Below are 113,154 nucleotides of genomic sequence, written 5' to 3'. Positions count from 1 at the left end.
CACCAATCTCAGCGCCAGTGACCCGCAACAGGGAATCAACCTCACCACCGGTGTGACCATTGGTTACGACACGCCGTGGCGGCAAGTACAGGCGATGCTGGAACTGGCGGCCCACCGCGCCCAGGGAGTGGATCATCAGGTGGCGCCGGTGGTTCGCAAACTGGGATTGCTCGACTGGTATACGTCGTATGAACTGCAGGTGCGGCTGTTACCGGAAACGACGCTGCCGGAGGGGCGCAACGCGCTGCACAGCAGCATTATCGATGTATTTAACGAATTTGGCGTGCAGATTATGTCGCCCAATTTTGTCATGCAACCGAAAGGCGCGGTGGTGGTCGCCAAAGAGGATTGGTATACCGCCCCGGCCGTCGCGCCGCAGGAAGGCGACAGATAACGTCATCCAACGCCAACGCAGCGTCACCAGGTAATGCCGGATGGCGCTGCGCTTATCCGGCCTACAACTCAAAATCCCCGGTGGCGCTACCGCTTACCGGGGCTACAGCGCCGTGCGATTTAGTAGCCCGGACAAGGCGCAATGCGCCGCCCCCTACGCCTGCGCGGCGTCGATCTCGGCAAACACCTGCTGCGCAAGGTGCAGCGTGGCGTTTGCCGCCGGTAAACCGCAGTACAGCGCCGAATGCATAATCAACTCTTTCAGCTCATCACGGGTCACGCCGTTATTAAAGGCGGCGCGCAGATGCATCTTAAGTTCCGCCTCGCGGTTGAGCGCAATCAGCATCGCAATAGTGATCATGCTGCGGGTATGGTGATCGAGCCCCGGACGCGTCCAGGTTTCTCCCCAGGCGTAACGGGTGATGAAATCCTGAAACTCCTCATTCAGCGGCGTGAGGTTCTGCAGCGTACGGTCAACGTGAGCATCGCCTAATACCTTGCGGCGAACCTCCATTCCCTGCTGATAACGTTGTTTATCTTCCATTTTGCTCCCCCAGCAAAAAGCCGTTCAGCGCGGCGTTAAAGGCGGCTGGCGCTTCGATATTCGACAGATGCGACGCGCTCAGCACCACCACCTGGGAATCGGCAATCTGCTGATGCAGAAAGTTAGCGTCGGCGACAGTGGTGACAGGGTCACTTTCTCCAGCAATAATCAGCACCGGAATCGCAATTTGCCCGACCTCCCCCCGCAGGTCTGCCGCCGCCAGCGCTTCGCAGCAGGCGGCGTAGCCTTCAGCGTCGCTATGGGTCAACTGGTGACATAACGCCTCGACCACCTCCGGCGCGCGCTGGCGGAAATTATCACTAAACCAGCGGTCCGCCGCCCCCGCGGCAACCACATCCATCCCTTCCTGACGCACCGCGCGGGCGCGGGAAAGCCAGCCCGACTGATCGCCGATCCGCGCCGCGGTATTAGCCACCGCCACCGCATAAAAACGTTCCGGCGCAAAGCGCGCCAGCCATAATCCCGTCAGCCCGCCCATCGAAATACCGCAAAACAGCGCCTTACCGATATTAAGGTGATCGAGCAGCGCAAGTACGTCTTCGCCCAGTTGCGCCAGGGTCACCTTGCCGTTTTTCGTCGTTTTACCATGGCCATGGGTGTCATAACGCAGTACGCGAAAATTCGCCGTCAGGGCCTCCATTTGCGGCTGCCACATGGCGCGCGTGGTGCCAAGCGAGTTCGACAGCACGATAACCGGCGCGCCTTCCGGCCCGTCGAGTTGATAATCAAGATTCATGATGTTGCTCCTGATAACGCGCCAACACCTGGCGCACAAAGCGTTCGGCGCTACCGGTGGCCGTTGCCGGATCCAGTAGCGAGTTTAAACGTTCGCGGGAGAGATACTGACTGACCAGCGGGTCGGCCGCCAGCAGATCGACAAGCAAGCCATTGCGATCCAACGCCTGACGACACAGCGCTTCTACACGATGATGCGCCTCGGCTTTGCCAATAAACTCCGCCAGCGCCAGGGTCACCGCTTCCGCCATAATCAGCCCGTGAGTGATATCAAGGTCGGCACGCATCTTATGCACGAAAACCTGCATCTCGCGCACCAGCATGTCAGTTTGCGCCAGCGCCCCGCCCACCAGCATGATCAGTTCCGGTAGCGTTTCCCATTCGGCCTGCCAGCCGCCGAGCGCGCGCTCATGCTGTTGGATTTGGCCGGCGTAGAGGGTGGCGACCAGCCCCGGCGTGCGCTGCGCCGCGGTTAGAATCGCCGCGCAGGAGACCGGGTTACGTTTGTGCGGCATGGTCGAGGAGCCCCCGCGCCCTTCCGCCAGCGGCTCGCCGACTTCCGCAACCTCGGTTTGCATCAGCAGCGAAAAATCATTGGCGAATTTTCCCAGAGTGCCGCAAACGCCGGCGAACCAGGCGCCGACCTCGAGGAAACGGTCGCGCTGGCTATGCCATGGCGTATCCGGCAACTGCAGGTCGAGGGTTTGCGCCAACGCCTGCGCCACCTGCGGCGCCTGCTGTTTCAATGAATCAAGCGTGCCCGCCGCGCCGCCAAACTGCAGCGCCAGCACCCGTGGGCGCATCTCAATCAACCGCTGCTGCCAGCGCAGCAGCGCATCCAGCGTCCCCGCCAGTTTAAGGCCAAACGTGACCGGTAGCGCATGCTGCATCCAGGTGCGCCCCGGCATCACCGTATGTTGATAGCGCTGCGCCTGTTCGGCGAACGCGTCAATCAGGCTTTGTAGCAGGCTATCCGTCGCCGCCAGCGCGCCCCGCAGTTGCAGAACAAACCCGGTATCGATAGCGTCCTGGCTGGTGGCGCCCCAATGGACATAGCGCGCGGCGTCCGGATCCTGCGCTTTCACCCGCGCAGTCAGCTGTTTAACCAGCGGAATAGCCAGATTGCCGGCGCTGGCCGCCGATTGTCCCAGCGCGTCGAAATCGATAAGCGCATGCCGGCAGGCGTTGACTATCGGCGAGACTGCCGCCTGCGGCACCAGCCCGCAGGCGGCCTGCGCCTGCGCCAGCGCGGCTTCGAAATCCAGCATACCCTGTACCCGCTGCGCATCGCTGAACCAGTCGGTTAGCGGACTGCTACGCAACATGGGCGTCAACAAACTCATCGCGACTCCTTAAACGCGTTCAATAATCAGCGCAATCCCCTGGCCCACGCCGATACACATGGTGCACAGCGCATAGCGGCCGCCGGTACGCTTCAACTGATAAGCGGCGGTCATCGCCAGACGTCCGCCGGAAGCCCCCAGCGGATGACCCAGCGCAATGGCCCCGCCGTTGGGGTTAACGTGGGCAGCATCATCCGGCAGGCCTAAATCACGGGTAACCGCCAGCGCCTGCGCGGCAAAAGCCTCATTCAGTTCGATGACATCCATCTGCGCCAGCGTCAGCCCGGTTTGCGCTAACACTTTGCGCACCGCCGGTGCCGGGCCGAAGCCCATAATCCGCGGCGCCACCCCTGCCGTCGCCACGCCGACAACCCGCGCCAGCGGCTGTAAATCATTCGCCGACATCGCCTGTTCACTGGCCAACAACAGCGCACAGGCGCCGTCGTTGACGCCGGAGGCGTTACCGGCGGTAACGCTGCCGTCGGCGCGGACCACGCCGCGCAGTTTAGCCAGCGCCTCCAGCGAGGTGCTGCGCGGATGTTCATCGCGGCTGAAACGCAGCGGCTCACCTTTGCGCTGCGGCACCGATACGGCGATCAGTTCATCGGCGAAACGCCCCGCTTCCTGCGCCGCCGCGGTACGTAACTGACTGCGTAGCGCAAAAGCGTCCTGGTCGGCGCGAGAAATGGCAAACTCATCGGCGACGTTTTCCGCAGTTTCCGGCATCGAGTGCACGCCGTACAGCGCTTTCATCTGCGGGTTAATAAAGCGCCAGCCGATGGTGGTATCTTCCATCTGCATCGAGCGGCTAAAGGCGCTCTCGGCTTTGCCCATCACAAACGGCGCGCGCGACATACTCTCCACCCCACCGGCGATCATCAGTTGAGTTTCGCCGCTTTTAATCGCCCGCGCCGCGACGCCGATCGCATCGAGACTGGAACCACAGAGGCGGTTAATCGTGCTGCCGGGAACGCTCTGCGGCAGCCCGGCCAGCAACAGCGCCATGCGCGCCACGTTACGGTTATCTTCTCCGGCCTGGTTGGCGCAGCCGTAGATCACATCGTCGATCAGCGCCGGATCGAGTCCCGGGTTACGCTCCAGCAGCGCTTTCAGCGGCAGCGCCGCCAAATCGTCGGCGCGCATACTGGATAATGCGCCGCCAAAACGGCCAAACGGCGTACGCACCGCATCACAGATAAATGCCTGATTCATCATAGGTTCCTTACGCACTTTCCGCCAGTTGTTCAAAAGTCAGCGCCAACGGAGTGATGCGCTGTAGCTCTTCAAAGGAGAGGCCATTAAAGATTTCGCGCACCACCGGGCCGCGGTCGGTAATATCGATGACCGCCAGATCGGTATAGATACGGCTGACGCAACCGACGCCGGTCAGCGGGTAGCTGCACTGTTCGACCAGTTTGCATTCGCCATCGCGGGTCAGATGGTCCATCATCACAAACACCTGGCGGGCGCCGATAGCCAAATCCATCGCCCCTCCAACCGCCGGGATCGAATCCGGCGCGCCGGTGCTCCAGTTAGCGAGATCGCCGCTGGCGGAAACCTGATAGGCGCCCAGCACGCAGATATCGAGATGCCCGCCGCGCATCATGGCGAAGGAGTCGCCATGGTGGAAAAAACAGCCGCCCTGCAGCAGGGTGACATACTCTTTACCCGCGTTGATCAGTTCCGGGTCCTCTTCGCCGGGCTGCGGCTTCGGCCCCATTCCCAGTAGCCCGTTTTCACTGTGCAGGAACACCTCTTTATCGGCAGGTAGATAGTTGGCGATACGGGTCGGCAGGCCAATACCGAGGTTGACGTAAGCGCCTTCCGGAATATCGCGGGCGACGCGCTGGGCCATTTCGTCACGAGTCAATTTTTGCATCTTCGGCTCCTCAGGCGCTTTGCGCGACGGACAGATTTTCCAGCGAGAATACACGCTGGACGAAAATCCCCGGGGTGATGATGTTTTCCGGGTCGAGTTCGCCAAGGGCGACCAGCTGCGAGACTTCAACAATGGTGGTTTTGGCGGCGGTCGCCATAATCGGGCCGAAGTTGCGCGCCGCTTTGCGGTAGACCAGGTTGCCCCAGCGGTCTCCCTGGTGGGCCTTAATCAAGGCGAAGTCAGCTTTAATCGGATACTCAAGCACATAATGGCGGCCATCTATTTCCCGGGTTTCTTTGCCTTCCGCCAGCGGCGTGCCGTAGCCGGTTGGGGTAAAGACCGCGCCGAGCCCCGCGCCAGCGGCCTGGATCCGCGCCGCCAGATTGCCCTGCGGCACCAGTTCCAGCTCAACCTTGCCGCGGCGATAGAGGTCATCGAAAATCTGTGAATCCACCTGACGCGGGAATGAGCAGATCATTTTGCGCACCCGTCCGGCTTTGAGCAGCGCCGCCAGCCCCACTTCGCCATTGCCCGCGTTGTTATTAATAATGGTTAGGTCGCGGGCGCCCTGTTCAATCAGGGCATCAATCAGGTACGTCGGCTGCCCGGCGGGGCCAAACCCGCCAATCATGATGGTCGCGCCGTCGTGGATCCCGGCAATGGCCTCACTCAGCGTCGACACGCTTTTATCAATCATCAGGTCGCTCCTTAACGTGCGGTAATCGCACTTATATGCGTTGTTCGCACAAAATGTGACCCGCTTAACGATGCTGGTCAAGGGCGATAATCGAAATATGGTGCGATAATCGAACATCGTATATCTTTAGCGAAAGAATGTGATCGATGGCAAATACGGAGAACAAAATGGACAAGCATCCAGATGATGTAGTAGCGGGCGACGGCGATCCGTTTAAGGGCGATCCGAACTTTATGGCATCGCTGGCGCGCGGGCTGGAAGTGATTCAGGCTTTTACCCCGCAGCGCCCGGTACTGTCGATTTCGCAGATCAGCCAAAAGACCGGCATCCCCCGAGCGGCGGTACGTCGCTGCCTGTATACCTTAAGCAAACTGGGATTCGTCTACGCCGAAGACGGTAAGAATTTCCAGCTGCGTCCACGGATCCTTGCCCTCGGTCACGCCTGGCTGGCCTCAACGCCGCTGGCGCGCTCGGCGCAGCCAGTGCTCAAGCATCTGAGCGAAATGCTCAATGAATCCTGCTCAATCGCCACCCTCGATGGCGACGATATCCTGTATATCGCCCGCGCCTCCAGTTCGCGAATTATGACGATCGATCTTGATATCGGCAGCCGCCTGCCGGCGTGGGCGACCTCCATGGGCCGCGTGCTGTTAAGCCATCAGCCGGAGGAACGGCTAAACGACATGCTGAGCCGGGTGACGATGATTCGCTACACCCCGCAGACGGTAGATTCGGTAAATAAGCTGCGCGCGGAGCTAAAACGCGTGTATCAGCAGGGATATGCGTTAAACGATCAGGAACTGGAAATGGGGCTGCGTTCGCTGGCAGTGCCGCTATATAACCCGCAAGGACAGGTGGAAGCGGCGCTGAACGTCGGGGTTCACGCGGGCCAGATGTCGACCCGCGAAATGCTGGATCGGGTGCTGCCGGAATTACAAAAAGCCGCCCGCGAGCTAACGCTGCTGCTGCGCTAGCGGCTGCGTTTGGCGTGTAGCTCCCAGTTCTCCTGCTTAGCCTGTTCGGATTTACGCAGCGCCACGTAACAAGCGCCGCTGCCGCCGTGGTGCGGTAGCGCGGCGCAAAACGCCTGTACCTCGGGCAACTCTGGCAGCCAGCGCGCCAGGTAGCTGCGAATAATATTGGCGTGGGCCTGGTCATCACGGCCTTTGCCGTGGATGATAAGTAAATTACGCAGCCCCTCTTTTTGCGCCTGTATCACGAAGGCGAACAGCATTTGCCGACACTGTTCGACCGGCTGGCGCAGTAGCGACAGGCTTGCCTGCTGGCTGTATTTTCCGCGCCGCAGTTTTTCCAGCACTCCGCTTTGCAGCCCTTCCCGTTTGAACTCCAGCGGCACGGCGAGCGGCACAATATCGAGGTAGCCGGTGGTCAGATAATTATCGAGCTGCAGGGTATCGATACGCTGCGGGGCGCGCACGTTGCGCTCACGGTGCCAGTGTACGTCATTATTGCGTTTCAGAGGCTGGACATCCTCCATGGCGTCAAGAAACAGGGATTTGTCGTCAAGGTTCATGGTCTCTCCTCCAGCGGCTATCGCCTGCTACTATAGCCGCCTCGCGCCTCCCCCTCAACGCGTTTAGCCGCCACTGCCGGCAAATAGCCCCACGCAGGATTTTTAAGGAAACAATTGACGGCTTTGACGACGAAACAAGGTGATTAACGAAGCCGTTAACGGCGTTGGTCGCGTATCGCGCCGCTGAATCAGGTAGTAGGTTGCCCTGGGCAACGTTTCACGTATGGGAATCATCACCAGTTTATCCGCCATCATCGGATCGTTTCCGAGCTCTACCGGCAGAATGCTGAGGAAATCGCTCTTCACCACCAGACTGATGCACGAAGAGAAGGTTTCACACACGATATCGACCTTGGGCGCCAGCCCGGCCTGGTTAAACATCTCCTGCAGTTGTTTAAAGTAGCTACCGCGCGGCGTTGGCATCGTCCAGTGGTGATCGAGCAATTCAGTCAGGGAAGTGGCGCGCGCCGCCGGATGTCCGGCGCGGGCGAATACCGCGAATGGTTTCTCAAACAGTTTTTCAAAGCTGAATTCATGATCGTACGGGCCGGGATAGTAGGTGTTGATAGTGAAATCAAGCTCACCCTGACGCAGCTCATTAATCATCGCCAGAAGTTGCCCTTCCATAATCCGCACCTTCACCAACGGATGCTGCTGATGAAAGCGGCAGATCACCGATGGCATCAGCGAACGGGCGACGCTGGCGCCGAGACCAATATTAATCTGCCCGGCCTGCTCGCCCTGACGCTGCAGAAGTTCGTCCTGTGCCGCCCGCAGCTCTTCAAGGATCAGGCTTGCATGTTGGTAAAAACTTTCGCCGTTTTCCGTCAGCGCCACCCCCTGGCTGCGGCGGACAAACAGTTGGGCGGAAAGCCCCTCTTCCAGCTCTTTAATCGCCTTGGTCAACGCAGGCTGCGAGATCGCCAGCGCCCGGCTGGCGCCGCGAATACTCCCCTCGCGGGCAACCTCAACGAAAGCGCGAATTTGATGAAATTTAATCTGAAATGACATGCTTTAGGTGATAACCATTGTTTATCAGACAGAAGAAAATGACATCTACTGTAATCGAACATGCTGTGGCAGGTTAAGGGTGAGATTGCATGAAAGGCGTATGTGATAAGCAAAAGCTATCACTTCGTGAACGCCGTCACACTTTTTTAATTATGACAGGAAGGGTTATGCCGCAACTTCATGAATTCATCAGCCAACTGGCGCCGGAAATGACGCAATGGCGTCGTGATTTTCACCTGCACGCGGAGTCCGGCTGGCTGGAATTTCGCACCGCCAGCAAGGTTGCCGGGATCTTAGACGGCCTCGGTTATCAACTGGCGCTGGGGCGCGACGTTATCGATGCCGACAGCCGAATGGGGCTGCCCGACGACGCCACCCTGGCACAGGCATTCCAGCGAGCCCGCGAACAGGGAGCGCCGGAACGTTGGCTAACGGCTTTTGAAGGCGGATTCGCCGGCGTCGTCGCCACCCTGGACACCGGCCGCCCCGGCCCGACGCTGGCGTTTCGCGTCGATATGGACGCGCTCGATCTTAACGAACAACACGACGATTGCCATCGCCCGCATCGCGCGGGTTTCGCCTCCTGCAACGCCGGGATGATGCACGCCTGCGGCCATGACGGCCATACCGCCATTGGGCTGGGTTTAGCGCATGTGCTACAGCAGTATGCCGATCGGCTCAACGGGATCATCAAGCTGATTTTCCAGCCTGCCGAAGAAGGCACCCGCGGCGCGCGCGCGATGGTGGCGGCAGGCGTGCTCGATAACGTGGACTACTTCACCGCCATTCATATCGGCACCGGCGTCCCCAGCGGCACCGTGGTCTGCGGCGGTGACAACTTTATGGCGACCACCAAATTCGACGTGCAATTCGAGGGCGTCGCCGCTCACGCCGGCGGCAAACCGGAAGATGGGCACAACGCGCTACTGGCCGCCGCGCAGGCCGCCCTCGCCCTGCACGCCATCGCGCCGCACAGCGCCGGCGCCTCACGGGTTAACGTCGGTGTTATGCAGGCCGGCACCGGGCGCAACGTGGTCCCTTCTTCCGCGCTGATAAAAGTGGAAACCCGCGGCGAGACGGAAGCTATCAACCAGTATGTGTTTGAGCGGGCGCAAAACGTGATTGCCGGCGCCGCAGCGATGTATGAAGCCCGCTATGAACTACGGCTCATGGGCGCGGCGACCTCCAGCGCCCCCTCTCCGGCGTGGGTGCAATACCTGCGTGAGCAGGCAGCACAGGTGCCAGGTGTGATAGAGGCGGTGGATCATATTGCTGCGCCGGCGGGATCCGAAGATGCCACTTTGATGATGGCGCGGGTACAGGAGCGCGGCGGACTGGCTTCATACATGATTTTCGGTACTGAACTGAGCGCCGGACATCACAATGAGAAATTTGATTTCGACGAAGGGGTCATGACCATCGCGGTCGAGACGCTGGCGCGCATCGCGCTCAACTTTCCCTGGCAGCGAGGTGTGTGATGGAAAAGATCTATCAATTTGTTGATGACATCATTGAATCGCGACGCGACGATTTTTGCGCTATTGCCGATGATATCTGGGATCATCCGGAAACCCGATTCCAGGAATTCTGGTCCGCCGCGCGGTTGGCCGACGCGCTGGAAGCGGAAGGTTTTCAACTAAGCCGTCACGCTGGTGGAATCCCCAATGCGTTTATCGCCAGCTTTGGCGAGGGTAAACCAGTCATCGCCCTGCTCGGCGAGTTTGATGCGCTGGCAGGACTCAGCCAACAGGCGCACAGTGCTGAACCAACATCCGCGACGCCGGGGGAAAATGGCCACGGCTGTGGGCATAATCTACTTGGCACCGCAGCGTTCGCCGCTGCTGTCGCTGCGAAACAGTGGCTGCAGCAGCATGGCGGCTCGGGCACCCTGCGCTTTTATGGCTGCCCGGGTGAAGAAGGCGGCTCGGGTAAAACCTTTATGGTGCGCGAGGGGCTATTCGATGATATCGACGCCGCCCTCACCTGGCATCCGGAAGCCTGGGCCGGGATGTTCAGCACCAGCACGCTGGCCAATATTCAGGCGGCGTGGCGCTTTACCGGAACCGCCGCCCACGCGGCAAACTCACCGCATCTTGGGCGTAGCGCGTTGGACGCCGTCACGCTGATGACCACCGGCAGTAACTTCCTCAATGAGCATATTATCGAGAAAGCGCGTGTGCACTACGCCATTACGGATACCGGCGGCGTGTCGCCCAACGTGGTGCAGGCGCAGGCTGAAGTGCTGTATTTGATTCGCGCTCCGGAAATAGCCGACGTGCAGCAAATCTTTGCCCGTATTGAGAAAATTGCTCAGGGTGCCGCGCTGATGACCGAAACCAGCGTCAGCTGTCGTTTTGAAAAAGCCTGTTCCAGCTATCTCCCCAATCGCACGCTGGAAGCGGCAATGTATCAGGCCGTATGTCATTACGGTACGCCGCAATGGAGTAACGAAGAGCGCGCTTTCGCAGCGGATATTCGCGCCACGCTCGGCGTGAACGATATACAGAACAGCCTGAAGAATATTGCCGGCACCAGCGGTGAAGAAGGAAAAGCGTTTGCCCGCCGCCATCACGACACGGTGCTGATCGATGAAGTCGCGCCGTGGGCGGCGACGGAAAACGTGCTGGCCGGCTCTACCGACGTCGGCGACGTGAGCTGGAAAGCGCCGGTGGCCCAGTGTTTTAGCCCCTGCTTCGCCATCGGTACGCCGCTGCACAGCTGGCAACTGGTAAGCCAGGGAAGAACCTCTATCGCCCATAAAGGGATGCTGCTGGCGGGTAAGATACTGGGAGCAACGGCGATTCGTTTGTTCAGCGACAGGCCGTTACTCGAAGCAAGCCAGCAGGAACTGGCTCAGGTACTGGCGGTAAGCCCATACCAGTGCCCGATCCCGCGTGACGTCGTACCATCAATTTTAAAATAAGAAAAATTAGCCTCTGGGATAACGCACAGCGTGATGGCAATCGCCAATAAAAATAACAGCTGACAACCCATGAGGTATGCCGCAACCAACACAACAACGACAACTGAGGAACGCCCATGAGTATGTCATCCATACCGTCGCATTCCCCCACCGGTAAGCTGTATGGCTGGGTTGAAAAAATAGGTAATAAGGTTCCGCATCCATTTTTGCTGTTTATCTATCTGATAGTGGCGCTGATGGCCGCTACCGCCATCTTGTCGGCGCTAAACGTCGGCGTACAGAACCCCACCGACGGTTCGCGAGTGGTGGTAAAGAATCTGCTCAGCGTTGAAGGGTTGCACTGGTTTCTGCCGAACGTGATTAAAAACTTTAGCGGCTTCGCGCCGCTGGGGGCGATTCTGGCGCTGGTGCTCGGCGCCGGTTTTGCCGAACGCGTCGGCCTGCTGCCATCGCTGATGGTCAAGATGTCATCGCACGTTAGCGCGCGTTACGCCAGTTATATGGTGCTATTTATCGCCTTTTTCAGCCATATCTCTTCCGACGCGGCGCTGGTCATTATGCCGCCGCTAGGGGCGTTGATGTTTCTCGCCGTCGGTCGTCATCCAGTGGCGGGGTTACTGGCGGCAATCGCCGGCGTTGGCTGCGGATTCACGGCAAATTTACTCATTGTCACCACCGACGTGTTGCTCTCCGGTATTAGTACCGAAGCGGCGAAAACGCTCGATGCCTCGCTGCATGTTAGCGTCATCGACAACTGGTACTTCATGGCTACCTCAGTCATCGTACTTACTCTGGTCGGCGGATTGATTACCGATAAACTGGTCGAGCCGCGGTTAGGAAAGTGGCAGGGTAAGAGCGATGAAACGCTGCAGACGCTGACGGCGGAACAGCGCTTCGGGCTGCGCATTGCCGGTATTGCGGCGCTGTTGTTTGTGGCGGTTATCGCGCTGATGGTGGTGCCGGACAACGGCATTCTGCGCGATCCCATCAAGCATACCGTGATGCCCTCGCCCTTTATTAAAGGCATTGTGCCGCTGATTATCTTTTTTTTCTTTGTCGTGTCTTTAGCTTACGGCATCGCCACCGGCAAAATTCGCCGTCAGGCTGACCTGCCGCAGTTAATGATCGAGCCGATGAAGGAGATGGCCGGATTTATCGTGATGGTCTTCCCGCTGGCCCAGTTTGTCGCCATGTTTAACTGGAGCAACATGGGGAAATTCATGGCCGTTGGTCTGACCGATGTGCTGGAGAGCGCCGGGATGAATGGGGTACCGGCATTTGTCGGCCTGGCGCTACTGTCGGCGTTTTTATGTATGTTTATCGCCAGCGGTTCAGCTATCTGGTCGATTCTGGCGCCCATTTTTGTACCAATGTTTATGCTGCTGGGCTTTCACCCGGCGTTTGCGCAGATCCTGTTCCGAATCGCTGACTCTTCCGTGCTGCCGCTCGCGCCGGTATCGCCGTTTGTGCCGCTGTTTCTCGGCTTTTTACAGCGCTACCGGCCCGATGCCAAACTGGGCACCTACTATTCGCTGGTATTACCCTACCCACTCATTTTCTTAGCCGTCTGGCTACTGCTGCTGGTGGGCTGGTATCTTGTCGGGCTGCCGATAGGTCCCGGCATCTATCCCCGTTTACCCTAACGCAGCGACAGGCCAGGGAGGGCCTGCGTGAGTTAACGAATTGTGGTGCGGTTCAGGAGCGTTTTACACAGACTTTCGATGGCTAACGACAGCAAATTGATAGCTAACCCACTGATAATCAACACAACAACTCCCGTTAATATGTATTGCATATCGCCACCTTTCTGTTGGTTAAAAAAAACCAGCGCCAAAGCGCTGGAAAATAATTGACTCAAGGAATGCCTGTATATTTATCTGCGACGCCGGGTGCCTCCCGGTGAATTAGCCAGTTCACGCTAATTCGCGTGCGTATGACAAACTGCATAGAGATTTGAACTGAACGCTCCTCCGCACAGGGGAATTCGCCGCCAGACAAAGGTAGCAAAATGCTCTTTCTGCCGCGCCTGCTAGTTAATGCAAAAATAAACATTGCTCCCCGTCCCTTTATTCCAGCATTTTGCGATTGGGCAATCGAATGACGGAATTTAAATGACTGCGATTCGTATTTATAAATTAATAGTACAGCCTTTCATTATTTGCTGACCTTTCGGAGGTATAGTTGGCAGAGCGCACGTCATGATATGGTGTGCTCTTGCCGAAATAACCTCGTAGAAGGAAGACCGATGCTGACGCTACTGCAAGATAAAATCGATACCCCGCTGGGGCCGCTGTGGGTCATTTGCGATGAACAATTTAATCTGCGCGCCGTGGAGTGGGATCAGCACCGTGACCGTATGGAGCAACTGCTCGACATCCACTACCGCCATGAGGGTTATGTACGTCTTGATGCGCGCGATCCGGGCGGGCTGAGCGCGAAACTGCGGCAATACTTCGACGGCGATCTCGCGATTATCGATACCCTGCCGACCGCCACCGGCGGGACGCCGTTTCAACGTCAGGTCTGGCAAGCGCTGCGCACGATTCCCTGCGGGCAAGTCATGCACTACGGTCAGTTAGCCGAGGCTCTTGGCCGCCCAGGCGCGGCCCGTGCGGTCGGCGCGGCAAACGGTTCCAATCCGGTCAGCATTGTGGTTCCCTGCCATCGGGTGATTGGCCGTAACGGCACCATGACCGGCTACGCCGGGGGCGTACAGCGCAAAGAGTGGTTATTGCGCCATGAAGGCTATTTGCTGCTTTAACAGATAATGCCTTTTTTGGAAATTACAGGTAACTTTACAATAATTGATCGCTTAATAAATTTCTTGTTATCAAAGAGATAGGGTGAAAGGTATATTTCCCCTTCTAATATTGCGTCTTTCCGGGTTTCGAGACTTACTTGCTCCTCAAAAAGATGTTAAAATTGACCAATATCAATTAAAGCTTGAGCAGACATATGATCCCGGAAAAGCGAATTATACGACGCATTCAGTCTGGTGGTTGTGCAATCCATTGTCAGGATTGCAGCATTAGCCAGCTCTGCATCCCCTTTACTTTGAACGAACATGAGCTGGATCAGCTTGATAATATCATCGAGCGTAAGAAGCCTATTCAGAAAGGGCAAACCCTGTTCAAAGCGGGTGATGAGCTGAAGTCGCTGTACGCTATCCGTTCAGGGACCATCAAAAGCTACACCATCACCGAACAAGGCGATGAGCAGATTACCGGCTTCCACCTGGCGGGTGATTTGGTCGGTTTTGACGCCATTGGCACCGCCCTGCACCCAAGCTTTGCGCAGGCGCTGGAAACCTCAATGGTTTGTGAAATTCCGTTCGAAACGCTGGATGATCTTTCCGGTAAAATGCCGAACCTGCGTCAGCAGATGATGCGCCTGATGAGCGGCGAGATCAAAGGCGATCAGGACATGATCCTGCTGCTTTCCAAAAAGAACGCAGAAGAACGGCTGGCGGCCTTTATCTACAACCTGTCCCGCCGTTTCGCGCAGCGCGGCTTCTCACCGCGTGAGTTCCGTCTGACCATGACCCGTGGCGACATCGGCAACTATCTGGGCCTGACGGTAGAAACCATTAGCCGCCTGCTCGGTCGTTTCCAGAAAAGCGGTATGCTGGCGGTGAAAGGGAAATATATCACCATCGAAAACAGCGATCTGCTGGCGCAACTGGCAGGCCAGGCGCGCAACGTCGCCTGATTTATCTCCGCTATACTTTCTTCTACCTTGTGCCGGATCGACATTTTTTTCTAATTTGTTGATCTGGCCAGGGTCATCCCCTGTTTCAATTCATCCATATAGGTTATCTTTTTAATGACTGACTGTAGCTACAGCTGTAAGGAGACCCTGTATGGCGAAGTATCAGAACATGCTGGTAGTAATCGACCCTAACCAGGACGACCAGCCTGCATTACGGCGCGCGGTGTATCTGCACCAACGGATTGGTGGACGCATCAAAGCCTTTTTGCCGATCTATGATTTTTCCTATGAAATGACCACCCTGCTGTCGCCCGACGAGCGGACGGCGATGCGCCAGGGCGTGATTAGCCAACGCAGCGCCTGGATCCGTGAACAGGCCAAGTTTTACATTGAATCCGGGGTGCCAATCGATATCAAAGTGGTGTGGCACAACCGCCCCTTTGAAGCCATCATTCAGGAAATCATCAGCGATAAACACGACCTGCTGCTGAAAATGGCCCATCAGCACGACAAACTCGAAGCCGTCATCTTCACCCCGACCGACTGGCACCTGCTGCGCAAATGTCCATGCCCGGTATGGATGGTTAAAGATCAACCGTGGCCGGAAGGCGGTAAAGCGCTGGTGGCGGTTAATCTGGCCAGTGAAGAGAACTATCACAACGCCCTCAATGAAAAACTGGTGCGGGAGACCATCGCCCTCGCCGATCAGGTTAACCATACCGAAGTACATCTGGTTGGCGCCTATCCGGTGACGCCTATCAACATCGCCATTGAATTACCTGATTTTGACCCGAGCATCTATAACGATGCGATTCGCGGCCAGCATCTGCTGGCTATGAAAGCGCTGCGCCAGAAATTCAGCATCGATGAAAACCGCACCCACGTAGAGAAAGGGCTGCCGGAAGAGGTTATCCCTGATTTAGCTGAACATCTGCAGGCCGGGATTGTGGTGCTGGGCACCGTTGGCCGCACCGGTATTTCTGCCGCGTTTCTCGGCAATACCGCGGAACAGGTTATCGACCACCTGCGCTGCGACCTGCTGGTACTGAAACCGGAAGCTTATCAAACCCCGGTTGAACTGGACGATGAAGACGACGACTAACGGCGTCTCATGAGGTTTGAAATTATATCTAACATCCCCCGCCCGTCGGGGGATTTTTTTGTCGGCCCGCTAAAATAGAAAAAGGGCCATACGGCCCCGGATATCAACGCTAATTTAACAAGCTTAGAGAATGCGTTAGTGGATACCTAAACGCCAGGCCAGGTCGATCTCTTCTTTCAGTTCCATCGACGAAAGCGACATCAGATCGGCAAACTCGAGCTCGAGGAGTTTGAGCTTCTTCAGGTACTGCGCGGGGGTCATAACAGCGGTATCGCGGCGCAGGTACTCGATGGCCATCTGCGTGGGGGTTAACTCGGTATCCATAATATCCTCAGTGTGGTGAAAAAACAGGCATAGTATAACACCCATCGCCGTTCACTTTATGAGCAAATCATGGTTTCACTGTCTATATAAAAAAGCCGTCTCAACAGAGACGGCTTAGAGCGTTGCGCTATTACAGCGCTTTCAGAATGGCATCCACGCTGGCTTTAGCGTCGCCAAACAGCATGTGGGTGTTCTCTTTGAAGAACAGCGGGTTCTGCACGCCTGCATAGCCGGTGTTCATCGACCGTTTAAAGACCACCACGTTTTGCGCCTTCCACACTTCCAGCACCGGCATACCGGCGATCGGGCTCTTCGGATCGTCCTGCGCCGCCGGGTTCACCGTGTCGTTCGCGCCAATCACCAGTACAGTATCGGTATCGGCGAAATCATCGTTAATTTCATCCATTTCCAGCACCACATCGTACGGAACCTTCGCTTCCGCCAGCAGCACGTTCATGTGCCCCGGCAGTCGTCCGGCGACCGGGTGGATACCGAAGCGCACCTTGATACCGCGCGCACGCAGCTTCTCAGTGATTTCCGCCACCGGATACTGCGCCTGTGCCACCGCCATCCCGTAGCCCGGCGTGATGATCACGGAATGCGAGTTTTTCAGCATTTCCGCCGTCTCTTCAGCGCTGATTTCGCGATGCTCGCCAACTTCTTCATCGCCGCTGGAACTGCCGCCATCGGTGCCGAAACCGCCGGCGATAACGCTGATAAACGAACGGTTCATCGCCTTACACATAATGTAGGAGAGGATGGCACCGGAAGAACCGACCAGCGCGCCGGTCACGATCAGCAGGTCGTTGCTGAGCATGAAGCCCGCCGCCGCCGCCGCCCAACCGGAGTACGAGTTCAGCATCGATACCACCACCGGCATATCCGCGCCGCCGATAGACGCCACCAGGTGCCAGCCGAACGCCAGGGCGATAATGGTCATCACCAGCAGGCATAGTACCTGCGTTCCGGTGCTGTCGGTACGCACGAAGGCCACCAGCAGCAGGAAGGAGATGACTAACGCCGCCAGGTTCAGCTTGTGGCGATTCGGCAACATCAGCGGTTTTGACGAAATTTTGCCGCGCAGCTTACCAAAAGCAACGATCGAGCCGGTGAAGGTCACGGCGCCGATAAAGATGCCAAGAAACACTTCAGTCAGGTGAATATTCGCCAGCACCTGATCGAGGCCCGGTCCATGGTCGAGATAACTGTTGAAGCCGACCAGCACCGCCGCCAGACCAACGAAGCTATGCAGCACCGCCACCAGCTCCGGCATCTCGGTCATTTCGACTTTCTTCGCCAGACGGATACCAATCGCGCCGCCGATAACCATCGCCACGATGATCCAGCCGACGTTACCGCTGTCCGGCCCAAAGATGGTGGCAATCAGCGCAATCGCCATCCCGGCGATGCCGTACAGGTTCCCCTGCTTCGACGTTTCGTGCTTTGACAGCCCCGCAAGGCTAAAGATAAACAGAATAGCGGCAACAATGTATGCAGCTGTAACTAATCCTCCAGACATGTGCTACCCCTTAGTTTTTGCGGAACATTTTCAGCATGCGCTGAGTGACGGTGAAACCACCAAAAATATTAATGCTGGCGATCAACACCGCGATAAAGCTTAAGAAGCTGACCCAGCCGCCATGCCCTATCTGCAGCAATGCCCCAACGACAATAATCCCTGAAATGGCGTTGGTTACCGACATGAGTGGCGTGTGCAGCGCGTGCGACACGTTCCACACCACGTAGTAACCGACTACGCAGGAGAGCGCGAAGACGGTAAAGTGACCCAGAAACTCTTTCGGCGCGACGTTCGCCAGCCAGCCAAAGAGGATAATCGCCAGCGCCATCAGCGCGTATTTACGCCACGGCGAAGCTGGTTTAGCCTCTTCTTTTGGCGCTTCGACGGTTTTCGCCGCCGCCTGCGGCTGCGCGGAGACCTGAATCGGCGGCGCCGGCCAGGTAATTTCGCCCTCGCGGACCACCGTGACGCCGCGCACCACTACATCGTCGAAATCGATGGTGATATTGCCGTCTTTTTCCTTGCACAGCAGCTTCAGCAGGTTTACCAGGTTGGTGCCGTAGAGCTGAGAAGATTGCGTCGGCAGACGACCCGGCAGGTCGGTATAGCCGATAATTTTCACGCCGTTGGCGGTGGTCACGACTTCACCCGGCACGGTGTATTCACAGTTGCCGCCGTTTTGCGACGCCAGATCGACCACCACGCTGCCTGGCTTCATGGTGTCAACCATTTCGCGGGTAATCAGCTTCGGCGCCGGTTTACCCGGGATTAAAGCCGTGGTGACAATGATATCGACATCTTTCGCCTGCGCGGCGAACAGCGCCATCTCGGCTTTGATAAAGGCTTCAGACATGACTTTGGCATAACCGTCGCCGCTGCCCGCTTCTTCTTTGAAGTCCAGTTCAAGGAACTCGGCGCCCATACTCTGCACCTGTTCTTTCACTTCCGGACGGGTATCGAAGGCGCGGACGATGGCGCCGAGGCTGTTCGCCGCGCCAATCGCCGCAAGGCCGGCGACGCCTGCGCCGATTACCATCACCTTCGCTGGCGGTACTTTACCCGCCGCGGTGATCTGGCCGGTAAAGAAGCGGCCGAATTCGTGCGCCGCTTCGACAATCGCGCGATAACCGGCGATGTTGGCCATCGAACTCAGGGCATCTAACGACTGGGCGCGGGAAATACGCGGCACCGAGTCCATTGCCATGACGTTGATACCGCGAGCGGCCAGCTTTTCCATGAGATCCGGATTCTGCGCCGGCCAGATGAAACTCACCAGCGTGGTGCCCGGATTGAGCTTCGCAATCTCCGCATCGTTCGGCGCGTTAACCTTGAGGATAACGTCGGAGTGCCAGACGTTATCCGCGCTGACGATTTCCGCGCCCGCCTGTTCGAAGGCTTCATCGTCGAAGCTCGCCAGTTTCCCGGCCCCGCTCTCGACCGCCACGCTAAACCCGAGCTTAAGCAGCTGCTCGACCGTCTTCGGCGTCGCAGCGGCCCGGGTTTCCTGAGCTAAGCTCTCTTTTGGTATCCCAATTCGCATAGTTTTCCCTTCCATCGGTTTTTGATGATGGTTTATTTTTTTCACAAATGCGCCAGCGGCGGCGCAAAAACGCCGCTCAGGTATTCATCTGGAAAATGAAACAGTAACAAACTTTTTATAACCTACTGAAAATACCGATTGTGATCTACATCGTTAAAACAGAATTTTTGATTTTATTGAGAAAAATTAGTCCTGACTGCGTCAGGCAGCAATATTTGCCTTAATTTTATGCCAGAACCTGATAATTCGCTTACCTGAGGGATTAATTCGCCATTTATTACCGTCAGTATCATTGCATTAACATTACGTTAACTTATAAAAGTGATATTGATTATCGACTTTGCTGTTCAAGGGGCTGTTTTTTCAACATATCGGTATTTGTTATATTTTTGTAACGAACGATTCGGGCGGGAAGTGAAAAATGACGCAGACAGTTACGTTGTTTAAATGCAATAATCACCTGTTTTCAGTCAACAACAATACCAGTACATGGTTTGCGCAAGGCAAAGGATTATTTTTATGAAGCTTAAGAACACACTCCTGGCGTCTGCTCTTCTGGCTACCACCGCGTTGTCTGCCCATGCAGCGACCGAGCTGACTCCGGAGCAAGCGGCAGCGCTGAAGCCCTATGACCGCGTCGTCGTCACTGGCCGTTTTAACGCGATTGGCGATGCCGTACAGGCGGTTTCCCGCAAGGCGGATAAAGATGGCGCAGCTTCCTTTTATGTTGTCGACACCTCAGATTTCGGCAACGGCGGCAACTGGCGCGTAACGGCGGATTTCTATAAAGAAAACGCCCCGCAGGCGGATACCCCGAAAAACCGTATCATTAACGGCGTGATGGAACTGCCGAAAGACCAGGCCGTCACGCTGATGCCGTATGACACCGTGACCGTACAGGGCTTCTACCGCAGCCAGCCTGAAGTCAACGACGCCATCGCCAAAGCGGCGAAAGCCAAAGGCGCGTATGCCTTCTTCATCGTCCGTCAGGTTGACGCCAACCAGGGCGGCAACCAGCGCATCACCGCTTATATCTATAAAAAGGATGCGCAGAAGCGCGTACTGCAGAGCCCTGATGCGATTCCAGCGGATTCCGAAGCCGGTCGCGCCGCTCTGGCGAAAGGCGGCGAAGCGGCTAAAAATGTCGAGATCCCAGGCGTGGCCTCCTCTGCGGCCGTCGGCGCCGGCACCGGCGTAGGTCTGTTCTACGAAACCCAATCGTCGAAAGGCGGACGTTACACTGTCACCCTACCGGACGGCACGAAAGTCGAAGAAGTGAACAAGATCACCGCCGCGCAGATGGTGCCGTTTGATAGCATCAAATTCACCGGTAACTACGGCAATATGACAGAAATCTCCTACCAGACCGCGAAACGCGCGGCGAAGAAAGGGGCAAAATACTACCACATCACCCGCCAGTGGCAGGAACGTGGTGGCAACATCACCATTAGCGCCGACCTATATAAGTAATCGGTTTCAACTGCTCAAAAAGGCGACATCGGGTCGCCTTTTTACATTTTTTCGCCCGCCGCCATTGCATGCGTTCAAGACACTCCGTAAAATCCCGCGCCTTAGCGTAATCCTCCATTTTTATGCGATTTCGCCAAATAAATATTCTTGATTCACTGTTGCCACCTCGGGAATACAATGGAAAAGAAACTGGGCCTTAGCGCCCTGACCGCACTGGTACTCAGCTCCATGCTGGGCGCGGGCGTTTTCAGTTTGCCGCAAAACATGGCTGCCGTTGCCAGCCCATCCGCTCTGCTTATCGGCTGGGCCATCACCGGCGTCGGGATTTTATTCCTCGCTTTCGCCATGCTATTGCTGACCCGAATCCGCCCGGAACTGGACGGCGGAATCTTTACCTATGCCCGTGAAGGTTTTGGCGAACTGATCGGTTTCTGTTCCGCCTGGGGTTACTGGCTGTGCGCGGTGATTGCCAACGTCTCCTACCTGGTTATCGTCTTCTCTGCCCTCAGTTTCTTCACCGATACGCCGGAGATGCGTATTTTTGGTGACGGTAACACCTGGCAGGCGATCGTCGGCGCGTCCGTGCTGCTCTGGGTGGTGCATTTTCTGGTGCTGCGTGGGGTCCAGACCGCGGCAGGCATTAACCTGGTGGCGACGCTGGCTAAACTGTTGCCGCTCGGCGCATTTGTGGCGCTGGCCGCTATCGCGTTCCGGCTAGATACTTTCCGCCTCGACTTCAGCGGTATAGCGCTCGGCGTACCGGTATGGGAACAGGTGAAAAACACCATGCTGATCACCCTGTGGGTATTTATCGGCGTGGAGGGCGCAGTAGTAGTCTCTGCTCGCGCGCGCCACAAGCGCGACGTTGGCCGCGCGACGCTGCTGGCGGTGGTCTCGGCATTGGCGGTTTATCTGCTGGTCACCCTGCTGTCGCTGGGCGTTGTCGCCCGCCCGGAACTGGCTGAAATGCGCAACCCGTCGATGGCTGGCCTGATGGTCAAAATGATGGGGTCATGGGGCGAGGTCGTGATCGCCGCGGGATTAATTATCTCCGTCTGCGGCGCCTATTTAAGCTGGACCATTATGGCCGCCGAAGTGCCGTATCTGGCGGCGACGCATAAAGCGTTCCCGCGCCTGTTCGCCAAAACCAATAAGAATAACGCCCCCTCTTCCTCGCTGTGGTTGACCAACATCAGCGTGCAGATTTGTCTGGTGCTGATTTGGCTTACCGGATCCGACTACGGTACCCTGCTAACCATCGCCTCAGAAATGATTCTGGTGCCCTATTTCCTCGTTGGCGCTTTCCTGCTTAAGATTGCCGTACGTCCGTTACATAAAGCCGTGGGTGTCGGCGCGTGCGTTTATGGCTTATGGTTATTGTATGCGTCCGGTCCTGTGCATTTGTTATTGTCGGTGGTACTTTACGCTCCGGGTCTTCTGGTTTTCCTGTACGCCCGCCGTACGCACCAGCACGATCGCATGCTCAAACGCCGTGAAATGGCATTAATTGGTTTTTTGCTGGTTGCCGCCGTTCCGGCAACGTGGATGCTGGTGGGGTAAGCGGTTGCCCTACCGCTGAACTTGAAAGGAGATACCCATGGCTGAACCACAGCCTCGTCCGGTCCTGATCACAGGAGCAGGCCGCCGTATCGGCCTCGCTCTGGCACACCATTTTTTAAACCAGCAGCAACCGGTGATCGTCAGCTATCGCCAGCATTATCCTTCGATTGACACCCTGCGCGAAGCCGGCGCGGTGTGTCTGCAGGCCGATTTCAGCAGCGACGACGGTATTCTTACCTTCGCGGAAGCGGTGAAGGCGCAGACCAGCGGGCTGCGTGCGATTATTCATAACGCCAGTGATTGGATGGCGGAAAAACCCGGTGTGCCGTTATCCACGGTGATATCGCGGATGATGCAGATTCACGTCCACGCGCCCTATCTGCTTAACCATGCGCTGGAGAGCCTGCTGCGTGGTTTTGGTCACGCCGCCAGCGATATTATTCACATTACCGACTACGTGGTGGAACGCGGCAGCGATAAGCATATCGCCTATGCCGCCAGTAAAGCGGCACTTGATAATATGACCCGCTCTTTCGCCCGTAAGCTGGCCCCGGAAGTGAAGGTCAACGCCATCGCGCCATCGCTGATTATGTTTAACGAGCATGATGACGCTGAATATCGTAAACAGGCGTTGGATAAATCGCTGATGAAAATCGCGCCGGGTGAAAAAGAGATAATCGACCTCATCGATTATCTGTTCACCAGTTGCTACGTGACCGGCCGCTCTTTCGCTGTCGACGGCGGCCGACCGCTGCGCTAGTGGAAACGGCTCCAGCCGAGAATGAGCAGCCAGGCAGCCAGACTCCAGCAGATCACCGCGCCTGCCAGCGCGTAAGGCAGGCGCATTACGCCAGTGAAGTACCATAATGAAAGTAAGTAGATAAAATACGGGATGATTGACCACATGCCGAAGACAATAGTCGTGCGCAGCGCTTCAATGCCGCGCTCGCTGGCGACGATATAATGGGCAATCAGCGCGAAGGTCGGAAATAACGGAATTAAACCGGCAATATAGTAATTTTTGGTTTTTGACAGTACGCCTATCAGTACCACCACCAACGCTCCCAGCAGCGCTTTAATCAACAGCCCCATTTTATGCCTTAACATTTGAACAACAATTTCCACCAGCATAACGGAAGAACATTTGTTTATGAAAGATTAATGGCAGGCAATTTGCGGGCGGTGTATGTTAGCTTTTTAATTTATACGCGTAAGATATGAATAAGATCGTTTTTGTTGAGGATGAGCCCGAAGTTGGCGCGCTTATCGCCGCCTATCTGGGAAAACATGATATGGACGTGGTTGTTGAGCCGCGCGGCGACCGGGCCGAAGAGGTTATTGCTCGTGAACAACCCGATCTGGTACTGCTGGATATCATGCTGCCTGGCAAAGACGGGATGACGCTGTGCCGGGACCTGCGCAGCCAGTGGCAGGGTCCGATCGTGTTGCTGACCTCGCTCGATAGCGATATGAACCATATTCTGTCGCTGGAGATGGGCGCCAGTGATTATATCCTCAAAACCACCCCACCTGCGGTGCTGCTGGCCCGCTTACGTTTGCATCTGCGCCAGCACGTGGCTTCGCCGTCGATGCCAGCTCCCGCAACCCTGACGCCGCATAAAGCCATTGTCTTTGGTTCACTGTCGATCGACCCGGTTAACCGTCAGGTCCTGCTTGGCGGCGACAACGTCGCTTTGTCCACCGCCGATTTTGACCTGCTGTGGGAGCTGGCGACCCATGCCGGGCAGATTATGGATCGCGATGCGCTGTTGAAAAATCTCCGCGGCGTCAGCTACGACGGCATGGATCGCAGCGTCGATGTCGCCATTTCACGCCTGCGTAAAAAGCTGCTCGACAACGCCACCGAGCCCTACCGCATCAAGACGGTGCGCAACAAAGGCTATTTGTTCGCCCCGCATGCCTGGGATAATTAATCCGCGTCAGGAATAGACCGACATCACGCCGTGTAGTCGGTCTTGAAATTCAGCGTATTTCTCTCTGAATGCCTTTTCATCGTTTTCGTCATACCAGCGTACGACCTCACGGCTGGCAAGGAAATGATCCAGTAATTCACCGCTTGCCAGAATCCATTGCGGTAAACCATCGACCTGTAGGCTCCAGCCCCCTGGATGATAGTGGATGAAATCATTGCGCAGCTGGTGAAGCTTGTCCATCGCCACCGTACAGTCTTCGCTGGGTGTGAATCCGCTGCTCTTCCTCGTCGCACGGTATAGCGTCATGAAGGACGGCAGCTGCAGTTTATTGATGTTGGTGAAATCGTCGTTGCAAATTTGCTGGAAAATATCTCGAGTCGACGCTTTACCGTCGACCAGGTAGACCAGAAAGTCATTGCCCTGACACAGCGCCAACACCATCGCGTTCTGCAGGATGCTGTGCCAGCCGGTAATCACCCACTTCCACTGATAAGGGTCGGCGATCGCCTGCATATGGCTCAGAACCATATCGAAGGTTTTTAAAATCTCAACATTATTATCAGTATGCAAATACACGGGATTAGTCATCTGGCGCTCTCCATCATTTAAGGGGCGCTTAAATTAACAGAGAGGCTGGCACGTGACAGGACGGGCAGTCGGCTTAAAATGGCTCTCGGTCATTCGGCCTGGCGCGTCGGTGAGAACTTTGCCGAGCGGGATCCTTCTCCTGTAGAATCTTTTGTTGCGAGATAACCCAGTTAATGACCGGTGATGATTAATGAAAAAACTGTTTGTGCAGTTTTACCTTTTGCTGTTCGTCTGCTTCCTGGTCATGACCATGCTGGTCGGCCTGGTGTATAAATTCACCGCCGAGCGCGCCGGACGCCAGTCGCTGGACGATCTGATGAAAAGCTCGCTGTATCTGATGCGCAGCGAACTGCGCGAGATCCCCCCGCGCGACTGGAGCAACACGCTGAAAGAGCTGGACCTCAACCTCTCTTTCGATCTGCACATTGAACCGTTAAGCAAATTCAAGCTCTCGGAAAGCTCGATGCAGCACCTGCGCGCGGGCGATATCGTGGCGCTGGACGATCAGTACACCTTTATTCAACGCATCCCGCGCAGCCATTACGTATTGTCAGTCGGCCCGGTGCCCTATCTCTATTTTTTGCATGAGATGCGCCTGCTGGACGTCGCACTGATGGCGTTTATCGCTATTTCACTGGCGTTCCCGGTGTTTATCTGGATGCGTCCGCACTGGCAGGATATGTTGCGAATCGAAACCGCCGCACAGCGCTTCGGCGAAGGCCATTTTAGCGAGCGCATTCATTTCGATAGCATGTCGAGCTTCGAGCGACTCGGCGTGGCCTTTAACCAGATGGCCGATAATATCAACGCCCTGATAGCCAGTAAAAAACAGCTTATTGACGGTATCGCCCATGAATTGCGCACGCCGCTGGTGCGCCTGCGCTATCGCCTGGAGATGAGCGAAAATCTGACCGAGGCGGAGTCGCAGGCTCTCAATCGCGATATCGGGCAACTGGAAGCGCTGATTGAAGAACTGCTCACCTACGCGCGCCTCGATCGCCCGCAGAACGAACTCAACCTGACCACCCCGGATTTCCCGGCCTGGATCCGCGCGCACGTCGAAGATATTCAGCTGGTCAATCCGCAGCGTGAAGTCGCGTTGCGCCAGCTTACGGCGGGCGACTACGGTGCGCTGGATATGCGTTTAATGGAGCGCGTGCTGGATAATCTGGTCAATAATGCCCTGCGCTACAGCCATCAACATATTCATATCAGCCTGTCGCTGGCCGGTTCACGGGCGACGCTGCGCGTGGAAGATGATGGCCCGGGTATCGCCCTTGAGGAACGCGAACGGGTATTCGAGCCGTTTGTCCGTCTCGATCCCAGCCGCGATCGCGCCACCGGCGGCTGCGGCCTGGGGCTGGCTATCGTACACAGTATTGCCCAGGCAATGGCCGGTGAAGTCCGCTGCGACGAAAGCTCGCTCGGCGGCGCGGCGTTCATTTTCAGCTGGCCTATTTACCACCAGCTTCCCGCTTTTACTTCTGCTTAGCCGAACTTGCGCAGGCGTTACGGCCTGCGTATAGTTTATACTCAAACAGTATGTTGTAACTAAGGCGGTAATCATGGCAAGCTACGACCTCGTTGCGCGCTTAAATGACACCTTTCGTGAGCTTGAGCGCGAACTACAAACCTTCAAAGCGTCGCTGAGCCGCTGTCGCCTGCTGGCGGCGCGGGTTTTCGAATTGCCGGCGGTAAGCAAAGAGGCGGAGCACGCGCCGCTGGATACCATTCAGGTCACGCAGCATGTTGGGCAAGACGCGCTGGAGATGGCGCTCAGGCACTACAGCCATCTGTTTATACAGCAGCAGTCGGAAAACCGCAGCAGCAAGGCGGCGGTACGCCTGCCTGGGGCGATTTGCCTGGCGGTTGATACGCAACAGCAGGCGGAGCTACTGGAGAAAATCAGCGCTATTAACGCGCTGAAAGCGGCATTTGAGAAAATAGTCACCGTCGATTCCGGATTGCCGGCCGCCGCGCGTTTCGAATGGGTTCACCGCCACCTTCCAGGCCTGATTACCCTCAGCGCCTATCGTACGCTGACGCCGCTGCGCGATCCCAGCACCATCCGCTTCGGCTGGGCCAATAAGCATGTGATTAAAAATCTGACCCGCGATGAAGTATTAATGCAGCTAGAGAAGAGCCTGCAATCGCCGCGCGCGGTGCCGCCCTGGACCCGCGAACAGTGGCAAAGCAAGCTGGAACGGGAATTCCAGGATATCGCCGCCCTGCCGCAGCGGGCAAAATTGAAAATCAAACGCCCGGTCAAGGTACAGCCGATTGCCAGGGTGTGGTATGCCAGCGAGCAGAAGCAGGTGCAGTACGCCTGCCCCGGCCCGCTGATTGCGCTTATCTCCGGCACGCACGGGGTAAGCGTGCCGGATCTTGGTGAACTCTTGAATTACGATGCTGATAACGTGCAGTATCGCCACAAACCGCAGGCGCAGTCGTTACGATTACTGATCCCGCGTCTGCATTTATGGCTGGCTAGCGAGTAGCGAGGCTGCCAACCATATCCTGCGGACGCACCCAGCTATCGAATTCCGCTTCCGTCAGGTAACCAAGCGACAACGCCGCGGCTTTCAGCGTTAACCCTTCATGGTGCGCTTTTTTGGCGATCTCCGCCGCTTTATCGTAGCCGATATGGGTATTGAGCGCGGTCACCAGCATCAGCGACTCATTAAGCAACTGGCCGATCCGCTCGCGGTTCGGCTCAATGCCCACCGCGCAGTGCTCATTAAAGCTCTCCATGCCATCCGCCAGCAGGCGTACCGACTGCAGGAAGTTGTGGATGACCATTGGCCGATAGACGTTGAGCTCAAAGTTCCCTGACGCACCGCCGATATTCACCGCCACGTCGTTACCCATCACCTGGCAGCACAGCATGGTCAACGCTTCGCACTGCGTCGGGTTGACCTTGCCGGGCATAATGGAGGATCCCGGTTCGTTCTCCGGAATGGCGATCTCACCGATGCCGCAGCGCGGCCCGGAGGCCAGCCAGCGCACATCATTGGCGATTTTCATTAGCGAAGCCGCCAGCCCCTTCAGCGCGCCGTGGGCATGAACCAGCGCATCCACGGTGGCCAGCGCTTCAAATTTGTTTGGCGCGGTGACGAACGGCAGTCCGCTAAGCGACGCCAGTTCCGCCGCCACCCGCACCGCATATTCCGGGTGCGTGTTCAAGCCGGTGCCAACCGCCGTACCGCCCAGCGCCAGCTCAGCGAGATGCGGCTGGCTGTGTTCAATATGGCGGAGATTATGTTCCAGCATCGCGACCCAACCGGAGATCTCCTGCCCTAACGTCAGCGGCGTAGCGTCCTGTAGGTGCGTGCGGCCAATTTTAACGATGTCACCGAAGGCCAGCGACTTTTCCTGTAGCGTGGCGCGCAGCGCCTGTAGCTGCGGGATCAGCTTTTCGCGCAGCGCGATTAGCGCCGCGACGTGCATGGCTGTTGGAAAAACATCATTCGAGCTCTGGCTTTTATTGACGTCATCATTGGGATGAATTTTGCGCGCCATGCCGCGCTCGCCGCCAAGCAACTCGCTCGCACGGTTTGCCAGCACTTCGTTCATATTCATGTTGCTTTGGGTACCGGAGCCGGTTTGCCAGATAGCTAACGGAAACTCCTGCGCATGCTTGCCGGCGAGGACTTCATCTGCGGCAGCGATGATGGCGTCCGCTTTGTCCGCCGCCAGTAAGCCCAGGTCCTGGTTAACCTTCGCCGCCGCTCGCTTGGTCAGCGCCAGCGCATAGATCAATTCATCAGGCATTTTCTCCGTTGAGATACGGAAATGCTCAAGCGAGCGCTGGGTCTGCGCGCCCCAAAGTTTATCGGCCGGGACGTCGATTGCGCCCATCGAGTCTTTTTCACTGCGATGCGTTGTCATTACTTTCTCCTTGGATTCAAAGTGCGTCATAGCGACAAAGCTCACCTGCTTAAAGGATTAAGTATTAACCAGATTTATTAGTTGTTTTGGTCGTTCGTGCCGCTAAGCGGCCCAAACAAAAACCGCCCCGAAGGGCGGTCTCGTTTACTTCACGCAGCGCGAGCACTGCGACGTCTGGATCTGCTGGAAGAAGTCGTTACCTTTATCATCAACGAGGATAAAGGCCGGGAAATCTTCCACTTCGATTTTCCAGATAGCTTCCATTCCCAGCTCCGGATAAGCCACGCACTCGAGGCTGCGGATACTCTGTTGCGCGAGAACCGCCGCCGGGCCGCCGATACTACCGAGATAGAAACCGCCGTGTTTATGGCAGGCATCGGTCACCTGCTGGCTACGGTTACCCTTGGCCAGCATGATTTTACTCGCCCCGTGCGATTGCAGCAGATCGACATACGAGTCCATGCGGCCAGCGGTCGTCGGCCCCAGAGAACCGGAGGCGTAACCATCCGGCGTCTTCGCCGGGCCGGCGTAGTAGATCGGATGATCTTTGACATACTGCGGCAGCGCTTCGCCGTTATCGATAAGCTCTTTCAGCTTGGCATGGGCAATATCGCGGGCCACGATGATCGTGCCGCTCAGCGACAGACGAGTCGACACCGGATACTGCGACAGCAGCGCCAGAATCTCGCTCATCGGCTGATTGAGGTTCACCTTCACCGCTTCGCCTTCACCGGCCTGGCGCAGGTGCTCAGGGATATATTTGCCCGGGTTGCTCTCCAATTTTTCCAGCCAGATCCCCTGACGGTTAATTTTGGCTTTAATGTTACGGTCGGCGGAACAGGAGACCCCCATCCCCACCGGACAAGACGCGCCGTGACGCGGCAGGCGGACCACGCGGATATCGTGGGCGAAGTATTTCCCGCCGAACTGCGCGCCGAGGCCGAGGTTCTGCGCTTCCAGCAGCAGCTCTTGCTCCAACTGCACATCGCGGAACGCCTGGCCATGTTCGTTACCTTCGGTCGGCAGGCCATCGTAGTATTTGGTCGAGGCCAGTTTTACCGTCTTCAGCGTCGCTTCCGCCGAGGTGCCGCCAATCACAAAGGCGATATGGTACGGCGGACAGGCTGCGGTGCCGAGGGTGCGCATCTTCTCGACGAGGTAGTTTTTCAGCTTCGCCGGGGTGATTAACGCTTTCGTTTCCTGGTAGAGATACGTTTTGTTAGCGGAGCCGCCGCCCTTGGCGATACAGAGGAATTTATACTCATCGCCATCGGTAGCATAAAGATCGATCTGCGCCGGCAGGTTGGTACCGGTGTTAACCTCTTTATACATATCCAGCGGCGCGTTCTGCGAGTAACGCAGATTGTCCTGGATATAGGTGTTGTACACGCCCTGCGCCAGCGCGGCTTCATCGCCGCCGCCGGTCCATACGCGCTGTCCCTTTTTGCCCATGATGATCGCGGTGCCGGTATCCTGACAGGTCGGCAGAATGCCTTTAGCGGCGATATCGGAGTTACGCAGGAATTGCAGCGCGACGTATTTGTCGTTTTCGCTGGCTTCCGGGTCGTTGAGGATATCCGCAACCTGCTGCTGATGTGCCGGGCGGAGCATAAAGGAGGCGTCGTGGAACGCGTGTTGGGCCAGTAAGGTTAGCGCCTGGGGTTCAACCTTCAGAACCTCCTGGCCGGCGAATTCGGCGACGGAGACGTAATCACTGCTGAGGAGATAATACTCGGTGTCATCCTTTTTAAGCGGAAAAGGATCCTGATAAACAAACGGTTTGTTCGACATTGTACTCTCACTTACTGCTTGGCTGATTATGTTTCAGGCAGACACTCCATTTGCCTGTAGAAAAGCGAGTCGATCAATCTTACACAATTTTTTAACAAAAACTGAGACAAGGACGACTTTTTCTTTCAGCAGTTGCTTCTCGACGATTTGTTGGTTTAATAGAGCCAACATTTATATGTGAAAACAGGGATTGAGAATGCAGAAGCTCATTAACTCAGTGCAAAACTATGCATGGGGAAGTCACACCGCGTTAACCGACCTTTACGGTATCGCCAATCCGGACAACCTGCCGATGGCGGAACTGTGGATGGGCGCACACCCAAAAAGCAGTTCGCGGATCCTTAACGCCGACGGCCAGCCGCAGTCGCTGCGCGACGTGATTGAGGCCGATAAAAACGCCCTTCTCGGCACTAACGTCGCAGAGCGTTTCGGCGAGCTGCCGTTCTTGTTCAAAGTACTGTGTGCCGCCCAGCCGCTCTCCATCCAGGTTCACCCGAATAAACGCGCGTCGGAAATTGGCTTTGCCAAAGAGAACGCCGCGGGTATTCCGCTGGATGCCGCCGAGCGCAACTATAAAGATCCCAACCATAAGCCGGAGCTGGTCTTCGCTCTGACGCCGTTCCTCGCCATGAACGCGTTCCGCGAATTTAATGAAATTGTCGCGCTGCTGCAGCCGGTTGCCGGGGCGCATCCTGCCATCGGCGAATTCATCCAACAGCCGGACGACGGGCGTTTAAGCCAGCTGTTTGCCAGCCTGCTGAATATGAAAGGCGAAGAAAAAGCGCATGCTCTCAGCGTGCTGCAAAAAGCCCTCGACCGCGAACAGGGCGAGCCGTGGCAGACCATTCGTCTGATCGCTGAATTCTACCCGGACGACAGCGGCCTCTTCTCCCCGCTGCTGCTCAATGTGGTGAAGCTGAACCCTGGCGAAGCGATGTTCCTGTTCGCCGAAACCCCGCACGCCTACCTGCAGGGCGTCGCGCTGGAAGTGATGGCCAACTCAGATAACGTACTGCGCGCCGGTCTGACGCCGAAGTACATCGATATTCCGGAACTGGTGGCGAACGTGAAATTTGTCGCCAAACCGGCCTCTGAGCTGCTGACCCAGCCGGAACAACACGGCAGCGAGCTGGATTTCCCAATCCCGGTCGACGATTTCGCATTCTCGTTGCACGATCTGACCAGCAACGAAGCCTCTCTGGCGCAAGAGAGCGCCGCGATTCTGTTCTGCGTGGAAGGCGAAGCAACGCTGCGTAAAGGCGAACAGCGTCTGACCCTGCAACCGGGTGAATCGGCGTTTATCGCCTGCAACGAATCACCGGTACAGGTCAGCGGCCAGGGTCGTCTGGCGCGCGTGTTCAATAAGCTTAAGTAAGTTACTGAACTTTTAATCCGCAGTTGCTAGACTTCCCCCATCATGACAACACCACCAGGCGGCATGTTCCGCCTGGTTTCATTTATGGACAAATGCTATGAAAAAAACATTGGTCGCTGCGGGAGTTATCGTCGCGCTCGGCGTCGTCTGGACAGGCGGGGCCTGGTTTACCGGTAAGCAACTGGAAAACCGTATTGCCGAAATGGTGCAGCAGGCGAATGCCCAACTACAGAGCAACGCGCCGGAAGCTGGCGTAGAGCTGAGCTATCAGGACTACCAGCGCGGGTTATTCAGCAGCCACCTGCAATTGGTGGTGAAGCCGCAGGCCGGTAAAGAGCACAGCCTGTTGGCCGCCGGTCAGAGCCTGATTTTTGACGAAAAGGTCGATCATGGTCCCTTCCCGCTTGCCTCGTTAAAATCTTTTAACCTGGTACCGGCAATGGCCTCGGTCAACACCACTCTGGTGAATAACGATGCCAGCAAAGCGCTGTTTGATATCGCCAAAGGGCAGTCGCCGTTTAACATCGACACCCGTATTGCCTACAGCGGCGATACCCAGTCGGCCATCTTCCTTAACCCGCTGGATTACGCTAAAGACAATGAAAAAGTTATCTTTAGCGGCGGTCAGTTCCAGCTCAATGCCGATCGCGATGGCAAAACGATCAGCCTGAGCGGCGAAGCGGCCAGCGGGCAGATCAACGCGGTCAACGAATACAACCAGAAAGTCCAGCTCAGTTTCAGCAACCTGAAGGCTGACGGCGCCACCGAAATGACCGCCTTCGAAGAACGTATCGGCAAGCAGAAGATTTCCCTTGATAAACTGGCTATCGGCGTTGAAGGTAAAGAGCTGGCGCTGCTGGAAGGCATGAATATCGACGGCCGCTCGACGCTCTCCGATGACGGCAAACGTATCAATAGCCAGCTTGATTACAACCTTAACAGCCTGAAACTGCAAAACCAGGATATGGGCCGCGGCAAACTCACCGTTAAGCTGGATAATCTCGATGGTCAGGCGTGGCATCAATTCAGTCAGCAGTATAACGCCCAGGCGCAGGCGCTGATGGCGAAGCCCGAGCTGGCGCAGAATCCGGAGCTCTATCAGCAGGCATTAACCGAGATCTTCTTTAGCTCGCTGCCGATTCTGTTGAAAGGTAATCCGTCGCTGACGATTTCCCCGCTGAGCTGGCAAAACGCTAAAGGCGAAAGCACCCTGAATCTGTCGGTGCTGATGCAGGACCCGGCGCAAACGACCGCCGCGCCGCAGACCGTCGCCGATGAACTGGACCGCAGCGTTAAATCGCTGGACGGCAAACTGGTGATCCCGGTGGATATGGCCACCGCTCTGATGACGCAGATTGCCGGGCTGGAAGGCTATCAGCCGGAGGACGCGGCGAAACTTGCCGATCAGCAGGTTAAAGGGCTGGCGGCGATGGGCCAGATGTTCCGTCTGACCACGATGGAAGATAACGCGATTACCTCCAGCCTGCAGTACGCCGACGGCCAGGTAACCCTAAACGGGCAGAAAATGCCGCTGGCTGATTTCGCCGCCATGTTCGGCCTGACGCTCCCCACCGCCGAACCGCAGCAGTAAAAAACGTCCCGGGCTGCGGTCAGGTAGCCCGGGAATCACCTTAATCGATGGCGGCCCCTACTTTCTGATAACCAGCCGCGGCGGCATAATCTGATTACGCGCGCTGCCTTGCCCCTCCTCGAGGCGGCGTAAAATACACTCCGCCAGGCTGTTCCCCATCTCACGCGCCGGGGTGGTCACCCAGGTCAAGGGGACATCATCGAGCGCCGCTTCCGGCACTTCGGCAAAGGCCGCCAGCGCGATGCGTTGCTCAAAATAACTTTCCACGCTACCCTCGCCGCTCTGCCGCCCGGCGCGCAGCAGACCGAACCACGCCCCGGTGGCGATGACGCTGTTATAGCAAAGTACCGCGCTGATGGTCGGGTTTTGCCGCAGCAGCGCGATCATGGCTTCCGCCGCCTGCTGCTGACTGGAGCCACACTCGACAACCCATTCACTATGAAACGGCAGGCCGTACTTCAATAAGGTGGCGCAATAGCCGCCCACCCGTTCGGCGCGGGTCAGGGACGCGCTTTGTCCGCCAAGCCAGGCGATGCGCTGATGACCGCGGCGAATCAGATGTTCCGTTACCATTTGCGCCGCCTGCATGTTATCCGGGCGGATCAGGTCGATATCGTCCAGATAGCTGGCGCGGGAGGCAAAAACCAGCGGCATCCCCACTTCGTCGGCACGATCGCGCAGTTCGCCGCCCTTGTCGATAGCGCCAGCGATAATCACCCCGTCCACGCCCTGTGAGACCAGGGTTTCGAAGCGCTGGAGCATTTTCTCGCCGCGATGCCCGCCCTGGGTGAGAAATACCATTTTACCCTGTGATTCCAGCGCATCGGTCAACCCGGCGGTTAGCTCGGCATAAAACGGCTTCGACAGATCGCTAACGATAAGGCCAATTACCCCGCTTTGCCCGCCGCGTAGCGACGCCGCCTGGCGATTACGCACAAACCCGAGCTGCTCAATGGCCTGATTGACGCGCTCGCCGGTGGCCGAAGAGATGCGCCCTTTACCGCTGAGCACCAGCGATACCGTACTGACCGAGACGCCAGCCGCCAGCGCCACATCATTGATGGTTGTCTTTTTTGCGATAGCCATAACGACTGGCTGACTCCCTTTGCCTTTCGATAAAACGTTTTATCAGTATGTTATCTTTATAAACCTTATTATCGCTTGATTATGTGATTTTTATCGCACTAAAAAATGGTAAAACGTTTTATCTTGCCGCTACGTTACATCCTATCGACCCTTTTCAGAACCAGGATTCGTGTATGACGGCGAAAACAGCACCAAAAATTACCTTATGGGAGTTTTTCCAGCAGTTAGGAAAAACCTTTATGTTGCCCGTGGCGTTGCTCTCGTTTTGCGGGATCATGCTGGGGATTGGCAGCTCGTTAAGCAGCCACGATGTGATTACGTTGCTGCCGTGGCTGAACGTGCCGCTGCTGCAGGCGATTTTTGTCTGGATGAGTAAAGTCGGCTCCTTCGCTTTTAGTTTCCTGCCGGTCATGTTCTGTATCGCAATTCCGCTCGGCCTGGCGCGTGAAAACAAAGGCGTCGCCGCTTTCGCGGGCTTTGTCGGCTACGCGGTAATGAACCTCGCGGTCAACTTCTGGCTGACGGCGAAAGGCATCCTGCCGACTACCGACGCGGCGATCCTCAAGGCCAACAACATCCAGAATATTATCGGTATTCAGTCGATCGACACCGGGATCCTCGGGGCGGTGATCGCCGGGATTATCGTCTGGATGCTGCACGAACGCTTCCACAACATCCGTCTGCCGGATGCGCTGGCCTTCTTTGGCGGCACGCGCTTTGTGCCGATCGTTACCACCGTGGTGTTAGGCCTGGTCGGGCTGGTCATTCCGCTGGTGTGGCCGGTGTTCGCCATGGGTATCAACGGACTGGGCCACGTTATCAATAGCGCCGGCGATTTTGGCCCGATGATCTTCGGTACCGGAGAACGCCTGCTGCTGCCGTTCGGTCTACACCATATTCTGGTGGCGCTGATCCGCTTTACCGAAGCGGGCGGCACCATGGACGTTTGCGGCCACAGCGTTAGCGGCGCGCTGACCATCTTCCAGGCGCAGCTGAGTTGCCCGACGACGCACGGCTTCTCTGAAAGCGCGACCCGCTTCCTGTCGCAGGGTAAAATGCCCGCTTTCCTCGGCGGCCTGCCCGGCGCGGCGCTGGCGATGTACCACTGCGCCCGCCCGGAAAACCGTCATAAAATTAAAGGGCTGCTCATTTCCGGCGTCATTGCCTGCGTGGTCGGCGGTACCACTGAGCCATTGGAATTCCTGTTCCTGTTCGTCGCTCCGGTGCTGTACGTTATCCACGCCCTGCTGACCGGCCTTGGTTTCACTATCATGGCGGTACTTGGCGTCACCATCGGCAACACCGACGGCAATATTATCGACTTCGTGGTGTTTGGCATCCTGCACGGTCTGGCGACCAAGTGGTATATGGTGCCGGTTGTCGCCGCCATCTGGTTCGCGGTGTACTACGGTATCTTCCGTTTCGCCATCACCCGCTTCAATCTGAAAACGCCGGGCCGCGATATCGAAACGGCGGCTAACATCGAAAAAGCGGTTGCCGGAACGATTGGCAAATCAGGTTATAACGTGCCGGCGATTCTGGCCGCACTCGGCGGTGCTGATAATATTGTCACGCTCGATAATTGTATTACCCGCCTGCGCCTGTCGGTGAACGACATGAGCAAAGTCGATACCGCCGCGTTAAAAGCCAACCGCGCAATCGGCGTGGTCCAGCTTAACGATCACAACCTGCAGGTGGTCATCGGCCCACAGGTTCAGTCGGTAAAAGATGAAATGGCCACCCTGATGAATACCGTTCAGGCCTAAACATACGCCCCCTCTCACCCGGAGGGGGCTCTCGCGAAGGACGTTCAGATGTTTGATTTTGCCACACCAGTTGACCGCCACGGGACCTGGTGCACCCAATGGGATTATGTTGCCGACCGTTTCGGCGCCGCCGACCTGCTGCCGTTCACTATCTCCGATATGGATTTCGCTACCGCCCCTTGCATTATCGACGCCGTCAGCCAGCGACTGGCGCACGGCGTTTTTGGCTATAGCCGCTGGAAAAATGACGAGTTTCTCGGCGCCATCAGCCACTGGTTCGCCAGCCGTTTTCATAGCCCCATTGACCACGAGGCCATCGTTTACGGCCCGTCGGTTATCTATATGGTGGCCGAAATGATTAGGCAATGGTCCAATCCGGGCGACGGTATCGTGGTCCATACCCCGGCTTACGACGCGTTTTACAAAACTATCGACGGCAACCAGCGCCGCATTGCCCCGGTGGCGCTCAAGCTTGATGAGGGTGAGTGGCGCTGCGACATGAACGAACTGGAAGCCGCGCTCGCCCGTCCCGACAACCGCATTTTGCTGCTATGCAGCCCGCATAATCCGACGGGCAAAGTCTGGAGCCGCGACGAACTGACCACCATGGCGCAGCTGTGCGCGAAGCATAACGTCCGGGTTATTAGCGATGAAATTCATATGGATATGACCTGGGGCGAACACCGTCATACCCCCTGGTGCGCCGTTGCGCAGGGCCCCTGGGCGCTGTTCACGTCGGGCTCAAAAAGCTTCAATATCCCGGCATTTACCGGCGCCTATGGGCTCATCGCCGATACTGCTTCGCGCGATGGCTATCTGCAAGCGCTGAAAGGCCGCGATGGTCTCTCATCACCTTCGGTTCCGGCGCTGGTCGCGCATATCGCCGCCTATCGTCAGGGGGCGCCCTGGCTGGATGCGCTACGTGATTACCTGCAGGATAACATGCGCTATATCGCCGAGCAGCTGAATCAGGCCTTCCCGCAGCTACGCTGGCAGCCGCCGCAGGCCACCTATCTGGCATGGATCGATCTGCGCCCGCTCGGCGTCGACGACCGTGCGCTGCAACGCGCGCTAATTGAAGAGCAAAAAGTCGCGATTATGCCGGGTTATACCTATGGCGAAGAGGGTAATGGTTTCATCAGGCTAAATGCCGGCTGCCCGCGGGAGAAGCTTGAGAAAGGGATTCAAGGATTGATTGCCGCGCTGTCGTCATTGCGCCCGGAATTAAAATAATTTTGATATATCTCAAAACTTTTTTAACCACGGAGGAGTATTAAAACAGCGCTGAACTATCACGTCCGAATGACAATGCAGAGGAGGAAATGATGAAAACCTACGATCGTAACCGTAATGCTATTGATGCCGGCAGCCGGGTCATGGTCGCCGACAGCGGCGCGACGGGAGTGATTAAGGCTATTCATGGCGCCAATAAAAACAGCGAACAGCTGCGCCGCAGTGACTGCGTAGAATTAGACGGTAGCCATGAATTGTATTGCCCATTGAATCTTATTCGCCTGGGCTTTAATTAATTCCAGCGTTGTTGATTTAAGGCCGCCCTGACTGGCGGCCTTTTTCATAAGGCATTCTTCCCGCTTTTGATCTCGTCGAGTGATTCTGAAAGCTAAGCGGCGTATTATCGCGGCTCTTCACGCCCTTTCGGGGCGAATTACCTTCTGAGTTCAGAGGCATTTCTATGACATGGCAACAATTCAAACAAGCCTGGTTAATCAAATTTTGGGCGCCGGCGCCCGCGGTGATCGCCGCCGGTATTCTTTCTACTTACTATTTTGGCATTACCGGTACTTTCTGGGCAGTCACCGGCGAATTTACCCGCTGGGGCGGCCAACTGCTGCAGTTGATGGGCATCCCGGCCGAAAACTGGGGTTACTATCAATTAATCCATCTCGAAGGCACGCCGTTAACGCGTATTGACGGTATGATGATCCTTGGCATGTTTGGCGGCTGCCTGGCCGCCGCGCTGTGGGCTAATAACGTCAAGCTGCGGATGCCGCGTAGCCGCATTCGCATTTTCCAGGCCCTGGCCGGCGGGATTATTGCCGGCTTCGGCGCCCGGCTGGCAATGGGCTGTAATCTGGCGGCCTTCTTTACCGGGATCCCGCAGTTTTCCCTGCACGCATGGTTCTTCGCCATCGCCACCGCCATTGGGACCTGGTTCGGCGCGCGCTTTACGCTGCTGCCTGTTTTCCGTATCCCGGTTAAAATTGAGAAAGTCTCCGCAGCCTCACCGTTAACTCAAAAACCCGCGCAGGCGCGTCGTCGCTTTCGTCTGGGAATGCTGGTATTTGTCGCTATGATCGGCTGGGGGCTACTGACCGCCGCCAATCAGCCTAAACTTGGCCTGGCCCTGCTGTTCGGCGTTGCTTTTGGCCTGCTCATCGAGCGAGCGCAAATCTGTTTCACCTCCGCCTTTCGCGATATGTGGGTCACCGGGCGCACCTATATGGCCAAAGCAATCATCTTCGGGATGGCGGCCAGCGCTATCGGTATCTTTAGCTATGTGCAGCTCGGCATGGAGCCCAAAATCATGTGGGCCGGGCCAAACGCGGTAATTGGCGGTCTGCTGTTCGGTTTCGGCATCGTACTGGCCGGTGGTTGCGAAACCGGTTGGATGTATCGCGCCGTTGAAGGCCAGGTACATTATTGGTGGGTCGGGTTAGGCAACGTTATCGGCTCCACCCTGCTGGCTTACTTCTGGGATGATTTATCGCCGGCGCTTGCCACCCACTGGGATAAGATTAACCTGCTGACGACTTTTGGTCCGTTCGGCGGCCTGCTTATCACCTACCTGCTGCTATTTATCGCGCTGATGTTGGTCATCGCCTGGGAAAAACACTTCTTTCGCCAGAAAACCACCTCAGCGACCCGTATTAAGGAAACCGCATGAAAGAGTTCGTTCCTGATTACCGCCTCGATATGGTTGGTGAACCTTGCCCCTATCCAGCTGTGGCCACGCTTGAAGCGATGCCGGCACTCAAAAAAGGGGAAATACTTGAAGTGGTGAGCGACTGTCCGCAGTCCATCAACAACATCCCGCACGATGCTAAAAATCACGGCTATACCGTGCTGGATATTCAGCAGGACGGGCCGACGATCCGCTATCTGATTCAAAAATGACGCGAAGGGCCGGTAGCGCGCTACCGGCTGTCATTACTTGCCCGCCATCCAGCGCCGATAACGTTTAGCCTGCCGTTTTGCTGTCAGTTGCGCCGTCAGCAGCGCCCACAGCGGTGAGACCTGCGGCCGCACCGCGCGGTGGCGGCTTAGCCGCTGCAGCTGATATTTCACCGCCGCCATATGCGCGGTGGCGGCAATAGCCTTGTTCTTCCAGTTACCCTGACGCAGCAGTGGCGCATCGAACTCCCCCTCACGCCAGTACTGCGGTAAACCGGGGGCTATCGCCATTGCCGTAGCGATGCCCACCAACGCAATCCCGCTATTCACTACCCTCTCCGCCACTTCACGCCGCCGCACGCCGCCGGTAACCATTAAAGGAATCGTCGCGACCTCGACAATTTGCTCGGCAAACTGCAGGAAGTATGCTTCCCGCTCCAGCGTCCGTTCATCGCGCATGGCGCCCATCATCGCCGGCGCTTCGTAGCTGCCGCCGGAAAGTTCGACCAGATCGACGCCGCTTTCCGCCAGCAGTTGCACCACCGTCTTCGCATCGTTAATCGAAAAGCCGCCGCGCTGGAAATCCGCTGAATTGAGTTTAACCACCACGGTAAAACCCGCCGCCACCGTCTCGCGAACGCCGCGCACAATATCCAGCAGTAAACGGGCGCGATTTTCAATGCTCCCGCCATACCGATCGGTGCGCTGGTTACTGAGCGGCGAGAGGAACTGGCTCAGCAAATAGCCGTGGGCGGCATGGATTTCGACGCCGTGAAATCCGGCGCGCTCCGCTAACCGGGAAGTGGTGATGAACCGTCGTGTCACGTCGGCGATATCTTTATCATCCATCGCCCGCGGCAGGCGAAAGCGTGAAGACTGCGAGCCAAGATCCAGCGCCAACGCCGAAGGGGCCAGCGTCTCCTGCCCAAGGCCACCGGGCATCTGCCGTCCAGGATGGTTTATTTGCATCCACACCTGTGCGCCCTTCGAGCGCGCCGCCTGCGACCAGGCGCGGAACTTATCCAGATGCTGTTCATCTTCCAGCACCACGCCTGCCGGGCCGGTCATCGCCCGGGCGTCCACCATCACATTACCGGTAATAATCACCCCGGCGCCGCCCTGCGCCCAGGCCTGATAAAGTGTGAGTAATTCCGTTGACGGCGCATGATCGGCATCGGCCATATTTTCTTCCATCGCCGCTTTAGCGATGCGGTTGTTAATGACGACGCCAGAGGCCAGTCGCAGAGGGGTAAAAAGGGTCATGTCAGGGCTCCAGTCAGTGAACTGGACAAACCATAACCTTAAAGTTAAGTTTAAGGTCAAGCAGCTTATGAGGAATAAAAATGAACATCGGAACTCTGGCAAAACGCAGCGGCCTGGCGCCTTCGCGGATCCGTTATTACGAGCGCGCGGGGATCCTCAAAACCGTGCAGCGTAAAGCCAATGGCTATCGCAGCTATCCGGAAGAAACGCTGGTGGTGCTGGGGCTAATTACCACCGCTCAGGCAGCGGGTTTCAGCCTCGAAGAGATATCATCCCTATTGCCGTCAGACCTCAATCACTGGGATCGACAAACGCTACTCGCCACCCTGCAACAAAAAGTGGCGGATATCGAAAAGCTGGAACAGAAACTCGCGCACAGTAAAGCGCAACTGGTCAACGTTATCCATGAGATACAACAGAAGCCGGATGACATTGACTGCGCCGCGAATGCGCGGCGCGTATTAACTCAGGTGCTGGATGTGCAGCACCAGACGGGGAAGGAAGAATAACTACCAGCCTTTCACCGCATCGCCTTTATACAATTCGGCGGCGGCGTTGGCGACTTCGTCGGTCTGGTAGGCTTTCACCAGATTCTTCACTTTTTCGCTGTCTTTATTATCTTCGCGGCTGGCGAAAATATTGACGTACGGCGAATTTTTATCCTCGATGAACAGACCATTGCGCGTCGGCGACAGGCCAACCTGGCTGGAGAACGTGGTATTTATAATAGCCATGGTCACCTGTTTATCATCCAGCGCACGGGTCAGCTGCGGTGCTTCAATCTCGACGATTTTCAGCTTCTTCGGGTTATTCACGATATCCAGCGCGGTTGGCAGCAGGCCAACCCCCTCTTTCAGAGTGATCAGCCCCTGCTGCTCCAGCAATAACAGAGAACGCCCAAGGTTGGTTGGGTCGTTAGGCACCGCTACCTGGGCGCCGTCCGGAAGCTGTGAAATGGCGGTGATTTTCTTTGAATAAGCGGCAATCGGATAGACAAAAGTAGTACCAACATCTACCAGCTTATAGCCGCGCTCCTGGATCTGTTTATCAAGATAGGGTTTATGCTGGAAAGCATTGATATCGAGATCGCCATTATTCAGCGCCTCATTGGGCAAAACGAAATCATTAAAAGTCACCACCTCGACATCAAGGTTATATTTCTGTTTAGCGACTTTTTGCACTACCGCCCAGACTTGCTGATCGATACCCGCGCTAATTCCCACCTTAATATGATTAGGATCCTGATCTTTTGGCCCACAGCCCGCTAGCAGCAACGCGCTAACGAGGGCCAATGAATGAGTTAAACCTTTAAGTGAAAAAGCCATTTTCCCGGCGTCCTTTTAATATAGCCTGCTAACGATGGCAGGAATGTCAGTCCGGGACACTATATAAAAGCATCTTTCTAATATTAAATACTGATTCACTATGACTAATAGCGAAACGCTATTGATAAGTCGCCACGCTGCTTATACTCACCCGCCAGTGGAACTGCTGTTTTCTTGCGCTAAAGCAATACTTTGTAACACTTGAAACACTGTTCCAATACCATTACACACATTAAAATTAAGATTATATTATTAGCATTATAATAAATAGATAAGTGAACGTTTCGTATACATCAGCTGTATAGGAAGCCGTTTCGCACGCACACACGACCCACAAGGAAAATCATGGAGCTTCTGGATTTGCTCAGAACCATTTTTGAGCGAGTACGCACTGATGCGGATTTTATTTCATTTACTGAAGTACTTCTGGAGAACAATGTCTCTTATTACATCTATTTTGTCGCTACAGGGAATGTGAATTTTGTTATGTCATCAGATACTTTCGTTTCCCTGAAAAGCAACAGAAAGTTGTTGCGGGTTAATTCCCAGTCCTGCAGAGCGCTCACCCGAGATGCCGCCCGGCGCCACTTTAGCGGTATTACCACTTTTGATAACTATTGCGCCGAACTGGCAAATGCCGGGGTATTCAAGTGGGTGGTTGATCTCAATGAAAAAACGCGACACTACTGGTCAAAAGACAATACGTTATTGCATATGGAAAATATGATTCTCCCCTTTTAATCGCAGAAATTATTAAACGCTCATCCAGATATTCAGACGGCCCGGAAGTTAGTTTACGCTTGGGGCCGCTCAACACCTCAATTTGCGCAACAAAAAAGGGAAATGGCTTTCTATTTGCGCAAAAACAGACTTTGCACCAGCCATCTCCCTGTATCCATAGGATTTTTTCCGTACTTTTAAACGGTTACGCTACTGATGTATAATATCGTGCACTTCAACTAAAAAATGAGTGCGACCATGATTGATTCAGCTTTGCCTTTAACAGACATTCACCGCCATCTTGACGGCAACATCCGTGCCCAAACCATTCTCGATCTTGGCCGCCAGTTCAATATTACTCTCCCGGCAGATACCCTTGAAACGCTGCGTCCGCATGTGCAGGTCACCAGCAATGAACCAGACCTGGTTAGCTTCCTGGCGAAACTTGATTGGGGCGTGAAGGTGCTGGCTTCTCTGGAAGCCTGCCGCCGTGTTGCCTGGGAAAACGTTGAAGACGCCGCGCGCAACGGCCTGCACTACGTTGAACTGCGTTTTTCTCCGCGTTATATGGCGATGACCCATCAATTACCGGTCGCTGGCGTCGTCGAAGCGGTGATTGCCGGGGTACGCGAGGGCTGCCGTGATTTCGGCGTCGAAGCGCGTCTGATTGGCATCATGAGCCGCACCTTCGGCGAGGCGGCCTGTGAAGAGGAACTCGACGCCCTGCTGGCGCATCGCGATGGGATCACCGCGCTGGATCTGGCTGGCGACGAGCTGGGATTCCCCGGCGCGCTGTTTATGGATCATTTCCGTCGCGCGCGTGACGCGGGTTGGCGTATCACCGTCCACGCTGGTGAAGCCGCCGGGCCGGAAAGTATCTGGCAGGCCATTCGTGAACTGGGCGCCGAACGCATCGGTCACGGGGTGAAAGCCGTGCAGGATCCGAAGTTAATGGACTTCCTCGCCGCTGAACGTATTGGCATTGAATCCTGCCTGACGTCGAACATCCAGACCAGTACCGTCTCCTCACTGGCGCAGCACCCGCTGAAGACCTTCCTCGATCACGGCGTGCTGGCCTGCATTAACACCGATGATCCGGCGGTACAGGGGGTGGATATTATTCACGAGTACAATGTCGCCGCACCGGCGGCGGGCCTCAGCCGTGAGCAGATCCGTCAGGCGCAAATTAACGGTCTGGAACTGGCATTCCTCAGCCGTCAGGAAAAAGAGGCGCTGATCCAACGCGTTCTAAAGGCTAATTAAGCCAAAGCTCCGCCGTGCAGGCGGAGCATGCTGTTAAATCAGGCACAGCGCCGCCCGGTGCCGTGCCGATTCAATCCCCAGTTCAATCAGTTCCATAATCTGAATCGCCTGGCTTGCGGGTACCGGGTTTTCTCCGCTGCCGTTGAGCGCATCGCGAATCGCCGCATAATAAGCGGGATAGTTCCCGGGCAGCGTCAGCCAGGTTTCCTCGACGCGCTCCTCGCCTTCAACGCGGGTCAATATGCCGTCGCGCATATCGTAGCCCCAATCCTCCTGCGGCAGTCGCTCGCCGCTTTTCAATCGCTCTTCCTGCGGATCGAGACCGTATTTTACATAGCTTCCTCGTGAACCATGGACGATATAACGCGCCGTTTCCGCCGCCGCCAGCAGCGTACTGTGCAAAATCACTCTCCGTTGCGGATAAACTAACACCGCGTGGAAATAATCCGTCGCCTGCGCACCGGGGCGCTGCTGCGCCAGATCGACGGCAATACTTACCGGTAGGCCAAACAGGTTGACCGCCTGATCCAGCAGATGGGGGCCTAAGTCATACCAGATACCGCTGCCAGGGCCACCCTGCTCACGCCAGCGGTCACGAACCTGCGGGCGAAAACGATCGAAATGTGATTCAAAATAACTGACCTCCCCCAAATCCCCTGCGGCAATCAAGGCCTTCAGCGTGAGAAAATCGCTATCCCAACGGCGATTATGGAACACCGATAACAGCCGCCCGCGGCTTCTGGCGATAGCATCCAACTCACGCGCCTGTGACAGTGTCACGGTAAAAGGTTTGTCAACAATGACATGTTTGCCCGCCTCCAGCGCCGCTCGCGCCAGCGGGAAATGAGTATCGTTGGGAGTTGGAATAACAATCAGATCGATATCAGGGTCAGCGTATAGCGAATTCGCGGAAGTCACCACCTGGGTCGCCGGCCAGTCCGCCAGCACTTTCTGCGCATCGCTACTGACCACGGTCGTCAGGGCCATGCCCGGCGTACCGGAAATCAATGGCGCGTGAAATGTCTTGCTTGCATAACCATAACCTATCAGCCCTACCCGTATAGCATCACTCATGACCTCATCCTCGTGCGCAACCATGACTTCAACTATAAACCGCAATCTTCCGCTTATCCGTGTACGCTGTTTATCTTTGCGCCAGTTGCGCAATCTACGGGCGGTAATACTTGCGTTGTTTCCGCGGTTTAGTAACATTTCAATCCATTTTAACTTTCCGCTTTAGAATTATGACGACTGTTTTTACCCGTATTGTAGAACTTATTGGCTGGGTTGTTTTTGGCGTTTCGGCTGTGCTGTTGGTGGTTGCGCATCAAATTGATGATTACCAGTCCCCGCCTCCGGCCAGCACTGTACAGGCGAAATAACGGCAAAGAGTGATGCTCGCCGCAAATCTGCAACCGGTTTCAGAAACCGGTTGCAGATTTGTCGCGCCATTCAATACACTCTCTTTATCACTTGATAAGGAGTTTTTTTGATGGCCGCATTTCCGCAAGATTTTCTCTGGGGGGCAGCAACGGCCGCCTACCAGGTTGAAGGCGGGCACGATGCCGATGGCAAAGGCCCTTCTATTTGGGATATCTACTCGCACCAGCCGGGAACCACCTTTCAGGGCACCAATGGCGATATCGCCGTCGATCACTATCACCGCTTTCGTGAAGATGTCGCCCTGATGGCTGAAATGGGGCTACAAAGCTACCGCTTTTCTATCTCCTGGCCTCGGTTATTGCCTCGTGGCCGTGGTGAAGTCAATGAACCAGGCGTGCAGTTTTACAGCGATCTGATCGACGAACTGCTGGCGCACAATATTGAACCGATGATCACCCTTTATCACTGGGATTTGCCCCAGGCATTGCAGGACGAAGGGGGTTGGGAGGCTCGGAGCACAGCGGAAGCCTTCGCCGAATACGCGCGACTGTGCTATCAGCGCTTCGGTTCCAGGGTCAAGCTGTGGGCAACCTTTAACGAAACCATTGTATTTATTGGCCACGGTTATATTAATGGCTGCCATCCACCGGCGGTACGCGACCCGGCTCGCGCCATCCAGGCTTGCCACCATGTCTTTATCGCCCACGCGCTGGCGGTTAAGACCTTCCGTGAAATGAACCTTAACGGCCAGATTGGTTTCGTTAACGTACTGCAGCCCCATACGCCGTTGACGCAAAGCGCCGAGGACATTGAGGCCACCGCGTTGGCCGATGCTATCCATACCCACTGGCTATACGATCCGGTACTCAAAGGCGCCTATCCAGACGCTTTACTTCAACAGGCTCAGGCGCTGTGGAACGTACCGCGCTTCGCACCGGGCGACGACGCGCTGCTCAGGGAAAACCGCTGCGATTTTATCGGCCTGAATTATTATCGTCGGGAGACGGTCTCCGCCACGCCACAGGATGGTCCAGGCGTTGGCGAGTCCGGCGTGGATGGATTATTTTATTTTGTCCGCAATCCGCAAAGTACTTATACCGAATGGGGTTGGGAAATTTGGCCGCAGGGATTAACCGACGGCATCATGATGATAAAAGAGCGTTACGGCGATATCCCAATCTATATCACCGAAAATGGTTTGGGGGCGAAAGATCCGATTATTGACGGTGAAATAGTCGACGATCCGCGAATTGACTATCTGAGTAGCCACATTAATGCGCTGGAAAAGGCAATAGCATTAGGTGCGGATGTCCGCGGTTTTTACCCATGGTCCTTTATTGACCTGCTAAGCTGGCTCAACGGCTATCAGAAGCAGTATGGCTTTGTCTACGTCGATCACCAGCAGAACCGCGCCCGCAAACGAAAAAAGAGTTATTTCTGGTACCAAAACGTTATTGCCAGCCGAGGCGAACAGCGTTAATCTTCTTCCCTCAGGCGCCGTCCGGCGCCTGAACTGGTTGTAGAATATTCTTAAATTTCTTTTTACGATGCCAGGATCCTAATCAGTTCTTGTTTTTAGTATTGGCAACCGAAATAATTCCGCCGGCCCATCAAGAAGGCGCTGTTAGTTGAAACACGGTTTACAGAAAATTGGTAATATTCGACTTAATTCCGATTATTAAATGGATACACAAATGACCGTACAGGATTATTTATTAAAATTCCGCAAAATTAGTTCGCTGGAAAGCCTGGAAAAACTTTTTGATCATCTTAACTATTCTCTCTCTGACACCAATGAAATCGTCAACATGTATCGCGCCGCCGATCACCGCCGCGCCGAGTTAGTCTCTGGCGGAAAACTGTTCGATGTAGGCCAGGTGCCGAAGTCGGTGTGGCGTTACGTGCAATAAAGACTGTTATCATTCACGCCAGTTGCTTATACTTCCCGCCCTGAAATTAACTAACTGGCGTTGAATCCGGGGGTTAGGATGTCCTCTCAATCTGCAGAACGTATCGGCGGATGGCTACTGGCGCCGCTGGCGTGGTTACTGCTCGCGTTGCTCAGCACCTCCCTGTCATTAATACTGTACGCGAATGCGCTGATGGCGCCGCAGACCTGGGCATTGCTGAAAGCCATGAGCTTTGGCCATCTGGCGCTCTGGCTGGCTTCGCTGCTGTTCGCCGTCGCGATGTGGTATTATACCCTGTGGCTGACGATAGCGTTTTTCAAACGCCGCGCGGTGGTACCCAAACACTACATTATCTGGCTGCTTATTTCTCTGCTGCTGGCGATTAAGGCGTTCGCTTTTTCGCCGATTTCGGATCTTCTGGCCATGCGCCAGCTGCTGTTTCCGTTGCTCGCTGCGGCACTGTTTGCGCCCTATTTTCGACGCTCTGCGCGGGTTAAGCGGACCTTCGTCAATCCGTAATAACCACACAGTTCGCCTGTTGTCGCCGGTATCGATTTATTCGATAATAGGCGGCTTTTTTTCGTTTCAGGTCCAATAATGGCTGATTATTTACTGCTCTTTGTCGGTACTGTCCTTGTTAATAACTTCGTGCTGGTGAAGTTTCTTGGATTGTGCCCGTTTATGGGGGTTTCCAAAAAGCTGGAAACCGCTATGGGGATGGGACTGGCCACCACCTTTGTGATGACGCTGGCCTCAATTTGCGCCTGGTTGATTGATACCTGGATCCTTATCCCGCTGAACCTTGTTTATCTGCGCACCCTGGCCTTTATCCTGGTCATCGCGGTGGTGGTGCAATTTACCGAGATGGTGGTCCGTAAAACCAGTCCGGCGCTGTATCGTCTGCTGGGGATCTTCCTGCCGTTAATCACCACCAACTGCGCGGTGCTGGGCGTGGCATTGCTGAATATTAACCTCGGGCATAATTTCCTGCAGTCCGCGCTGTACGGTTTCGCCGCCGCCGTTGGTTTCTCGCTGGTAATGGTGTTATTCGCCGCGATTCGCGAACGTCTGGTGGTTGCCGATGTTCCCGCGCCGTTTCGCGGTAACGCGATTGCGCTGGTGACCGCTGGATTAATGTCGCTGGCATTTATGGGCTTTAGTGGTTTGGTGAAGTTGTAATGAGCGCTGTCTGGATAGCCGTGATCGCCATCAGCCTGCTCGGGCTGATTTTCGGCTTAATACTGGGATACGCGTCGCGCCGTTTTGCGGTGGAAGACGACCCGGTGGTAGAAAAAATTGATGAGTTACTGCCGCAAAGTCAATGCGGCCAGTGCGGCTTTCCTGGCTGCCGTCCCTACGCGGAAGCCGTGGGCACTCAGGGTGAAAAAATCAACCGCTGCGCCCCCGGCGGTGAAGCGGTCATGTTAAAAATCGCCGCATTATTGAACGTCGACCCGCAGCCTATTGACGGCGATGAGCAGCAGCAAGAGCCGGTTCGCATGTTGGCGGTGATTGATGAAGCCAACTGCATTGGCTGCACCAAATGTATTCAGGCCTGCCCGGTTGATGCCATCGTTGGCGCGACCCGCGCTATGCATACGGTGATGAGCGACCTGTGCACCGGCTGTAATCTCTGCGTAGCCCCCTGCCCGACTCAGTGTATTGACCTGCGTCCAGTCGCTCAGACCACCGAAACCTGGAAATGGGACCTGCAGGCCATCCCGGTACGCAATATTCCTGTGGAACAACATGTTTAAGTTATTTTCCGCTTTCCGAAAAGACAAGATCTGGGACTTCAACGGCGGTATTCATCCGCCGGAAATGAAAACTCAGTCCAACGGCACGCCGCTGCGTCAGGTTCCTCTGCCGCAGCGTTTTGTCATTCCGCTGAAGCAGCATATCGGTGCTGAAGGCGAACTGTGCGTCCAACCGGGCGACAAAGTTTTGCGCGGTCAGCCGTTAACCCGCGGCTTTGGCAGGATGCTGCCGGTTCATGCCCCGACTTCCGGAACGGTGACGGCTATTGCCCCCCATTCCACCGCCCACCCTTCCGCGCTGGCGGAACTCAGCGTTATTATCGACGCCGATGGCGAAGACTGCTGGATCGAGCGCGACGGCTGGAGCGACTACCACAACAAGTCGCGTGAAGAGCTGATCGAGCGTATTCACCAGTTTGGCGTCGCCGGACTCGGCGGCGCCGGCTTCCCCACGGGAACAAAACTGCGCGGCGGCGGCGATAAAATCGATACCCTGATTATCAATGCTGCAGAATGCGAACCCTATATCACCGCAGACGATCGCCTGATGCAGGATTGCGCGGCGCAGGTTGTTGAAGGGATCCGCATCCTTGCGCATATTCTGCAACCCAAACAGGTGCTGATTGGTATCGAAGATAACAAACCGCAGGCCATTTCCATGCTGCGCGCGGTGTTATCCGACGCCCACGGCATAGCGCTGCGGGTGATTCCAACCAAATATCCCTCCGGCGGCGCGAAGCAACTTACGCAAATTCTCACCGGTAAGCAGGTGCCGCATGGCGGCCGCTCCTCCGATATTGGCGTCCTGATGCAGAACGTTGGCACCGCTTATGCTGTTAAACGCGCGGTGATCGACGGCGAGCCGTTAACCGAGCGCGTCGTCACGTTAACTGGCGAAGCGATTAGCCGGCCGGGCAACGTTTGGGCGCGCCTCGGTACGCCGGTGCGCCATCTTCTGAACGATGCCGGTTTCTGCGCCAGCGCCGAGCCGATGGTCATCATGGGCGGCCCGTTGATGGGCTTCACTCTGCCCTGGCTCGACGTTCCGGTCGTGAAAATCACTAACTGTCTGCTGGCGCCGTCGGTGACTGAGATGGGCGAAACACAGGAAGAGCAAGGCTGTATCCGCTGTAGCGCCTGCGCTGATGCCTGCCCGGCAGATCTCCTCCCCCAGCAGCTGTATTGGTTCAGTAAAGGCCAGCAGCACGACAAAGCCACTACCCATAACTTAGCCGACTGCATCGAATGCGGCGCCTGCGCCTGGGTCTGTCCGAGTAATATTCCGCTGGTGCAATATTTCCGCCAGGAAAAAGCGGAAATTGCCGCCATCCGTCAGGAAGAACAGCGCGCCGCCGAGGCGAAAGCTCGGTTTGAAGCGCGACAGGCGCGTCTTGAACGTGAAAAAGCCGCGCGCCAGGAGCGGCACAAAAAAGCAGCCGTACAACCGGCGGCGAAAGATCAGGATGCCATTAACGCCGCGTTGGCCCGCGTGCGTGATAAGCAGCGTGATGCGGCGCAGCCGATTGTTATTCAATCCGGCAGCAAACCAGATAACAGCGAAGCGATTGCCGCCCGCGAAGCGCGTAAAGCCGAGGCCCGGGCGCGCAAAGCTGAACAGCAAGCCGCTGTTGAATCGACAACCGATGCAAGCGATCCGCGCAAAGCCGCCGTTGAAGCCGCTATCGCTCGCGCCAAAGCGCGTAAAGCCGCGCAGCAGGGTGAAAACGCCGCTCCCTCTGCCGAAAGTGAAACTACCGCTGAAGCTGCGCCCGCGGTCGATCCGCGTAAAGCCGCCGTTGAGGCCGCTATCGCTCGCGCCAAAGCGCGCAAAGCCGCGCAGCAGGGTGAAAACGCCGCTCCCTCTGCCGAAAGTGAAACCACGGCTGAAGCTGCGCCCGCGGTCGATCCGCGCAAAGCCGCCGTTGAAGCCGCTATCGCTCGCGCCAAAGCGCGTAAAACCGCGCAGCAGGTTGAAAACGCCGCTCCCTCTGCCGAAAGTGAAACCACGGTTGAGACAGCGCCCGCGGTCGATCCGCGTAAAGCCGCCGTTGAGGCCGCTATCGCCCGCGCCAAGGCGCGTAAAGCCGCCCAACAAGCAGAACAACAAACCGCGCCGGACGCCGCCAATGACGATCCGCGTAAAGCGGCCGTCGCGGCAGCTATCGCTCGCGTTCAGGCACGTAAAGCAACACAGCAGGCAGTTAACGAGGAATAAATGGTTTTCAGAATCGCAAGCTCCCCTTATACCCACAACCAGCGCCAGACCTCGCGAATTATGCTCCTGGTGCTGCTGGCGGCGATCCCTGGTATTGTCGTCCAGAGCTGGTTTTTCGGCTGGGGTACCCTGTTGCAGATTATCCTCGCGGCCTTCACCGCATGGGGAACCGAAGCGGCTATTCTCAAGTTGCGCAAACAGAATATCGCGGCAACCCTTGCGGATAACTCTGCCCTGCTGACCGGGCTGTTGTTGGCCGTCAGTATCCCGCCGCTGGCGCCGTGGTGGATGGTGGTGTTGGGCACCGCCTTTGCGGTGGTGATTGCCAAGCAACTGTACGGCGGATTAGGACATAACCCCTTTAACCCGGCAATGATCGGCTATGTCGTTCTGCTAATCTCTTTCCCGGTGCAGATGACCTCCTGGTTACCGCCGCACGAAATTGCCGCTCAGGTTCCTGGCTTTATGGATGCGCTGCAGGTTATTTTCAGCGGCCATACCGCTAGCGGCGGCGATATGAACAGCCTGCGCATGGGAATCGACGGTATCAGCCAGGCCACGCCGCTGGATACATTTAAGACTTCGCTTCATGCCGGACACAGCGCAAAAGAGATCCTGCAGTATCCAATTTACGGCGGCCAACTGGCCGGCCTTGGCTGGCAATGGGTTAACCTCGCCTGGCTGGCTGGCGGTCTGTTCCTGCTTTGGCAAAAAACCATTCGCTGGCATATCCCGGTGAGCTTCCTGCTAAGCCTTGCCGTCTGCGCCACTCTCGGCTGGATTTTCTCGCCGGAAAGCCTGGCATCGCCGCAAATGCATCTGCTTTCCGGCGCCACCATGCTCGGGGCGTTCTTTATCCTTACCGATCCGGTGACGGCATCCACCACCAACCGCGGACGCCTGATTTTCGGCGCGCTGGCAGGTTTACTGGTGTGGCTGATCCGCAGCTTCGGCGGTTATCCGGACGGCGTCGCCTTTGCCGTGCTGCTAGCGAATATAACCGTCCCATTGATTGACTACTACACGCGTCCGCGCGTGTATGGCCACCGTTAAGGAGTCGTCATGTTAAAAAGCATGCGTAAACACGGCATCACGCTGGCGCTCTTTGCCGCTGGCTCTACCGGACTAACGGCCGCCATCAATGAGTTAACCAAAAACACCATCGAGCAGCAGGCCGCGCTGCAGCAAAAGGCCCTGTTCGATCAGGTCCTGCCAGCGGAGAGTTATAATAACGACCTGCTGCAAAGCTGTTATCTGGTGACCGCGCCGCAGTTAGGCAAAGGTCAGCATAAAGTATGGATTGCAAAGAATAACAATGCGCCGGTCGGCGCGGTGATGGAAGCCACGGCACCAGATGGTTATTCCGGGGCGATTCAGCTGCTGGTAGCAGCCGACTTTAAAGGCACCGTTCTCGGTTCACGTGTCACCGAGCATCATGAGACGCCCGGGCTCGGTGATAAGATCGAACTGCGTATTTCTGACTGGATTACCCACTTCAGCGGCAAGGTTATCCATGGTCAAAATGATAGCCACTGGGCGGTGAAAAAAGACGGTGGCGATTTCGACCAATTCACCGGCGCGACCATTACCCCACGCGCGGTGGTAAATGCCGTTAAACGCGCGGGTCTGTATGCGCAAACGCTGCCCGCGCAGATCCCTGAATTCACCGCCTGCGGAGACTAAGCCATGAGCGAAGTAAAAGACGTCATTGTTCAAGGGTTGTGGAAGAATAACTCGGCGCTGGTTCAGCTGTTAGGGATGTGTCCCCTGCTTGCGGTTACCTCAACGGCTACCAATGCCCTGGGCCTCGGCCTGGCGACCACGCTGGTACTAACGCTAACCAACCTCACCATCTCCAGCCTGCGCCGCTGGACGCCGGCGGAGATCCGTATTCCGATCTACGTGATGATCATCGCCTCGGTAGTCAGCGTGGTACAAATGCTTATCAACGCCTACGCTTTCGGCCTGTATCAATCGCTGGGTATCTTCATTCCGCTTATCGTCACCAACTGTATCGTGGTGGGGCGCGCCGAAGCGTTCGCCGCCAAAAAAGGGCCGTCGCTGTCGGCGCTCGATGGTTTTTCCATTGGTATGGGCGCGACCTGCGCCATGTTTGTGCTGGGGTCGCTGCGCGAAATAATCGGCAATGGCACACTGTTTGATGGCGCCGATAGCTTATTAGGCAGTTGGGCGAAAGTCCTGCGTATTGAAGTTTTCCATACCGATACGCCGTTCCTGCTGGCGATGCTACCGCCGGGCGCTTTCATTGGCCTCGGTATGATGCTGGCGGTAAAATACCTCATTGATGAGCGTACTAAGCAGCGTAAGGCGAAAGCGGCGCAGGCCGTCTCCGTCGCCCCAACTGATGTGACAGGGAAAGCGTAAGATGAATAAAGCCAAACGCCTGGAGATCCTGACCAGGCTGCGGGACAACGACCCGCACCCAACCACCGAACTCAATTTCACCTCACCGTTCGAGCTACTTATAGCGGTGCTGCTGTCGGCGCAGGCCACCGATGTGAGCGTCAACAAAGCGACGGCGAAGCTCTATCCGGTCGCCAATACGCCGGCGGCGATGCTGGAGCTTGGCGTTGACGGCGTGAAGTCCTATATCAAAACCATTGGCTTGTTTAATAGTAAAGCCGAAAACGTCATTAAGACTTGCCGCATCTTACTGGAGAAACATAACGGTGAGGTGCCGGAAGACCGGGCGGCGCTGGAGGCATTACCGGGGGTCGGACGTAAAACCGCTAATGTCGTGCTGAATACCGCCTTTGGCTGGCCGACTATCGCCGTCGACACCCATATCTTCCGCGTTTGCAATCGGACACAATTTGCTCCCGGCAAGAACGTTGAACAAGTCGAAGAAAAGTTGTTAAAGGTGGTGCCGGCGGAGTTTAAAGTTGACTGCCACCACTGGCTTATTCTTCACGGCCGTTACACTTGCATCGCGCGAAAACCGCGCTGTGGTTCCTGCCTGATTGAAGATTTGTGCGAGTATAAAGAGAAGGTAGAGTCCTGATTTCTGCATATCTTGTGAATATGACCGCTCCCCCCCGTAGACGCCTTTTTCATCATCGCCAGCCTGGAGCCATAACCTAACCTGTGGTTATGGCTCTATGTTTTACCATCCACACCGATAATCACTCCATAGTTTTGCCATTTAGATGGATAATTATGCGGTTATATAACGAACGATCAGCGCATTCGTTTTTTACCGGCGAAAATTTTCTATGTATTTGTGATCAAGATCATCCATGCAACTCATCGTTAAATAACTGTTGCAAAAATGATGCAAAAAGCCAGCAATTTCAATATCAGAGCCTTAGACAACAGGACAATAGCCTGCTTATTTTTCGGAATATAGGCCATCCCACTACCTTCAAGGTCAAAAAGCAGAATATATCGCCTTTATCCCCTCAGTAGCCGCCCGCCACAGATTAAAATATCAGGTTTAACGAATAGGTGAAATTTAACTCTGTATAACATTTGCATGACTGGCTAATTATAGTGGCTTGGTTATGTGTAACAGAGTATTACAAAGCTATTGCCTGATGGGGCAGGATAGTGAACATTACTTGCCGTTTTCCCTCCAAGAATAACTATAAAGGCGGCGGTCCTTCGCGATTGCGCCCCAAACAGCCCCCGTTAATATGGGATGTAAAAAAAGAGGTATATGTGTCAACTGCAAACAATAAACCAGCAGAAAGCGTGAGTCTGAACGCTTTCAAACAACCAAGAGCGTTTTATCTCATCTTCTCCATTGAGTTATGGGAGCGTTTTGGTTATTACGGCCTGCAAGGGATCATGGCCGTTTACCTGGTAAAACAGCTGGGTATGTCGGAAGCGGATTCTATCACCCTGTTCTCTTCCTTTAGTGCACTGGTTTATGGCCTGGTCGCTATCGGCGGATGGCTCGGCGACAAGGTACTTGGCACCAAACGCGTCATCATGCTTGGCGCGATTGTCCTGGCTATCGGCTATGCGCTGGTTGCCTGGTCCGGTCACGATGCCGCCATCGTCTATATGGGTATGGCGACTATCGCCGTCGGTAACGGCCTGTTCAAAGCTAACCCGTCCTCCCTGCTCTCTACCTGCTACGACAAGAACGACCCGCGTCTGGACGGTGCATTCACCATGTACTACATGTCCGTCAATATCGGTTCCTTCTTCTCTATGCTGGCTACACCGTGGCTGGCAGCGAAGTTCGGCTGGAGCGTGGCGTTCGCGCTGAGCGTCGTGGGCATGCTGATTACCGTGGTTAACTTTGCCTTCTGCCAGAAGTGGGTTAAACAGTACGGTTCCAAACCTGACTTCGCACCGGTGCATGTCGGCAAACTGCTGGCAACTATCGTCGGCGTAGTCGTGCTGGTCGCGATTGCCACCTGGCTGCTGCACAACCAGGGCATCGCACGTATGGCGCTGGGCGTCATCGCACTGGGTATTGTTATCATCTTCGCTAAAGAAGCCATGGCGCTGCAGGGCGCGGCGCGTCGTAAAATGATCGTTGCTTTCCTGCTGATGGTTGAAGCGATTGTCTTCTTCGTACTGTACAGCCAGATGCCAACCTCGCTGAACTTCTTCGCGATCCGTAACGTTGAGCACTCGATTCTGGGTATCGCGTTCGAACCGGAGCAGTATCAGGCGTTGAACCCGTTCTGGATTATGATTGGTAGCCCGATTCTGGCGGCGATTTATAACAAGATGGGTGATCGCCTGCCGATGCCGCATAAATTCGCCATCGGTATGGTACTGTGCTCCGGCGCTTTCCTGGTGCTGCCGCTGGGTACCAAATTCGCCAGCGATGCTGGTATCGTCTCCGTCAACTGGTTGATCCTCAGCTACGCGCTGCAGAGTATCGGCGAACTGATGATTTCCGGCCTCGGCCTGGCGATGGTGGCTCAACTGGTACCGCAACGTCTGATGGGCTTCATCATGGGTAGCTGGTTCCTGACCACCGCAGGCGCCGCCATCATTGCAGGTAAAATCGCTAACCTGATGGCAGTACCGGAAAACGTGACCGACCCGCTGGTTTCTCTGGATGTTTACGGCCACGTGTTCCTGCAGATTGGTATCGCGACCGCAGTCATCGCCTTCCTGATGCTGCTGACCGCGCCGAAGCTGAACCGCATGACTCTTGACGACGACGCTGTCGCCAAAGCGCGCGAAACCGCAACCGCTTAAATGCTCCGGGAAAACCAATAAATTTAGGCCGCTAACGTTTGTTAGCGGCTTTTTTTTTGTCCCTGGGCGGACTAACATACAGAAAACTGCAGCTACGAGGAGTTACTGATGAAACTGTTCTACAAGCCCGGCGCCTGTTCCCTTGCCTCTCATATCGCCCTGCGCGAAAGCGGCCTCGACTTTACCATCGATAGCGTCGACCTGGCGAAGAAACGCCTCGAAAATGGCGATGACTACCTGCTGATTAACCCTAAGGGTCAGGTTCCCGCGCTGCTGCTTGACGACGAAGTGCTGCTGACCGAGGGCGTGGCCATCATGCAGTACATTGCCGACCGTGTACCCGACCGTCAGCTGCTGGCGCCAGTGGGTACCATTGCCCGCTACCAGACGCTGGAATGGCTGAATTACGTCGCCACCGAATTACATAAAGGCTTCACCCCGCTGTTCCGCCCGGATACGCCGGATGACTACAAGCCAACGGTGCGTGCCCTGCTGGAGAAAAAGCTGCAGTATGTCGATGAGGCGCTGAAAGATAAACAGTGGCTGAATGGGCATCGCTTTACCATAGCTGATGGCTATCTGTTCACGGTCCTGCGCTGGGGGTATGCGGTGAAACTGAATATGGAAGCGTACGCGAATATTGGCGCCTGGATGGCGCATGTCGCGGCGCGTCCGTCCGTTGCGGCGGCGCTGTCGGCGGAAGGTCTGAAGTAAACCATTGGCATGCCCGCAAGCGGGCATGCCATCGCGCTTACAGTTGCGTAGCGCTGAAGTAATGCTCCGGTTTGGCGATGCGGTCCTGTGCCGCCACCACCTGCAGTTCATACTCCTGCATATTTTTGGTTGCCAACATGATTTCATACACTGCCGCAGTGACGTGCTCAAGGGCATCGCGCAGGCTGGCGCCCTGCAGTAGCTTAACCAGCAGCAGGCCGCTGGTCACATCGCCCACGCCGACCGGCTGACGGCTGCCAAAATCGACCAGCGGGCGACTGATATGCCAGGCTTCATCCGCTGTCACCAGCAACATCTCAAAGCGATCCATACTCATCCCCGCCCGCGCCAGATGCTTCACCAGCACGACCTGCGGCCCTTGCGCTATCAGCTCACGCGCTGCGCTAACGGCTTCATCAACGTTAGCAACCGGATGGCCGCACAGGATCTCCAGCTCGACAAGATTCGGCGCGATAATATCGCTGGCCGGCAGCGCATAGCGTACGTGGAATTCAGCCACCCCAGGGGCGACGATACAGCCTTTTTCCGGGTGGCCCATCACCGGATCGCAAAAATATTTCGCTGCCGGATTCGCCGCTTTAACCTGACGCACGATGCCGAGAATATGTTCGCCCTGCTCGGCGGAGCCAAGGTAACCGCTCAGTACCGCATCACAGCTCCGCAGCTTATCGATGTCGGCAATCCCCTGCACGATTTCGGTCAAATGCGAAGGCGGCATGACGCAGCCGGTCCATTTACCGTACTGCGTATGGTTGGAAAACTGAACGGTATTGAGGGGCCAGACGTTGGCGCCGAGACGGCGCATCGGAAATTCAGCGGCGCTGTTGCCCGCATGGCCAAACACAACGTGAGACTGAATGGCGAGGATGTTCTTCATTTTCTTACCACAACCCTAAAAAGAAAAAGGGCGTGGTTTCCCACGCCCTGGTTTTATTTTTTATTTCCAGCAGATCAGGCAGTAATTCTTCTTACCGCGACGCAGTAAGGTATAGCGGCCGAACAGGCGGTCGCTATCGCTGAATACATATTCCGGATCGGACTGTTTTTCACCGTTAATGGTCACCGCGTTGGAGGCTACGGTTTTACGCGCCTGGCCGCGGGACGGCTGCAGCTCGGAATCCACCAGCGCTTGCAGAAGATCGGCGCCCTTTTCCATTTCGATCATCGGCACGCCGTCTTGCGCCAGCTGTTCAAAATCCGCTTCGCTCAGGTCGCTCAGATTGCCGTTGAACAGGCTTTCAGTAATACGTTTCGCTGCTTCCAGGCCTTCTTCGCCGTGGACCAGACGCGTCACCTGCTCTGCCAGCACGTACTGCGCGCGCGGCGCCTTACCGCTGTTCTTATCTTCTTCTTCCAGCGCATTGATCTCTGCAATGTCCATGAAGGTGAAGAACTTCAGGAAGCGATAAACGTCCGCATCCGCGGTGTTGATCCAGAACTGGTAGAATTTGTACGGGCTGGTTTTCTTCGGATCCAGCCATACCGCGCCGCCTTCGGTTTTACCGAACTTGGTGCCATCGGCCTTGGTGATCAGCGGAACGGTCAAACCGAAGACCTGATTCTGGTGCAAACGACGGGTCAGGTCGATACCAGATGTGATGTTACCCCACTGGTCGGAGCCGCCGATTTGTAGCGCCACGCCGTGCAGTTTATTCAGGCAGGCAAAGTCATAACCCTGCAGCAGGTTATAGGAAAACTCGGTGAAAGAGATACCCTGATCGTCACGGTTCAGACGCTGCTTCACCGCTTCTTTGTTGATCATCTGGTTCACAGAGAAGTGCTTACCGATGTCACGCAGGAAAGTCAGCACGTTCATGCCGCCGAACCAGTCGTAGTTATTCGCGGCAATCGCCGAGTTGTCGCCGCAGTTGAAATCGAGGAATGGCGCAACCTGTTTACGGATTTTGTCCACCCACTGCTGCACGGTATCTTCGGTATTGAGTTTACGCTCAGCGGCTTTGAAGCTCGGGTCGCCAATCAGACCGGTCGCGCCGCCCACCAGCGCCACAGGCTTGTGGCCTGCCTGCTGGAAGCGTTTCAGGCATAACAATGGAACAAGATGCCCCAAGTGCAAGCTGTCAGCGGTAGGATCGAAGCCGCAATAGAGCGCGATCGGGCCTTGCGCCAGTCGCTCTGCTAACGCTTCTTCGTCCGTCACCTGGGCTACCAGCCCCCGCTCTTGCAATTGTTTAATCAAGTTACTGCTTGCCATCAAATTCTCCATGTATAAACGACTGCACCTTTGCCGGTACACGACTTTTCGCCAGACGCGAAAGGTACATAGAATAAAGCGCCGGAGCACGTAGCACCAGCGCTTAAAACAACATTTTGCGTCCTTTATGGCGCCAGACGGTCGATTTGCCAGCCATCATTTTGCCGCTGGTATAAAAAGCGGTCGTGTAGACGATGTTCGCCGCCCTGCCAGAACTCCATTTGTTCGATGCTGACGCGGAAGCCGCCCCAGAAACTCGGCAACGGCACTTCGCCTTGCTGGAATTTCTGTTTCAGCTCGAGGAATTTACTTTCCAGGATCCCACGCGCGGAGATACGGCTGGACTGTTGGGAGACCCAGGCGCCGATCTGGCTATCGCGCGGCCGGCTGTGGAAATACTTCACCACTTCCAGCGTCGACAGACGCTCTGCCTGGCCGATTACCATCACCTGCCGCTCCAGCATATGCCAGGGAAACAGCAGGCTGATATGGGGATTTTTTTCGATTTGATGTGCTTTGCGACTACCCAGGTTGGTATAAAACACCAACCCTTTTTCGTCATAGTGCTTTAACAATACGATGCGTTGATAGGGCTGGCCGTTTTCATCAACGGTCGCGACCACCATTGCCGTCGGGTCGGCAAGCTTAGCGTCGCAGGCCTGACGCAACCAACGTTCAAATAACATCAGGGGTTCAGCGGGAAGATCGTGGCGACGAAGGCCGCCACGGGTGTATTCACGGCGCAGATGCGCGATTTGCTGCAATTCGTCGTTATCAGACATAACCATTGAGATCGTTGTCATAGGGTGGCGTTATTGTGCGCCCCCGCTACGGAAATCTCAACGTTTCGCGGTCTGCAACTGGCAGTTGTCCAGTACGACGCGGTCGCGCTTATAAACGGTGGCGCTGTCGCCCTTCGACCAGAAGACATAAACGCCATCAGTATAACGCGAACCGGAAGCCGAGAGCCCCTGGGTCAGGTTTAATTGCTGATTATCATAGATAAAACTAACCTGCTGACGCGCGTTGTTCAGATGGACAGTCAACGGTTTTTGATCGCACTGATATTCAAGGGTGTCGGTCTGCATCCGTTCAACGAATTGGTTGTAATAGCTACACCCTGCCAGCATGAAAGGGACTACCGCAATAAGAATTTTTTTCATGAGTATGCCTTCGACTTTCCCGGTCAGGAGAGCAAACCGCCCTCCCGGAATTTCGTCCAGTTTACCGGTAAATAAAAAATAGCGACTTCAGTTAACTCTGATTCTGCGCTCGATTCGCGGGATAGATGGCGCCAAGAATGGTCGCTTCGCTGGCGCCGGTAACGGAAGGAAGATTACCCGGCAGGCCAGCAAGCGTACGCCATGCCAGCCACGCAAAGGCCAACGCTTCCATATCGTCGCCGCTGATGCCGGCGTCATCGGTGGTCGTGACTTCAGTACCTGGCAGCAGCGCCGCCAGACGCGCCATCAACAGCGGATTTCGCGCCCCGCCGCCGCAAACTAACAAACGCTCGCAGCCGCCGCTTAACAAAACCTGCTCACTGATAGTCACTGCGGTCAGTTCTGTCAGCGTAGCCTGAACATCCTGCCCTCGCAGATTGGCGTAGCGCGCCAGATGTTTTTCCAGCCAACCATAATTGAAATACTCGCGACCGGTGCTCTTCGGCGCGGGTAACGCGAACCACGGGTCGCTAAGCATATCCTGCAGCAGCGGTAGCAAGACTTTGCCTTCACTGGCCCATTGCGCGTCTTTATCGTAGGGTTTACCACACTGGCGCCAGATCCAGGCGTCCATCAGCATATTTCCCGGCCCGGTGTCGTAACCGCGTACCGGCTGCCCCGGAACCAGCAAGGAAAGGTTGGCTATGCCGCCGATGTTAAGCACCATGCGCCTTTCAACCGGGTGCGCCAACAGAGCCTGATGGAAGGCAGGGACTAGCGGCGCGCCCTGGCCGCCAAGCGCCATATCGCGGCGGCGGAAATCCCCCACCACGGTCACGCCGGTATGCGCTGCGATCTGATTGTTATCGCCTATTTGCATCGTGTGCGGCGCATCCCCGGTCGGCTCATGCCACACCGTCTGGCCATGGCAACCGATAGCGACGATATCCTCAGGTTGAAGGTTCTGCTGGCGCATCAGCGCTAATACTGCGTCAGAAAATAGCCGGCCCAAACGGGTATCGAGTCGCCCCAGTTGCGACAAGGTCAGCTGCTGCCCCTGGCAAATCGCTAAAATATCTTCTTTCAGATTGACCGGGATGGGGTACGAGAGGCTCGCCTGCTGCGCCACTATGTTTTCATTTATTGCCGCCAGAACAACATCAACGCCATCAAGGCTGGTGCCAGACATTACGCCAATAAAACGACCTGATTTCATACGCCTACCCTCATTCCATGACTTTTGCAGTGCCATCAGTGCATCATAAAGCAGCGTGCAATGCTATGGCGCACTAATACTTTTTAACAATAGTTCTGCCGCAAGAATTTGTTAGATAAAGTACTTACGTTTATCCGTCGTTAAAGCGAACCTTATTATTTTTAAACGGTCCATAAGGAAGCTATGCCAGCGAACGCTTAAATGCCATATAATTGACCACATGGAAGTTCACTGGAACATTTTGGTACACAGGAGATTCATAGATGATTTTACGTGTTTTGGCTGTCTCGATGATTGGCTTAACCCTGGCGGGTTGCGTCAGCAGCAGTGGCCTATCCGGCGATGTTTACACAGCCTCAGAAGCCAAGCAGGTGCAAAGCGTGACCTACGGTACCATCGTACATACCCGTGCGGTCCAGATCCAAAGCGGCGATGACAGCAATGCCATCGGCGCGATTGGCGGCGCGGTACTCGGTGGCTTCCTTGGTAATACCATCGGCGGCGGTACCGGTCGTTCTCTTGCAACCGCTGCAGGCGCGGTTGCCGGTGGCGTAGCCGGTCAGGGCGTACAGGGCGCGATGAACAAAACGCAGGGCGTTGAGCTGGAAATCCGTAAAGACGACGGTAACACCATCATGGTGGTTCAGAAACAGGGTAACACCCCATTCTCCGTCGGCCAGCGCGTAGCCATTGCCGGCAGCGGCAGTCAAGTGACGGTTTCCCCGCGTTAAGCCTCTCTAATGCGGCCTTTATTGGCCGCATTAATCCCTCATAATTATTATTTAGCTCCAAATAATTTATCATACATATATCAATTTTATTGATATTTCTCTGCGACAACTTGCGTTTGCGCAATATTTCCCGTTGATTAATTCGTTAGCCTGAAGTGGTCTTTTTCATTTAGCGACCTGCACGTCGTTTTTATCCGCCCTTTTATCGCGGGAGTTTGCCTGTGCCTCTGAAACTAAACCGGTTATCACACCGCTTATTTGCTTATATTATTGCCTGCAGCCTGGCAATTATTACGATCGATTTATTATCTAATTCAGTTGTTAATCGTATCCCTACGACTTCATCACCACTTTTCCCTTTACTGACAATAATATTAATGATTTTTCACATTACTATTTCTTGTTTTATGAGCATGAAGTATTGGTGTGATAAAAACCGGCTGTATCTGATGCCCATCGCCTTCGCTTTTGCCAGCTCTGCCCTGTTGATGCTAGGCACTCTGAGCAGCTATCCCGGCTGGCTACTGTGCAACAGCGAATATATTGTTAAACAAAATGACGCGCTGATCTTTTATTCGTTCCGCAATATTCTGATGGCCGTGTTATTTATCACTGCCATTATAATATATCGTTTTCGCCAACATCTTAACCAGGCTGCTGGCGCACATGCTATAATACTGACGGTATGCTTTCTATTCAGTGCCGCCATTCTTATTTTATCCTGGCTACACTCCAGTAATAGTCCGTTACTAAGCATCGATTTTATCGACGATATCACCAGCACTTTTACTCCGTTATGGCATTACTGGATGGGCTGGCTGCTATTTTTAGCCTGGGTATGTACGTTGATATTATTGATTATGCTAACCCGGCTACGTAATATCTTCTGGTACAGCGGCGCATTTTTCTGTGCCGCCTATATATTTACGCTAAACGTATTACTCACAGCGACAGGTAGTCAGCATATTATCGCCTGGAATCAGGCGCGCCTGTTCGAAACCTTAAGTACCTTATTTATGCTGTTCGTCCTGTTAAGCGACGTTTTTCTTCTCTATCGCGACTCTAACAACAAATACATAAATTCATATCAGAACTCTATCCGTGACCCGTTAACCGGACTGTACAACCGCAGCTACTTTTACGACACGCTGAATGGACTATTGCCGCATACTTCAGCAGCACAACCGCTTTCCGTCATCGTCAGCGATCTCGATCACTTTAAGCGTATCAACGACAACTACGGTCATGTCCAGGGTGACAAGGTGATTCAGTTTGCCGCCAGCGTATTACAAACCCATGTCCGTCGTGAGGATATTGCCGCGCGCATCGGCGGCGAAGAGTTTGCCCTGTTGTTGGTAAATACTGATGCTGATGATGCGCTGGCGATAGCCGAGCGAATTCGCCAGATGGTCAGCGCCGGGCAGGATTCACTGCCGGAACAAATGACCATTAGTATGGGTGTCTACACGGCGACAAGCTCGCTCATTGAGGCTGAAGAGTGCGTTAAGCGCGCGGATACGGCTATGTACGCGGCGAAAAACGGTGGCCGCAATCGCGTGGTGGTCTGGCAGAATAAATAATTGAAAGGGCTCTGCAAGCGCAGAGCCCTGTTCCTGGCTAGTCTTTAGCCTGAAGATCGAGGATATTGTTTTCAAGTTTACGGATTAAGTTGAGCAGCGTTTCGACTTCCTGCTTTGATACACCTGCAAGGATTTCATCACGCGTTTTGCCGATCACGTCTTCCATTTGGTTGATCAGCGGTTCAGCCTTTTCCGTTAGCTTGATACGTTTCGCCCGGCGATCGTTTGCACAAGTCTGGCGAGAAATAAGCCCTTTCTCCTCCAGTTGATCCAGCGTGCGCACCAAAGAGGGCTGTTCAATACCAATAGCCTTGGCCAACTGGATTTGCGACTGCTCAGGAGGTAGCTGATGAATGTTATGCAGCGTGACCCAGTGCGTCTGCGTTAACTCCAGAGGTTTCAGGCGATGGTCGATCAGCGCGCGCCAAACGCGTACCAAACGTGCCAGATCAGAACCAAGTGGCGATTCCAATTTCATCTCCTTATAATTAGCTTGCTAAGTTATTATACTGCTTTTAGAATAGTGTGCAGCATTTAAATTACCAAAACAAATGAATTACTTGATTCACTAAATTCAAAACAATGATTTACAATGTGAACTAATTCATCACCAAGAACATTATCCCTGCAATGGCAAAGGATTTTTGCTTGTGAAACTGAGTCTTAACACTCCCGGATTGTCGCTACAGGACCTGGTGTTCGGCGCTTCTATCTATTTTCCCCCGTTATTTAAAGCCGTCGTGCTTGGTTTCTTTATTTGGCTAATAGTTCATCGTCAGTTGCGCGACTGGATGTACGCCGGCGAAATCTGGCATCCCCTGCTGATGGACCTTTCCCTGTTTGCGCTGGCCGTTTGCCTGGCGCTGGTTCTCCTGACTCTCTTGTGATGCTCATTTCATGAAGAAACTAAAATATCTCTCAACCTTAATTATCGCCGCCTGCGCAATCATCGCCGCCTGGCTGGTCTGGAACTACTACACTCAGTCGCCATGGACCCGCGACGGTAAAATCCGCGCCGAACAAGTCGGCATCACCCCGCAGGTCTCCGGCAGTATTTTGCAGTTGAATGTTAAAGATAACCAATTGGTCAACGCCGGCGACGTGCTGTTCCGTATTGACGATACGCCTTATCGCATTGCGGTATTAAACGCTCAGGCGCAATTGGCAAAAGCCAAAGCGGAACTGGCAAAAGCCAAAGCCGAGCAAACTAAGGCCGCCAGCGACGTTACTCGCCGCCGCAGTCTGTCGCAAAACTTCATCTCCGCTGAAGATATGGAAACCGTCAATACCGCCCTGAATACCGCCAATACGACGTATGAGGCGGCTAAAGCGGTCGTTGGCGTGGCGCAAGCCGCGCTGGAGCATGCGCAGTGGCAGCTGACGCAAACCGTGGTTAAAGCCCCGGTTGATGGCTGGATAACTAATTTGTCAACGCGGGTCGGGGACTATGCCTCCGTCGGCCATCCCGTATTTGCCCTTGTCGACAGCCACTCTTTCTATGTGCTGGGTTATTTTGAAGAGACCAAACTACGTCACATCCGCGAAGGTGATAGCGCCCAGGTCGTTCTTTACAGCAGCAAACAAACGTTACAGGGTCACGTTTCCAGCATTGGCCGCGCTATCGTCGACCAGAGCGTCGAAGGCGGTTCGGCGTTAGTCGCTAATATTAAACCCAATATTCCGTGGGTGCGCCTCGCGCAACGCGTACCGGTACGTATCGAGTTCGATAAACTCCCTGCGGATGTCACATTGGTTTCAGGTACCACCTGTACCGTGTCAATTGGCGGACAATAATGAAGCTGCAGGCTCTGCGCTGGCAATCACTGCCGTGGTTTAAAGCCAGCCGCCCGCAATGGCGCTACGCATTGCGCAATGGGATAGCCATGTGTCTGGCGCTTAGCATCGCCTATGCGCTGGATCTTGATGAGCCCTACTGGGCAATGACCTCAGCCGCAGTCGTGAGCTTCCCGACCGTCGGCGGCGTTATCAGTAAGAGTTTTGGCCGTATCGCCGGCAGCCTGCTCGGCGCCTGCGCCGCCCTGCTACTGGCGGGCCATACCCTTAACGACCCGTGGCTATTCTTATTCAGTATCTCAGCCTGGATTGCGCTCTGTACCTGGGCCTGCGCGATGTTTACCAATAACGTCGCCTACGCTTTTCAACTGGCGGGCTATACCTGCGCAATCATCGCCTTCCCGGTTATAAATGTTACCGACGCGAATGAACTGTGGACTATCGCTCAGTCGCGGGTCTGTGAAGTGATTGTGGGGATATTGTCCGGCGGATTCATGATGATGATCCTGCCCAGTACCTCGGATGGCGTCACGCTGCTGACGGCACTGAAGAATATGCACTCCCGGTTATTAGAGCATGCCAGCCTGCTGTGGGTGCCGGAAACAACCGATGCGATTCGTAGCGCCCATGAAAGCGTCATCGGTCAGATCCTGACTATGAATCTACTGCGTATCCAGGCCTTCTGGAGCCATTATCGTTTCAGACGGCAGAATCCCTTGCTGAATTATCTGCTGCATCAGCAGTTGCGAATGACCAGCGTCATCTCCAGCCTGCGGCGAATGTTATTGAACTGGCCGGATGCGCCTGGTAATACGCGGGTGGTGCTGGAAACGTTACTTAGCGAGCTCGCCAATCCGCACGCAAATGTTTATAGCGTGGCGCGAATTCTGGTGCCGCTAGCCCCCGGCCCTAACGCCGACTATCGCCATCTGGCGTTCTGGAAACGGCTGCGTTATTTCTGTCGTATCTATCTCGAAAGCAGCCGCTGGATCCGCCGCATCGAGAACGCCAGCGCTATCACGGTGTTCAATGTGCCTTCGGCGCCCGCGCTGTCGCGCCATACCGATCAGGCGGAAGCGTTATGGAACGGCTTACGGACCTTCTGCGCGCTGGTGGCCGTGGGCGCCTGGGGTATCAGCACCCAATGGCAGGCCTGCGCCGCCGCGCTCACCCTCGCCGCCATTAGCTGCGTACTCTACTCGATATCGCCTTCGCCCTTTAAATCGCTCACCTTATTGATGCGTACGCTGGTGCTGTTGTCGCTGTTCAGCTTTATGGTGAAGTTTGGCCTAATGGTGCAGATAACCGACTTGTGGCAGTTTTTACTGTTTCTGTTCCCGCTGCTCACCACCATGCAGTTATTGAAACTCCAGATGCCGAAGCTCGCAGGGCTGTGGGGGCAGTTAATCGTCTTTATGGGATCGTTTATTTCGGTCACCAACCCTCCGGTTTACGACTTTGCCTCGTTCCTTAATGATAACCTGGGCAAAATCATTGGTGTCGGTCTTGCGTGGCTTGCCTTTGCGATTATCAGCCCCGGCTCGGATGCGCGGAAAAGCCGCCGCCATATTCGTGCGTTACGGCGTCACTTTGTCGATCAGTTGAGCCGACGCCCGCAGCATAGCGAGCATGAATTTGAGTCACTGGTGTACCACCACATTAGCCAGTTAAGCAGCAGCCAGGACGCGCTGGCGCGACGTTGGCTGCTGCGCTGGGGCGTGGTGCTGCTCAACTGTTCGCATGTCGTGTGGCAACTACGCGACTGGGAGACACGCTCCGATCCACTTTCACAGGTGCGCGACTTGTGTATCAGCCTGCTACGCGACGTCATGAGTGAACGCGGCGTCCAGCAACGCCCACTTGCCTCGACGTTGCTGGAGTTGCAGCGGATATGCGATACCCTTAACCACCATCATCAGCCGGCGGCTAAAGAGCTGGCGGCGATTATCTGGCGGTTATACTGCTCGCTATCGCAGTTAGAACAAGCGCCGATTGCCGGCACCATTACCGAACGGACTACTTAATCACCCCGCAGGCAAAACGCTCGCCGCCGCCGCCCAGCGGCTGCGGGCTATCGGCCATATTATCGCCTCCGACATGCACCATCAGCGCTTTGCCCTTCACTTCCGCGAGCGTTTTCAGGCGCGGGGCAATAACCGGTTGGTTAGCCACGCCATCGTCGTTCACCACCAGCAAAGGAAGATCGCCGAGATGCCCTGCCCCTAATGGCCCTTCATGTTTGCCGGTATGTTGTGGGTCGAAATGACCGCCCGCCGCGCCAGCGGCGACCGCTTTACCGTCTTTTATCGCCGGTTGGCAGCTCCCTTCTGCGTGGATATGAAAGCCGTGTTTGCCCGGCGGAAGCGCGCGTAAATCAGGCGTAAACTCAAGGCCTCTGTCGGTTTCAGTGATTTTAACGCTGCCGACGGCCTGGCCAACGCTCTGGCTGGTGACAAGATTGAGGGAGACATCTTCACTGGCGGCCTGAGCGCCAGCGCAAAATGCGAGAGTGAAAATAGCGAGTAAACATCGTTGCATAACACCTCCGGATTAGCCGTATCCCTGATAAGTGTAAACCAGGTAGCGGCATCCGGAGGCGTAATCTGGCTTACGGGACGTCGTAACCCAGCGCCGCTTTACGAATGCGGAACCACTGCTGGCGCGTCATATGCAGTTTTTCCGCCACAATAGCTGAGCGCACGCGCTCGATTTTCCCCGAGCCAATAATCGGCAGCGGTTTCGACGGCAAGCGCAATACCCAGGCATAAACCACCTGCTCAATGCTTTCTGCGTTGAGCTCCTGGGCAATTTGCGCCAGCTCGTCGCGCAGCGGCTGGAAGCTTTCGTCGTTGAACAGGCGTCCGCCGCCGAGGCAGGACCAGGCCATCGGGCGAATGCGCAACTGCTGGAGTTGATCGAGGGTGCCGTCAAGCAGCAGCGGCTGATGTACCGGCGAGAGCTCGACCTGGTTAGTGGCCAGGGTAAAAGGCAGGCGCGATTGTAAAAGCGTAAACTGCGCCGGCGTAAAGTTAGATACCCCAAAGTGGCGCACTTTCCCACTATGATGTAACGCGAGGAAAGCCTCAGCGACCTCATCGGCATCCATCAGCGGATCCGGGCGGTGAATCAGCAGTAAATCGAGATGATCGGTCGCCAGATTACGCAGGGATTGCTCGGCGCTGAGAATGATATGGTCGCGGTCAGTAATATAGTGGCCAATAGTATTTTCCGCGCGCGCCTTGGTCGCAATACCGCATTTGCTGACGATTTCCATACGGTTACGCAGGTGCGGGGCGCGCTTTAGCGCTTCGCCAAACGCGGCTTCACACTGATAATCGCCGTAGATATCGGCGTGGTCGACGGTCGTAACCCCCAGATCCAGGTGCTGCTCAATAAAGCCAACCAAAGCGTCGGTGGACATCTTCCAGTCCATGAGACGCCAGTAGCCCATTACAAAACGTGAAAATTCCGGCCCCTGCGGAGCCATAGCAATACGCTGAACCATAAACGCTTCCTCGACAAAAAAGTGTTCTGAGTATACGCATATTTGTCGTCAAAACAGTGAGGGTTGCTGCGGTTCTTCCGCCGGCTCCTGCTTAGTCGCGCGAATTTTACGCAGTAAACGCTGGCGGCACAGACGCAGAACCTCCTGCTTTTGCGCGTCGGTCAGCTTTTGCCAGTTAAAGCGCTCATCCCGGCTACGAAAACAGCCGCGGCAATACCCGCGTTCATCGGACTGACATATTCCCCGGCACGGACTTTGTACCGGGAAAAACTCCAGCTGCTCTGCCACCACCGCTCTCCTGTATTTTCTCTCTGTCTCTCATTGAAGACGTTCCACCGCCAGTGCGCAACTTTTGTTGTCTTCGTATTCGCGCTAACGATCATTTTGCTTGCATTAGACCAATCGGTCTACTACAGTGTGCTCCATGAATAGACACAGCGAATGCGATACCCGAGAACACATCCTCATCACCGGCGAGCAACTATGCATGCATCGTGGTTTTACCGGCATGGGCTTAAGTGAACTTCTGAAAACGGCGGAAGTGCCGAAAGGCTCTTTCTATCACTACTTTCGCTCAAAAGAAGCCTTCGGCGTCGCGCTGCTTGAACATCACTACACCGGCTATCTGCAGCGCCTGGTTGATCACTTTGACCATGGCGAAGGCAACTACCGCGACCGACTGCTGGCCTACTATCAGCACACGCTGAATCAGTTTTGCCAACAGGGCATTATCAGCGGTTGCTTAACCGTGAAGCTGTCGGCGGAGGTGTGCGACCTGTCGGAAGATATGCGTACCGCCATGGATAAAGGCGCCAGCCAGATTATCGCCCTATTGGGCGAAGCGCTGGAAAAGGGCCGTCTGGAGGGTAGCCTGTTGTTTGAGGGGGAAGCTATCACCCTTTCACAGGTGCTGTACTCGTTGTGGTTGGGAGCCAATTTACAGGCCAAAATTACGCGTAGCGCAACGCCGCTGGAAAGCGCCCTTGCTCACGCCAAACAAATCATTGCAGCGCCTGCGGTTTAACAGGCGTTTTATTTAACCAGTTACAAGACGACCGGTCTACTCAGGAGTCATTATGTCAGAATCTAAATTGTTCAGCCCGTTAAAAGTCGGTGCGGTGACCGTACCTAACCGCGTATTTATGGCTCCGCTGACCCGTCTGCGCAGCATCGAACCAGGCGACATCCCTACTCCGCTGATGGCTGAGTATTATCGTCAGCGCGCCAGCTCCGGCCTGATTATCACCGAAGCGACGCAAATTTCCGCCCAGGCGAAAGGCTATGCCGGCGCGCCGGGCCTGCATAGCGCAGAGCAAATGGCCGCATGGCAAAAAATCACCGCTGGCGTTCATGCTGAAAACGGTCATATCGCCGTGCAACTGTGGCACACCGGCCGCATTTCCCATAACAGCCTGCAGCCGGGAGGCGCGGCGCCGGTTGCGCCATCGGCGCTGAGCGCAGGTACGCGTACTTCGCTGCGTGATGAAAACGGTCATGCCATTCGCGTCGATACGTCGATGCCGCGCGCGCTGGAAACAGACGAAATCCCAGGGATCGTGGATGACTTCCGTCAGGCGGTAGGCAATGCCCGCGATGTCGGCTTCGACCTGGTAGAGCTGCACTCCGCGCATGGCTATCTGCTGCACCAGTTCCTGTCGCCTTCTTCTAACCAGCGTACCGACCAGTACGGCGGCAGCGTCGAGAATCGCGCCCGCCTGGTGCTGGAAGTGGTCGATGCCGTCAGTAAAGAGTGGAGCGCCGATCGTATCGGCATTCGCGTGTCGCCAATCGGTAGTTTCCAGAACGTCGATAACGGCCCGAACGAAGAAGCCGATGCGCTCTATCTTATTGAGCAGCTGGCAAAACGCGGTATCGCTTATCTGCACATGTCCGAACCAGACTGGGCCGGCGGCCAGCCGTACAGCGACGAATTCCGTCAGAAAGTTCGCGATCGCTTCCCGGGCGCGATTATCGGCGCTGGCGCCTATACGGTGGAGAAAGCCAACGACCTTATCAATAAAGGACTGATCGATGCCGTGGCCTTTGGCCGCGATTACATCGCTAACCCGGATCTGGTGGCGCGTCTGCAGAAAAAGGCGGCGCTTAACCCGCAGCGCCCGGAAAGCTTCTACGGCGGCGGCGCGGAAGGTTATACCGATTATCCAACCCTGTAATCCCTCCATTGATAGCGGCGTACTAACGCCGCTATACTCAAGACTCTGATGTATCAAAACAAACTGCATAGGGGAAATTATGCGCTTACTTCACACCATGCTGCGCGTTGGCGACCTGCAACGTTCTATTGAGTTTTACACCAACGTGCTGGGCATGAAGCTGCTGCGTACCAGCGAAAACCCTGAATATAAATACTCGCTGGCTTTCGTCGGCTACGGCGAAGAGAGCGATACCGCGGTTATCGAACTGACCTATAACTGGGGCGTGGATAGCTACGAACTCGGTACCGCCTATGGCCATATTGCGCTGAGCGTCGACAACGCGGCGCAAGCGTGCGAGCGTATTCGCCAGAATGGCGGCAATGTCACTCGCGAAGCTGGCCCGGTTAAAGGCGGCAGCACGGTTATCGCCTTTGTTGAAGATCCGGACGGCTACAAAATTGAGCTGATCGAAGAGAAAGATGCCGGAAAAGGTCTCGGCAACTAAGTTAATTCGGGCGCGTTCGCGCCCGATGTTTTCTCCCTTCCTGCTGCAAGCCGCGGCAAAATTTGCCATAATGCGCGCTACTTTTTTCCAGCTAAGAGAATCTGATGTCCGAGAACGCTCAACTTAATGGTCTGTGCGGCCGTTTTCGCGGTTTTTATCCTGTGGTAATTGATGTTGAAACCGCCGGGTTTAATGCCAAAACCGACGCCCTGCTGGAGATCGCCGCTATTACGTTGAAGATGGATGAGCAGGGCTGGCTGATGCCGGACGAAACGCTGCATTTTCACGTGGCTCCCTTCGAAGGGGCCAACCTGCAGCCGGAAGCGCTGGCTTTCAATGGAATTAACCCAAACGATCCGGAGCGCGGCGCGATAAGTGAATACGATGCGCTGCACGCCATTTTTAAAATGGTTCGCAAAGGAATGAAAGAGAGCGATTGTAGCCGCGCGATTATGGTGGCGCATAACGCGACTTTCGATCACAGCTTTACGATGGCCGCCGCCGAGCGCGCCGGGTTGAAACGCAACCCGTTCCATCCTTTCGTGACCTTCGATACCGCCGCGTTGAGCGGGTTGGCCTTAGGGCAAACGGTATTGTCTAAAGCCTGCATCGCCGCGGGCATGGAGTTTGATGGCAGCAAGGCCCATTCTGCGTTGTACGATACCGAGCAAACCGCCCAGCTATTCTGCGAAATCGTCAACCGCTGGAAGCGCCTTGGCGGCTGGCCGTTACCTGTACCTGAAGCGTAAGCGATAAAAAAAGCGACTTCCGGAGAAGTCGCTTTTTCTTTTGCAGCAAAGAATTACTCTGCTTTCGGCTCGTCAGCGTTGTGCTTTGCAGCCGTTTCTTTGATCAGCTGCTGCAGTTCGCCGCGCTGATACATTTCGATGATGATGTCGCAACCGCCAACCAGTTCACCATCAACCCACAGCTGCGGGAAGGTCGGCCAGTTAGCGTATTTCGGCAGTTCAGCGCGGATATCCGGGTTCTGCAGGATATCTACGTAGGCAAAACGTTCGCCGCAAGCGGAAAGCGCCTGCACTGCCTGAGCGGAGAAACCGCAGCTCGGCAGCTTCGGAGAGCCTTTCATGTACAGCAGGATCGGGTTTTCAGCGATTTGACGTTGGATTGTTTCTAAAGTGGTGCTCATTGTCGTGCTTCCTTAAACATCTTTACGGCAGTAATTTGTCATTGTAGCGTCCTGGACGCAGGACCGATAATAACATTTTTTTCACTCGCCACATTTTATCTTCTGTCGTCTGAAGTTGCCTTAAAAATATCACTTTGAGGCGTCAGTGCGGGGCGGGTTGCGCACTTTCTGTACGAGGCGGTGATTGTCTGACTCATTTTTTTGCAATCGTTAACCAAACGACATTTTAGATACAAAAGAGTATTAACTTTCTGGCTTTTTATGCTTTAGAATCATTCCGGTTTGTCATTCACCGTCAGGCATTAGTATATGTCTGTAATTTAATCAGGGGATTGCTCAGTGGCGCGGCTCAATAAAATCGCGATATCGCTCTGTGCATTACTGTTTACATCTATCTCGCTTACGCCATTGGCGCATGCTTCAGGGCATACGCACGCTTCGGCTACGCCGAAGGCGCACCCGGCGAAAGGTTCCACCGCCGAGCGTAAGAAGAAAGCAACGCAAAATAAATCCAAATCCACCGCTAAAACTACCCGTAAAAAAACCTCAAGCGCGAAGTCCCCTACTCGTACTACCGCAGCAAGCCAAACCGCGCTTAATCGTCAAGTCGCCGGCGCCACCAAAAAATGCGTGTTGCGTAAAGGCTATAAAAAGCAGTGTGCGAAAACGGTAAAATCCAGCGAAACATCGACGCTGGCGTTGAACAGCGTGAAAAGCAAATGCGTGGTGCGTAAAGGCTACAAAAAACGTTGTAAACCTGTCGCTGATGAACCGAATCTGACGATTGCCGATGCGCACAAAGCCCGAGTGCAAAAAGCGCAAAGCACTGCCATGAATAAACTCATGGATCAGCTAGGCAAACCTTATCGCTGGGGAGGCTCCTCACCGCGTACCGGTTTCGACTGCAGCGGGCTGGTTTATTACGCCTATAAAGATCTGGTAAAAATTCATATTCCGCGCACCGCTAACGAAATGTACCACCTGCGCGATGCCCGCCCGGTTGACCGCGATGAACTGCAAAGCGGCGATCTGGTCTTCTTCCGCACCCGCGGACGCGGCACCGCCGACCACGTAGGCGTTTACGTTGGAAACGGTAAGTTTATCCAGTCGCCGCGTACCGGCCGTGATATTCAGATAACCTCCCTGAGCGAAGATTATTGGGTTCGCCACTACGTCGGCGCGCGCCGCGTAATGACGCCAAAAACCATTCGTTAAGAGGCGCAGCCCCCGGTTTGCCGCTGCGCCGGCAAACCGCTCTTCTGTACATTCCCCTCCTCTTCCAGATTCAGCGGATACTGCATTCGCTCCTCCAGTTGCGTGGGGTGACGGCGGTAGCTGGTCGGCGACATACCAAAATGACGACGGAAAGTACGGCAAAATGTCGCTTGGCCTTCAAACCCGAGCAGCAATGAGATACTCAACGCCGAATCCTGCGTCTGTTTGAGAATACCGGCGGCAATGGTCATTTTGCGTCGGCTAACATATGTTCCCAGCGTATAACCGGTAATCAGCGCGAACTGGCGCTGAAAGTACCAGTGCGAATAACCCGATTTCCTTGAGATTGCGGTGACGGGTAGCGCGGTAAAAATGTTGTCTTCGATCCACTCGATGATATCTATGACGATCGGAATAATATGTCCGCTGACCATTTCATGTTTATGCGCCATCTCTTCTCATCCATCAATTATGAGCTTTATGCTTGTTCAATAACGATTTCTTACTCCGAGGTCCGTTGCCTGCAGAGATAATTATATTTGTCATACAATTAATATTAATCCTAATGATTATTGGGCATGAAAGTCATTCCCATTACGCATAATGCTCGCAAGCTAATGATTTATAGAATTCTAATAAGATAACAGGCGATGAAGATACGCAGCGTTTTAGTCGTAGGCAGGAGCGTCGATGGGGAATTTGCGAATCATATCGCTCGCCATGCGCCAGACTGGCGAAGGCTTAATCAGTCGCGTTAGCAATGAATAACCTTTGTTGTTGTAAGTCTTTTAACTGACTTCAGCAAATGTTAACATTCTCAACACAATAACATGTAACACTCGCGACAGCGTTACACAGTAAATACGATATTCAGGTGAACATTCACCTAATTAATGTGAGAAAAAACAAAAAGTTATAAGGAGAGTAGCAATGTCGTTCGAATTACCTGCATTACCATATGCAAAAGACGCCCTGGCGCCGCACATTTCCGCAGAAACCCTGGAATACCATTACGGTAAACATCACCAGGCCTACGTGACCAACCTCAACAACCTGATCAAAGGCACCGCTTTTGAAGGCAAATCTCTGGAAGAGATCGTTCGCACTTCTGAAGGCGGCGTCTTCAACAACGCAGCGCAGGTCTGGAACCACACTTTCTACTGGAACTGCCTGGCGCCGAACGCCGGCGGTGAGCCGGAAGGCGAACTGGCCGCAGCGATTAACAAATCTTTCGGTAGCTTCGCTGATTTTAAAGCGAAATTCACCGATGCCGCGGCGAAAAACTTCGGCGCAGGCTGGACCTGGCTTGTTAAAAACGCTGACGGCAGCCTGGCTATTGTCTCCACCAGCAACGCCGGTACCCCGCTGACTACCGATGCGACGCCGCTGTTGACCGTTGATGTCTGGGAACACGCCTACTACATCGACTACCGCAATGCCCGTCCAAATTATCTGGAACACTTCTGGGCGCTGGTAAACTGGAAATTTGTTGCCGCCAACCTGGCAGCATAAAAACAAAACCGCAGCAGGGTTACCCCGCTGCGGTTTTTTTCTTAGTGCGACTTAGTTATTCGCTATCGCTTCTTCTGGTTGTGAACGCCCGCCAAACAGCACCACCGCTAATGCCAGCCCGGCAATAATCGCCCCCATCACCGGCACAAAAGCATAACCGAGGCCGCCGGATATCACCGCGCCGCCCGCCGCCGCGCCCAACGCATTACCGAGATTGAAAGCGCCAATGTTAACCGACGATGACAGGCCCGGCGCTTCGTGCGCCACGCGCATAACGCGCATCTGCAGCGGCGGAACCACCGCGAAGGTTGCCGCGCCCCACACGACCATGCTGACGGCAGCACCCAGTTGCGATTGCGCCAGCAACGGAATGGCCAACATGATGGCAATCAGTAACAACAGGAATCCTTTCAGCGTTCCGGAGACTGAACGGTCGGCAAATTTACCACCCAGATAGTTGCCAAGCGAGAAACCGACGCCGATCAACACCAGCATGGCGGTAACAAACAGCGGTGAAGCGTGGGTGATGGTATGCAGTACCGGAGAAATATAGGTATACAGCGTGAACATCGCCCCGGCGCCCAGCACGGTAGTCAACAGCGCAGAGAGTACCTGAGGACGCATCAACACCGACAGCTCGCGCTTCACGTTCGGACGCTCGCCGGCGCTACCCTTCGGCAGGGAGAACCACAGACTGACCATCGCAATTAACCCCAGACCCGCCGTGGCGAGGAAAGACATTCGCCAACCGATGGTTTCGCCAAGCCAGGTGGCAGCCGGTACGCCGCCGATATTGGCAATGGTCAGCCCCATAAACATGGTCGCGACCGCACTGGCCTGTTTGTGTTTTGGCACCACGCTTGCGGCAACGACTGAGCCGAGGCCGAAGAACGCGCCATGATTGAGGCTGGTGATAATACGCGACAGCAGTAGCGTCGTGTAATCCGGCGCAATAGAAGAGAGCACGTTGCCGAGGGTGAAGATCCCCATAAGGAAGATCAATGCATTGCGGCGAGCGCGATGCGATAGCAGCAACGTCATTAACGGCGCGCCGACCATCACGCCAATGGCGTAGGCGCTAATCAGCATCCCCGCGGCCGGAATAGAAACATCGACGCCTTTGGCGATAACCGGCAGTAATCCCATCGGGGAAAACTCGGTGGTACCGATACCAAAGGCACCGATCGCCAACGCGAGTAAGGGAAAGTTGATTTTCATTCAGAGACTCCATCAGGCCGATTCAGGACACGGCATTACATCAGAAGCCAAAAGCATGACATCAATCACAGAAAAACAGAAGTAAACGAAATGACAAAAGATTTTTGCAGATTTGCTAATAATGGCGGGATGGGAGGGGAAGCCCCCTCCCTGCTGGAATCAGTGCAGTACCGCGGTCAACGCGGCGGCGACGATCAGACCCAAAACAATAACCGTCGTTGTCAGCGAAAACTTTAAATTTGTGTCCATCAATTTTCTCCCCTGATTATCCCCACATAGAAAGTGAGCTTGCTCATTTTTGCACAAAAATATGCAAAAATCTTCCCGGATTTAGAGTGATGCACATTTTTGCTCTTCCCCTTTGCCGCGAGATAGGACAAAATCCCACGCTAATTTGAAAGCGTATCGGCCATTGACCCCTTCCTGTCGTTCTGTGTCGTTTTCCCAGGTGTTGCAATGTTGAGCATTGTATACAGGGTGTGTATAGGCAAACGTTTACGTATCGATAATCAGACGATCAGGTCAAGGTCTGGAGTGAGAAGTAATGGCAACTATTAAAGATGTAGCGAAACGCGCAAACGTTTCCACTACAACTGTATCACATGTGATTAACAAAACCCGTTTCGTGGCGGAAGAGACGCGCAATGCGGTGTGGGCGGCAATTAAAGAACTCCACTATTCGCCAAGCGCCGTGGCTCGCAGCCTGAAAGTCAATCACACTAAATCGATCGGTCTGCTGGCCACCAGCAGCGAAGCGGCCTATTTCGCTGAAATTATCGAATCCGTAGAAAAGAGCTGCTTCCAGAAAGGCTATACCCTGATTCTGGGCAACGCCTGGAACGATCCGGAAAAACAGCGCGCCTACTTGTCGATGATGGCGCAAAAGCGCGTTGACGGCCTGCTGGTGATGTGTTCCGAGTACCCTGAGTCGGTGCTCAGTATGCTCGAAGAGTATCGTCATATTCCGATGGTGGTGATGGACTGGGGCGAAGCCAAAGCGGACTTTACCGACTCGGTTATTGATAATGCCTTTGAAGGCGGCTATATCGCCGGCCGTTACCTGATTGAACGCGGCCATCGTGAAATTGGCGTTATTCCGGGCCCGCTTGAGCGCAACACCGGCGCCGGGCGCCTTGCCGGCTTCATGCAGGCGATGAAAGAAGCGCATATCAATGTGCCGGAAAACTGGATTGTTCAGGGCGACTTTGAACCGGAATCCGGCTACCGCGCCATGCAGCAGATCCTTAATCAGCAGCATCGCCCAACCGCCGTGTTCTGCGGCGGCGACATCATGGCGATGGGCGCTATCTGCGCCGCCGACGAAATGGGCCTGCGCGTGCCGCAGGATATTTCGCTGATCGGATATGATAATGTGCGCAACGCCCGCTACTTCAGCCCGGCGCTGACCACAATACATCAACCCAAGGACTCGCTCGGAGAAGCGGCATTCAATATGCTGCTCGATCGCATTGTTAATAAACGCGAAGAGTCGCAGTCCATCGAGGTGCATCCACGTCTTATCGAGCGCCGCTCGGTTGCCGACGGCCCGTTCGTCGATTATCGTCGTTAACACCCTCCTCCGGCGCCGGTTATTCCGGCGCCCGCAACCACTCCCGATTCAACGTTTCGCTGTCGCCAAGATAGTCAAGCAGCCAGCTTAAAGCGGGTGAAGCATCGCTTTGTTGCCAGGTCAGGCAGCAGGCGGCATCCGGGAATGGGTTTTCCAGCGTCAAGGCCGTCCACTCCCCGCTATCGATATGCGGGCGGGCGAAATGGCCTGGCACCATCCCGACGCACAATCCTGCCGATAGACAGGTGGCTGAAGATTCCCAATCCGGCACCACCACCCGCTTCTGGTTATCAAGCAGCCAGGTTGTGCGCTTCGGCAGCGAGCGCGAGGTATCTTCGCGCACCAGGGACGGCCAGTTGCGCAACACGTCATCACTGAGCGGCCCTTCCATCTGCGCCAGCGGATGACTGCTGGCGACGACACAGTGCCAGTTCAGCATCCCCATATCGCGAAAAGCGTAACGCCCTCCCACCGGTATCGAACGCGTCGCGCCGATAGCGAGTTCTACCCGCCCATCGGCTAACGCATCCCAGACGCCGTTGAAAACTTCCTGAAAAACGATCAGTTCGACATCGCTAAAATGGCGATAAAAATCAACGATCATCTGGCGCATCCGCGCCGGTTTAACGATATCGTCCACCGCAATGGACAGCTGGCCGCGCCAGCCGTTAGCAATTTGCTGGCACTGCTGGCGGGTGATCTGCATTTTTTTGATAACAGAACGCCCTTCCTGCAAAAACCAGTGCCCGGCGGGGGTCAATTCAACATCACGATGGCGACGTTCAAAAAGCGGAACCGCCAGCCACTCCTCCAGCTGTCGCACCGTATAGCTCACCGCCGAAGGTACGCGGTGTAGCTCCTGCGCCGCGGCGCTGAAACTCCCGTTACGCGCTACAGCATCAACCACTTCTAAGGAATATTCAGACCACATATTCTGCCTGCAAAATTTTTGAATGCATGTGACAAATAATAGCGTTTCACAAGGCGGATTACACTCCCTACACTCTGCGGCATCGTACCTGCATCAGTAGAAAGAGAACGTTATGCAACAACCTGGGAAAGGATTTTTAGTGTGGCTGGGCGGCCTGAGCGTGCTTGGCTTTCTGGCCACCGACATGTATCTACCGGCCTTTGCCGCCATTCAGCAAGACCTCAACACCTCTGCCGCATCGGTTAGCGCCAGCCTGAGCTTATTCCTCGCGGGCTTCGCGCTCGGCCAGTTGTTCTGGGGGCCGCTGTCGGACCGCTATGGCCGGAAACCGATTCTGCTCGCCGGGCTGGCTATCTTCGCTCTTGGCTGCCTTGGGATGCTGTGGGTACGCGACGCGACGCTGATGCTGGTACTGCGTTTTGTCCAGGCGATCGGCGTATGCGCCGCCGCGGTGACCTGGCAGGCGATGGTGACCGACTACTATCCGGCCCAGCGCACCAACCGCATTTTCGCAACGATCATGCCGCTGGTCGGGCTCTCTCCGGCGCTGGCGCCGTTACTCGGCAGCTGGCTGTTAGTCCATCTGGAATGGCAGGCTATCTTCGCCACCCTGTTCGCTATCACCTTACTGTTGATGCTGCCGGCTTTTCGTCTGAAGGCGGTCGTCAAACCTGCTGGCGAAACCCAGCAGAAACTTACCTTTATGGCCCTGCTGCGTTCACGTGAATATAGCGGTAACGTACTCATTTATGCGGCGTGTTCCGCCAGCTTCTTCGCCTGGCTCACCGGTTCGCCGTTTATCCTCCATGAAATGGGCTATGGCCCGACGGTGATTGGTCTTAGCTACGTGCCGCAAACTATCGCCTTCCTGATCGGCGGTTACGGCTGCCGCGCGGCGCTGCAAAAATGGCAGGGTCATCAGATGCTGCCCTGGCTGCTGGTTGTTTTTGCGCTGAGCGTGGCGGCGACCTGGCTTGCCGGGATACAGGATCATCCGTCACTGGTTACGCTAATGGTTCCGTTTTGCATCATGGCGATTGTGAATGGCGGGATTTACCCTATCGTCGTCGCCCAGGCGCTGAAACCTTTTCCACAGGCAACCGGGCGCGCCGCCGCCCTGCAGAATACGCTGCAGCTTGGCCTCTGTTTCCTGGCAAGCCTGCTGGTCTCAAGCCTTATCGCCACTCCGCTTCTGACCACCACCAGCGTGATGCTGATTTCCATCGTTCTGGCAGGCATCGGTTTCTGGATGCAGCAACGACGCGTGCAGTTAGTGAACGAATCGTCTCACGCTTGATGATTTTTTAAAGGATCTCCCGGACCAGTAATTAGCCTGCTAATATATTTTTATTGAAAGGCGGTTTTTAGCGGCCTATACTGGATCCGGCATCACATAAATAGAAAGTTTTTTAGATATTAACGGGGGCAGGAAGCAGCCCGTTTCACCATGGAAGGCCTTTCGGCAAGGGTTATCTCCCTTCCTCTGTTCTACGTCGGATAGCACCCTCACGATTTTTTCGTGAGATTTCTCACAAAGCCAAAAAAGCGTCTACGCTGTTTTAAGGTTCTGATCACTTGGGCGTGATGGAGAAGCTATGAGTTCATCGTGTATAGAAGAAGTAAGTGTACCAAACGATGATTGGTACCGGATTGCAGCTGAATTATTGGGCCGTGCCGGAATTGAGATCAATGGTTCCGCACCCTCCGATATCCGGGTAAAAAACCCGCTCTTTTTTAAACGCGTGTTACAAGAAGGGTCTCTCGGATTAGGCGAAAGCTATATGGACGGCTGGTGGGAATGCGAACGCCTGGATATATTCTTTCACAAGGTATTGCGCGCCGGGCTGGATAAGCAACTCCCCCACCACTTCAAAGATACGCTACGTATCGCTGGCGCTCGCCTGTTTAATCTGCAAAGCAAAAAACGCGCCTGGATTGTTGGTAAAGAACACTACGATTTAGGCAACGACCTTTTCCACCGCATGCTCGATCCCTATATGCAATATTCCTGCGGATACTGGAAAGAGGCCGAAAATCTGGAACAGGCGCAGCAGGATAAATTAGATCTTATCTGTCGCAAACTGCAGCTTGAGCCGGGAATGAAAGTGCTGGATATCGGTTGCGGTTGGGGCGGACTGGCCTATTACATGGCCAAAAACTATAACGTCAGCGTGACAGGCGTGACCATTTCGGCCGAACAACAAAAAATGGCACAGGAGCGCTGTGCAGGATTAGATGTCAATATTCTGCTGCAGGACTATCGCGATCTTCACGAAAGTTTTGACCGTATCGTCTCCGTCGGGATGTTCGAGCACGTTGGGCCTAAAAATTACGCCACTTATTTTGAAGTTGTCGATCGTAATTTAAAACCAAACGGTCGTTTTCTGCTACACACCATTGGTTCAAAGATTACCGATCACAACGTCGACCCGTGGATTAATAAATATATATTCCCTAACGGTTGCCTGCCGTCGGTACGCCATATCGCCGATGCCAGCGAGAAGCATTTTGTGATGGAAGATTGGCATAACTTTGGTGCCGATTATGACACCACCTTGATGGCCTGGTACGAGCGTTTTCTTGCCAGTTGGCCGGATATTGCCGATAACTATTCAGACCGTTTCAAACGCATGTTTACCTATTATCTGAATGCCTGCGCGGGTGCTTTCCGCGCCCGCGACATTCAGCTCTGGCAAGTCGTCTTCTCGCGCGGTGTTGAACATGGCCTGCGCGTAGCCCGCTAGACTCGCTAAAAAAAGCCCCCGTAGAAATGTATTTCTGCGGGGGCTTTTTTATTATTCTTCCGCGCTTTTTTGCGCCGCTTCTTTTGCCGCCAGCACGCGTTCCACGGTATCCACCACCGCCTGAGTTTGCGGATCGATTTCGATATTTACTTTATCGCCGAGTTTTTTCACCCCAAGCGTGGTGCGCTGCAGCGTTTCCGGAATAAGATGCACGCAGAAACGAGTCGGGGTCACTTCACCAACCGTCAGGCTAATACCGTCCACGCCGATGAACCCTTTATACAGGATATATTTCATCAGCGCCGGGTCCTGTACCTTAAACCAAATCTGGCGATTGTTTTCCGAGGTGAGGATTTTAACGACTTCGGCGGTGGTCATAATATGGCCGGACATCAAATGGCCGCCGATTTCATCACTGAATTTCGCCGCTCGCTCGACGTTGACCATATCGCCTTCATGGATAGCGCCAAGATTAGTGATACGCAGCGTCTCTTTCATCAAGTCAAAGCTGATTCGCGGGCCGTCAATTTCGGTAACGGTCAGGCAACAGCCATTGTGCGCCACCGAAGCACCGGTCTCCAGGCCATCGAGCATATGCGCCGGCAGCTCCACCACGTGGGTGCGGAAATTCGGTTTCTCATCGATGGACACCACTTTCGCAGTCCCCTGTACAATACCAGTAAACATACTTTGCTCCTGTTGAGAATCGTGACGGTATCATTACCGTTATATATACGCGGAACAATAACAGTTGGCCAAACAGGTTGCCAGCGCGCATCGTGCCCCCACCATTTTTTCACTGGCTTAATGGCTAATCCTCGCTACAATAGACTGGAAATTCCTCCTGTTTTTTCTTCTTGCTGCCATTTAAGGCGGCTTTTTTAGTCTCAAAATAACAACAATATAAAGGTGTTCACGTGCAGAAGTACTTTATAGAAGCGCGTCAGTTATTAGCATTGGCTATCCCGGTCATTCTGGCGCAGGTCGCCCAGACGGCGATGGGCTTTGTCGATACGGTGATGGCCGGCGGCTACAGCGCAACCGATATGGCCGCCGTGGCTATCGGCACCTCGATCTGGCTACCTGCCATCCTGTTTGGCCACGGTCTGCTGCTGGCGCTAACGCCGGTTATCGCCCAACTTAATGGTTCCGGTCGCCGCGATCGTATCGCCCAGCAGGTACGCCAGGGCTTTTGGCTGGCGGGCTTTGTCTCCGTACTGGTGATGGTGGTGCTGTGGAACGCAGGCTATATCATCAGCTCGATGCACAACATCGACCCGCAGCTTGCCGACAAAGCGGTGGGGTATCTGCGTGCGCTGCTATGGGGCGCGCCAGGCTATCTGTTCTTCCAGGTCGCGCGTAACCAGTGCGAAGGGCTGGCAAAAACTAAGCCCGGTATGGTGATGGGTTTTATCGGCCTGCTGGTCAACATTCCAGTGAACTACATTTTTATCTATGGTCATTTCGGTATGCCGGAACTTGGCGGCATCGGCTGCGGGGTCGCGACCGCCTCGGTCTACTGGGTCATGTTTGCCAGCATGCTGACCTGGGTGCGCCGCGCGCGCTCAATGCGCGATATCCGCTGCGCTGAGCGTTTCAGTAAACCTGATTTTTCGGTATTAAAACGGCTGGTACAGCTGGGGTTGCCAATCGCGCTGGCGCTGTTTTTTGAAGTCACGCTGTTCGCGGTTGTGGCGCTGCTGGTTTCGCCATTGGGGATTATCGATGTCGCAGGGCATCAAATCGCCCTTAACTTCAGTTCGCTGATGTTCGTTCTTCCGCTCTCGCTGGCGGCGGCGGTAACAATACGCGTTGGTTTTCGTCTCGGCCAGGGCTCGACGCTGGATGCACAGACCTCCGCGCGTACCGGGGTCGGCGTGGGCGTCTGCATGGCAATGATCACCGCGATTTTCACGATCCTGATGCGTAAGCAGATTGCCCTGCTGTACAACGATAACCCTGAGGTGGTGCTACTGGCCTCACAGCTGATGCTGCTGGCGGCGATTTATCAGATTTCCGACTCCATTCAGGTGATCGGCAGCGGTATTCTGCGCGGTTATAAAGATACGCGGTCGATCTTCTTTATTACCTTCACCGCTTACTGGGTACTTGGCCTGCCAAGCGGTTATCTGCTGGCGCTGACGGATATTGTGGTGCCGCGGATGGGGCCTGCGGGTTTCTGGTGCGGCTTTATCATCGGCCTGACCTCCGCTGCCATCATGATGATGCTGCGCATGCGCTTCCTGCAACGTCAGCCGTCAAGCGTGATCCTGCAGCGCGCCGCGCGCTAACCAGAAACGCTAAAGAAAAGGGCAAGCCGTTAAAACGGTTTGCCCTTTAATAGCGCTACTTCGCAAGCCATTTGCGCTGCGGCGGCGTATAGCGATGGAATGCGGTTAAAATCTCCTGTACATCATCGCTAAAAGTCAGCATCTCAGCATAGCGGCGATGCATAAACCCTTCGGCGGCCATTTTTTCCGCCATCGCCTGCAGCGGGTTGTAATAGCCGTTCACGTTCAGGAAAGCACAGGGCTTTTCATGAATACCGAGCTGCGCCCAGGTCCACTGTTCAAAAATCTCTTCCAGCGTTCCGGCTCCACCCGGCATGGCAATGAAGCCGTCCGCCAGCAGCGACATTTTGTTTTTGCGCTCATGCATATTCTCAACGACATGCAGCTCGCTTAATCCGCTATGCGCAATCTCACGCTCCACCAGCCCGCGCGGCATCACGCCAATGACCCGCCCGCCGTGTTCTAATGCAGCATCTGCCACGGCGCCCATAAGTCCTACTTTACCGCCGCCATACACAAGCTCCACCCCGGCTTGCGCCAGCGCCTTGCCAACCTGTTGCGCGTAAACCTGATAAATCGGGTTTTCCCCGGTAGAAGAACCACAAAAAATGCCAATTGCTTTCATTACTGCGCTCCGTCGTTTATTTGCCGCACACTCTAGCATAAAGTCGGTGAGCGTCTCCCCTGCCAATCCGGGCAGAAAAATGCAACGGAGCAGGACATTGTTGAAGAAATATCCTTTATCATCAGTAAAATATGGGCGATATGGATAAAAGTTCTGCAAACGCGTCTATTCTGCAAGAAAAGTGACGTTTGCCTCTTGCCACACGGCCTCCCTGCCGTTAATATGCGTCCCCGTTGTCACCACAACATTGCGTTCATAGCTCAGTTGGTTAGAGCACCACCTTGACATGGTGGGGGTCGTTGGTTCGAGTCCAATTAAACGCACCATATGCGTCCGTAGCTCAGTTGGTTAGAGCACCACCTTGACATGGTGGGGGTCGGTGGTTCGAGTCCACTCGGACGCACCATTTCAATCATTATTGATTTGGTGCGCACTTCTCTTCTTTCCTCTTGCTTTTATCTATAACGACATCAGTCGCTGTACCTGAATACTCTCCAGTTTCCCCTCCAGAATCGCCAGAAAATCGTCATGATACGGCATCGCAACGTGCTGTTTTAGATCGTCTTCCGAGCGCCAACGCTCAATAAACACAAATGAGATCTTTCCTTGCCGGGAAAGCTGCCTGACATCAGGGATCTCCCGGCTTTCGTGCAGGTCATATTGCAGGCACCCTGCTTCTCTGTGCGTCGGCGGCACCATGGCTAATGCCGCCTCTCTGATGGTATCGATATATTCAGGATGGGGGGTCAGCGTGGCAACAATTTTGACTTCACTCATAAGGTTTCCTCTGGCTCACCGTATTCCCCTGGAGGCTATATCTATCCAGGGCGTGAATTATTCAGCGTAGTGGTGAAGCCAGAATTACGCCAGAGTCCGCGTCAGCGCCCTTTCTCATACACGGTCATGGTAAAGACGACGGGCAACTGACTGAAATTACAATATTCATGTGGCACATCGGTACGTGCTACCGCAGAACACCCTTCAGCCACCTGATATGGGTCATTATTCACCGTCAGGGTGAGTTCTCCCTCGGTCACGTATAGCAGTTCCCAGGTGTCGGCCGGATGCCCCGGCGAACGGAACGATTCGCCAGGCAACATCCGCCACTGCCAGAGTTCAAGCATATCCGGTCCGCTGGTGCCGGCCAGCAGCCTGGCGCTGCCACCCTGCTCGCCGCGCCATAATACCGGAATCGCATCACGGTCGATAAGATGAACCATCGGCTCACTGGCAACGTTGACAAACTCCGCCACCGACACCCCCATCGCCGCAGCGATTTTGCACAACAGTGCGATACTGGGATTCGCCCTACACCCTTCGATATCCACCAGCATCCCTTTACTGACGCCGGCGCGACGGGAAAGCTCGTCGAGAGAGATCTTCTTTTCGCGTCGAAACTGCTTAATACGCCGCGATACCGCCTCATTAATGCGGCTTAGATCGTTACCGTTATCGGTCGTTATATTGACTTTATCATTCATCGGTCGATATTATGCTCTAAATCAGTCATTACAGGATTATGCAATGTCTCACCCATTACCGTCAATTAGCCCACAGTTAGCCGGGATTGCTCCTGGGTTTCGGGCACTGAGTATTACCGTCAACGCTGCGCCGCTAAGTGATGCTTCTATCGGTGAAGCCGCGCTGGCGTCAGCCTGTCAGGCAGTATTAGCCGGAGAGCCCGCATGGGCGGAGGACCATCTCGCGGCATGGTCTACGGTATTCAAAGCGTTTGGCGCTAAACCGAAACGTACGCCCTGTTCCGCAGAGGCGTTGCGTAAACGCGTACTTCGCGATGGCGCCATGCCGGCAATTGACCCGGTCGTTGACCTCTACAATGCCGTCAGTCTGCGGTATGCCATTCCCGTCGGCGGCGAGAACATCGCCGCCTATTGCGGCGCGCCGCGTCTGGTCATCGCCGACGGCTCTGAGCCCTTTGATACGATGAAGGAAGGCTTAGCCGCCGTTGAATCACCGGAACCGGGAGAAGTCATTTGGCGTGACGATCGCGGTGTGACCTGCCGCCGCTGGAACTGGCGACAGGGAGTTCGTACCCGCCTGAGCGCTCGCGATCGACAGATGTGGTTTATTCTGGAAAGCCTGCCAGAGATGCCGCTCGAAGCGCTGCATGAGGCCGGCCGCATGCTTACCGGGGGGCTGGAGCAGATGATGCCCGGCTTGAGCCACCAGTCCACGCTAATCAGCCTATAAAGTCAGACACAGGAGCAGGTAATGTCACTATTTTTAACCAGTTTTATCTTTGAGAAGAAAGAGTACGACGATGACTTTTATCAACTGGACGGCGAGATCGAGCGCTATACCCAGTCGCTGGAGGGATTTATCGGTATGGAGAGCTATCATGATGCCGCCAGCGGCCGAATCATCAACAACTACTACTGGCGCGACCGACAGTCTATGGAAATGATGATGAACCATCTGCAACACCAGCAGGCCAAAGCTCAGGGGCAACGCTGGATCGCCGGGTATCAAACCATCGTTGCCGAGATTGAGGGCAGCCACAATATGAACCTGCCCCATCCACTTGCGGAGTATCCACTACGCTACCAATCAAAACATCAGTGATTTTGAACAAGATAGGCAAATTGTTTCGATTTTAAACAATCATCATTGGTTCTATTCTTATCACATCGGAGCAACAGCGCTCCTCGCCAAACAAAATCTTTAAGGAATATGACCATGAAATCCATCAAAACTTTTGCTGCAGTTACCGTGCTGTCCCTGATGTCATTCGGTGCTTTCGCCCAGAGCGTGACGGCAACCGCTTCAACCCTCGACCGTGCGGAAGCGAAAATTGCCGCCCAGGCTGCGGAGCAAGGCGCGTCTTATAAAATTACCAGCGCCCAGTTCAATAACCGCGTCTATATGACTGCCGAACTGAGCAAATAATAGTGCGAGTGTGACGCGCCAGGCTTTATCTCTGGCGCGCCGCGCTGCTTTTCAGCGAAGACAGTGTCGTTGTCCTCTCCACCGATGCTTCAACTACCTGCCACTTGCTCCAGCACCGCCGAGGCCTTTGCCGCTATTTCGGCGCTGACTTTTGTCGCTAGCACGTCAATAAATCCACGCAGTTGCTGCGCCGTCAGGCCGTTGTGCAGGCTAATCGCGTAATGGCTCTTCAGCTGGCTTTCCACGCCCGATAATGCGGCCAGCATTGAAATCGTCGCCAGCTCGCGCGTCGGCCAATCCAGGACGTCACGCTGGAAAATATCGCCAAACAGATGCGCCTTCAGATAGCAGTCGATAGCTGGCGCAAATTCAAATAGCGGTCCACTGACCGTTTGCCCGACCAGTTGTGTCTGATTACGGCTACCGGCCTGCAGGCTATCCCAATTCTCCGGTAACGGGGTCGCTGTCGCCCCCTCGTTATCAATAACGCCTCGCGCCTGACGCTCGGTTATCACCTTCATCAGGCAGGAGAGCGCATTCAGGCTACGCGGAAAGCCGCAGTAGGCGTACAGCTGCACCAGCGTCTCTTTTAATTCATTTATCGTCAGGCCGGTATCCAGCGCGGTATCCAGCGCCGGGGCCAACGCCGCGATATTGCCTTCGGCGGCCAGGGCGGCAACCGGGATCAGCGCCTGTTGGCGCGCGTTCAATGGGTTTTGCATCGTTTGTTCTCCAAACGGAAAGTATCGACAGGAGAAAAAGATTATAGAAACTTGGCAGGGGGTTGATTAGCCAGGCAAAAACGAACAGACCTATGAGATGGGCTCATGAATTATCTATTACGATGCACAGGGCTTCCTTGCCCTGGGGAATATTATTCGAAGTAGACTTCCGGATTTTCCGACAGTGAAACGAAGGTTTTGGTGTCTTTATCCAGCGCGCGAATATCGCCGCTTTCAATATCATAGAACCAGCCGTGCAGACGCAGGGTTTTGTCGCGCAGGCCAACCGCAACCGACGGATGCGTTTTAATGTTGTTCAACTGGGCAATAACGTTTTCCTGCACCATACCGTTCACTTTATCGGTCTCGCTGGCCCAGGTTTTCTTCTCAACCACCGCTTTCGCCGCGTCCGAATAACGCAACCAGTGGGAAACGGCAGGCATTGGTTCCAGACACTGGCAGGTGGCGATGGCTTTCATCGCGCCGCAGTTGGAGTGGCCGCAGATGACAATATCCGTCACACCGAGGGCGACAACCGCATATTCAATGGTGGCTGACACGCCGCCCGGCTCCGGCCCGAAAGAGGGCACAATATTACCGGCATTACGAATAACGAACAGCTGCCCTGGCTCCTGCTGGGTAACCAGCTCCGGGACCAGGCGGCTATCAGAACAAGAGATGAACAACGCTTTTGGATTCTGGCTCGACGCCAGGCTGCGGAAGAGCTCTTTGCGTTGCGGGAAAATCTCTTTCTGGAAGTTGAGGAAGCCCTCAATGATATGTTGCATAGCAGTGTCTCTTTTCTCTGTAGTAATTACGATATGACAAAGATCACATTTAGCTAGTGTATCACCGAAGCGCAGAATGGGAATCGTTATTGATAATAGCTGTGCAATAAGCACCCAACCTGTCCTTTGGGTGCTTGCCTCTGTGGGTCTACATAAAGAACTTCACCGCTTGTTGCAAGGTGGTGCCCATTCCCCACAGCAAGGGTATACCGACGGCCAGCCAGCTTAGCGTCAGCAGCAGCGGCGCGGGCGTCGGTTCCCAGCTCAGCTGCGCGTCTTTATTGATAGTATACAGGCCCCTCGCCTGCTGCTGTTGCTCCGCGGTCATGGCATATTTCTGCGGAATCGGCCGAACCAGCTGATTACAAATAAAGCCGATGATAAGCAACCCGGTCAACGCCAGCAGCGTGATGTCATAAATTCTCGCGGGTTCCACCCCCTGCGCCAGCTGGTACTCGCGCAAATAGTTGACCAGCACCGGGCCGCTGATCCCGGCCGCCGACCAGGCAGTCAGCAGACGGCCATGAATCGCGCCAACCATTTGTGAGCCAAATACGTCGGCAAGATACGCCGGGATGGTCGCGAAACCGCCGCCGTACATAGAAATAATCACACAGAGCGCACAAACAAAAAACGCCACGTAGCCGCCGTGGTTAATCAACGGCAACGTGCCGTAAAGTAGGGTTCCCAGAAAGAAGATCAGCGCGAAGGTGGCTTTCCTGCCGCACATATCGGAAACAGAAGCCCAGAAAAAGCGCCCCAGAATATTAAACAGGCTGAGCAGCCCGGTAAATCCCGCCGCCATCGTCGCGATGCGCTTCAGCTGTTCTGTATTAAGTTCCTGCCAGCCCAGATCCAGGGATAGTAGCTTGCCGGCAAAAATCTCCTGCAGCATCGGCGAGGCCATGCCGAGAATGCCAATCCCGGCGGTAACGTTGAGCCACAGCACCAGCCACAGCAGCCAGAATTGCGGGGTGCGCCACGCGACGCTGACGTGAACCTGAACGGTTGGCTGCTTGCTGATGGCTTGCTGCGCCTTCGCGCCGACCGGATGCCAGCCCATAGGCGGCAGACGGTAACCAAAAGTGCCGCAAAGCATGAACAGCGCATATATCACCGCCAGCGCCAGAATGCTCTGCCATACCCCACTTCCCTGACCATCGGCGAAAAAATTAATCAGCCAATTGGCCAGCGGCGCTCCCACCAGCGCCCCGCCGCCGAAGCCCATGATCGCCATTCCCGCGGCCATCCCTCGCTTATCGGGGAACCAGCGCAACAGCGTTGAGACCGGCGAGATATAGCCAAGCCCCAGGCCAATGCCGCCAATCACACCGGCGCCCAACCACAGTAGCCACAGCTGATGAAAATAGATTGCCGCGCTCGCCAGCACCAGGCCGCCACACCAGCAGAGGGTGGCGACAAAACTCACCAGACGCGGGCCAACCTTCTCCAGCCAGCTTCCCCAAAGCGCCGCGGAGCAGCCGAGAAAAACGAAGAACAGCGTATAGGTCCAGCCGAGCAGGGAAATTTTCCAGTCGCACTGGCGGGTCACCAGTTGCTGCCAGAATGACATATCGACCGGACACTGCAGCGGCGCGCTGCCGCCGATAAGCTGCGACATTGGCAGCCAGTAGACGGAAAAGCCGTAGGCCATGCCAATGCACAAATGCACCGCCAGCGCCGCGGGAGGGACCAACCAGCGGTTAAATCCAGGTTTAGCAATAATGCGGGGCTTAGCAAAAAAACGACTCAACGATGAAACGGGCGGAGTCGCGAGATTCTCATTTATCTGCACCATATTCCTGTCCTTATCATGTTTGTTTGCCGACTATCGCAGTAGCCGACGGCAAACGGTAAAGGCAAGAACAATGCCATCTGCTGAAAAAACGAACAGAAAATGGCGACTGAAGCGAGCAAGCACAACCCATAAGCCATGAGGAGAGGGAGTTGAAAGCTGTAAAAAAAGAGAAAATCATCGGTAGTGATTTTCTCTTTTCCGGACATCGGGGTATTTTCGTTGCCAGATCAATAACGATCGGCGATTTTGATAAACGTTGCTCTCAGATTGATACGGCTTATCAGACCCCGACCAGTTCATACTTTTTAATTTTGCGATATAGCGTCGCAATGCCGATCCCGAGCTCATCGGCGGCCTGCTTTTTATTGCTATAGCGCGTCAGCGCATCGCGGATCATCTGTTTTTCCATCTCCTCCAGCGCCGTACCCCCCTCTTCTTCTTTCGCAACGCTGGCTGGCGCCGCCCGGCTGCTTTCGCGCTCGTTGACTTTGCCGCTGCTGATAAGATTTGGCGGCAGCAGCGACAGATCAATCACCTCGCCGGAGGGAACCACGTTAACCAGATACTCCATCAAGTTACTCAGCTCGCGAATATTGCCCGGCCAGCGGTAGTTCTTCAGTAAGGCGATGACTTCCGGGGACACGCCGGGATAGACCAGCTCCAGCCGACGGGTGTGCAGATGCAGGAAATAGTGAATCAGCAGTTCGATATCATCCTGACGCTCGCGCAAAGGCGGCAGGCGCAGTGGGATGACATTAAGCCGATAGAACAGATCTTCGCGGAATTTCCCTTCGGCAATGAACTGCTCAAGGTTCTGGTTAGTGGCCGAAATGATGCGGATATCGACCGGCACCGGATGGCTGGCGCCCACCGGCTGAATTTCGCGCGATTCAATCGCCCGCAGCAGCTTGGCCTGTAGGGTTAATGGCATATCGCCGATTTCATCAAGAAACAGCGTGCCGTGATTAGCCGCCTGAATCAGACCGGTCTTGCCGTTGGCCGAGGCCCCGGTAAATGCGCCTTTGACGTAACCAAAGAGTTCGCTCTCCAGTAGCTGTTCGGGAATGGCCGCGCAGTTGATCGCGATGAAAGGCTTCGCCTGACGGTCGCTAAGCTTATGCACCGCGCGAGCGACCACCTCTTTGCCGGTTCCACTTTCGCCGACGATCATCACGCTCGACGGGCTTGGCGCCACGCGGGTAATCAGTTTTTTCAGCTGACGCATTGGCCGACATTCGCCAACCATCTGTTCAATCTGCGGGCCATCCTGCGGCGGCGCCAGATCGGCCGACGAATGCGACTGATGGAAGGCCATTAAGAACAGCCATTGATCCTGAATAGCGTGCAGCTGACCGATAATAAGCTCTTTCTTATCATCAAAAGAAATGACGTGCTGTACGTGACCGCGAATAAAGTTTTGCGCAAAAGTCAGCGGACGAAAATGAATAGTTTTGCCAATCATACTGCCATGATTCGCGCCAAGGATTTTCATCGCCGCCTGATTGGCAAATTTCACTTTTTGATCCTGGCTAACCACCAGCACACCCTGATCCATGTTTTCAATCATGGTGGAAAACATTTTAAGCATATTATCTCCCCCGCCCTGGTCCTCTAACAGGCGGGAGACAAATATTGAAGAAACGTGGCGTACATAATCTGAAAACTCGTGGAGGTTGTCATTAATGCGCTCCTGCTGCTCGCGAGTTAAGGCGACCAGGCTAATAACCCCGACACACTGTTCCTGATAAATCACCGGGGTACCCAGAAATGCCTTCTCTTTACAGTTCTCTTTATTGGTACAGTCTTTACACAAGGGATCAAAACGCGAATGAGTCACGACCTTTTCTTTTTTTGTTTCTATTATGTAACGTAAAAGTCGCGAATCTGTATTTAATTTTCGCCCCAGAAATTTACCGTAGGCGCCGGTACCGGCGACCCGGCACAGCGTATTGTCGACAATCTCGACCTCGAGTTGTAACACGCTGGAGAGCATGCGGGCAAAACGTTGAATCGTTGGCTGAATCTGCATTAAAACGGATAGCGAATTGGAGGGAATCATAATTGACCTTTTAATATCAGTAGCCGAAAGAAAATGCTGAAGATCGACTCTTTTTATTCTGCGTTTATCATACTACCGCCGCCCAGGCTGAAAAAAGGTGCCAACCCTGCGCTTTTTTACAGCTTAAAGAAAATATGGAAGAGGTATCACATTTTCCTCTCAATATGATAATCCGCAGGGCAAAATTATCATTTTGGTGTTGAAATCACCGTCGCAGAACGATATCCACGCATGTCTGACGGCTCAAAATAAATTTACCGTGACAACTGGCAAATGAATTTCATTTCCATCAGTTGAGCGTTACAAGCCATTTTTCGTGACCCGCCTCGCATAATTCCCTACTTTTCCACTCGTCCACCGCGACTGAATTATAACTGGCACGCTTATTGTTAGTGGTAATACAGCGCTGGCCGTCGCCACTTACATCAATGTCATTTCGACTGCACAGCAATCAATAAGCCGTCATTCACTACCAGGATCGAAATATGAAAACTGTTAACGAACTGATCAAGGATATCAATAAGCTCAACTCTAACCTGCATGAAAAAGATTTCCTGCTGACGTGGGAGCAATCGCCGGACGAGCTGAAGCAGGTGCTGGATGTCGCCGCAGCGCTGAAAACGTTACGGGCGGAAAACATCGCGACAAAAGTTTTTAACAGCGGACTGGGTATTTCGGTCTTTCGCGATAACTCCACCCGCACCCGCTTCTCTTATGCCTCGGCGTTAAACCTGCTCGGCCTGGCGCAGCAGGACCTCGACGAAGGCAAGTCGCAGATAGCCCACGGTGAAACGGTGCGCGAAACCGCCAATATGATCTCCTTCTGCGCAGACGCTATCGGTATTCGCGACGATATGTATCTCGGCGCCGGCAACGCCTATATGCGTGAAGTCGGCGAAGCGCTGGATGACGGCCACAAACAGGGCGTACTGCCGCAGCGCCCGGCATTAATTAACCTGCAGTGCGACATTGACCATCCGACGCAGGCGATGGCCGATCTGGCCTGGCTGCGTGAGCACTTCGGCTCGCTGGAAAATCTGAAAGGTAAAAAAATTGCCATGACCTGGGCCTACTCGCCAAGTTACGGCAAACCGCTTTCCGTCCCGCAGGGAATCATCGGCCTGATGACCCGCTTCGGTATGGATGTCACCCTCGCCCATCCAGAGGGCTACGATCTGATCCCGGACGTTATCGAAGTGGCGAAGAAAAACGCCGCGGCTTCCGGCGGCAGCTTCCGTCAGGTCACCGATATGGCGGAAGCCTTTAAAGACGCCGATATTGTCTACCCGAAATCCTGGGCGCCATACAAAGTGATGGAACAACGCACCGAGCTACTGCGCGCTAACGACCATGACGGGCTGAAAGCGCTGGAAAAAGCCTGTCTCGCCCAGAACGCCAATCACAAAGACTGGCACTGTACCGAAGAGATGATGAAGCACACCAAAGATGGTGACGCGCTGTATATGCACTGCCTGCCGGCGGATATTACCGGCGTCTCCTGCGAGGAAGGCGAAGTCACCGAAGCGGTGTTCGAGAAATATCGTATCGCCACCTATAAAGAGGCCAGCTGGAAGCCGTACATCATCGCCTCCATGATCCTCTGTCGCAAATATGCCAAACCCGGTCAGTTGCTGGAGCAACTGCTGCAGGACGCGCAAAAACGCATCAAATAACTTCGCGAGCCGGTCTGCGGGCCGGCTTCCCCGACTCCAAAGAAGGATAAGGACAGAATATGTCTGCTTTTTCGCTGAAAATGGATATTGCCGACAACCGTTTCTTTACCGGTGAAACCTCGCCGCTGTTCTCTCGTCAGCAGGCACAACAGGCGCGCCATTTTCATCAAAAAATCGCCGGTTACCAACCGACGCCGCTGTATGCCCTGAAGGAACTGGCGACGCTGTTCGGCGTAAAGAACATCCTGGTAAAAGATGAATCCCAGCGCTTTGGCCTCAACGCCTTCAAAATGCTCGGCGGCGCCTACGCCATCGCCCAACTGTTGTGTGAAAAATACCATCTCGATATTAACGCCTTCTCGTTTGAGACCCTGAAATCCACCATCAAAGAGAAGATGACTTTCGCCACTACCACCGACGGCAACCACGGGCGCGGCGTCGCCTGGGCCGCCCAGCAGCTTGGGCAAAACGCGGTGGTGTACATGCCGAAAGGTTCAGCGCAGGAACGCGTGGACGCCATTTTACGCCTCGGCGCGGAATGTATCGTTACCGATATGAACTACGACGATACCGTGCGCTTTACCATGCAAACCGCACAGAAAAACGGCTGGGAAGTGGTACAGGACACCGCATGGGAAGGCTACACCAAAATTCCAACCTGGATTATGCAAGGTTACGCCACCCTCGCCAATGAAGCGGTAGAACAAATGGCGGCGATGGGCATTGCTCGCCCTACCCACGTCTTCCTGCAGGCCGGTGTCGGCGCGATGGCAGGCGGCGTGCTCGGTTATCTGGTCGACGTTTTCGGCGCCCGCGATTTGCACTCGGTGATCGTGGAGCCTGAACTGGCGGACTGCATCTATCGCTCCGGGTTAAAAGGCGACATCGTCAACGTCGGCGGCGACATGGCCACCATCATGGCAGGACTGGCCTGCGGCGAACCTAACCCACTGGGCTGGGAAATCCTGCGCAACTGCGCCACCCAATTTATCTCCTGCCAGGATGCCGTTGCCGCCCTCGGTATGCGCGTACTCGGTAATCCTGTCGGCAATGACCACCGGGTTATCTCCGGTGAATCCGGCGCCGTCGGGCTCGGGACGCTGGCCGCCGTCCACTTCCATCCGCAGCGCCAGGCGCTGATGAACAAACTGGGGCTCGATAGCCACTCCGTGGTGCTGGTCATCAGCACCGAAGGCGACACCGACGTGCAGCATTACCGCGAGGTCGTCTGGGAAGGCAAGCTGCCGGCAGCACGATAAACGTTCAACTTATTCAACATATTCATCCCGCGAAGCGGGAAACCAGGACCGGAGAGTTAATTCATGGCTAAGCACATTCCTTTCAAACTGATTGTCGAAAAAGCAAACCACTACCAGCAGGATATGACCCGCTTCCTGCGCGATATGATCGCTATCCCCAGCGAAAGCTGTGACGAAAAACGCGTCGTGCATCGTATTAAAGAAGAGATGGAAAAAGTCGGCTTCGATAAAGTCGAGATTGACCCGATGGGCAACGTGCTGGGCTATATCGGCCACGGCCCGCGACTGGTCGCCATGGACGCGCATATCGATACCGTTGGCATCGGTAACATCAAGAACTGGACTTTCGACCCCTATCAGGGGATGGAAACCGATGAGCTGATCGGCGGGCGCGGCGCGTCCGACCAGGAAGGCGGGATGGCGTCGATGGTCTACGCTGGAAAAATCATCAAGGACCTCGGTCTGGAAGATGAATATACCCTGCTGGTGACCGGTACCGTTCAGGAAGAAGATTGTGACGGTCTGTGCTGGCAGTACATCATCGAACAGTCCGGCATTCGCCCGGAATTCGTGGTCAGTACCGAGCCGACGGATTGCCAAATCTATCGCGGCCAGCGCGGGCGTATGGAGATTCGCGTCGATGTTCAGGGGGTAAGCTGCCACGGCTCGGCGCCGGAGCGCGGCGATAATGCCATCTTCAAAATGGGGCCGATTCTTAACGAACTGCAGGAGCTGTCCCATAACCTGGGCAATGATGAGTTCCTGGGTAAAGGCACCCTCACCGTTTCAGAAATTTTCTTCACCTCGCCAAGCCGCTGCGCGGTTGCCGACAGCTGCGCGGTCTCTATCGACCGCCGTCTGACCTGGGGTGAAACCTGGGAAGGCGCGCTGGATGAGATCCGCGCCCTGCCTGCCGTACAGAAGGCCGGCGCCGTGGTCTCAATGTACAACTATGAACGCCCGTCATGGACCGGGCTGGTTTATCCAACGGAATGCTACTTCCCGACCTGGAAAGTTGAAGAGGATCATTTCACCGTACGCGCGCTCAGCAACGCTTATGAAGGACTGTTCGGTAAAGCGCCGGTGGTCGATAAATGGACCTTCTCCACCAACGGCGTTTCCATTATGGGCCGCCACGGCATCCCGGTTATCGGTTTCGGGCCAGGTAAAGAGCCGGAAGCCCATGCGCCAAATGAAAAAACCTGGAAACAGCATCTGGTGACCTGTGCCGCAATGTACGCCGCAATCCCGCTGAGCTGGCTGGCCACAGAGTAAGTTTGTACGGTTATTCCTCCCGCCGCGCGTCGGCGGGAGTCTGGAGTTTTTATGCGCGTACTGATTAAAAACGGCATCGTGGTCAACGCCGACGGCCAGGCAAAACAGGATCTGCTGATTGAAAACGGCCTGGTCAGCCAGCTCGCCGAACGGATAACCCCGACCGAACCTTGCCAGACTATCGATGCCGCAGGTTGCTATGTCATGCCCGGCGGCATCGACGTTCATACTCATTTTAATATCGATACCGGGCACGCCCGCAGCTGCGATGATTTCTTCACCGGCACCCGCGCCGCCGCCTGCGGCGGTACCACCACTATCGTCGACCATATGGGCTTCGGCCCCGCCGGCTGCCGCCTTCGTCACCAGCTAGAGGCCTATCACGGCTATGCCGCCTACAAAGCGGTGATCGACTACAGTTTTCACGGCGTTATCCAGCATATCAACCATGCCATCCTCGATGAAATCCCGATGATGGTTGAAGCCGGGATTAGCAGCTTCAAGCTCTACCTGACCTACCAATATAAGTTGAACGATGATGAAGTGCTTCAGGCGATGCGCCATCTCCATCGCGCTGGCGCGCTAACCACCGTTCATCCGGAAAACGACGCCGCTATCGCCCGTAAACGGGCCGAATTTCTGGCGGCCGGCAAAACCGCGCCGCGCTACCACGCCCTTAGTCGCCCGCTGGAGTGTGAAGCGGAGGCTATCGCGCGAATGATCAATCTCGCCCAGCTCGCCGACAACGCGCCGCTGTATATCGTTCATCTCTCCAACGGCCTGGGGCTGGATTATCTGCGTCTCGCCCAGCGGCGGCACCAGCCGGTGTGGATTGAAACCTGTCCGCAATATCTGCTGCTTGACGACCGCTGCTATGAACGCGAAGACGCGCTGGGTTATTTGTTAAGCCCACCGCTGCGCAACGCCAGCAACAATGATGCGCTGTGGTGCGGTATCGCCGATGGTGCGATCGACGTGGTGGCGACCGATCATTGCGCTTTCTCGATGGCCCAACGCCAGCAGCTCTCCGGCGGCGATTTCAGCCGCTGTCCGAACGGCCTACCGGGGGTGGAAAACCGCCTGTTGCTCATGTTTTCCCACGGCGTCATGACCGGGCGGATTTCAGCGCAGCGTTTCGTCGCGCTCACCAGCGCCACTCCCGCGAAGCTATTTGGCCTGTGGCCGAAAAAAGGACGATTGGCGCCCGGCGCAGACGGCGATGTCGTCATTATCGATCCGCAGCGCACCACCACGATCCGCCATGAGATGTTGCATGACAACGCCGACTATTCACCCTGGGAGGGCTTTATTTGCCAGGGCGCGATTCGCCAGACCTTATCGCATGGCCGGGTCATTTTTGATAACGGCACCTTCACCGGCAGCGCTGGTCAGGGACGTTTTTTACGCCGCGATCCCTTTTCTACCGCTCACCTTCCGGTCAGCGGAATCACATCTTAAGTGAGGTATTCATGAGTAAGAAAATTGTACTCGCCCTCGGCGGTAACGCGCTCGGCGAGGATCTGGCCGGACAAATGCAGGCCGTCAAACAAACCGCGCAGGCCATCGTCGACCTGATAGCCCAGGGCCACCAGGTAGTCGTGACCCACGGCAACGGCCCGCAGGTTGGGATGATTAATCTGGCCTTCGAAGCCGCAGCCAAAACCGAGGCCCATACCCCGATGCTGCCCATGTCGGTCTGTGTGGCGCTAAGCCAGGGTTATATCGGCTATGACCTGCAAAACGCCCTGCGCGAGGAGTTGCTGTCGCGATCGATGCATATCCCGGTGGCAACAATCATCACCCAGGTGGAAGTCGACGCCAACGACCCGGCGTTCAAAAATCCGACCAAACCTATCGGCTCTTTTTTCACTGAGCAGGAAGCAGAACAGCTGACGCGTCAGGGGTACGCTATGAAAGAAGATGCCGGACGCGGCTATCGCCGGGTTGTCGCCTCGCCGCAGCCGGTCGATATTATTGAGAAAGAGACGGTCAAAGCACTCATGGACGCCTGCCACGTAGTGATCACCGCGGGCGGCGGCGGGATCCCGGTAATCCGCGAAGGCAATCATCTGCGCGGCGCCAGCGCGGTAATTGATAAAGACTGGGCCAGCGCTAAACTGGCGGCGATGATCGACGCCGACATGCTGATCATCCTGACCGCGGTCGAGAAAGTGGCAATCAACTTTGGCAAACCCAACGAACAGTGGCTGGATAAGCTGTCGCTCAGCGATGCCGAACAGTTCATTCGTGAAGGTCACTTCGCTAAGGGGTCAATGCTGCCGAAGGTTGAGGCCGCCGCCTCATTCGCCCGTTCACGTCCGGGGCGCAAAGCGCTGATCACCGTATTAAATAAAGCCAAAGAAGGGATTGAAGGAAAAACCGGTACGGTCATTGAAGGGTAAAAAGGCACCGAATGTAGCCCCGGTAAGCGGTAGCGCCACCGGGGATTTTGAGGCCATCAACACCGGCTTCGTGCTGCTATCTACGCCACCGACAATAACTCACTCTTCTCTTTTACTCTTTTATTCATCAGCGTCATCAGCGCCTCAAGCACCCCACCGCCAATGGCGCGCGCCTTATCGGAGACGCTGGTAAAATCGGCGCTGGCGCCGCGCGGGTCGATATCGCCAATTTTAAAGCCGCTCTCGACCACTAACCCATCGCTGAGCAAACCGCGCACCATACCGCTTAATGGCGCAATAATCTCGGCCTCGCCGACGGTGGCAATGATATCGCCTTCATTAACAATCTCACCCAGAGCCACTTTCGCGCGCATCACCCCGGCTCCCGGCGCGCGGATCACCCGTCGTGAAGTATGCCCAAGAATATTACCAGGAACCCCGGTGTTCTCCTGCGCTTTGCCATCGTAAATCACCTGCCCCAGCCAATGGCCGCGATTGGTTTCAATCACCGCATGACAATCCACACCGGCGCAAAAGCCCGGGCCTAGCGCAATTACCGCTGGCGCCATCTCTCGCTGCGTACCAAAATTCTCTTTCGCCAGTATGGCATCCACGACGCAGACAGGGCGCAGTTCATTCAGCGATTCGCATAGCGGATCCACCAATACCGGGATCGCGCCATTTTCAATTACCCGGATGGCCTCCTGAGCCGATGACACCCGCTTCGCCATCACCCCTTCTACCGTCATTTCACCGTCGAAGACGGCCTGGGCAAAAGCGACGCTGCGGCGGATAACCGTCGGTTTCGCGACTTCCAACATCACCACTTTGAACCCCGCATGCCACAGACGCAGAGCCACGCCGCTGGCAATATCGCCGGCGCCGCGAATAGCGACCAACTGCTGCTGCGCAGGCGTGGCTGCCGCCATCAGCAAGCCGCCTGGCGCGCAATTTTTTACCTGCAGGATTTCCGCCAGAATGCTAATCGCTATCTCATGCGGCGTTTCGGCGCCAATGTTATAGCCAACCGGCGCATGCAGGCGGGCAATATGTTCTGCGGCAACGCCGTTTTCCCGCATCTGGCGTAAAAACACCTGGACTTTACGGCGGCTGGCCAGCAGCCCAAGCCAGGCGACCGGCCGTTCAATCAGTTTATCCAGAGCTTCACGATCCTGGTTATTGGTGGCGATTAACACAAAGTCATCGCCGCGGATCGCCAGATTCTCCACCGCCTCGCTGAAGGTTTCAGCATGCAGCAACTGCGTTGTCGGCGGAAAATAGTCGGGGTTCAGGCTCTCTGGATAGATATCGGCCACCGCCACCTCAAAACCCAGCAGCGCCGCGCTTTGCGCCACCGCGCGGTTTACGTGCCCGGCGCCGATCAGCACCAGACGCGGGCGCAGGCCATGTACGCTAATATAGACCGACATCGCCCCGCCGCAATCGGAGCCGACCGCATCGCTGCCGCTACGCGCCATCCGCCCATGAAACATGCGCGACGCTTTTTCGCTGAGCGCTTCCAGCGCCTGTTCAATCACTTTGCGCTCAACCATGCCGCCGCCGATGGTGCCGACTATCGAACCATCTTCACGAATTAACATCTGCGCCGAATGGCGCGGCGTTGAGCCGCGGCTATCGACAATCTGCGCCAGCGCAAACGGGCGATTCTGTGCTTCGAGTTTTGCCGCTTCAGAGAAAATATTCATAACAACCTCAATGGATATCCGCTATGCGCCCAAGCCGGGGCGTCACTCTGTTGTTCGTCGTCGCGTTATCGCGGGCTGCTCTTGTACTGCTCCCGCCCACAGTGCGTTAACTCCCCACTGCTGCAACAGCGCCTGCTCAGGTAAATTCTCATTTTGAGAAAGCTGATTCAGCAGCAGGATCCGGCGACTGGCGGGCGGAACGCCTTTAAACGCTCCCTGCGGATGCGTAATTAAGCGATGCAGCATTGGCCAACTCAGCGCCGTATCCGGCGCCGCGCCGGTGATCCGGGAAAAAAGGGGCCAGCGATGAACGGTCGCTGGCCCAACGTTTTGCCCGAGCCTCCAGGCCCCCATGACGGCAATAACGCAGCAACAGGATTGAGGTATGCAAGGTTCGTGCTCAGCTGGCGCTTTTAAGGCGAAACCGTGAGCCCCGTCAGCTTCTACCAGCACCACATCCGCGCGCCCCGCGGCAACCAGCGCATCAAGCTGTTGCGGGCTAAACCCACGAACCTTACCCGCAGGGGCGAGCCATGAGGCGTAGCAGGCCTGCAGCGGCCGCTGCCAAACCTCGTCAGGCAGCGCCAGCGGATCGCGGCAAATCACCACAGGTAGTGATGCCGGGAGATACATATGGGTGGTCGTGGTGATCAGAACTCGCCGGCCATACTCCAGAAAACGCTGCGCCAACCACATTAAGGTACTGGTTTTGCCTCCCGCGCCGACGGCGGAAATGAGCAGCGGACCATCATTTACGCCTAAATCACAAAACAGCGATTGCAGATGCGGTATATTTTCCATGTGCTGGCCAGGATTCCATTATTCAGGGAGGAGTATGAAACAGGTCGATTGTATTATTACCGCCGCCGGATTGTCCTCCCGGATGGGACAGTGGAAAATGATGTTACCCTGGCGCGGAACGACAATACTTGATGCAAGTATAAAAAACGCCCTGCAATTCTGCTCGCGTATTATTCTGGTGAGCGGTTTTCGCGCAGAGGAGCTACATCAACGCTATTCGGCGCATCCGCAAATAACCCTGGTTTATAATCCCAACTATCAACAGGGTCTGTTTACTTCTGTTTGCGCTGGCGCGAGCCAGGTGCGAAACAACTTCTGTTTTATCACCCTCGGCGATTTACCCTGCCTGCCGCCAGCGCTTTTCCAGCGGCTTTGGCAACAACGCGGCGACAGCGCCCTTCTTCCGCAATATCAAGGCGTACCGGGTCATCCCATCCTTATTACCGGCACACAGCTGCGCCAACTTATCACTTACGATGGACCTGACTCAATGCGCAAACGGTTATTACAGAGCCGCCATCGCTGCCTGGAGTTAGATTTTCCGCAAATGGTCTGGGATATCGATACCCCTGCTGATTTTATTCGCCTGCAAAACCAGGATTAATCATGTCTTTGTCGGGAAATTATCATTGTGATATTTCGCCGTTTATTTTGAGAAATCTCGACGGATAAAAATATAGAGTGATTTTAATTCTCATTACCATAGCGTGAGCCCATTCACATAGCCCGGCGTTCTTTAGACCTCTCTCACATTTTTAATTATTTCTCCCTCCTGTCTTTAATAACTGGTTCGATTGTTGCTCCTCCTTAACTATCCGTCGGAATAAGTACCACTAACCGGCAAATTTGATTGCACAAATAAAGGAGAGGGTTATGGGGGATATCATGCGTCCCGTCCCGTTTGAGGAATTATTGACGCGCATTTTCGATGAGTATCAACAACACCATTCCATTTTTGGTATTCCTGAGCAGCAGTTCTATTCGCCTGCCAACCAACGCCGGGTAAGCGTCTTCGGCGAAAGCTGCGCCACCCCAATCGGCCCCGCCGCCGGGCCACATACCCAACTGGCGCAGAATATCATCACCGCCTGGCTCACCGGTGGGCGGTTTATCGAGTTGAAAACCGTACAGATTCTCGACCGGCTTGAGCTGGAAAAACCCTGCATCGATGCCGAAGACGAATGCTTTAACACCGAATGGTCTACAGAATTTACGCTGCAAAAAGCGTGGGATGAGTATCTTAAAGCATGGTTTATTCTGCATCTGTTGGAAGAGATTTTCCCATTCACGCCGGCGAAGAACGGTAAGTCCTTTATTTTCAATATGAGCGTCGGTTATAACCTGGAAGGGATCAAGCAACCGCCGATGCAGCAGTTTATCGATAATATGATGAACGCCGCCGGGCAGCCAAAATTTACCCAGTACCGCGACACGCTGAACCGCTGGCTGCATGATGACGCCTTCCTCACCCGCTTGTCGCTGGATGATATTCGCCCACGGCTGGCGACGCTCGCGGAACGCATTCCTACAAAACTGGTACAAGGGGTTACCCTCTCTACCATGCATGGTTGCCCGCCAGATGAAATCGAAGCGATCTGCCGCTATATGCTGGAAGAGAAACAGCTCAACACCTTCGTGAAGCTCAATCCGACGCTGTTGGGCTACCCACGCGTACGCGAAATTCTCGACACCTGCGGCTTTGACTATATCGGTCTGAATGAAGAATCTTTTGAACACGATCTTAAAATCGGCCAGGCGCTGGAAATGTTGACGCGCCTGATGGCGTTGGCGAAAAGTAAACAACTTGGCTTCGGCGTGAAGCTGACCAACACCCTCGGCACGGTCAACAATAAAGGCGCGCTGCCCGGCGATGAGATGTATATGTCCGGCCGCGCGCTGTTCCCGCTCTCCATCAACGTTGCGGCGCTGCTCTCGCGTGAATTCGACGGCAAACTCCCGATCTCCTACTCCGGCGGCGCCAGCCAGCTCAATATTCGCGATATCTTTGAAACCGGGATCCGCCCCATTACCATGGCGACCGATCTGCTAAAACCCGGTGGTTACCTGCGTCTTAGCCAGTGCATGCGCGAGCTGGAGCAGGCCGATGGCTGGGAGATGAATCAGGTCGACGTCAAGCGCCTGAACGCGCTGGCGGAAAAAGCGGTCAGCATGGAGTACACGCAAAAACACTGGAAGCCGGACGACCGCATCGACGTTGGCGAGCCGCTGCCGTTAACCGACTGCTACGTCGCCCCTTGCGTCAGCGCCTGCGCCATCAAACAGGATATTCCGGAATACATTCGCCTGATGGGCGAGCAGCGCTATGTCGATGCGCTGGAGCTTATCTATCAACGTAACGCGCTGCCGGCGATTACCGGTCACATCTGCGATCACCAGTGCCAGTACAACTGTACGCGTCTTGACTATGACAGTGCGTTAAATATCCGCGAGCTGAAAAAAATCGCCCTTGAGAAAGGCTGGCCGGAATACCAACGCCGCTGGCATAAACCGGCGGGTTCCGGCAGCCGAAACCCGGTGGCGGTGATTGGCGCAGGCCCGGCGGGGCTGGCGGCGGGCTACTTCCTCGCCCGCGCCGGCCATCCAGTCACGCTCTTTGAGCGCGAAACCAACGCAGGCGGAGTGGTAAAAAATATCATTCCGCATTTCCGCATTCCCGCTGAACTTATCCAGCAGGATATTGAGTTCGTTGTTAATCACGGCGTCAACATTGTCTACGGCTGCGACCCGCATCTCACCGTCGAAAAACTCCGTCAGGAGGGTTATCGCTATGTACTGATCGGCACCGGCACCGACAAAAACAGCGGCGTGAAGCTTGGCGGCGATAACCCGAATATTCATAAGTCGCTCAACTTCCTGCGCGCGTTCAACCGCGGCGATCGCCTGAACGTGGGTAAACATGTGGCCATTGTCGGCGCGGGTAACACCGCAATGGACTGCGCCCGCGCGGCGCTGCGCATCCCCGGCGTTGAGAAAGCGACGGTGATTTATCGCCGCTCGCAGCAGGAGATGCCGGCATGGCGCGAGGAGTACGAAGAAGCCCTCCAGGATGGCGTTACGTTCCGTTTTCTCAGCAACCCGGAATACTTCGCCGCTGACGGCACGCTAACCGTCCGCACCATGGCCCTCGGCGAGCCTGATGAACAGGGTCGACGTCGCCCAATGCCCACCGATGAAACCTGGACGCTGCAGGTCGATACGCTGATTACCGCTATCGGCGAACAGCAGGATGGCGAAGCGCTGGCGGCAATGGGGATCCCGCTCAACGATCGCGGTTGGCCTGAAGTCAACGCTGATGGCGAAAGCCGGCTGGCTAATGTATTCCTCATTGGCGACGTACAGCGTGGCCCTTCTTCTATCGTCTCGGCGATAGGCAACGCCCGTCGCGCCAGCGATGCAATCCTCAAACGCGAGAATATCCGCAGCCACTTCGGCGATAAACAGTGGAATAACGTCGATCCCGCGGACATCTACCGCCGCAAAGGGACCATTGCTATCGCTCAGGTTGATAAAGACGACCGCGATGCCTTTGTCGCGCAGGAGGCGGAGCGCTGCCTCGAATGTAATTACGTCTGCAGCAAATGCGTTGATGTCTGCCCGAACCGCGCCAACGTCTCCATTGCGGTACCGGGGTTCGAAAACCGCTTTCAGACGCTGCACCTCGACGCGTACTGCAACGAATGCGGCAACTGCGCGCAGTTCTGCCCATGGCAGGGAAAACCCTATAAGGACAAGGTCACCGTCTTTAGCCTCGAACAGGATTTCAACAACAGCAGTAATCCGGGTTTTCTCGTGGAGCAACAGCGCGTCCACGTGCGTCAGGATGGCATGACCTGGCTGCTGGATATCGACCAGCGAGGTCAGTTCGCTGAAGTACCGCCGCAGCTGGATGCCATGTGCCGCATCATCAGCCACGTTCATCAACATCATCACTATTTGCTGGGAGCCGTCGAAGTATGAGTATCTTAATGCTTAAAAATGCCACCCTTGCCCAGCTTCACCCGGCAAAAGTGGAAGAAGGTGTCGATATCGTCATTGAAAATGACAGGATTCTCGAAACAGGCGCTAACCTTAGCCCGCGTTACCCGCAGGCGCGTATTAAGGAAATGCACGGCCGACTGGTGATGCCGGGAATGGTCTGCTCGCATAACCATTTTTATTCCGGCCTGTCGCGCGGGATCCAGGCCAATATCGCGCCGAGTCCTGATTTTATCTCGACGCTGAAAAACCTGTGGTGGCGACTGGACCGCGCGCTCGATGAGGAATCCTTATACTACAGCGGGCTTATCTGTTCGCTGGAGGCCATTCGCAGCGGCTGCACCGCCGTCATTGACCACAGCGCGTCGCCGAACTATATCGCTGGATCATTAAGTCAGTTACGTAACGCTTTCATCAAGGTCGGCCTGCGTGGCATGACCTGCTTTGAAACCACCGACCGTAACGGCGGGTTGCAGGAACTTCAGGCAAGCGTCGAGGAAAATATCCGCTTTGCCCGCGAAATCGATCGGGCGCGGGAAAGCGGCGACGAACCGTATCTGGTAGAAGCGCATATCGGGGCTCATGCGCCGTTTACGGTTCCTGATGAGGGGCTATTAATGCTTCGCGAAGCATTAAAAACAACCGGGCGCGGCCTGCATATTCATATGGCGGAAGACCGTTACGACGTTTCTCACAGCCACCATCACTACGGTAAAGATCTGCTGGTACGCCTGGCGGAGTTCGATCTCATCGATAGTAAAACGCTGGTAGCGCACGGGCTGTATCTGTCGGAAGCTGATATTGAACTGCTGAACGCGCACGATGGTTTCCTTGTCCATAACGCCCGCTCTAACATGAACAACCACGTTGGTTATAACCAGCAGTTGACGGCGTTTCGCAACCTGGCGCTGGGTACCGACGGCATCGGCTCCGATATGTTTGAAGAACTCAAGTTCGCTTTCTTTAAACACCGCGATGCCGGCGGGCCACTGTGGCCGGATAGCTTTGCGCGGGCATTAAGCAACGGTAACACGCTGCTTAGCCGCAACTTTAACGACCGTTTCGGCCGTATTGAGGCAGGCTATAAGGCGGATTTAACCATCAGCGATTATATTCCGCCGACGCCGCTGCTGGCGGCGAATCTCGCCGGGCATATCGCCTTCGGTCTGGGGGCCAGCCACGTTCATAGCGTGATGGTAAATGGCGTCATGGTCTATGAGGATCGGCAGTTCGCTATTGATTGCGATACGATTTTCGCCGAAGCGCGGAAGGTGGCGAAGAAGATGTGGCAGCGGATGGATGCGTTGCCGTAAACCCATCACGGCAAAACAAAACCCGGTCGCTGTACCGGGTTTATTTTTTGGCTTCTACCGGGGCTATAAATAGCACAGAAACATCGATCGGGTAGCCCGGATAAGACGCAGCGCGTCGCCATCCGGGACTCTCCTACAAGCTCAACAAGCTGGCGCTGGCGATCGTTCTCTGTTTCTGCAGCGCCGCCAGGGCCTCACCGGTCATCAGCGATATTGCCGCCGTTGGGCACACCGATACGCAGGCCGGGCCACCATCTCGCTGCTCGCAGAGATCGCACTTCACAATAACCGGCGGACGCGCCGCCGATGTCTCGATAGTAATCGCGCCAAATGGGCAGGCGACGACGCAGCTCTGGCAGCCAATGCAGCGCCCGGCATCGGCCTCTACCCGCTCGGCGCCCATCGCCAATGCGCCGGTCGGACAGACCCCGACGCATGGCGCGTTTTCACACTGATGGCACATCACCGGCACGCTCAACGTGTCGAGTCGCATCACCTTCAATCGCGGATGAAACTCCGCCCCTTCCGCCACATGCTCCAGTGCGCAGGCGACTTCGCAGGTACGACAGCCGATACAGGCCTGTGAACTGGCAAGAATAAAATGGGTCATCACCGCTCCTTATGGTCAAATCGCGCCAGCATTTCGCTTGCGGCCTGGCGCCCGGCAACCATAGCCGTCACCACCAGATCGGCGCCATGTACCGCATCGCCGCCGGCATAGATTTTGTCATGGCTGGTCTGTGTGGTGCCGCGACCTTTGCCGCCCGTTACAATCTGCCCCCAGCGGTCAAGTTTGATGCCATGCCCCCGCAGCCACGGCATGTCGTGAGCCTGGAAACCAAACGCCAGCACCAGCACATCGGCCGGGAGTTCGAATTCTGAACCGGCAATTGGCCGCGGGCGCCGGCGGCCATCCGGCCCTGGTTCACCCATTTCGGTACGGATCATCCCGACGGCGCTGACCTGGCCTTTACGGTTACGCAGGATATATTGCGGCTGAACGTTAAACTGAAACGCCACGCCCTCCTCCCGCGCGTTCACCACCTCTTTTTTCGAGCCTGGCATGCTTAACTCATCGCGACGATAGGCGCAGGTTACGCTCTCGGCTCCGCGACGCACCGCGGTGCGCAAACAGTCCATCGCCGTATCGCCGCCGCCCAGCACCACCACCCGCTTACCCTTAATGTCGGTTAACGGATATTCGGCGCTCTCTTCAATACCCATCACCTCACGGGTATTGGCAATCAGGAACGGCAGCGCCTGAATAACACCCGGCGCGTCTTCGCCATCAAGACCCGCGCCCATCAGCCCATAGGTGCCGACGCCTAAAAAGACCGCATCGTAGTTAGCCAGCAGTTCGCTAAAGTCCACGTCGCGCCCCACTTCCTGATTGAGATGGAAACGAATCCCCATATCGCTGAAGATCTCGCGCCGCAGCGCCATTACCGTTTTTTCCAGCTTGAAAGACGGAATGCCGAAAGTCAGCAGCCCGCCAATTTCAGGATGTTTATCAAAAACATCAACCTGTACCCCGGCGCGCGCGAGAATATCCGCGCAGCCCAGTCCCGCCGGGCCGGCGCCGATAATAGCCACGCGTTCCTGACGCGGGGCAACCTCGCCTGTGGTTGGCCGCCAGCCCATCGCCAGCGCGGTATCGGTGATATAGCGTTCCAGATTGCCAACCGCCACCGCGCCGCCTTCGTTTTTCAGCGTACAGGCACCCTCGCATAGCCTGTCCTGTGGGCAGACCCGGCCGCAGACCTCCGGCAGCGAACTACTTTGATGACAGAGTTCTGCGGCCTCAATAATCTTGCCCTCACGCACCAGTCGGATGAAATCAGGAATATGGTTGTGTAACGGGCAGGTCCAGTTGCACCAGGCTTTTTGCGCACAGTACAGGCAACGCTCGCTTTCATATTCGGCATCACATTCGCTAAGGCGCTGGTAGATCTCGGCAAAATGCGCTTTTCGCTCTTCCGCGGCAAGCTTCTTCGCCCCCACCCGCGGCGCTTTATCCAGGATCGCTTCGCGCCTTGCGCCACGTCGCTCGGCCAGCGGCTGCCCCTGGGCGGAGCGGATTTGTCTTTCCCGCTGCAACCGTTTCAGGGCGCTCTCGTCCATTACCCGCAACGCCTGAGTCGGGCAACTGGCCACGCACGCCTGCTCTGCTGAGGGGCGATCGCGACAAAGATCGCATTTTTGCGCCAGCTGCGGGCCATCTTCCCCGCTGGCGACCATCTCGATTGCGCCAAATGGGCAAGCGACGACGCAGTTTTTGCAACCGATACACTCGGACTGGGTAAACTGGATGCTGTCGTTGGCGACATACAGCGCCTGAGTCGGGCAGGAGGTGACGCAAGGCGCGTCGTTGCAATGGTGGCAAGTGGTCGCAGTACTGGTATTCCGGTGGAAGACAACATGGATGCGCGGAACAAACGCGCTGCGCTGTGCCGGCCAGGCATCCTGATGATGCGCCGTGACGCAGGCCACTTCGCAGGCATGACATCCAATACAGTTCGCAACATCGGCCACAATAAATCGATTCATTTGCTTCCCTTTTATTCTTCTGGAATAGTCTTAGGGATGGATTGCAATATTCGGGCGATATTTGGCGCTCAACTTATGTAGCCATTCATTTTTGCGAGTCAGCTCAAATTATTACTCTCCTGTGGCTCTCGAATAAATAAAACCTCATCAAATCACCGGGATGGCATCTCAACTCCGCTCTGAATTTTTATCATTTTTATCTTCTTAGCGCTTATTTTGCCTACCAAAATGAGACGATATATATCTCAAACTGATATTCGCCATTTTTATTTCTGATGCCCGCTCGCAACGTTAAACGGGCCAGCAAGAAATAGACAAGCCGACCCGTGATTGATTTCACAAATATATTACTCCACTGCCGCATCGCTCATTTTTGGCACAGCTTACGCATAACCCTCCTAACGCATAAGCAACTCCGTGCGCGTTATACGCTGGTGAACATCATCAGCAGAGGGAGGCAATGGCCTTCGAATCGTAACTTCCCCCCTTTCAGTTCGGCACGGGCGGAAGTCGTAAAGGAGACAACTACTTCATGAAAGATTTTGCCATTCCGGCCTCACGCAATACGGCGACTGTCGCGCCGGTCGATGAGGTCCTGCCAATTACGCAAATGATTCTCTATGGATTGCAGCACGTGCTGGTGATGTACGCCGGGGCGGTGGCGGTACCGCTGGTGGTGGGTAACGCGGTCGGTTTGCCTGCGGAGCATATTATTTTATTAATCAGCGCCGATTTGTTTATTTGCGGCGCCGCGACCATCGTGCAATCGATGGGCATCAAGCAGTGGTTGGGCTGCCGCCTACCGCTGATCCAGGGCTGTACTTTCGCCGCGCTGATCCCGATGGTGCTTATTGGTAAAGAGTACGGTATCGGGGCGATCTCCGGCTCGGTTATCGTCTCCGGCATTTTTATCCTCTGCTGCGCGCCGTGGATTAGCCGCCTGATTCGCTTCTTTCCAAAGGTGGTGATGGGCGGCATTGTAACGCTGATCGGCCTCTCTATTATGCCGGTCGCGGGAGGATGGATTGGCGGCGGCAGCAGCGAGATGGCCGGTTTCGGCGATCTCTTCTCGCTGCTGATGGCGGCCATCACGCTGGTCATTATTCTTAACCTGTATACCTTCGCTACCGGCGTGGTCAAAAACACCTCGGTGCTGATTGGGCTGGTGATCGGCACTATTTTATGGAGCTTCTTCAAGCCGCTGGATTTTAACCTCGTCAACGCTACGCCGTGGCTACATCTGCCACAGGTGATGCAGTTCGCCCGGCCTGAGTTTCATATCGTGCCCGTCGCCCTGCTGTCGATGGTAATGGTGGTGGTGATGGTCGAAACCATGTCGTCCATCATGGCGACCGGCGATATCGTCGGTAAACAGGTCACGGCCAGCATGCTGCGTAACGGCCTGAATACCTGCGGACTGGCGACGACGATCTGCGGCTTCTTCAACCTGTTTCCCTACGCGGCCTTTGCGCAAAACGTCGGCCTGATTGGCCTGACCGGCGTACGCAGCCGTTTCGTGGTGTCGGTCTCGGGCGTCATTCTGATGCTGATGGGCATTTTCGCCAAAATGGCGGCGCTGGTGGTACTGATTCCGAAACCGATCCTCGGCGGCGCCGGTATCGTTATGTTCGGCATGGTTGCCGTTTCCGGTATTCGTACACTCGGTCAGGTCAACTATCGCAACAATAACAACGGGATGGTGGTCGCACTCACCCTTGGTCTCGGCATGATGCCGGTATTGGTGCCGAATCTGTTTACCCAGTTCCCGCCGATGATGCAGCTGTTTCTGCACAGCGGCATCACTATCGGCACCCTGACGGCGATTGTCGCCAACCTGACGCTGAACGGCAGCGTGCCGTTCCGTATTTCTCACGATGTCCCGGAACCGGACCCGGCGCCGCCGAGCGCGGCTGCTCGCAACATGGCCGTGCGTACGGTACGCATGTGGCTGCTGCTGCGCAAGGTACAGAAAGGTCAAACCGCCGCTGACGGCCAGGAGTGATTGATGTCTATGTCGCAACGTCTGCTTTTTGCACTGTTGATGATGGCCCTGATGGCGGTTCCCGCCATCCAGGACGCCATTACCCTCGGAATTAACAGCCGTTTTATCTATCTGTTGCCGTACTATTTTTAAGGAGTCACACGATGGAAAAAGTCACCACCGTCTGTCCCTACTGCGCCGCTGGCTGTAAGCTGCGGCTGGTGGTGGACGACGGCATGGTCGTCGGCGCCGAAGCGGCCATGGGGAAAAACAATCAGGGCACCCTGTGTCTGAAAGGCTATTATGGCTGGGACTTCATTAACGATACCCAGATCCTGACCCCGCGTCTCAAAACCCCCATGATCCGTCGTAAGCGTGGCGGCAAACTGGAAGCCGTCACCTGGGATGAGGCGCTCGATTACGTCGCCACCCGCCTTGGCGCCATTAAAGAAAAATATGGCCCGGACGCGATCCAGACCACCGGCTCCTCCCGCGGGACCGGTAATGAAACCAACTACGTGATGCAAAAATTCGCGCGCGCCGTTATTGGTACCAATAACGTCGACTGCTGCGCTCGCGTCTGACACGGCCCTTCGGTTG

Annotated in this window: 111 protein-coding genes and 2 tRNA genes (2 of these 113 running past the window's edge); 68 read left to right on the top strand and 45 right to left on the bottom strand. The window is 55.4% G+C overall.

The window, feature by feature from the left end; all coding sequences use genetic code 11:
* Positions 1–394, top strand: the 3' end of a protein-coding gene (locus tag ABLU80_RS03305) for a mechanosensitive ion channel domain-containing protein (RefSeq protein WP_221694355.1). The gene continues 1,223 nt to the left of window position 1, outside the view; only the last 394 of its 1,617 coding nucleotides appear in the window; the start codon falls outside the window, past its left edge; it ends in the stop codon at positions 392–394.
* A gap of 153 nt (positions 395–547) precedes the next feature.
* Here ABLU80_RS03305 and pcaC read toward each other — a convergent pair whose 3' ends face one another.
* From pcaC to ABLU80_RS03275, 6 genes are read right to left on the bottom strand one after another with little or no spacing between them, the layout of a single operon-like run.
* Entirely contained in the window at positions 548–937 is a 390-nt protein-coding gene (gene pcaC, locus ABLU80_RS03300; protein WP_015705266.1) for a 4-carboxymuconolactone decarboxylase, read from the bottom strand.
* Complete coding sequence (gene pcaD, locus ABLU80_RS03295) at positions 927–1,694, bottom strand: 3-oxoadipate enol-lactonase (protein ID WP_032707941.1); 768 nt, start codon at positions 1,692–1,694, stop codon at positions 927–929. The genes pcaC and pcaD overlap by 11 nt, the downstream gene beginning before the upstream one ends.
* A complete protein-coding gene (locus ABLU80_RS03290; protein WP_348849691.1) occupies positions 1,684–3,036 on the bottom strand; it encodes a 3-carboxy-cis,cis-muconate cycloisomerase in 1,353 nt (450 codons plus the stop codon). The genes pcaD and ABLU80_RS03290 overlap by 11 nt, the downstream gene beginning before the upstream one ends.
* A 9-nt stretch (positions 3,037–3,045) precedes the next feature.
* Positions 3,046–4,248: a 3-oxoadipyl-CoA thiolase gene (gene pcaF / locus ABLU80_RS03285; protein ID WP_020078965.1), complete on the bottom strand. Its 1,203-nt coding sequence runs from the start codon at positions 4,246–4,248 to the stop codon at positions 3,046–3,048.
* A 10-nt stretch (positions 4,249–4,258) separates the two neighbouring features.
* A complete protein-coding gene (locus ABLU80_RS03280; RefSeq protein WP_348849690.1) occupies positions 4,259–4,915 on the bottom strand; it encodes a 3-oxoacid CoA-transferase subunit B in 657 nt (218 codons plus the stop codon).
* A gap of 10 nt (positions 4,916–4,925) precedes the next feature.
* On the bottom strand, positions 4,926–5,612 hold the full coding sequence (locus tag ABLU80_RS03275; RefSeq protein ID WP_032707939.1) for a 3-oxoacid CoA-transferase subunit A: 687 nt from the start codon (positions 5,610–5,612) through the stop codon (positions 4,926–4,928).
* Positions 5,613–5,779: 167 nt separating this feature from the next.
* Between ABLU80_RS03275 and ABLU80_RS03270 the strand changes: the two genes are divergently transcribed.
* The gene (locus tag ABLU80_RS03270) at positions 5,780–6,586 is read left to right on the top strand and encodes an IclR family transcriptional regulator C-terminal domain-containing protein (protein WP_047036430.1); all 807 of its coding nucleotides are present in this window, start codon (positions 5,780–5,782) and stop codon (positions 6,584–6,586) included.
* On the opposite strand, the gene smrA is transcribed toward ABLU80_RS03270, so the two are convergent.
* Together smrA and ABLU80_RS03260 are read right to left on the bottom strand one after the other, a co-directional pair.
* Positions 6,583–7,146, bottom strand: coding sequence for a DNA endonuclease SmrA (gene smrA / locus ABLU80_RS03265; RefSeq protein ID WP_015366810.1), 564 nt, complete (start codon positions 7,144–7,146; stop codon positions 6,583–6,585). The two genes, ABLU80_RS03270 and smrA, sit on opposite strands and share 4 nt — an antisense overlap.
* Before the next feature lie 102 nt (positions 7,147–7,248).
* On the bottom strand, positions 7,249–8,157 hold the full coding sequence (locus tag ABLU80_RS03260) for a LysR family transcriptional regulator (protein WP_015366811.1): 909 nt from the start codon (positions 8,155–8,157) through the stop codon (positions 7,249–7,251).
* Positions 8,158–8,324: 167 nt separating this feature from the next.
* Between ABLU80_RS03260 and ABLU80_RS03255 the strand changes: the two genes are divergently transcribed.
* The 6 genes from ABLU80_RS03255 to uspE all read left to right on the top strand — a co-directional run bounded on the left by ABLU80_RS03255 (position 8,325) and on the right by uspE (position 15,890).
* Positions 8,325–9,635, top strand: a complete 1,311-nt coding sequence (locus ABLU80_RS03255; protein ID WP_348849689.1) for a M20 family metallo-hydrolase — start codon at positions 8,325–8,327, stop codon at positions 9,633–9,635.
* The gene (locus tag ABLU80_RS03250) at positions 9,635–11,080 is read left to right on the top strand and encodes a M20 family metallopeptidase (protein ID WP_063445692.1); all 1,446 of its coding nucleotides are present in this window, start codon (positions 9,635–9,637) and stop codon (positions 11,078–11,080) included. The genes ABLU80_RS03255 and ABLU80_RS03250 overlap by 1 nt, the downstream gene beginning before the upstream one ends.
* A 116-nt stretch (positions 11,081–11,196) precedes the next feature.
* Positions 11,197–12,723 carry a p-aminobenzoyl-glutamate transporter gene (gene abgT, locus ABLU80_RS03245; protein ID WP_020078968.1) on the top strand — a complete coding sequence of 509 codons (1,527 nt, stop codon included), beginning with the start codon at positions 11,197–11,199 and terminating at the stop codon, positions 12,721–12,723.
* 602 nt (positions 12,724–13,325) lie between these two features.
* Complete coding sequence (gene ogt, locus ABLU80_RS03240; protein ID WP_348849688.1) at positions 13,326–13,841, top strand: methylated-DNA--[protein]-cysteine S-methyltransferase; 516 nt, start codon at positions 13,326–13,328, stop codon at positions 13,839–13,841.
* 194 nt (positions 13,842–14,035) lie between these two features.
* Positions 14,036–14,788, top strand: coding sequence for a fumarate/nitrate reduction transcriptional regulator Fnr (fnr, locus tag ABLU80_RS03235; RefSeq protein ID WP_004862555.1), 753 nt, complete (start codon positions 14,036–14,038; stop codon positions 14,786–14,788).
* 151 nt (positions 14,789–14,939) lie between these two features.
* Entirely contained in the window at positions 14,940–15,890 is a 951-nt protein-coding gene (uspE, locus tag ABLU80_RS03230) for a universal stress protein UspE (protein WP_015366817.1), read from the top strand.
* Between the two features lie 135 nt (positions 15,891–16,025).
* Here uspE and ABLU80_RS03225 read toward each other — a convergent pair whose 3' ends face one another.
* The 3 genes from ABLU80_RS03225 to pntA form a co-directional block, all read right to left on the bottom strand.
* On the bottom strand, positions 16,026–16,214 hold the full coding sequence (locus ABLU80_RS03225) for a YdiH family protein (RefSeq protein WP_015366818.1): 189 nt from the start codon (positions 16,212–16,214) through the stop codon (positions 16,026–16,028).
* Between the two features lie 130 nt (positions 16,215–16,344).
* Positions 16,345–17,733: a Re/Si-specific NAD(P)(+) transhydrogenase subunit beta gene (gene pntB, locus ABLU80_RS03220; RefSeq protein WP_020078971.1), complete on the bottom strand. Its 1,389-nt coding sequence runs from the start codon at positions 17,731–17,733 to the stop codon at positions 16,345–16,347.
* A gap of 10 nt (positions 17,734–17,743) precedes the next feature.
* Positions 17,744–19,273: a Re/Si-specific NAD(P)(+) transhydrogenase subunit alpha gene (pntA, locus tag ABLU80_RS03215; RefSeq protein ID WP_015705256.1), complete on the bottom strand. Its 1,530-nt coding sequence runs from the start codon at positions 19,271–19,273 to the stop codon at positions 17,744–17,746.
* A gap of 519 nt (positions 19,274–19,792) precedes the next feature.
* On the opposite strand from pntA, the gene ydgH reads away from it, so the two are divergent.
* The 3 genes from ydgH to folM all read left to right on the top strand — a co-directional run bounded on the left by ydgH (position 19,793) and on the right by folM (position 23,063).
* Positions 19,793–20,743: a DUF1471 family protein YdgH gene (gene ydgH, locus ABLU80_RS03210; protein WP_032714395.1), complete on the top strand. Its 951-nt coding sequence runs from the start codon at positions 19,793–19,795 to the stop codon at positions 20,741–20,743.
* A 177-nt stretch (positions 20,744–20,920) separates the two neighbouring features.
* Positions 20,921–22,303, top strand: a complete 1,383-nt coding sequence (locus ABLU80_RS03205) for an amino acid permease (RefSeq protein WP_015366823.1) — start codon at positions 20,921–20,923, stop codon at positions 22,301–22,303.
* A gap of 37 nt (positions 22,304–22,340) precedes the next feature.
* Complete coding sequence (gene folM, locus ABLU80_RS03200) at positions 22,341–23,063, top strand: dihydromonapterin reductase (RefSeq protein WP_015366824.1); 723 nt, start codon at positions 22,341–22,343, stop codon at positions 23,061–23,063.
* Here folM and ABLU80_RS03195 read toward each other — a convergent pair.
* Positions 23,060–23,395 carry a GlpM family protein gene (locus tag ABLU80_RS03195; protein ID WP_015366825.1) on the bottom strand — a complete coding sequence of 112 codons (336 nt, stop codon included), beginning with the start codon at positions 23,393–23,395 and terminating at the stop codon, positions 23,060–23,062. The two genes, folM and ABLU80_RS03195, sit on opposite strands and share 4 nt — an antisense overlap.
* A gap of 125 nt (positions 23,396–23,520) precedes the next feature.
* On the opposite strand from ABLU80_RS03195, the gene rstA reads away from it, so the two are divergent.
* Complete coding sequence (gene rstA / locus ABLU80_RS03190) at positions 23,521–24,237, top strand: two-component system response regulator RstA (protein ID WP_032707933.1); 717 nt, start codon at positions 23,521–23,523, stop codon at positions 24,235–24,237.
* A gap of 6 nt (positions 24,238–24,243) precedes the next feature.
* On the opposite strand, the gene ABLU80_RS03185 is transcribed toward rstA, so the two are convergent.
* On the bottom strand, positions 24,244–24,825 hold the full coding sequence (locus ABLU80_RS03185; RefSeq protein WP_047079691.1) for a hypothetical protein: 582 nt from the start codon (positions 24,823–24,825) through the stop codon (positions 24,244–24,246).
* Between the two features lie 190 nt (positions 24,826–25,015).
* On the opposite strand from ABLU80_RS03185, the gene rstB reads away from it, so the two are divergent.
* Together rstB and tus are read left to right on the top strand one after the other, a co-directional pair.
* A complete protein-coding gene (rstB, locus tag ABLU80_RS03180; protein ID WP_015705253.1) occupies positions 25,016–26,317 on the top strand; it encodes a two-component system sensor histidine kinase RstB in 1,302 nt (433 codons plus the stop codon).
* A gap of 73 nt (positions 26,318–26,390) precedes the next feature.
* Positions 26,391–27,323: a DNA replication terminus site-binding protein gene (gene tus / locus ABLU80_RS03175; RefSeq protein ID WP_348849687.1), complete on the top strand. Its 933-nt coding sequence runs from the start codon at positions 26,391–26,393 to the stop codon at positions 27,321–27,323.
* On the opposite strand, the gene fumC is transcribed toward tus, so the two are convergent.
* Both fumC and fumA read right to left on the bottom strand, forming a co-directional pair.
* Positions 27,313–28,713, bottom strand: a complete 1,401-nt coding sequence (fumC, locus tag ABLU80_RS03170) for a class II fumarate hydratase (protein WP_032714393.1) — start codon at positions 28,711–28,713, stop codon at positions 27,313–27,315. The genes tus and fumC overlap by 11 nt on opposite strands.
* Before the next feature lie 144 nt (positions 28,714–28,857).
* The gene (gene fumA, locus ABLU80_RS03165) at positions 28,858–30,504 is read right to left on the bottom strand and encodes a class I fumarate hydratase FumA (protein WP_015366832.1); all 1,647 of its coding nucleotides are present in this window, start codon (positions 30,502–30,504) and stop codon (positions 28,858–28,860) included.
* A 196-nt stretch (positions 30,505–30,700) separates the two neighbouring features.
* Between fumA and manA the strand changes: the two genes are divergently transcribed.
* On the top strand, positions 30,701–31,879 hold the full coding sequence (gene manA, locus ABLU80_RS03160) for a mannose-6-phosphate isomerase (RefSeq protein WP_348849686.1): 1,179 nt from the start codon (positions 30,701–30,703) through the stop codon (positions 31,877–31,879).
* 97 nt (positions 31,880–31,976) lie between these two features.
* Positions 31,977–33,470, top strand: a complete 1,494-nt coding sequence (locus ABLU80_RS03155; protein WP_032707917.1) for a YdgA family protein — start codon at positions 31,977–31,979, stop codon at positions 33,468–33,470.
* 57 nt (positions 33,471–33,527) lie between these two features.
* Here ABLU80_RS03155 and ABLU80_RS03150 read toward each other — a convergent pair whose 3' ends face one another.
* Positions 33,528–34,556, bottom strand: coding sequence for a Mal regulon transcriptional regulator MalI (locus ABLU80_RS03150; protein ID WP_348849684.1), 1,029 nt, complete (start codon positions 34,554–34,556; stop codon positions 33,528–33,530).
* Positions 34,557–34,729: 173 nt separating this feature from the next.
* On the opposite strand from ABLU80_RS03150, the gene malX reads away from it, so the two are divergent.
* From malX to yedF, 5 genes are all read left to right on the top strand, one after another.
* On the top strand, positions 34,730–36,322 hold the full coding sequence (gene malX, locus ABLU80_RS03145) for a maltose/glucose-specific PTS transporter subunit IIBC (protein WP_015705244.1): 1,593 nt from the start codon (positions 34,730–34,732) through the stop codon (positions 36,320–36,322).
* Between the two features lie 48 nt (positions 36,323–36,370).
* Positions 36,371–37,555 (top strand): MalY/PatB family protein, encoded by a 1,185-nt coding sequence (locus tag ABLU80_RS03140; protein ID WP_045366890.1) that lies wholly within the window; start codon positions 36,371–36,373, stop codon positions 37,553–37,555.
* A 92-nt stretch (positions 37,556–37,647) separates the two neighbouring features.
* Positions 37,648–37,851 carry a putative selenium delivery protein YdfZ gene (ydfZ, locus tag ABLU80_RS03135; RefSeq protein WP_015705242.1) on the top strand — a complete coding sequence of 68 codons (204 nt, stop codon included), beginning with the start codon at positions 37,648–37,650 and terminating at the stop codon, positions 37,849–37,851.
* A gap of 164 nt (positions 37,852–38,015) precedes the next feature.
* Positions 38,016–39,227, top strand: coding sequence for a selenium metabolism membrane protein YedE/FdhT (gene yedE, locus ABLU80_RS03130; protein WP_047079686.1), 1,212 nt, complete (start codon positions 38,016–38,018; stop codon positions 39,225–39,227).
* Complete coding sequence (gene yedF, locus ABLU80_RS03125; protein ID WP_015705240.1) at positions 39,224–39,457, top strand: sulfurtransferase-like selenium metabolism protein YedF; 234 nt, start codon at positions 39,224–39,226, stop codon at positions 39,455–39,457. The genes yedE and yedF overlap by 4 nt, the downstream gene beginning before the upstream one ends.
* Before the next feature lie 33 nt (positions 39,458–39,490).
* Here yedF and ABLU80_RS03120 read toward each other — a convergent pair whose 3' ends face one another.
* Positions 39,491–40,717, bottom strand: coding sequence for an NADH:flavin oxidoreductase/NADH oxidase family protein (locus ABLU80_RS03120; RefSeq protein WP_348849683.1), 1,227 nt, complete (start codon positions 40,715–40,717; stop codon positions 39,491–39,493).
* A gap of 80 nt (positions 40,718–40,797) precedes the next feature.
* On the opposite strand from ABLU80_RS03120, the gene ABLU80_RS03115 reads away from it, so the two are divergent.
* Positions 40,798–41,226, top strand: coding sequence for a MerR family transcriptional regulator (locus ABLU80_RS03115; RefSeq protein ID WP_032714383.1), 429 nt, complete (start codon positions 40,798–40,800; stop codon positions 41,224–41,226).
* Here ABLU80_RS03115 and metQ read toward each other — a convergent pair whose 3' ends face one another.
* Positions 41,227–42,042 (bottom strand): methionine ABC transporter substrate-binding lipoprotein MetQ, encoded by an 816-nt coding sequence (gene metQ, locus ABLU80_RS03110; protein ID WP_116289139.1) that lies wholly within the window; start codon positions 42,040–42,042, stop codon positions 41,227–41,229.
* Between the two features lie 345 nt (positions 42,043–42,387).
* On the opposite strand from metQ, the gene ABLU80_RS03105 reads away from it, so the two are divergent.
* Positions 42,388–42,783 carry a DUF1398 domain-containing protein gene (locus tag ABLU80_RS03105; protein ID WP_015366844.1) on the top strand — a complete coding sequence of 132 codons (396 nt, stop codon included), beginning with the start codon at positions 42,388–42,390 and terminating at the stop codon, positions 42,781–42,783.
* A 237-nt stretch (positions 42,784–43,020) separates the two neighbouring features.
* Complete coding sequence (add, locus tag ABLU80_RS03100) at positions 43,021–44,025, top strand: adenosine deaminase (RefSeq protein WP_348849681.1); 1,005 nt, start codon at positions 43,021–43,023, stop codon at positions 44,023–44,025.
* A gap of 33 nt (positions 44,026–44,058) precedes the next feature.
* On the opposite strand, the gene ABLU80_RS03095 is transcribed toward add, so the two are convergent.
* Positions 44,059–45,099, bottom strand: coding sequence for an oxidoreductase (locus tag ABLU80_RS03095; protein ID WP_348849680.1), 1,041 nt, complete (start codon positions 45,097–45,099; stop codon positions 44,059–44,061).
* A 170-nt stretch (positions 45,100–45,269) separates the two neighbouring features.
* Between ABLU80_RS03095 and blr the strand changes: the two genes are divergently transcribed.
* The 13 genes from blr to gstA all read left to right on the top strand — a co-directional run bounded on the left by blr (position 45,270) and on the right by gstA (position 57,188).
* The gene (gene blr / locus ABLU80_RS03090) at positions 45,270–45,407 is read left to right on the top strand and encodes a division septum protein Blr (RefSeq protein ID WP_015366847.1); all 138 of its coding nucleotides are present in this window, start codon (positions 45,270–45,272) and stop codon (positions 45,405–45,407) included.
* 110 nt (positions 45,408–45,517) lie between these two features.
* Complete coding sequence (locus ABLU80_RS03085) at positions 45,518–46,888, top strand: GH1 family beta-glucosidase (RefSeq protein WP_213796503.1); 1,371 nt, start codon at positions 45,518–45,520, stop codon at positions 46,886–46,888.
* A gap of 214 nt (positions 46,889–47,102) precedes the next feature.
* Positions 47,103–47,318 (top strand): transcription modulator YdgT, encoded by a 216-nt coding sequence (ydgT, locus tag ABLU80_RS03080; RefSeq protein WP_015366849.1) that lies wholly within the window; start codon positions 47,103–47,105, stop codon positions 47,316–47,318.
* Between the two features lie 78 nt (positions 47,319–47,396).
* A complete protein-coding gene (locus tag ABLU80_RS03075) occupies positions 47,397–47,837 on the top strand; it encodes a DUF2569 domain-containing protein (protein ID WP_015366850.1) in 441 nt (146 codons plus the stop codon).
* 78 nt (positions 47,838–47,915) lie between these two features.
* Positions 47,916–48,497 carry an electron transport complex subunit RsxA gene (gene rsxA / locus ABLU80_RS03070; RefSeq protein WP_015366851.1) on the top strand — a complete coding sequence of 194 codons (582 nt, stop codon included), beginning with the start codon at positions 47,916–47,918 and terminating at the stop codon, positions 48,495–48,497.
* Positions 48,497–49,075: an electron transport complex subunit RsxB gene (gene rsxB / locus ABLU80_RS03065; protein WP_020078990.1), complete on the top strand. Its 579-nt coding sequence runs from the start codon at positions 48,497–48,499 to the stop codon at positions 49,073–49,075. Before rsxA ends, rsxB begins: the two co-directional genes overlap by 1 nt.
* A complete protein-coding gene (rsxC, locus tag ABLU80_RS03060; RefSeq protein WP_348849679.1) occupies positions 49,068–51,290 on the top strand; it encodes an electron transport complex subunit RsxC in 2,223 nt (740 codons plus the stop codon). Before rsxB ends, rsxC begins: the two co-directional genes overlap by 8 nt.
* Positions 51,291–52,343, top strand: a complete 1,053-nt coding sequence (gene rsxD / locus ABLU80_RS03055; protein WP_015705232.1) for an electron transport complex subunit RsxD — start codon at positions 51,291–51,293, stop codon at positions 52,341–52,343.
* 9 nt (positions 52,344–52,352) lie between these two features.
* Positions 52,353–52,973 carry an electron transport complex subunit RsxG gene (gene rsxG, locus ABLU80_RS03050; RefSeq protein ID WP_032714373.1) on the top strand — a complete coding sequence of 207 codons (621 nt, stop codon included), beginning with the start codon at positions 52,353–52,355 and terminating at the stop codon, positions 52,971–52,973.
* A 3-nt stretch (positions 52,974–52,976) separates the two neighbouring features.
* Positions 52,977–53,675, top strand: coding sequence for an electron transport complex subunit E (locus ABLU80_RS03045; RefSeq protein ID WP_348849678.1), 699 nt, complete (start codon positions 52,977–52,979; stop codon positions 53,673–53,675).
* Position 53,676: 1 nt separating this feature from the next.
* Positions 53,677–54,312 carry an endonuclease III gene (nth, locus tag ABLU80_RS03040; protein ID WP_015705230.1) on the top strand — a complete coding sequence of 212 codons (636 nt, stop codon included), beginning with the start codon at positions 53,677–53,679 and terminating at the stop codon, positions 54,310–54,312.
* A 656-nt stretch (positions 54,313–54,968) separates the two neighbouring features.
* Positions 54,969–56,474: a dipeptide/tripeptide permease DtpA gene (dtpA, locus tag ABLU80_RS03035; protein WP_015366858.1), complete on the top strand. Its 1,506-nt coding sequence runs from the start codon at positions 54,969–54,971 to the stop codon at positions 56,472–56,474.
* 108 nt (positions 56,475–56,582) lie between these two features.
* Entirely contained in the window at positions 56,583–57,188 is a 606-nt protein-coding gene (gene gstA, locus ABLU80_RS03030) for a glutathione transferase GstA (RefSeq protein ID WP_015366859.1), read from the top strand.
* A gap of 37 nt (positions 57,189–57,225) precedes the next feature.
* On the opposite strand, the gene pdxY is transcribed toward gstA, so the two are convergent.
* The 5 genes from pdxY to anmK all read right to left on the bottom strand — a co-directional run bounded on the left by pdxY (position 57,226) and on the right by anmK (position 61,800).
* Complete coding sequence (gene pdxY, locus ABLU80_RS03025) at positions 57,226–58,086, bottom strand: pyridoxal kinase PdxY (protein WP_348849676.1); 861 nt, start codon at positions 58,084–58,086, stop codon at positions 57,226–57,228.
* 60 nt (positions 58,087–58,146) lie between these two features.
* Positions 58,147–59,421, bottom strand: coding sequence for a tyrosine--tRNA ligase (gene tyrS, locus ABLU80_RS03020; RefSeq protein WP_015366861.1), 1,275 nt, complete (start codon positions 59,419–59,421; stop codon positions 58,147–58,149).
* Between the two features lie 125 nt (positions 59,422–59,546).
* A complete protein-coding gene (pdxH, locus tag ABLU80_RS03015) occupies positions 59,547–60,203 on the bottom strand; it encodes a pyridoxamine 5'-phosphate oxidase (protein ID WP_116326693.1) in 657 nt (218 codons plus the stop codon).
* A gap of 57 nt (positions 60,204–60,260) precedes the next feature.
* The gene (mliC, locus tag ABLU80_RS03010) at positions 60,261–60,584 is read right to left on the bottom strand and encodes a C-type lysozyme inhibitor (protein ID WP_032711527.1); all 324 of its coding nucleotides are present in this window, start codon (positions 60,582–60,584) and stop codon (positions 60,261–60,263) included.
* A 91-nt stretch (positions 60,585–60,675) separates the two neighbouring features.
* Positions 60,676–61,800, bottom strand: coding sequence for an anhydro-N-acetylmuramic acid kinase (gene anmK, locus ABLU80_RS03005; RefSeq protein WP_015366864.1), 1,125 nt, complete (start codon positions 61,798–61,800; stop codon positions 60,676–60,678).
* Between the two features lie 263 nt (positions 61,801–62,063).
* On the opposite strand from anmK, the gene slyB reads away from it, so the two are divergent.
* Both slyB and ABLU80_RS02995 read left to right on the top strand, forming a co-directional pair.
* The gene (slyB, locus tag ABLU80_RS03000) at positions 62,064–62,531 is read left to right on the top strand and encodes an outer membrane lipoprotein SlyB (RefSeq protein ID WP_015366865.1); all 468 of its coding nucleotides are present in this window, start codon (positions 62,064–62,066) and stop codon (positions 62,529–62,531) included.
* 221 nt (positions 62,532–62,752) lie between these two features.
* Positions 62,753–64,111 carry a GGDEF domain-containing protein gene (locus ABLU80_RS02995; protein ID WP_020078996.1) on the top strand — a complete coding sequence of 453 codons (1,359 nt, stop codon included), beginning with the start codon at positions 62,753–62,755 and terminating at the stop codon, positions 64,109–64,111.
* Between the two features lie 37 nt (positions 64,112–64,148).
* Here ABLU80_RS02995 and slyA read toward each other — a convergent pair whose 3' ends face one another.
* Complete coding sequence (gene slyA / locus ABLU80_RS02990) at positions 64,149–64,589, bottom strand: transcriptional regulator SlyA (protein WP_020078997.1); 441 nt, start codon at positions 64,587–64,589, stop codon at positions 64,149–64,151.
* A gap of 172 nt (positions 64,590–64,761) precedes the next feature.
* Between slyA and ABLU80_RS02985 the strand changes: the two genes are divergently transcribed.
* From ABLU80_RS02985 to ABLU80_RS02975, 3 genes are read left to right on the top strand one after another with little or no spacing between them, the layout of a single operon-like run.
* Positions 64,762–64,998, top strand: coding sequence for a DUF1656 domain-containing protein (locus tag ABLU80_RS02985; RefSeq protein WP_015366868.1), 237 nt, complete (start codon positions 64,762–64,764; stop codon positions 64,996–64,998).
* 10 nt (positions 64,999–65,008) lie between these two features.
* Positions 65,009–65,905, top strand: coding sequence for an HlyD family secretion protein (locus ABLU80_RS02980; protein ID WP_020078998.1), 897 nt, complete (start codon positions 65,009–65,011; stop codon positions 65,903–65,905).
* Positions 65,905–67,929 carry an FUSC family protein gene (locus ABLU80_RS02975; protein WP_221914558.1) on the top strand — a complete coding sequence of 675 codons (2,025 nt, stop codon included), beginning with the start codon at positions 65,905–65,907 and terminating at the stop codon, positions 67,927–67,929. The genes ABLU80_RS02980 and ABLU80_RS02975 overlap by 1 nt, the downstream gene beginning before the upstream one ends.
* On the opposite strand, the gene sodC is transcribed toward ABLU80_RS02975, so the two are convergent.
* The 3 genes from sodC to ABLU80_RS02960 form a co-directional block, all read right to left on the bottom strand.
* Complete coding sequence (sodC, locus tag ABLU80_RS02970; RefSeq protein ID WP_015366871.1) at positions 67,922–68,443, bottom strand: superoxide dismutase [Cu-Zn] SodC; 522 nt, start codon at positions 68,441–68,443, stop codon at positions 67,922–67,924. The genes ABLU80_RS02975 and sodC overlap by 8 nt on opposite strands.
* Positions 68,444–68,513: 70 nt before the next feature.
* A complete protein-coding gene (locus ABLU80_RS02965) occupies positions 68,514–69,410 on the bottom strand; it encodes an aldo/keto reductase family oxidoreductase (RefSeq protein ID WP_020079000.1) in 897 nt (298 codons plus the stop codon).
* 48 nt (positions 69,411–69,458) lie between these two features.
* Positions 69,459–69,701, bottom strand: coding sequence for a DUF1289 domain-containing protein (locus ABLU80_RS02960; RefSeq protein ID WP_161798795.1), 243 nt, complete (start codon positions 69,699–69,701; stop codon positions 69,459–69,461).
* 133 nt (positions 69,702–69,834) lie between these two features.
* On the opposite strand from ABLU80_RS02960, the gene ABLU80_RS02955 reads away from it, so the two are divergent.
* The 4 genes from ABLU80_RS02955 (at position 69,835) to rnt (ending at position 72,820) form a co-directional block, all read left to right on the top strand.
* Positions 69,835–70,434: a TetR/AcrR family transcriptional regulator gene (locus tag ABLU80_RS02955; protein ID WP_015705222.1), complete on the top strand. Its 600-nt coding sequence runs from the start codon at positions 69,835–69,837 to the stop codon at positions 70,432–70,434.
* Positions 70,435–70,486: 52 nt separating this feature from the next.
* A complete protein-coding gene (locus ABLU80_RS02950; protein WP_015366875.1) occupies positions 70,487–71,584 on the top strand; it encodes an alkene reductase in 1,098 nt (365 codons plus the stop codon).
* A 79-nt stretch (positions 71,585–71,663) separates the two neighbouring features.
* Positions 71,664–72,071, top strand: coding sequence for a lactoylglutathione lyase (gloA, locus tag ABLU80_RS02945; protein ID WP_015705221.1), 408 nt, complete (start codon positions 71,664–71,666; stop codon positions 72,069–72,071).
* Positions 72,072–72,175: 104 nt separating this feature from the next.
* Positions 72,176–72,820 (top strand): ribonuclease T, encoded by a 645-nt coding sequence (rnt, locus tag ABLU80_RS02940; protein ID WP_015366877.1) that lies wholly within the window; start codon positions 72,176–72,178, stop codon positions 72,818–72,820.
* Positions 72,821–72,873: 53 nt separating this feature from the next.
* On the opposite strand, the gene ABLU80_RS02935 is transcribed toward rnt, so the two are convergent.
* A complete protein-coding gene (locus ABLU80_RS02935) occupies positions 72,874–73,221 on the bottom strand; it encodes a Grx4 family monothiol glutaredoxin (RefSeq protein WP_015366878.1) in 348 nt (115 codons plus the stop codon).
* Positions 73,222–73,560: 339 nt separating this feature from the next.
* Between ABLU80_RS02935 and ABLU80_RS02930 the strand changes: the two genes are divergently transcribed.
* Positions 73,561–74,436 carry a C40 family peptidase gene (locus ABLU80_RS02930; protein WP_045360679.1) on the top strand — a complete coding sequence of 292 codons (876 nt, stop codon included), beginning with the start codon at positions 73,561–73,563 and terminating at the stop codon, positions 74,434–74,436.
* Here ABLU80_RS02930 and ABLU80_RS02925 read toward each other — a convergent pair.
* Positions 74,433–74,888, bottom strand: a complete 456-nt coding sequence (locus ABLU80_RS02925; RefSeq protein ID WP_157194883.1) for a helix-turn-helix domain-containing protein — start codon at positions 74,886–74,888, stop codon at positions 74,433–74,435. The genes ABLU80_RS02930 and ABLU80_RS02925 overlap by 4 nt on opposite strands.
* Positions 74,889–75,366: 478 nt before the next feature.
* Here ABLU80_RS02925 and sodB point away from each other — a divergent pair, with 478 nt between their 5' ends.
* Entirely contained in the window at positions 75,367–75,948 is a 582-nt protein-coding gene (gene sodB / locus ABLU80_RS02920; protein WP_042892334.1) for a superoxide dismutase [Fe], read from the top strand.
* A gap of 51 nt (positions 75,949–75,999) precedes the next feature.
* Here sodB and ABLU80_RS02915 read toward each other — a convergent pair whose 3' ends face one another.
* Both ABLU80_RS02915 and ABLU80_RS02910 read right to left on the bottom strand, forming a co-directional pair.
* Complete coding sequence (locus ABLU80_RS02915) at positions 76,000–77,166, bottom strand: MFS transporter (RefSeq protein ID WP_157194884.1); 1,167 nt, start codon at positions 77,164–77,166, stop codon at positions 76,000–76,002.
* A gap of 159 nt (positions 77,167–77,325) precedes the next feature.
* Entirely contained in the window at positions 77,326–77,415 is a 90-nt protein-coding gene (locus ABLU80_RS02910; RefSeq protein WP_032705726.1) for a YnhF family membrane protein, read from the bottom strand.
* Positions 77,416–77,710: 295 nt separating this feature from the next.
* On the opposite strand from ABLU80_RS02910, the gene purR reads away from it, so the two are divergent.
* On the top strand, positions 77,711–78,736 hold the full coding sequence (purR, locus tag ABLU80_RS02905; protein WP_015366884.1) for an HTH-type transcriptional repressor PurR: 1,026 nt from the start codon (positions 77,711–77,713) through the stop codon (positions 78,734–78,736).
* A gap of 19 nt (positions 78,737–78,755) precedes the next feature.
* Here purR and punR read toward each other — a convergent pair whose 3' ends face one another.
* Positions 78,756–79,667: a DNA-binding transcriptional activator PunR gene (punR, locus tag ABLU80_RS02900; protein WP_015366885.1), complete on the bottom strand. Its 912-nt coding sequence runs from the start codon at positions 79,665–79,667 to the stop codon at positions 78,756–78,758.
* Between the two features lie 112 nt (positions 79,668–79,779).
* Between punR and punC the strand changes: the two genes are divergently transcribed.
* On the top strand, positions 79,780–80,964 hold the full coding sequence (punC, locus tag ABLU80_RS02895; RefSeq protein WP_059444050.1) for a purine nucleoside transporter PunC: 1,185 nt from the start codon (positions 79,780–79,782) through the stop codon (positions 80,962–80,964).
* 298 nt (positions 80,965–81,262) lie between these two features.
* Positions 81,263–82,411 carry a cyclopropane fatty acyl phospholipid synthase gene (cfa, locus tag ABLU80_RS02890; RefSeq protein ID WP_015705219.1) on the top strand — a complete coding sequence of 383 codons (1,149 nt, stop codon included), beginning with the start codon at positions 81,263–81,265 and terminating at the stop codon, positions 82,409–82,411.
* A gap of 51 nt (positions 82,412–82,462) precedes the next feature.
* Here cfa and ABLU80_RS02885 read toward each other — a convergent pair whose 3' ends face one another.
* Positions 82,463–83,098 carry a riboflavin synthase gene (locus ABLU80_RS02885; protein ID WP_015366888.1) on the bottom strand — a complete coding sequence of 212 codons (636 nt, stop codon included), beginning with the start codon at positions 83,096–83,098 and terminating at the stop codon, positions 82,463–82,465.
* 230 nt (positions 83,099–83,328) lie between these two features.
* On the opposite strand from ABLU80_RS02885, the gene mdtK reads away from it, so the two are divergent.
* A complete protein-coding gene (mdtK, locus tag ABLU80_RS02880) occupies positions 83,329–84,702 on the top strand; it encodes an MdtK family multidrug efflux MATE transporter (protein ID WP_015366890.1) in 1,374 nt (457 codons plus the stop codon).
* A gap of 55 nt (positions 84,703–84,757) precedes the next feature.
* Here the strand turns inward: mdtK and ABLU80_RS02875 are convergent, their stop codons facing one another.
* On the bottom strand, positions 84,758–85,327 hold the full coding sequence (locus ABLU80_RS02875; protein WP_015366891.1) for a TIGR00730 family Rossman fold protein: 570 nt from the start codon (positions 85,325–85,327) through the stop codon (positions 84,758–84,760).
* Between the two features lie 249 nt (positions 85,328–85,576).
* On the opposite strand from ABLU80_RS02875, the gene ABLU80_RS02870 reads away from it, so the two are divergent.
* A tRNA-Val gene (locus ABLU80_RS02870) sits at positions 85,577–85,653 on the top strand.
* 3 nt (positions 85,654–85,656) lie between these two features.
* Positions 85,657–85,733: transfer RNA gene (locus tag ABLU80_RS02865), tRNA-Val, on the top strand.
* 53 nt (positions 85,734–85,786) lie between these two features.
* On the opposite strand, the gene ABLU80_RS02860 is transcribed toward ABLU80_RS02865, so the two are convergent.
* Positions 85,787–86,104 (bottom strand): putative quinol monooxygenase, encoded by a 318-nt coding sequence (locus ABLU80_RS02860; RefSeq protein WP_020079007.1) that lies wholly within the window; start codon positions 86,102–86,104, stop codon positions 85,787–85,789.
* A 101-nt stretch (positions 86,105–86,205) separates the two neighbouring features.
* Positions 86,206–86,808, bottom strand: coding sequence for a helix-turn-helix transcriptional regulator (locus ABLU80_RS02855; protein WP_015366893.1), 603 nt, complete (start codon positions 86,806–86,808; stop codon positions 86,206–86,208).
* Between the two features lie 43 nt (positions 86,809–86,851).
* Here ABLU80_RS02855 and ABLU80_RS02850 point away from each other — a divergent pair, with 43 nt between their 5' ends.
* From ABLU80_RS02850 to ABLU80_RS02840, 3 genes are all read left to right on the top strand, one after another.
* On the top strand, positions 86,852–87,538 hold the full coding sequence (locus ABLU80_RS02850; protein ID WP_015366894.1) for a B3/4 domain-containing protein: 687 nt from the start codon (positions 86,852–86,854) through the stop codon (positions 87,536–87,538).
* A gap of 21 nt (positions 87,539–87,559) precedes the next feature.
* Positions 87,560–87,910, top strand: a complete 351-nt coding sequence (locus ABLU80_RS02845; protein WP_015366895.1) for a hypothetical protein — start codon at positions 87,560–87,562, stop codon at positions 87,908–87,910.
* A gap of 114 nt (positions 87,911–88,024) precedes the next feature.
* Positions 88,025–88,234 carry a YdgH/BhsA/McbA-like domain containing protein gene (locus ABLU80_RS02840; protein WP_015366896.1) on the top strand — a complete coding sequence of 70 codons (210 nt, stop codon included), beginning with the start codon at positions 88,025–88,027 and terminating at the stop codon, positions 88,232–88,234.
* Positions 88,235–88,323: 89 nt separating this feature from the next.
* Here ABLU80_RS02840 and ABLU80_RS02835 read toward each other — a convergent pair whose 3' ends face one another.
* The 4 genes from ABLU80_RS02835 to ABLU80_RS02820 form a co-directional block, all read right to left on the bottom strand.
* Positions 88,324–88,998 (bottom strand): carboxymuconolactone decarboxylase family protein, encoded by a 675-nt coding sequence (locus ABLU80_RS02835; protein WP_257393955.1) that lies wholly within the window; start codon positions 88,996–88,998, stop codon positions 88,324–88,326.
* 110 nt (positions 88,999–89,108) lie between these two features.
* On the bottom strand, positions 89,109–89,744 hold the full coding sequence (locus ABLU80_RS02830; protein WP_015366898.1) for a carbonic anhydrase: 636 nt from the start codon (positions 89,742–89,744) through the stop codon (positions 89,109–89,111).
* 148 nt (positions 89,745–89,892) lie between these two features.
* Positions 89,893–91,542, bottom strand: a complete 1,650-nt coding sequence (locus ABLU80_RS02825) for an OFA family MFS transporter (protein WP_015705216.1) — start codon at positions 91,540–91,542, stop codon at positions 89,893–89,895.
* 280 nt (positions 91,543–91,822) lie between these two features.
* Positions 91,823–93,601, bottom strand: a complete 1,779-nt coding sequence (locus tag ABLU80_RS02820; protein WP_015366900.1) for a sigma-54-dependent Fis family transcriptional regulator — start codon at positions 93,599–93,601, stop codon at positions 91,823–91,825.
* A gap of 485 nt (positions 93,602–94,086) precedes the next feature.
* Between ABLU80_RS02820 and ygeW the strand changes: the two genes are divergently transcribed.
* From ygeW to arcC, 5 genes are all read left to right on the top strand, one after another.
* A complete protein-coding gene (gene ygeW, locus ABLU80_RS02815) occupies positions 94,087–95,274 on the top strand; it encodes a knotted carbamoyltransferase YgeW (RefSeq protein WP_348849674.1) in 1,188 nt (395 codons plus the stop codon).
* Between the two features lie 59 nt (positions 95,275–95,333).
* On the top strand, positions 95,334–96,533 hold the full coding sequence (gene dpaL / locus ABLU80_RS02810; protein WP_348849673.1) for a diaminopropionate ammonia-lyase: 1,200 nt from the start codon (positions 95,334–95,336) through the stop codon (positions 96,531–96,533).
* Positions 96,534–96,596: 63 nt separating this feature from the next.
* Positions 96,597–97,808, top strand: coding sequence for a YgeY family selenium metabolism-linked hydrolase (locus tag ABLU80_RS02805; RefSeq protein ID WP_015705213.1), 1,212 nt, complete (start codon positions 96,597–96,599; stop codon positions 97,806–97,808).
* Positions 97,809–97,859: 51 nt separating this feature from the next.
* Positions 97,860–99,266, top strand: a complete 1,407-nt coding sequence (gene hydA / locus ABLU80_RS02800) for a dihydropyrimidinase (protein ID WP_032711511.1) — start codon at positions 97,860–97,862, stop codon at positions 99,264–99,266.
* A gap of 11 nt (positions 99,267–99,277) precedes the next feature.
* Positions 99,278–100,210 carry a carbamate kinase gene (gene arcC / locus ABLU80_RS02795; RefSeq protein WP_015366905.1) on the top strand — a complete coding sequence of 311 codons (933 nt, stop codon included), beginning with the start codon at positions 99,278–99,280 and terminating at the stop codon, positions 100,208–100,210.
* A gap of 80 nt (positions 100,211–100,290) precedes the next feature.
* On the opposite strand, the gene yqeB is transcribed toward arcC, so the two are convergent.
* Together yqeB and yqeC are read right to left on the bottom strand one after the other, a co-directional pair.
* On the bottom strand, positions 100,291–101,916 hold the full coding sequence (yqeB, locus tag ABLU80_RS02790; RefSeq protein ID WP_045388370.1) for a selenium-dependent molybdenum cofactor biosynthesis protein YqeB: 1,626 nt from the start codon (positions 101,914–101,916) through the stop codon (positions 100,291–100,293).
* 42 nt (positions 101,917–101,958) lie between these two features.
* The gene (gene yqeC, locus ABLU80_RS02785; RefSeq protein WP_126027456.1) at positions 101,959–102,717 is read right to left on the bottom strand and encodes a selenium cofactor biosynthesis protein YqeC; all 759 of its coding nucleotides are present in this window, start codon (positions 102,715–102,717) and stop codon (positions 101,959–101,961) included.
* A gap of 34 nt (positions 102,718–102,751) precedes the next feature.
* On the opposite strand from yqeC, the gene ABLU80_RS02780 reads away from it, so the two are divergent.
* From ABLU80_RS02780 to ssnA, 3 genes are all read left to right on the top strand, one after another.
* On the top strand, positions 102,752–103,321 hold the full coding sequence (locus ABLU80_RS02780) for an NTP transferase domain-containing protein (RefSeq protein WP_032707889.1): 570 nt from the start codon (positions 102,752–102,754) through the stop codon (positions 103,319–103,321).
* A gap of 269 nt (positions 103,322–103,590) precedes the next feature.
* Positions 103,591–106,695, top strand: a complete 3,105-nt coding sequence (gene ygfK, locus ABLU80_RS02775) for a putative selenate reductase subunit YgfK (RefSeq protein ID WP_348849671.1) — start codon at positions 103,591–103,593, stop codon at positions 106,693–106,695.
* The gene (ssnA, locus tag ABLU80_RS02770) at positions 106,692–108,026 is read left to right on the top strand and encodes a putative aminohydrolase SsnA (RefSeq protein WP_047076702.1); all 1,335 of its coding nucleotides are present in this window, start codon (positions 106,692–106,694) and stop codon (positions 108,024–108,026) included. The genes ygfK and ssnA overlap by 4 nt, the downstream gene beginning before the upstream one ends.
* Before the next feature lie 133 nt (positions 108,027–108,159).
* Here the strand turns inward: ssnA and ABLU80_RS02765 are convergent, their stop codons facing one another.
* Together ABLU80_RS02765 and ygfT are read right to left on the bottom strand one after the other, a co-directional pair.
* On the bottom strand, positions 108,160–108,636 hold the full coding sequence (locus ABLU80_RS02765; protein ID WP_063446544.1) for a 4Fe-4S dicluster domain-containing protein: 477 nt from the start codon (positions 108,634–108,636) through the stop codon (positions 108,160–108,162).
* On the bottom strand, positions 108,636–110,573 hold the full coding sequence (ygfT, locus tag ABLU80_RS02760) for a formate-dependent uric acid utilization protein YgfT (RefSeq protein ID WP_348849670.1): 1,938 nt from the start codon (positions 110,571–110,573) through the stop codon (positions 108,636–108,638). The genes ABLU80_RS02765 and ygfT overlap by 1 nt, the downstream gene beginning before the upstream one ends.
* Before the next feature lie 532 nt (positions 110,574–111,105).
* Between ygfT and ABLU80_RS02755 the strand changes: the two genes are divergently transcribed.
* The 3 genes in view from ABLU80_RS02755 to fdhF are tightly spaced (at most 11 nt apart) and all read left to right on the top strand, a layout consistent with a single transcriptional unit that may run on beyond the window.
* The gene (locus ABLU80_RS02755; protein ID WP_015366914.1) at positions 111,106–112,575 is read left to right on the top strand and encodes a nucleobase:cation symporter-2 family protein; all 1,470 of its coding nucleotides are present in this window, start codon (positions 111,106–111,108) and stop codon (positions 112,573–112,575) included.
* A gap of 3 nt (positions 112,576–112,578) precedes the next feature.
* Positions 112,579–112,707, top strand: coding sequence for a hypothetical protein (locus ABLU80_RS02750; protein ID WP_015366915.1), 129 nt, complete (start codon positions 112,579–112,581; stop codon positions 112,705–112,707).
* Between the two features lie 11 nt (positions 112,708–112,718).
* Positions 112,719–113,154 carry the 5' end (the start) of a formate dehydrogenase subunit alpha gene (fdhF, locus tag ABLU80_RS02745; RefSeq protein WP_348849669.1) on the top strand. It continues 1,712 nt past the right edge of the window, so the window shows 436 of its 2,148 coding nt (coding positions 1–436); it begins with the start codon at positions 112,719–112,721; its stop codon lies beyond the right edge, outside the window.

Source organism: Klebsiella sp. CN_Kp104, assembly GCF_040064515.1.
GTDB lineage: Bacteria > Pseudomonadota > Gammaproteobacteria > Enterobacterales > Enterobacteriaceae > Klebsiella > Klebsiella aerogenes.
This window is presented reverse-complemented; position numbering and strand designations above follow the sequence as displayed.

Bases quoted from the DNA above. Each gene is read 5' to 3' on its own strand.
- pcaC (WP_015705266.1), bottom strand. From the start codon at position 937: ATGGAAGATAAACAACGTTATCAGCAGGGAATGGAGGTTCGCCGCAAG.
- pcaD (WP_032707941.1), bottom strand. From the start codon at position 1,694: ATGAATCTTGATTATCAACTCGACGGGCCGGAAGGCGCGCCGGTTATC.
- ABLU80_RS03290 (WP_348849691.1), bottom strand. From the start codon at position 3,036: ATGAGTTTGTTGACGCCCATGTTGCGTAGCAGTCCGCTAACCGACTGG.
- pcaF (WP_020078965.1), bottom strand. From the start codon at position 4,248: ATGAATCAGGCATTTATCTGTGATGCGGTGCGTACGCCGTTTGGCCGT.
- ABLU80_RS03280 (WP_348849690.1), bottom strand. From the start codon at position 4,915: ATGCAAAAATTGACTCGTGACGAAATGGCCCAGCGCGTCGCCCGCGAT.
- ABLU80_RS03275 (WP_032707939.1), bottom strand. From the start codon at position 5,612: ATGATTGATAAAAGCGTGTCGACGCTGAGTGAGGCCATTGCCGGGATC.
- ABLU80_RS03270 (WP_047036430.1), top strand. From the start codon at position 5,780: ATGGACAAGCATCCAGATGATGTAGTAGCGGGCGACGGCGATCCGTTT.
- smrA (WP_015366810.1), bottom strand. From the start codon at position 7,146: ATGAACCTTGACGACAAATCCCTGTTTCTTGACGCCATGGAGGATGTC.
- ABLU80_RS03260 (WP_015366811.1), bottom strand. From the start codon at position 8,157: ATGTCATTTCAGATTAAATTTCATCAAATTCGCGCTTTCGTTGAGGTT.
- ABLU80_RS03255 (WP_348849689.1), top strand. From the start codon at position 8,325: ATGCCGCAACTTCATGAATTCATCAGCCAACTGGCGCCGGAAATGACG.
- ABLU80_RS03250 (WP_063445692.1), top strand. From the start codon at position 9,635: ATGGAAAAGATCTATCAATTTGTTGATGACATCATTGAATCGCGACGC.
- abgT (WP_020078968.1), top strand. From the start codon at position 11,197: ATGAGTATGTCATCCATACCGTCGCATTCCCCCACCGGTAAGCTGTAT.
- ogt (WP_348849688.1), top strand. From the start codon at position 13,326: ATGCTGACGCTACTGCAAGATAAAATCGATACCCCGCTGGGGCCGCTG.
- fnr (WP_004862555.1), top strand. From the start codon at position 14,036: ATGATCCCGGAAAAGCGAATTATACGACGCATTCAGTCTGGTGGTTGT.
- uspE (WP_015366817.1), top strand. From the start codon at position 14,940: ATGGCGAAGTATCAGAACATGCTGGTAGTAATCGACCCTAACCAGGAC.
- ABLU80_RS03225 (WP_015366818.1), bottom strand. From the start codon at position 16,214: ATGGATACCGAGTTAACCCCCACGCAGATGGCCATCGAGTACCTGCGC.
- pntB (WP_020078971.1), bottom strand. From the start codon at position 17,733: ATGTCTGGAGGATTAGTTACAGCTGCATACATTGTTGCCGCTATTCTG.
- pntA (WP_015705256.1), bottom strand. From the start codon at position 19,273: ATGCGAATTGGGATACCAAAAGAGAGCTTAGCTCAGGAAACCCGGGCC.
- ydgH (WP_032714395.1), top strand. From the start codon at position 19,793: ATGAAGCTTAAGAACACACTCCTGGCGTCTGCTCTTCTGGCTACCACC.
- ABLU80_RS03205 (WP_015366823.1), top strand. From the start codon at position 20,921: ATGGAAAAGAAACTGGGCCTTAGCGCCCTGACCGCACTGGTACTCAGC.
- folM (WP_015366824.1), top strand. From the start codon at position 22,341: ATGGCTGAACCACAGCCTCGTCCGGTCCTGATCACAGGAGCAGGCCGC.
- ABLU80_RS03195 (WP_015366825.1), bottom strand. From the start codon at position 23,395: ATGGGGCTGTTGATTAAAGCGCTGCTGGGAGCGTTGGTGGTGGTACTG.
- rstA (WP_032707933.1), top strand. From the start codon at position 23,521: ATGAATAAGATCGTTTTTGTTGAGGATGAGCCCGAAGTTGGCGCGCTT.
- ABLU80_RS03185 (WP_047079691.1), bottom strand. From the start codon at position 24,825: ATGACTAATCCCGTGTATTTGCATACTGATAATAATGTTGAGATTTTA.
- rstB (WP_015705253.1), top strand. From the start codon at position 25,016: ATGAAAAAACTGTTTGTGCAGTTTTACCTTTTGCTGTTCGTCTGCTTC.
- tus (WP_348849687.1), top strand. From the start codon at position 26,391: ATGGCAAGCTACGACCTCGTTGCGCGCTTAAATGACACCTTTCGTGAG.
- fumC (WP_032714393.1), bottom strand. From the start codon at position 28,713: ATGACAACGCATCGCAGTGAAAAAGACTCGATGGGCGCAATCGACGTC.
- fumA (WP_015366832.1), bottom strand. From the start codon at position 30,504: ATGTCGAACAAACCGTTTGTTTATCAGGATCCTTTTCCGCTTAAAAAG.
- manA (WP_348849686.1), top strand. From the start codon at position 30,701: ATGCAGAAGCTCATTAACTCAGTGCAAAACTATGCATGGGGAAGTCAC.
- ABLU80_RS03155 (WP_032707917.1), top strand. From the start codon at position 31,977: ATGAAAAAAACATTGGTCGCTGCGGGAGTTATCGTCGCGCTCGGCGTC.
- ABLU80_RS03150 (WP_348849684.1), bottom strand. From the start codon at position 34,556: ATGGCTATCGCAAAAAAGACAACCATCAATGATGTGGCGCTGGCGGCT.
- malX (WP_015705244.1), top strand. From the start codon at position 34,730: ATGACGGCGAAAACAGCACCAAAAATTACCTTATGGGAGTTTTTCCAG.
- ABLU80_RS03140 (WP_045366890.1), top strand. From the start codon at position 36,371: ATGTTTGATTTTGCCACACCAGTTGACCGCCACGGGACCTGGTGCACC.
- ydfZ (WP_015705242.1), top strand. From the start codon at position 37,648: ATGAAAACCTACGATCGTAACCGTAATGCTATTGATGCCGGCAGCCGG.
- yedE (WP_047079686.1), top strand. From the start codon at position 38,016: ATGACATGGCAACAATTCAAACAAGCCTGGTTAATCAAATTTTGGGCG.
- yedF (WP_015705240.1), top strand. From the start codon at position 39,224: ATGAAAGAGTTCGTTCCTGATTACCGCCTCGATATGGTTGGTGAACCT.
- ABLU80_RS03120 (WP_348849683.1), bottom strand. From the start codon at position 40,717: ATGACCCTTTTTACCCCTCTGCGACTGGCCTCTGGCGTCGTCATTAAC.
- ABLU80_RS03115 (WP_032714383.1), top strand. From the start codon at position 40,798: ATGAACATCGGAACTCTGGCAAAACGCAGCGGCCTGGCGCCTTCGCGG.
- metQ (WP_116289139.1), bottom strand. From the start codon at position 42,042: ATGGCTTTTTCACTTAAAGGTTTAACTCATTCATTGGCCCTCGTTAGC.
- ABLU80_RS03105 (WP_015366844.1), top strand. From the start codon at position 42,388: ATGGAGCTTCTGGATTTGCTCAGAACCATTTTTGAGCGAGTACGCACT.
- add (WP_348849681.1), top strand. From the start codon at position 43,021: ATGATTGATTCAGCTTTGCCTTTAACAGACATTCACCGCCATCTTGAC.
- ABLU80_RS03095 (WP_348849680.1), bottom strand. From the start codon at position 45,099: ATGAGTGATGCTATACGGGTAGGGCTGATAGGTTATGGTTATGCAAGC.
- blr (WP_015366847.1), top strand. From the start codon at position 45,270: ATGACGACTGTTTTTACCCGTATTGTAGAACTTATTGGCTGGGTTGTT.
- ABLU80_RS03085 (WP_213796503.1), top strand. From the start codon at position 45,518: ATGGCCGCATTTCCGCAAGATTTTCTCTGGGGGGCAGCAACGGCCGCC.
- ydgT (WP_015366849.1), top strand. From the start codon at position 47,103: ATGACCGTACAGGATTATTTATTAAAATTCCGCAAAATTAGTTCGCTG.
- ABLU80_RS03075 (WP_015366850.1), top strand. From the start codon at position 47,397: ATGTCCTCTCAATCTGCAGAACGTATCGGCGGATGGCTACTGGCGCCG.
- rsxA (WP_015366851.1), top strand. From the start codon at position 47,916: ATGGCTGATTATTTACTGCTCTTTGTCGGTACTGTCCTTGTTAATAAC.
- rsxB (WP_020078990.1), top strand. From the start codon at position 48,497: ATGAGCGCTGTCTGGATAGCCGTGATCGCCATCAGCCTGCTCGGGCTG.
- rsxC (WP_348849679.1), top strand. From the start codon at position 49,068: ATGTTTAAGTTATTTTCCGCTTTCCGAAAAGACAAGATCTGGGACTTC.
- rsxD (WP_015705232.1), top strand. From the start codon at position 51,291: ATGGTTTTCAGAATCGCAAGCTCCCCTTATACCCACAACCAGCGCCAG.
- rsxG (WP_032714373.1), top strand. From the start codon at position 52,353: ATGTTAAAAAGCATGCGTAAACACGGCATCACGCTGGCGCTCTTTGCC.
- ABLU80_RS03045 (WP_348849678.1), top strand. From the start codon at position 52,977: ATGAGCGAAGTAAAAGACGTCATTGTTCAAGGGTTGTGGAAGAATAAC.
- nth (WP_015705230.1), top strand. From the start codon at position 53,677: ATGAATAAAGCCAAACGCCTGGAGATCCTGACCAGGCTGCGGGACAAC.
- gstA (WP_015366859.1), top strand. From the start codon at position 56,583: ATGAAACTGTTCTACAAGCCCGGCGCCTGTTCCCTTGCCTCTCATATC.
- pdxY (WP_348849676.1), bottom strand. From the start codon at position 58,086: ATGAAGAACATCCTCGCCATTCAGTCTCACGTTGTGTTTGGCCATGCG.
- tyrS (WP_015366861.1), bottom strand. From the start codon at position 59,421: ATGGCAAGCAGTAACTTGATTAAACAATTGCAAGAGCGGGGGCTGGTA.
- pdxH (WP_116326693.1), bottom strand. From the start codon at position 60,203: ATGTCTGATAACGACGAATTGCAGCAAATCGCGCATCTGCGCCGTGAA.
- mliC (WP_032711527.1), bottom strand. From the start codon at position 60,584: ATGAAAAAAATTCTTATTGCGGTAGTCCCTTTCATGCTGGCAGGGTGT.
- anmK (WP_015366864.1), bottom strand. From the start codon at position 61,800: ATGAAATCAGGTCGTTTTATTGGCGTAATGTCTGGCACCAGCCTTGAT.
- slyB (WP_015366865.1), top strand. From the start codon at position 62,064: ATGATTTTACGTGTTTTGGCTGTCTCGATGATTGGCTTAACCCTGGCG.
- slyA (WP_020078997.1), bottom strand. From the start codon at position 64,589: ATGAAATTGGAATCGCCACTTGGTTCTGATCTGGCACGTTTGGTACGC.
- ABLU80_RS02980 (WP_020078998.1), top strand. From the start codon at position 65,009: ATGAAGAAACTAAAATATCTCTCAACCTTAATTATCGCCGCCTGCGCA.
- ABLU80_RS02975 (WP_221914558.1), top strand. From the start codon at position 65,905: ATGAAGCTGCAGGCTCTGCGCTGGCAATCACTGCCGTGGTTTAAAGCC.
- sodC (WP_015366871.1), bottom strand. From the start codon at position 68,443: ATGCAACGATGTTTACTCGCTATTTTCACTCTCGCATTTTGCGCTGGC.
- ABLU80_RS02965 (WP_020079000.1), bottom strand. From the start codon at position 69,410: ATGGTTCAGCGTATTGCTATGGCTCCGCAGGGGCCGGAATTTTCACGT.
- ABLU80_RS02955 (WP_015705222.1), top strand. From the start codon at position 69,835: ATGAATAGACACAGCGAATGCGATACCCGAGAACACATCCTCATCACC.
- ABLU80_RS02950 (WP_015366875.1), top strand. From the start codon at position 70,487: ATGTCAGAATCTAAATTGTTCAGCCCGTTAAAAGTCGGTGCGGTGACC.
- gloA (WP_015705221.1), top strand. From the start codon at position 71,664: ATGCGCTTACTTCACACCATGCTGCGCGTTGGCGACCTGCAACGTTCT.
- rnt (WP_015366877.1), top strand. From the start codon at position 72,176: ATGTCCGAGAACGCTCAACTTAATGGTCTGTGCGGCCGTTTTCGCGGT.
- ABLU80_RS02935 (WP_015366878.1), bottom strand. From the start codon at position 73,221: ATGAGCACCACTTTAGAAACAATCCAACGTCAAATCGCTGAAAACCCG.
- ABLU80_RS02925 (WP_157194883.1), bottom strand. From the start codon at position 74,888: ATGGCGCATAAACATGAAATGGTCAGCGGACATATTATTCCGATCGTC.
- sodB (WP_042892334.1), top strand. From the start codon at position 75,367: ATGTCGTTCGAATTACCTGCATTACCATATGCAAAAGACGCCCTGGCG.
- ABLU80_RS02915 (WP_157194884.1), bottom strand. From the start codon at position 77,166: ATGAAAATCAACTTTCCCTTACTCGCGTTGGCGATCGGTGCCTTTGGT.
- ABLU80_RS02910 (WP_032705726.1), bottom strand. From the start codon at position 77,415: ATGGACACAAATTTAAAGTTTTCGCTGACAACGACGGTTATTGTTTTG.
- purR (WP_015366884.1), top strand. From the start codon at position 77,711: ATGGCAACTATTAAAGATGTAGCGAAACGCGCAAACGTTTCCACTACA.
- punR (WP_015366885.1), bottom strand. From the start codon at position 79,667: ATGTGGTCTGAATATTCCTTAGAAGTGGTTGATGCTGTAGCGCGTAAC.
- punC (WP_059444050.1), top strand. From the start codon at position 79,780: ATGCAACAACCTGGGAAAGGATTTTTAGTGTGGCTGGGCGGCCTGAGC.
- cfa (WP_015705219.1), top strand. From the start codon at position 81,263: ATGAGTTCATCGTGTATAGAAGAAGTAAGTGTACCAAACGATGATTGG.
- ABLU80_RS02885 (WP_015366888.1), bottom strand. From the start codon at position 83,098: ATGTTTACTGGTATTGTACAGGGGACTGCGAAAGTGGTGTCCATCGAT.
- ABLU80_RS02875 (WP_015366891.1), bottom strand. From the start codon at position 85,327: ATGAAAGCAATTGGCATTTTTTGTGGTTCTTCTACCGGGGAAAACCCG.
- ABLU80_RS02860 (WP_020079007.1), bottom strand. From the start codon at position 86,104: ATGAGTGAAGTCAAAATTGTTGCCACGCTGACCCCCCATCCTGAATAT.
- ABLU80_RS02855 (WP_015366893.1), bottom strand. From the start codon at position 86,808: ATGAATGATAAAGTCAATATAACGACCGATAACGGTAACGATCTAAGC.
- ABLU80_RS02850 (WP_015366894.1), top strand. From the start codon at position 86,852: ATGTCTCACCCATTACCGTCAATTAGCCCACAGTTAGCCGGGATTGCT.
- ABLU80_RS02845 (WP_015366895.1), top strand. From the start codon at position 87,560: ATGTCACTATTTTTAACCAGTTTTATCTTTGAGAAGAAAGAGTACGAC.
- ABLU80_RS02840 (WP_015366896.1), top strand. From the start codon at position 88,025: ATGAAATCCATCAAAACTTTTGCTGCAGTTACCGTGCTGTCCCTGATG.
- ABLU80_RS02830 (WP_015366898.1), bottom strand. From the start codon at position 89,744: ATGCAACATATCATTGAGGGCTTCCTCAACTTCCAGAAAGAGATTTTC.
- ABLU80_RS02825 (WP_015705216.1), bottom strand. From the start codon at position 91,542: ATGGTGCAGATAAATGAGAATCTCGCGACTCCGCCCGTTTCATCGTTG.
- ABLU80_RS02820 (WP_015366900.1), bottom strand. From the start codon at position 93,601: ATGATTCCCTCCAATTCGCTATCCGTTTTAATGCAGATTCAGCCAACG.
- ygeW (WP_348849674.1), top strand. From the start codon at position 94,087: ATGAAAACTGTTAACGAACTGATCAAGGATATCAATAAGCTCAACTCT.
- dpaL (WP_348849673.1), top strand. From the start codon at position 95,334: ATGTCTGCTTTTTCGCTGAAAATGGATATTGCCGACAACCGTTTCTTT.
- ABLU80_RS02805 (WP_015705213.1), top strand. From the start codon at position 96,597: ATGGCTAAGCACATTCCTTTCAAACTGATTGTCGAAAAAGCAAACCAC.
- hydA (WP_032711511.1), top strand. From the start codon at position 97,860: ATGCGCGTACTGATTAAAAACGGCATCGTGGTCAACGCCGACGGCCAG.
- arcC (WP_015366905.1), top strand. From the start codon at position 99,278: ATGAGTAAGAAAATTGTACTCGCCCTCGGCGGTAACGCGCTCGGCGAG.
- yqeB (WP_045388370.1), bottom strand. From the start codon at position 101,916: ATGAATATTTTCTCTGAAGCGGCAAAACTCGAAGCACAGAATCGCCCG.
- yqeC (WP_126027456.1), bottom strand. From the start codon at position 102,717: ATGGAAAATATACCGCATCTGCAATCGCTGTTTTGTGATTTAGGCGTA.
- ABLU80_RS02780 (WP_032707889.1), top strand. From the start codon at position 102,752: ATGAAACAGGTCGATTGTATTATTACCGCCGCCGGATTGTCCTCCCGG.
- ygfK (WP_348849671.1), top strand. From the start codon at position 103,591: ATGGGGGATATCATGCGTCCCGTCCCGTTTGAGGAATTATTGACGCGC.
- ssnA (WP_047076702.1), top strand. From the start codon at position 106,692: ATGAGTATCTTAATGCTTAAAAATGCCACCCTTGCCCAGCTTCACCCG.
- ABLU80_RS02765 (WP_063446544.1), bottom strand. From the start codon at position 108,636: ATGACCCATTTTATTCTTGCCAGTTCACAGGCCTGTATCGGCTGTCGT.
- ygfT (WP_348849670.1), bottom strand. From the start codon at position 110,573: ATGAATCGATTTATTGTGGCCGATGTTGCGAACTGTATTGGATGTCAT.
- ABLU80_RS02755 (WP_015366914.1), top strand. From the start codon at position 111,106: ATGAAAGATTTTGCCATTCCGGCCTCACGCAATACGGCGACTGTCGCG.
- ABLU80_RS02750 (WP_015366915.1), top strand. From the start codon at position 112,579: ATGTCTATGTCGCAACGTCTGCTTTTTGCACTGTTGATGATGGCCCTG.